This is a genomic window from Micromonospora sp. WMMC241 (genome assembly GCF_027460165.1).
Classification (GTDB): Bacteria; Actinomycetota; Actinomycetes; order Mycobacteriales; family Micromonosporaceae; genus Micromonospora; species Micromonospora humi.
Genome location: NZ_JAPZBF010000001.1, coordinates 5,810,156 through 5,922,658, shown reverse-complemented (window position 1 = coordinate 5,922,658; position 112,503 = coordinate 5,810,156). Strand labels below are relative to the sequence as shown.

Here is a 112,503-nt window from a genome sequence, read left to right as displayed (position 1 = left end):
GTGGAGGAAGCGGCCCGGCAGGCCGGCTTCCTGATCAACGCCGTCCAGCCGGACGTGGTGCGGCTGTCGCCTCCACTGGTGCTCACCGTCGAGGAGGCCCGCGCCTTCCTGGACGCGCTGCCGGGAATCCTCACCACCGCGCTCGACGCGGAGGTGCGCTGATGCGCGCGGTGACCATCCACGGGCCGAAGGACATCCGGGTCGAGCAGGTGCCCGACGCCGCGATCCGGCACCCGACCGACGCCGTCGTCCGGGTCACCCACTCCTGCGTCTGTGGGAGCGATCTGTGGGCGTACCGCGGCCGGGTCCCGCGTCAACCGGGCCAGCGGATCGGCCACGAGTTCGTCGGGGTGGTGGAGGACGTCGGCGCGGACGTGCGCACCCTGCGGCGGGGGGACCGTGTCGTCGCCCCGTTCGTGTGGTCCGAGGGGACCTGCGCCTACTGCGTCGCCGGCCTGCCCACCTCGTGCCCGAGCAAGGGCTTCTGGGGCGACCCGGGCGCCGACGGCGCCCAGGGCGAGGCGGTGACCGCGCCGTACGCCGACGCCACTCTGGTCGCGCTGCCCGCCGACGTCGACGAGGACCGGATGCCGGCCGTGCTGGCCCTCTCCGACGTCATGTGCACCGGGCACCACGGGGCGCGTGGCGCCGGCGTGGGACCCGGTTCCGACGTGGCAGTGGTCGGTGACGGGGCGGTCGGCCTCTGCGCGGTGCTGGCTGCCCGGCGGCTCGGCGCGGCCCGGATCGCCGTCTTCGGTCACCACCGGAGCCGGGCGGCGGTCGCCCGCCGGTTCGGCGCGGACATCGTGGTCCTCGCGGACGCCGGCTCGGTGGCGGCGCACGCCCTGGAACTGACCGAGGGAAAGGGGTTCACCAGCGTCGTCGAGGCGGTCGGCACCGCCGACGCCATGGCGGCCGCGACGGCGGTGGCGGCCCCGGGCGGGCGGATCGGTTTCGTCGGTGTGCCGCACGGCAGCCAGGACGGCATCGACCTGCGGGCGATGTTCGACCGCAACCTCACCCTGGCCGGTGGCATCACCCCGGCTCGCACCTACATCCCGCACCTCTTGGCCGACGTGCTGTCCGGAGCGCTGGACCCGGCTCCGATCTTCGATCTCACCGTCGGGCTCACCGACGTGCCCGACGGTTACGCGGCCATGGACGAACGCCGCGCCCTCAAGACGCTCATCCGCATCTGAAGCGGACGGACCGGAACGCTCAGAAACGAGGAGACTTCAATGTCGATCGATCTCGGCACCAAGGACGAGGTTGTCCGCAACCACTACGAGCAGGACCTCAACGACCACTGGGAGGAGAAGCAGAGCGACCCGATCAACCTTCTGCTGGGCGCGATGGACGGGCTGTACCACCACCACTACGCGGTGGGTGACTTCAACCGGAAGCTGTTGCAGGCGCCGCCGGACGAGCGCGAGCGGCTGATCCTGCGGGAGATGCACCGCATGGAGAACGAGCAGGTCGAGCTGATCCTGGACGCCCTCGACGGCCTGCCGCCGGACGCCCGGGTGATGGACGCCGGCTCCGGCCGTGGCGGGACCAGCTTCATGGTGCACGAGCGGTACGGCTGCCAGGTCGACGGGGTCAACTTCTGCACCCACCACATCGAGTTCGCCGAGCGGCTCGCCGAGCAGCGCAAGTGCGCCGACAAGGTCAACTTCCACTACGCCAACATGGCCAAGACGCCCTTCGAGAGCGGCTCCTTCGACGCCATCGTCAGCAACGAGACGACCATGTACGTCGACCTGAACGAGGCGTTCGCGGAGTTCTCCCGGCTGCTGCGCCCCGGCGGGCGCTACGTCCTGGTGACGTGGTGCCAGAACGACGCGGTGGCCGACAAGTCGGACGACGTCGCCGCCATCGACGAGCACTACGTCTGCCACATCCACAAGCGGAGCGCCTACCTGAAGGCGCTGTCGGACAACGGCCTCGTGCCCTCCCGGGTCCTGGACCTCACCGCCGAGGCGATCCCGTACTGGGAGCTGCGTGAGAACAGCGCGCTGAAGACCGGTGTCGAGGTGCCCTTCCTCGCCGGCTACCGGACGAACTCCCTGAACTACGTGGTCATCGCCGCCGAGCGGGTCGTCGAGCCCACCGACCACTGACCGGAGGTCCCGATGAGTTTGGTCCAGCAGAGTCGTCCGGTACGCGAGGACGCGCGACTCGACGAGGCCCGCCACTCGGTCGAGAGCGCCCTGCGCGACATCGTCGACGGGTTGCACCCGGACCTGTCCCGCCTGTGCGGCTACCACTTCGGATGGTCCGACGCCGGCGGCGCCCCGACCGGTGACGGCGCCGGCAAGCTGCTCCGCGCCACGCTGACCCTGATGTCGGCGGGCGCGGTCGGCGCCGAGCCGGCCACGGCGATCCCGGGCGCCGTGGCGGTGGAGATGATCCACAACTTCTCACTGCTGCACGACGACATCATGGACGCCGACGCGCTCCGCCGGGGGCGGCCGGCGGCCTGGGTGGTGTACGGGACCGGCATGACCACCCTTGCCGGCGACGCGCTCATCGCCACCGCCTTCCGTGCCCTACGGTCGCTGAACTCCCGCCCGGGCCGGGACTCGGCGGACCTGTTGCTGGCGGCGCTCCACCAGATGATCGACGGGCAGGCGGCGGACCTCGCCCTGGAGCAGGTGCCCGTCCGGGAGGTCGACGTCCCGCACTACCTGCGGGCGTGCGCCAAGACGACGGCGTTGTTGGAAGCCGCGACGGCGATCGGTGCGGTCCTGGGTGGGGCACGGACGGCGACTGTGGACGCCCTGCGCGAGGCGGGCCGGCACCTCGGACTGTCCTGGCAGGTCGCCAACGACGTGGAGGACATCTGGGGCGACCCGGCGCTGACCGGCAAGCCGGCCCGCAGCGATCTGGGCCGGGCGAAGAAGACGATCCCGGTCATCCTGGCGTTGCGGGCGGGCAACGCCGCGGCCGCCGAGCTGGCGGCACTGCTCGATCAACCTGAGCCGACGGACGACCAGGTGCAGGCGCAGGCGGATCTGATCGAGCGTGCCGGTGGCCGGGAGCAGGCCGAGGCGTTGTCCGGACGGTACCTGGAGGTGGCGCTCGGCAAGCTCGGCGAGGCGGACGTGCCGGAGGCCGAACGGAACCGGCTGATCGCGCTCTTCCGTCTCGTGGCCGGCCACCAGCCGGCGCCGGCCGACGACGGGGCATCCGCCCGCGTCGTCTGAATCGGTGGCGGTATCGCGATATCATGGCGGCAGGCAGAGCGCCTGCCCGCGCCCGATGTGACAGCCCACGCCTGAGCACATGCCGGGGCCAAGAGTCTCCGACTCCGCGCGGTCGTGTCGAGCTTCCGGCGTGCCTGCCACGCCGCCCGTTCGGTGGAGGGCGTGGGACTGCACCGGAGGCGTCATGTCTGATCAGAACCCGCGGAGCACCCCACGTCCCGGGCGCGCCCGCAAGCGGGCCATCCGGGAACAGGCCGCCCGGACCGGAGTCCCCTATTCGGTGGCCGCGCGGCAGCTCGAGGCGGTCGGTCTCCAGCCCGGCGAAACCCTCTCCAGCTACGGACGCACGATCTATCCGACCGGCTTCGACTCCCATCGCCAACTGCTCATCGAACGCCGCGAGCGGCGGTCCTTCGAGGAGCGGGTGGCGGACACCCGGCGGGCCGGGGCACTGCCCGACGGCCGTGCCCAGCACCTCGTCGAGCGGTTTCCGCCCACCCGGGGGCCGAAGGGCACCGGGGTGGGCCCGCTCTACCACGGTGAGGGGCGCCAGGAACTGCTCGCGATGTTGTACATCGTCGTCGCGGCCGAGTCGCCAGGGTTGCTGCCCGAGGTGGGTGACCTGGCGTGGATCTCCGAGATGGGCGAGGAGACCGCGCTCGACATGGCCTGTGCCGAGCTGGACCGGGAGGCCCGCCGGCTGCTCGACCGGGAGCCGGCGGTGTTGTGGCCGGCGATCGAGAAGGCGCTGGCCGCCGCCGAGCACAGCGCCGACTGGCAGATCCGCCAGGAGGCGATCCGGCACACCGCGCTCTTCCGCACCATGGTGACCCCGCGCGAGGGCTACGCGGGGGAGCCGTACGTGGAGGGTCTGCCGATCGTGGGTGTCCGGCAGATCCTGGACGCGCTGCTCATCGTCGCCGACGACGGTCACGCCCCGGGCACCCGGGTGCGTCTGCTCCGCGACTCCCACCAGGGGCGGACGGCCACGATCCTGGGCGCGGTGTGGGGCCCGTCGGGTCCGCCGGTGGGCTACGACGTCTGGGTCGACGAGACGAAGACGGCGCTGTCGGCGCGCCCCGACGAACTGGTCGTGCTGGCCGACCAGGAGTCGTTGCCGCGCTGAGTCGGATCACTCCGGCGGGAGTGCCTGGGCGTACGCAGGGGGCCGACCCGGACGGGTCGGCCCCCTGCCGCGTCGCCGGTCAGGCGGCGCTGTTGCCGTTGTCGACGGTCAGCTCGACCGGCACGGCGTCCGGCACTGTCGCCGGCCGGTCGGCGCCTCGGAAGACGAGCTTGGACTTGTCGATGTTCTCCGGGTCGCCTTCGCAGTCGACGACGACGATCTGGCCGGGGGTCAGTTCGTTGAACAGGATCCGCTCGGACAGGTTGTCCTCGATGTCGCGCTGGATCGTGCGTCGCAGCGGACGCGCGCCGAGCACCGGGTCGAAGCCCTTCTTCGCCAGGTACTTCTTGGCGTTGTCGGTCAACTCCAGACCCATGTCCTTGTTCCGCAGCTGACCTTCGATCCGCTGGATCATGATGTCCACGATCTGCAGGATCTCGTTCTCCCGCAGCTGGTGGAACACGATCGTGTCATCGATGCGGTTGAGGAACTCGGGCCGGAAGTGCTGCTTGAGCTCGTCGTTGACCTTCTGCTTCATCCGGTCGTAGTTCGACTCGGAGTCCTCCGACTGCTGGAAGCCCAACGACACCGCCTTGGCCACATCGCGCGTGCCCAGGTTGGTGGTCAGGATGATGACCGTGTTCTTGAAGTCCACGATCCGACCCTGACCATCGGTCAACCGGCCGTCCTCCAGGATCTGCAACAGCGTGTTGAACACATCCGGGTGAGCCTTCTCGATCTCGTCGAACAACACCACCGAGAACGGCCGGCGACGCACCTTCTCCGTCAGCTGCCCACCCTCGTCGTAGCCGACGTAACCGGGAGGCGCACCCACCAGCCGCGACACCGTGTACCGGTCGTGGAACTCCGACATGTCCAGCTGGATGAGCGCGTCCTCGGAACCGAAGAGGAACTCGGCGAGGGCCTTGGACAGCTCGGTCTTACCCACACCCGACGGGCCGGCGAAGATGAACGACCCGGACGGACGCTTCGGGTCCTTCAGACCCGCCCGCGTGCGGCGGATCGCCTTGGAGACCGCCTTGACCGCGTCCTCCTGCCCGATGACGCGCTTGTGCAGCTCGTCCTCCATGCGCAGCAGACGCGACGTCTCCTCCTCGGTCAGCTTGTACACCGGGATACCGGTCCAGTTACCGAGGACCTCGGCGATCTGCTCGTCGTCGACCTCACTGACGACGTCCAGATCCCCGGCCTTCCACTCCTTCTCCCGCTGCGCCTTCTGACCCAGCAGCTGCTTCTCCTTGTCCCGCAACTGCGCGGCCCGCTCGAAGTCCTGCGCGTCGATCGCGGACTCCTTGTCCCGGCGCACCTGCGCGATGCGCTCGTCGAAGTCCCGCAGGTCCGGCGGCGCCGTCATCCGACGGATCCGCATCCGCGCGCCCGCCTCGTCGATCAGGTCGATCGCCTTGTCCGGCAGGAACCGATCGGAGATGTAGCGGTCGGCAAGCGTCGCGGCAGCGACAAGCGCCCCGTCGGTGATGCTCACCCGGTGATGGGCCTCGTAGCGGTCCCGCAGCCCCTTGAGGATCTGAATCGTCATGTCGAGACTCGGCTCCTCGACGCGTACCGGCTGGAACCGCCGTTCCAGGGCCGCGTCCTTCTCGACGTATTTCCGGTATTCATCGCTCGTGGTGGCGCCGATGGTCTGCAGCTCGCCACGGGCCAGCATCGGCTTGAGGATGCTGGCGGCGTCGATCGCGCCCTCGGCCGCGCCCGCACCCACCAGGGTGTGGATCTCATCGATGAACAGGATGATGTCACCGCGGGTACGGATCTCCTTGAGCACCTTCTTCAGGCGCTCCTCGAAATCACCCCGGTAACGCGACCCGGCCACCAGCGCACCCAGGTCAAGCGTGTAGAGCTGCTTGTCCTTCAGCGTCTCCGGCACCTCACCCTTGATGATCTTCTGGGACAGGCCCTCGACCACCGCGGTCTTACCCACACCGGGCTCACCGATCAACACCGGGTTGTTCTTGGTGCGCCGCGACAGCACCTGCATCACCCGCTCGATTTCCTTCTCCCGCCCGATCACCGGGTCGAGCTTGCCCTCGCGGGCGGCCTGGGTCAGGTTCCGACCGAACTGGTCCAACACCAGACTCGTCGACGGCGCGGCCTCACCCGGCGCGGCCCCGGCGGCGGCCGGCTCCTTGCCCTGGTAACCCGACAGCAACTGGATCACCTGCTGACGGACCCGGTTCAAATCGGCGCCGAGCTTCACCAGCACCTGCGCGGCCACGCCCTCACCCTCACGGATCAACCCGAGCAGGATGTGCTCCGTGCCGATGTAGTTGTGCCCCAGCTGCAACGCCTCGCGCAGCGACAGCTCCAACACCTTCTTCGCCCGCGGCGTGAACGGGATGTGCCCACTCGGCGCCTGCTGGCCCTGGCCGATGATCTCCTCGACCTGCTGACGCACACCCTCCAGCGAAATACCCAAACTCTCCAGGGCCTTCGCCGCCACACCCTCACCCTCATGGATCAGGCCCAACAGGATGTGCTCCGTGCCGATGTAGTTGTGGTTGAGCATCCGGGCCTCTTCTTGGGCCAGGACGACAACCCGTCGCGCTCGGTCGGTAAACCGCTCGAACATGCCCTCACGTCCCTCACGAGCTCCCACGCTGCTCGTCGACGGACGGCACCTGGAGGCACCGAAGCGAGATTGTTGCGCTGAGTCGAAGACTCTTGGCCACGTCGCAATGGTCGGCGTGGGCAGCCACTTGTGGCGCAGGCAGGCGCTCTGCCTGACGAAATAATAGCCCATCAGGCGCGCGGATCGACAACCTCGCGCATCGCGGAGATCGGAGCGGGGTCCCGTGCCGGGTGCCGGACGACGCCGGTCCCGGGTGAGGCGGGCGGGCCCGACCGGCGGGGCCGGTCGGGAGGCCGGCGCCGCCCGAAGCGGCGGACCAGCGGCATCTCCACCCCCTCGTGCAGAGCCCAGGCGAGGGCCAGCGCGACACCGAGGAGCGCGGCGACCACCAGCGCGGACCCGAGCGGCCCGAAACGGCGATCCGGGCCGACCACCTGCGCCCCGGCCACCACCACCATCCAGTGCACCAGGTAGAAGGCGAAGGACAGCTCCCCCAGCCGGACCAGAGCGGGGTGCCGCAGCACCGATGCCCGTCCCCGGCCGTCGGCGGTGGCCCCCGCCGCGATCAGCGGCACGAGCCAGAGCGACGCCAGCCCTCCGGTGGCGAAGAGGTACGGGGCGGAGAGGACGTATCCGTAGCCCAGCACCGCGATGCCCGCCGCGGGCAGCAGCCCGATGCGGGGCCAGCGGCCCGCGCGGACGATCCGGGCGAGCACCATGCCCAGGACGAACTCCAGCGCCCGCACCGGTGGGAGAAAGTACACGAACCAGATCTGGGTGAACGACAGCGTGCCGGAGGCGATGATGGTGAGCCGTGGTTGGTCGTCGACGAGGAACGTCGCGATCAGTGCCGCGCCGGCCATCAGGGCCGCCAGCGCGCCCACCGCCCACCACAGCCGGCTGGCCGGGATCCGGTTCACCAGCGGCAGCAGCATCGGGAACGCCAGGTAGAAGAAGAGTTCGCAGGAGAGCGACCAGCTGACACCGTTGAACGAGGTGCTGGTCGACAGGCTGGGCACCCAGGAGTGCAGCAGCAGCGGATTGGTCACCCAGTCCAACAGCCCCGTCGCCCGCCCGGCGACGACCCCGAGCACCGCAGCCAGCGCGAAGGTCACCAGGTGGCTCGGGTAGATCTTGACCATCCGCCGGCGCCAGAAGCTCGTCGTCCGATCGCCGGCCCGGGCGGTCCAGGTCAGCACGAAGCCGCTCAGGACGAAGAAGAAACCCACGCCGTACGGGCCGGCGAGCGGGAAGGTCCGGGCGATGAATGACCCGGTGGAGCCCTCGATGAACGTCGTGATGACGGCGATGTGGCAGGTGAAGACCATCGCCGCCGCGACGAATCGCAGCCCGGTCAGGGAGGGCAGCCGGCCGGCCGCGTCGTTGTCCGTCATGGCGCGGTCGTCACCAGGTCACCGGCAGGGAGCTGATCTCGCGGGCCAGGCCGCCCGACTCCCAGGGCACCTCCCGGGGATCGACCGCCAGCCGGAGGGTGGGGAACCGGGACACCAGCGACCCGAGCGAGATCTGCAGCTCCGCACGGGCCAGGTGCGCGCCGGGACAGTGGTGCGGCCCGTAGCCGAAGGCCAGGTGCGGGTTGCGGGCCCGGGTGAGGTCCAGCCGTTCGGGATCGGTGAACACCGTCTCGTCGTGGTTGGCGGAGATCCGGGACGGCAGCACCGGCTCACCGGCCCGGACCAGCACCCCGCCGAGCCGGACGTCGCGGGTGGCGTAGCGGGCGAAGACCGCTGCCTCGTCGGTCTTGGCGAACCGCAGCAGCTCCTCGACGGCGAGGTTGATCAGGCCCGGCTCGGCGACCAGCCGGGCCATCTGGTCCGGATGGCTCAACAGCAGGTACGCGCAGTGGCCGAACTGGTAGTTGACGCTGCCGTGGCCGGTGGCCAGCATCAGCCTGGCGAGCGTGACGACCTCGTGCTGGTCCACCCCGGAGTCGGCCTGGTAGCCCTCGATCAGCGCGCCGACGAGATCGTCGGTGGGTGCCGACCAGCGCTGGGCGAACAGCTCGGCCACGTACTCCTGGAGCTGCTGCACATGCTGCTGGGCCAGCTCGGGCGGCATGGAGGTGGTCGCGGTCATGGCCTTCGACCACTCGGCGAACTGCGGCCGGTCGGCCTCGGGCACCCCGAACAGGTCGGCGATCACCCCGATGGTCAGCGGGACGCCGAAATCGCCGACCAGGTCCCACGGTGGTCCCTGAGCCGCCATCCGGTCCAGCAGGCCGTCGGTCACGCGTTGGATCAGCGGCCGCATCACCCGCACGCGCCGAGTCGTGAAGACCCGCGACACCAGCCGCCGCAGCCGGCTGTGCTCGGGCGGGTCCAGGCCGAGGATGTTCTCCTCCGGCATCACCGGGAAGGCGCGCGGCTGGTCGCTCCGGCTCGCCACGGCCCGGCTGAACCGCGGGTCGCTGTGCACGCACCTGACGTCGGCGTAGCGGGTCGCCAGCCACGCGTCGTCGCCGAAGGGCATCCGTACCCGGATCATGGCGTCGTCCTGGCGGAGCCGGCGGTACTGCTCGTGGATCGGGGGTCCGCCTGCCGTTTCCAGCGGATAATTGTGGGACTCGTCGGTGGACGCCATGCTGACCTCACATCGGTGGACGGAGACATGCGCTCTCGAAGCGTCTCCGCACCGTATTCGGTGGTCGTCGGCACCGGCAATGCTGCGTTTGTCGATGCCGGTGCAGCGCAGGTGGAACGCCATACAGATGTTGCGTCGACGTCAATATGAGTAGCATTGCCCGAGGCTCGGTCGGCCCTTTAGCGTGACCTCGCGACTTATTGCGAAATTGCCACCGGTGACATTTTGCCGGCGGTTCCCCGTCGACGGCCTTGGAGGGCGAAGTGCGAGCAGCGGTCCTGCACCCGGGCGGTGGTCCGTCCCTGGATCTCCGCGACGACGTCACGGCCCTCGGACCGGACGAGGGCGAGGTGAAGATCCAGATCAAGGCCACCGGCGTGTGCCACTCGGACCTGTCGGTCGTGGCCGGCGGCCTGCCGAGCCAGGGCACGATGATCGTCGGGCACGAGGGAGCCGGCATCGTCCGCGAGGTCGGCCGAGGCGTCACCGGTGTCCAGGTGGGCGACCACGTGGTGGTCAACTGGATTCCGGCCTGCGGCCGCTGCCCGGACTGCGTCAACGGCGAGTCCCACCTCTGCATGACCCACATGTCGGACCTGTTCGGCAAGGCGCGGTTCGCGGTCGGAGAGACGCCCGCGTTCGGCATGGCCGGCACCGGCACCTGGGCCGAGGAGATCGTCGTGCCGTGGGAGGCCGCCGTCCGGATCGACGACGACATCCCGTTCGAGTACGCGGCGCTGCTCGGCTGCGGCGTCTCCACCGGCGTCGGCGCGGCCGTCAACACCGCCCGGGTCCGCCCCGGCTCCACGGTCGCCGTCCTGGGGCTCGGCGGGGTGGGGCTCTCGGTCGTCCAGGGTGCGGCCATCGCGGGCGCGGCGCGGATCGTCGCCGTGGATCCGAACCGGAGCAAGCACGGGGTGGCCATGCAGCTCGGCGCCACGGAGGCCGTCGTCCCGGAGGACCTGCGCGCCACCCACGACGCCGTCACCCAGGGGCGGGGCTTCGACACCGTCTTCGAGGCCGTCGGCCGGTCGGCCACCATCCAGGCCGCCTGGGACGTGACCCGGCGCGGTGGGGACACCGTGATCGTCGGCGCGGGCGCGGCGGACGACCTCGTGCAGATCAACGCCTTCGAGCTGCTCTTCCGGGCCCGCAACCTGCTGCCGTCCGTCTACGGCAGCTCCGACCTGCGGCGGGACCTGCCGCTGCTGGTCGCGCTGTACCGGCAGGGCCGGTTGGACATCGAGAGCCTGATCAGCCGGCGCATCCGATTCGACGAGCTCAACGACGCGGTGTCCGCCCTCGAGAAGGGTGACGTGATCCGCCAGGTCGTGCTCTTCGACGAGTGACGAGGAGGGCCCGACGGTGGCGACGGGTTTCGCGGCCGGATCGACGGGGGTAGAGGTCACACCGCCTGTCAGCCGAGAGCCGAGGAGACTGCCATGTCGGTGCAAGCGTTTCTCTATCTGATCGCGATCATCCTGCTCGCGCTCGCCGCGCTGCCCATCCGCACCCGAGGTGTCTCGCTCGCGCTGCTCGGGGCCGCCTTCGCCCTGCTGGCCTACGCCTGGCCGGTGATCACCGGCTAGGCGCGAGTGACGACGATCACATCCGCCGGGGACCCGGACCGGCCGGACCCGTCGTCTTACCGGGTGTGAGAACCGGCATGGACGCGGCGGACGAGGGTGACCTCGTCCGTCGCGTGGCCCGTGGGGACCGGCGGGCGTTCGACGAGCTCTACCGGCGTACCGCGCCGTGGTTGGAGGTGCGCCTGCGCCGCCGCTGCGCCGATCCGGACGTGGTCGCCGAGGTGCTGCAGGACACCTACCTGGCGGTCTGGCGGACGGCGGGCAGCTTCGCCGGCGCCCGGAACCGGAACGGCGGCGGGGCGCCGGGGAGCGCGGTGGGTTGGCTGTGGACCATCGCCGCCCACCGCCTGGTCGACGCGTTCCGTCGCCGGGCCCGCACCGCCCGGGTGCCGCAGGTGCCGCTCATGCCGAGCACGGCACCCGCCGCCGAGGACGAGGTGATGGCCGGCCGGGTCGGCCAGGAACTGGAGCAGGCGCTGCTCGTCCTGCCCCCCGAGGTCCGCGCCGCGCTGCGGGCCACCGTCCTCGACGGCCTCTCGTCGCGGGAGGCGTCGGTGCTGCTGGGTGTCCCGGAGAACACCGTCAAGTCCCGCGTACGTCGGGCCCGGGTCGCCCTGCGGGAGGCGCTGTCATGAGCACCCATCCCAGCCTCACCCAGATCGACCGCTACGCCGCCGGGGATCCCGGCCTCGACGAGCCCGCCGTCTGGGCCATCGAGGTGCACCTCGAGGACTGCGCCGACTGCCGGGCCCGGCTGGCCGGCAGCACCACCCCGGACACCAGGGCCGTGATCGAGCGGGTCGCCGCGGCCCTGGACCGGGAACTCGCGGCGACGCCCGCGCCCGCCGCCCGGAGCCGGTCCTGGTCGGTGCTGCGCCACCGCTGGTTCGTCGGCACGCTGCTGCCGTGGCTGGCCATGACCGCCGGGGCGCTGGCCTGTGCCGCGCTGCTCGGCGTGCTGTGGACCGGGATGCCCGCACTGGTGCTGCTGGTCGCGCCGCTGGCCCCGTTGCCCGGTGTGGCGGTCGCCTGGCACCGCCGCGCCGACCCGGCCTGGGAACTGGTCGCCGCCACACCGGCCGCCGGCCTGACGATGCTGCTGCGGCGTACGGCCGCGGTGCTGGCCGTCGTCGTGCCCGCGCTCGCGCTGGTCGGGGCCGGCGCCGGCGTGCCGCTGGCCCTGATGCTGCTGCCCTGCCTCGCGTTCGCCGTCGCCGCGCTGCTGCTGGGCACCCTCGTCGGGGTACGCCGGGCCGCGATCGGCCTGATCACCGCCTGGACGCTCGTGGTGATCGCGCCCAGCCTCGCCGTCGCCCGGATGCCGGTGGTGCTGGCGGCGGAGAGCGCACCCGGTTGGGCGTTGGCCACCGCGCTCCTGACCGTGGTCGCCCTCTTCCGGGCCGACGGGTTCCGGCGACTCGCCCAGCACGACTGACCACCGAGATCACGATCCCGGAAGGAGACCATGCCGATGCGTGCCGTGAGCGCGGTCGAGACGACCGTGACCACCCACCCCTGGGCCGTCCACGCGGAGGGCCTACGGGTCCGGGCCGGTCGACACCTGGCCGTCGACGGCCTCGATCTGGCTCTGCCCACCGGCGTGCACGGGCTGCTCGGACCGAACGGCGCCGGCAAGACCACGCTGATGCGCGCCCTGGCGACCGTCCTGAGCCCGGCCGGCGGCCGGCTGACGCTGCTCGGGCAGTCGGTCGACGGTCGCGCCGACCTGCGGGCGGTCCGCCGCACCCTGGGTTACCTTCCGCAACAGTTCGGCTACTACCCGCGGTTCACCGTGCGCGAGTTCGTCGGCTACCTGGCCTGGCTCAAGGAGATGCCGAAGGCCGACATCCCGGCGGCGGTGCAACGGGCCGTCGACCGGGTCGGGCTGACCGCCAAGGCGGACGCCCGGCTGAAGACGCTCTCCGGCGGCATGCTGCGCCGGGCCGGCATCGCGCAGGCCATCGTCAACGATCCCCGGCTCCTGCTGCTCGACGAGCCGACCGTCGGTCTCGACCCGGAGCAACGCCTCGACTTCCGCGAGCTGCTGCGTGACCTCGGCACCGACAGTTGCGTCCTGGTCTCCACCCACCTGGTCGAGGACGTGGCGGCGGCCTGCACCGACGTCGTCCTGGTCAACGACGGCCGCCTGGTGTGGCAGGGCACGCCCGAGGCGTTGTGCGCACAGGGCGGCCAGGGCCACGCCGGGGACAGCCCGGCCGAGCGGGGCTACTCCGCGCTCCTGCGCCGGCACCGCGCGGAGGCCGGCCGATGAGCGTCCTCCGACTGGAGTTGCGCCGCTCCGCCGCGCTCGGCGCCGCGCTGATCACGGTGGTGGTCGGGCTCGGTGCGCTCTACGTGGCCACCGGCCGGTGGTCGGGTGGCTGGATGTCGCTGGCCCTGACCACCCGGGAGTACCTGCTCCTGATGTGGCCGCTGGCCCTCGCCGCCGGGGCCTGGCAGGGCCGTCGGGAGCACCGGGCGAAGGTCGGCGAGCTGTTCGCCACCACCGCCCGGCCCCGGGCCGCCCGGATGCTGCCGGTGCTCGGCGCGATGGCCCTGGCCCTGGCCCTCGCCTACCTGCTGGTGACCGCGGCCGGACTCGCCCGGATCGGCGTTGCCGTCCCGTACCGTCCCCTGGCGACCTTCGCCGTGGTCACCGGCGTCGGCGTGCTGTCCCTGGTCGCCGCGGCCTGGCTGGGCCTGGGGATCGGGCGGATGCTGCCCGCCCTGGTGACCGCCCCGGCGCTGGGCGCGGCCGGCGTACCCCTGATCTTCTTCAGCGCCGTCGGGCCGGCGGACTGGCTGGCCGCGGCGATCTCCCCGGTCCACGGGTCGAGTTCGTTCCACGACTACCAGACGGTCGACGACCGGGTCAGCGCCGCGCTCGCGATCTGGTTGGTCGCGCTCGCCGTCGCCGGCCTGATGCTGTTCGTCGCCGGCGGCTGGCGTACCCGGGCGGTGGCGGTGGCGCCGGTGGCGCTCGGGCTGCTGGCGGCGACCGCGATCGTGCCGCGCGACCCGGACGTGGTCACCTGGCCGGTCGACCCGGTCGCGCGGGAACTGGTGTGCACCGAGGACACCCCGACGGTCTGCGTCAGCCGGGTCCACGCCAACGTGCTCGACACGCTGACTCCGCCGGCTCGGGAGGGGCTGGCGGTGCTGGCGAAGCTGCCGGACGCGCCGACCGCCGTGCACGAGGACACCCGCACGATCAGCTTCGACGAGGTCCAATCGGTTCCCCGGGACGGCGTCGTCACGATCGAGGTCCGGATCGACGGACGCGGCGAGCTCGCACGCCCGGACTCCGTGGTCCGGGCGGTCGTCGGAGGACTGGGGGTCGCCTACGACGGGACCTGCGAGAACCGCGACGACGTGGTCGAGCGTGCCGCGGCCTCCTGGCTCCTGGGGCGCGAGCCACGGTCGGACGTGGGCGTGGTGCCCGGCATGATCGAGGAGGATCCCGAGATCAACGCCGAGGCGGTCGCGCTCTGGCGAGGGCTGCGCGAGCTGCCGGACGACGAGGCGCTGGCCCGGGTCACGGCCGTCCGCAACGCGCTGCTGGCCTGCCAGGACCCGGCCGGGTTGCTGTCCGGGAGCGCCAGGTGACCGGGACGCTGCTCCATCTGCGCGCGCGTCGCGTACCCCTCGCCCTGGCCGCGGCCCTCGGGGGCGCGGCGGTGGTCTGGACGTTGTGGCTGGCCTTCGCCGAGGAGCGGGACGCCACTCCGATGGTGGTCGTCATGACCGTGCTGCTGATGGTCGTGGTGCTCGCGCCGACCCTGGCCGGCCCGGACGAGAGCCTGGACCGCACCGCGTCGCGGCGCTGGCCCTGGTGGCGCGCGGCGCACCTGCTCGCCGGCCTGCTGGTCGTCCTGCTGGCCCTGGCGGCCACGTGGCACACCGGGGCCCGGTTCGGGCCGGCGGCGCTGGTGGTCCGCGACGCCGCCGGCCTGCTCGGGCTCACCGCCCTGTGCGCGACGGTGCTCGGTGCCGCCCGCTCGTGGTTTCTGCCGCTGGGCTGGACCACCGTCGCGGCCCTGTATCCGCAGGCGGGCACCGGCGGGGCGACCGCGACGTGGCAGGGTCAGCCGCCCGAGAGCGGGGCCGCCGCGCTGACGGCGGCGGCGCTCACCCTCGGTGGGCTGGTCGCCTACTCGATCGCCGGCCCGGCCCGCAGGGGTCCGGCCGAGGTGTTCGAGGCGTGATCGTCTGGTCGCCCGCCTACCGCTGCGCGACGCGGTAGCCGCCGTCGCCGGTCGCGGCGCGTTCGCCGAGGGCCGCCCAGGCCGTGCCGTCGAGCTTGAGGGCGTCCCGGAGGTAGCCGGCCACCGCGTCCGCGACGAGGGCGACGCGGGCCGGGTCCTCGTCGGTGGTCTCGGCGACCCGCTCGCCGGCGACGCCGCCGAGGGTGTGCTGCCCGTCGGCGATGGTGAGCAGGCTCTTGGGCGCGGGGCTGAGGTGGTAGGCGTCGGTGAACCAGTCCGGTCCCCGGGTGGACATCGCCGACTGGTCCCGGTCGCCGGCGACCACGAGCGCCGGTGCGGACATGGTGGAGTAGTCCGGCCGCATGAACGGCAGATGCTCGACGGCGAACGGGGTGAGCGAGTCGCCGGTGCCGGTCGCCGCGAGGAGCGCGCCGGCCCGGACGGCGGGGTGGGAGAAGTCCTCGCCCGGGGTGCCGGCGGCGTCGAGGACACGGGCACCGAGGAGAGCGCCGACGGTCTGGCCGCCCCAGGAGTGCCCGACGGCGGCGATCCGGTCGTGGTCGACGGTCGCGTGCAGTCCGGCGGCGCGGGCCTGGGCCATGATCTCGTCGAGGTGGTCGAGGACGGCGTGCAGGTCGGCGATCCGGACCCGCCAGATGCTGCCGAACCTCGGGTCGTCGAACCCGATGCCGTGGCGGCGGGAGTCGAGGTGGGTCGGCTGGACGACGACGAATCCGGCGGCCGCCCACCGGTCGACGAGCGGCTGGTAGCCGTCCATCGACCAGGCGTTGCCGTGCGAGAAGACGATCACGGGGAGATGGTCGCCGGACGCCGGGGCGGTGACCTTGACCGACAGGCCGCTGTCGCGTCCGGTGGTGGGTACCGGGAGGGGCTTGACCGCGACGATCGGCGGTGCGGGGTGGTCGGTACGCATGGTGACGCCTGCCTCTTCTGCCATACTGAAACGGAACATTGTTCCGCCAACGTTAGCGGAACAATGTTCCGCTAACAAGGGAGGAAGCTGTGACGGAGTCGATCGGCGCGCGCCAGGCAGGCGTCCGGCGCAACCGTGAGGCGCTGCTCGCCGCCGCGGCGGCCGTGTTCGTGGAGCAGGGGGTCCAGGCGCCCATCCGGGACATCGCCGGCCGCGCCGGCGTGGGCCTGGGCACGGTCTACCGGCACTTCCCGAGTCGGGCCGAGCTGGTCACCGCCGTCTACCGTCACCAGATCGAGGAGTGCGTCGCGCTGGCCGTCGCGCTGCGCCAGGAGCCCGTCGCCCCCGGCGAGGCACTGACGCGCTGGATCGACGCGTTCGTCGAGTTCCTGGTGACCAAGCACGGCCTGGGCGTCGCCCTCCAGTCCGAGGACCCGAGCCTGCACACCCTGCACACGCTGATGCTCGACGAGCTCGTGCCCGCGTGCGCCGCGCTGATCGAGGCCGGCGTGGCGGCGGGCGACATCGACCCCGAGGTGACCGCGTACACGCTCATGCGCGCGGTGGGCAACCTGTGCATCCTCGGCCCGGGCTACGAGCGCGCGCACGCGCGGGACATGGTGGCCCGCCTGCTCGCCGGGTGCCGCCCCACCCGCTGACGACCGCGGCGAACCACTTCTCCGATCGGTGCAACGTTTCGGGCACGTGGCTCCGTTCTACCTCCGGCACGAGGAGGCAGTCGACGTGAAAGCCGAAGACGAGCAGGCATTCCGCGAGTTCGTGACGTCACAGATGGCGTCGCTGCGGAAGCTGGCGTACATGACCTGCGGCGACTGGCACGCGGCGGAGGACGCCGTGGCCAACGCGCTGGTCAAGCTCTATCCCCGCTGGCGGAAGCTGGACCGGCCCGATCTCTACGTCAAGACCATGGTCTACCGGGCCGCGGTCGACGAGACCCGTCGCCCCTGGCGGCGGGAACGGTCGGCCGGCGACGCCATGCCCGACGTCGCGTTCCGCGACCCCGCCGGCGCGACCGACGAACGGATGCGCCTGCGGACGGCGCTCGACGCCGTGCCGGCCGGACAGCGGGCCGCCGTGGTGCTGCGGCACTACCTGGACCTGAGCCTGGAGGACACCGCGCGCGTCCTCGACTGCACGGTGGGCACGGCCAAGAGTCAGGTCTCCCGTGGCCTGGCGAAGCTGCGCGAGTCGCTCGGCGGCGAACACATCAATCTCACCGGGAAGCCGATGGAGGAGTGGACCAATGCAGTTGCGTGATCTCGTGGACGCCGTGACCGGCGACGAGCCGCCGATGACCCGTACCGCCGACGACATCGTCGCGGCCGGGCGGCGGGCCGAGCGGCGGCGCCGCGCCGGGTTCGCGTCGGCCGGCGCGGCCGGCCTCGTCGCGATCGCGGTCACCGGCGCGCTCCTGGCGCCGACGCTGGTAAGCGGGGGAAGCACCGCGGCCGCGCCGGCACCGGCCGGCGCGGCGCCGTCCCGGCCCGTCGACGACGGGTGGCCCGACGCCACGCCGTTCGCCTTCACCTTCAAGGGGTACGACGCCGGCACGCTGCACGTGCAGGATCCGATCGCGGCGTCCACCGGTTACCAGATCGCGTCCGTCTACTCCGACAACCACACCTCCAACGACAAGCCCGAGACCGCGGAGGAGGCCGAGGCGCGGGGCAACGTCCTCGAGCGGAAGAAGGCCGGTGGGAAGCCGTCCCTGTGGGCGTACCTGACCGTCTACCGGCCCGGCGTCTTCGACCCCGCCGGGATCTCCGGCGGCGAACACGTCACCGTGGCCGGGCGCAAGGCGGTACGGGCGACGCTGCCGGTCGACCTCGACCCGAGCAAGCCGGTGGACCCGGGCAACAAGCTGTTCGCCTGGGAGTACGCCGACAACGCCTGGGCGGCGGTCACCTCGTACTCCAGCGACGAGGCCACGCCGAGCTTCGAGGACCTGGGCGGACTCGTCGAGGGCCTGAAGCCGAGCAGGCCGATGCCGGCGCTGGTGCCGTTCACGGTGGGCTACGTGCCGGACGGCTTCGTGCCGCTCCAGACCGGCACGCACGCCATGCCCGGCCTCAGCGGCATCGCCTCGGCGCGGGCCGGTGACTACGGCGGCGCGACGTACACCCGGTCGGCCCTGCCCACCTCGGGCCTGACCGCGCCGTACGACGCGACCACGGGCGTCATCAGGGACGGGTTCCACATCTTCGTCACGCCGAGCACCAGTTCGAACCAGTCACCGGAGCCGGGCACGACGAGGTGCCACAAGGTGCCCCGCGATCGCGCCCGGGACGCCGGCGTGCCGATCGGCGACTTCTGCAACATCTGGAGCGCCGACGGCAAGGTCGTCCTCCAGGTCAGCGCCACGGGCTTCGACAACACGCTGTCGCAGGCCGAGCTGGAGAAGATCGCCAAGGGGATCACGGTCGCCGACGTCGAGAACGAGTCGACCTGGACTCCCGCCGCGGACGCGCTGCGGCCGTAGCGGAGAAGCGCCGACGGACGCGGGCGGCGCCGGCACCTCGACGGGTGCCGGCGCCGCCCGATCTGTGCTCGGTTCAAGTGGCTAGAAAACCTAGGCCGGAACGACTAGAAATCTTCGTCGGTCTGGCATACTCTTCTTCGAGTCGAGAGAAAAGATCCGTCAGAACGCAGACGGGCCGCCCGGCCGTGAGGCCACGACGGGCGGCGGTGGGGCCAAGGCTCTTTCGGGGCTCCAGCTGATGTTCGCCGTACGTGCAGAGATGACAGAGGAAAGGGAGGGCCGTACACCGTTGGATCGCCCGCCGTCGGCCGTCATGTCAGGCCGGGCGGACACCGCAGTTTCCATCGAACGAGAGGTGGTCTCCGGTCACGCATATGCGATCCTCGCACCCGAAGCCGTCAGTGACGGCCGGTGCGGATACGTCAAGCCGACGTTCCTGTCGGCAGATGGTGTTCTGACCCGTTAACCCTGGGCCCCGGCGCGTGAGCGCCGGGGCCCTCGACGTGGAGGTGACATGGGGCAGAACCCCGATGACATGTTCGGCGACGAGAACACTCCGGCCTACACCATCGGCCAGGCCGCGGAGATGCTCGGCGCCACGCCGGACTTCCTACGCCGCCTGGACGAGGCGAAACTGATCAACCCGCACCGCTCCGGCGGCGGGCACCGCCGCTACTCCCGCTACCAGCTGCGCCTGGCCGCCCGGGCCCGCGAGATGGTCGACCAGGGCACCGCCCTCGAGGCCGCCTGCCGGATCATCATCCTGGAGGACCAGCTCGAGGAAGCCCTTCGGCAGAACGAGAAGCGGTAGCGTGTGCCGCGCCCACGGGACCGGCCGGCACGCCCGCACCACGCCCGGGCAAACACGTGCCGCACGGGCGACCGGAGAGCTACGCGCTGCGTACCTCGGTCAGGTGTTTGGTGATACGGAGCAGCACCCTGTCCGGTGGTCCGGCGACGAAGGTGGCCGTGTCGGCGAGCGCGGCGATCAGGGGCAGCCCACGGCCACCGACGGTGAGCGGGGCGGGGAGGCCGGCGTCGAGCGTGCTGTGGTCCGGGGTGTTGCCGCGGTTACCGACCTCGAGTACGCAGGTGTGGTCGTCGATGCTGATGGTGATGTCGACGGCGGTGTCGGTGTCGGCGTGGATCACCGCGTTGGAGCACGCCTCACTGATCAGCACGGCCAGGTTGGCGCGGGTGTCCTCGCCGGCGTCGGTGAGGCTCAGCAGGGTGGTGAGAACGCGACGGGCGTGGGTCGCCGTCGACGGTTGGCGGGGGAGTGACATGGTCATGCTCACCCGCATCGCCCAGTTCCTCCCCGGCCCGTGCGTCATCCGTCCGACCACCCTGCCATACCCAGGCGAGATGCTTCGATTCACGGTGCCGTTTCAGCCGAGGACGCCGGCCCTGGAGGAGGCGATCAGGCCTGAGTTCTGGCACGGTGGGGAATGGATGGAGAAAGGCACCGCGAACGGTCGGGATGCCGGATTGAGGGGATCTTGTGGATTTCGCGTTGACGACCCGGCCGGGGCATGTCGGCACCGTGGTGGAGGTCGTCGGTGAACTGGACATGAGCACCACGCCGCAGCTGCGCGACCGGTTGCTCGAGGTCATGCAGGGCGGGGCCCGGGTGGTGGTGGTCGACCTCGCCGGCGTCGGTTTCATGGACTCCAGCGGCCTGGGCGCCCTCGTGCTCGCCTACAAGGACCTGCGGGCGCGGGACGGCTGGCTCGGTCTGGTCGGGGTACGCCCGCCGGTGCGGCAGTTGCTCTCGGTCACCTCGGTGGACCGGGTCATCGGCCTCTTCGACACCGTGCGGGACGCCGAGGAGGCGTCACCGGCGGCCTCCTGAGCCCCTGCTCAGCGAGGGTGACTGCTGGTGCGGGCGGTGTCCGCCCCACCGGAGCTGCGTCGCGGCCCGTGGCCGTCGTACCAGTCGACGACGAGCATGGTGGCATCGTCGGCCAGCACCGGCCCGGCGGCCGCCAGCACCGCGTCGGACAGCGCCCGGACCGCCTCGCGCGGATGCAGGTGGGCGATGTCGAGCAGAGCGGCGGGCAGGTCGAGGTTGGCCGCGTTGCGTTCCCGCATCCCGTCGGTCACGACCACCAGCCGGTCGCCGGGCAGCAGCGAGATCTCCCCGCTGCGAAAGCGCTCGTCGGGGAACATGCCCAGCGGGAAGTTGCCGGGCAGTCCCACCGGTACGACCCGGCCGGCCCGGACCAGCATCGGCGGCACGTGCCCGGCGTTGAGCAGCTCACAGCGCCCGGTGGGCAGGTCGACGCGGCCGAGCACGGCGGTCACGTACGCGCCGCGGACGTTCGCGTGCTCCGCGACGGCCCGGTTCGCCTCCTCGGCCTGGGCGACGAGGCTGCCGCCGCGGCGGCGGGTGTTGCGCAGGCTGCCCACCCCGAGCGTGGCGGTCAGCGCGCTGGCCACGCCGTGGCCCATCGCGTCGGTGACGCTGACGTGCAGCAGGTCGCGGGCAAGGCTGTAGTCGAACGTGTCCCCGCCGACACTCGCCGCGGGTTCCAGCCACCCGGACAGGGCGAACGCGCCGGCCTCGCAGGTGAACGAGGCGGGCAGCAGCCGGCGTTGGATCTCCGCCGAGAGGGTGAACGGGGTGCTGCGCTGCCCCCACTCGAACAGGTCGGTGTGCCGGCGGTTGGCGATGACCACGAATGCCAGCGCGTGCGCGGCCCGGGCGACCTCCACAATCACGTCGGCGTCCGGCTCGGCCGGAAGGTCGATCTCCAACAGGCCGATCGCCTCACCTCGGTCGGTGACCGGGGAGAGCACCGTCCACCGGCCGTCGCCGGGGACCACCTGCGTGGTCTGCTGCCGCAGCGCCTGCTCGTGCGGGCCGCCGTCGAACGGCATGACCTCGGCGGCCTCCTCGCCCTGACGCCGGCCCGGGCCACCGGAGGTCGGCTGGTGGGTCAGCCGCACCAGCGCCCGACCGCCCAGGTCGGCGATCAGCAGCGAGACTCCGGTCGCGTCCAACCCGGCCGCGATGGCACCGGTGACGGCCTCGACCGCCTCCACCGGTGCGGCGTCCTCGGCCGACTGCAGCATTCCGGCCAGCACCGTCTGCTCGCTTCCCTCCACGTGTCGAGCATATTCACCCCGCCCGCCGGACGCCCCGCCAGCCGACAGCGGACGGCGGGGCGTCGATCGGATCACCGGTCTTTCGGGGCGGAGCTGCCGGAGGGTGCGACAGCCCGCCACGGGCCGACAGGGCGGATCAGGTTGCCGGCCTCTCGTCCTCGGGGGTCAGCAGGATCATCCGGCGACGCCGGGCCGCGAGGAACAACACCGCTCCGGCAGCCAGCGCCGCGACGCCGATTCCGCCGATGAGCCCGGCCTGCGGCCCGGTGACCGGCAGCCCGCCGTCACCGTCACCCGCACCGCCCCCGGCGCCACCATCGCCCCCGGCGCCACCATCGCCCCCGGCGCCACCATCGCCGCCATCTCCGCCGCCGCCGCTCCTCGCGGCCAGCACCACGGCGAACCCGTCCTGATTGTCGCTGTGGTCCGCGTCGGGCACCCGTACGGCGACGGCGTTCGCGGGCAGCTCGGCCGGCGCGGGCCTGGCGCGGTCGTTAGTGGACCGCTCCGCGAGGCCCTCCACCCGGGCGGTGCCGCCCCGCAGCGTCGCCGGGGCGGTGGCGGATGCCGCAGTCGTCACCAGGTTGTACAGCTCGACCGCCGAGTAGACCTGGTCGTTCGGATCGGTGTCCTCGGCGGCCGGCACGAGGGTGAGGCTCCGATAGGTGCAGACCGCCGACCGGCCGGCGTCGGCGAGCACACACTGGGTCGGTGGCCTGGTGAAGGTCACCCCCTTGGGCAGGTGCAGCGTGACCCGCACTCCGCTGACCGCCGTGCGGCCCTGGTTGGCGACGGTGTGCCACACCGCACCCGTCTCACCCGGGTTCAGCGTCCCGGTGGGTTCGGGCCTGCCGCCGGCGCCGATCCGTACCGACTGCTTCACGTCCCGGGCGACCACCGAGAGGTCGGCACTGGGCTGGTCGACCAGCGCGAGCGGGAACCATCTGGTGTTGTCGGCCGGATTCGCGTCCTTGTCCGGCCCGAGGGTGACCGAAACCTCGAACCTGCCCTCGTAGGGCTCCGTCCCGTAGACGAGCGCGTCGATGGGCAGATCGAAGGTTTCGCCCGGCCCCGGAATCAGCGCCGGCAGCAGTTGGCAGTAGAACCCGCCGATGTCGCCGTCGCACTCACCCCCACCTCCCGCATGCCAGAGCAGGGCGACCGGCAAGGGGTCAGGGCCCTCCTGCGGCTGGCGGACCCTCACGACGACCTCGCTCGGGGTCGCGTCCCCCTGGTTGCTGATCTTCAGGTGGAGGACCTTCTTCTCGACTCCCAGCGGGATCCTCGTCCCGGAGGCGTCGACAGTGAGGTCCGGACCCTTCTTCGCCGCCTCGGCGGGGCCGGCGGGGAGAGCCACCCCGGCGAGGAGGAGCAGCGCGGCGGCGACAGTTCGCGACAGCCGCTGACGACCAACGCTCATGGCAGAACCCTTCGGGACGCGCGGACAGTGTGGTCGAGAACACTATCGGCAATCGGCTTCCGTCAGTGTCCCTCGCGCCGCCCGAGACCAGGCACGTCTTCACATGACGCTGCCCGGGCCGATGCCCGAGCGGTGGACGTGCCAGGCTCCCTCGTGGGCTGGTTGTTCGACTGAGCGGGACGGCGATCGGGGGCGACGATGCGGGACGACGAACTGCGGGACCTGGTCGGGCGCAGCCCGTGGCTGATGCGGGCACTCGACGTCGTGCGGAACTCCGGCCTGCCGGACGCCTGGATCGGCGCGGGCGCCGTCCGCGACCTGGTCTGGGGCGAGCGGTACGGCGACGGCTTCGACCCGTCGTCGGTGCGGGACGTCGACGTCGTCTTCCTCGACCCGGCGGACCTGAGCCGCGACAACGACGACCGGGCCACCGAGCGGCTGATGGCGGCCTGGCCGGCGCCGTGGGAGGCGAAGAACCAGGCCGCCGTGCACACCTGGTACCCCGCCAAGTTCGGCGGCGGCCCGGTGGCGCCGTTGCGGACCATCGCCGACGCCGTTGCCACCTGGCCCGAGTACGCCACCGCCGTGGCCGTCCGCCTCGACGCGTACGACCAGATCGCGGTGTGCGCGCCGCACGGCCTCGACGACCTGCTCGACGGGGTGTGGCGGCGCAATCCGACCAGGGTCAGCCCGGAGATCTCCCGGCGGCGACTCGCCCGCCATCGTCCCGCCGAACGCTGGCCCGCCGTCCGCGTCGTGACCTGAGCCTCGGGTCGACCGCGGTCAGCCCACCACGCTCGGTGTCTTCCCTCAGCGCGGGCCACCCGGCCCGACCAGGCCCGTTTCATAGGCGACGATGACCAGTTGTGCCCGGTCACGTACCGCCAGCTTGGTCAGCAACCGCCCGACGTGCGTCTTCACGGTGGCCAGGCTGAGATGGAGATGCTCGGCCAACTCCGCGTTGGACAGGCCCCTGCCGATCAGGGTGAGCACTTCGCGTTCCCGTTCGGTGACCCCCGCCAGCCGTCGTGGCAGCGGCCGAGTCGGCTCCGGCCGGCGCGCGAACTCGTCGATCAGCCGACGGGTCACCGTCGGCGAGAGCAGCCCCTCGCCGGCGGCCACCACCCGGATGCCGGTCAGCAGGTCCGCCGGTGGGGTGTCCTTGAGCAGGAACCCGCTGGCGCCGGCGCGCAGTGCCCCGTAGACGTACTCGTCCAGGTCGAACGTGGTCAGGATGACGACCCGGGTGCCGGCTGTCGCCGGCTCGGCGCAGATGCGTCGGGTCGCCTCGATGCCGTCCATCTCCGGCATCCGCACGTCCATCAGCACCACGTCCGGGCGGTGCTCGGCGGTCAGCGCCACGGCCTGCACGCCGGTGCCCGCCTCACCGACCGTGGTGAAGTCCGGTGTCGAATCGACCAACAGCCGGAAACTGCCGCGCAGCAGCGCCTGGTCGTCGGCGATCAGCACCCGGATCACGCGGCCACCCGGTAGGGCAGGCTGGCGGTCACCGTCCAGCCGCCGCCGGAGCGCGGCCCGGCGCGGAACTCGCCCCCGTGCAACGTCACCCGTTCCCGCATGCCGATCAGCCCGTGTCCCTCCCCGCCGATCAGGGCCGGGCGGCGGCCGTCGTCGGTCACCTCGATCCTGACCTCGCGATGCGAGACGGTCACCGTTGCTGTGCAGGTGGCCGGTGCCGCGTGCTTCACCACGTTGGTCACCGCCTCCTGCACGATCCGGTAGACCCCCAGGCCCACCGACTCCGGCACCGCTGCGGCGGGCTCCTCCTGCCGTACGTCGAGCCGCACGTCGACACCGGCGATCGCCGCTTGTCGGGCGAGCGCGGGCAGTTCGGCCAGCCCGGGCGTCGGGGCGTACGGGGTGTCCTCGCGCAGTGCGCCGAGCACCCGGCGTACGTCGGTCAGTGCGTTGCGGCCGGTCTCCTCGATCACCCGCAGGGCGGCCCCCGCCTCGCGGGGATCGGTCCCGGCGACGTGGTTGGCGACGGCCGCCTTCACGACGATGAGGCTCAGCGTGTGCGCCACGACATCGTGCAGCTCCCGGGCCACCCGTAGCCGCTCCTCGGCGGCGGTCCGGCGGACCAGGTGCTCGTCCTCGCGGGCGGCGACGGCGCGTCGCTCGCGGACCAGCCAGCCGATCATCCAGGCGGGAGCGATCATGACGGTGGCGTAGGCGACCCCGCCGGTTCGCGACCACAGGTCGCTCGCGGTCAGCACCAGAGCGACGCTCACCAGAGCGAGACAACCGGCGGCACACAGCAGTGACCGACGCGTGCCCGTCGACACGGCCACCGTGTAGAAGGACAGGCCGACGGCGAGCCCGGGCGCGGCGGCGGCATAGTTGGGTACCACGCCGGTGATCAGGGCGACGGTGGCCACGGAGCTGACCACGACGGCCACGACGAGCGGCCACCGCCTCCGGACGGCCAACGGCAGCCCGAGGGCGAAACCGACGAGCACCGACACCCAGAGCGGTTCGCGCACGCCACCGTGCAGCGGCGATTCCAGTGCCGCGTACGGGCCGAGCAGCCCGCCGACCGCCACGGCGAGCACGGCGTCCGCAGTGGCCAGTTCCGCCGGCCGCAGCCGCCGGGTCAGCAGGAGGGCGGTCACCTGTCGAAGCGTATCGGCGGGCTGGTTCGGCCGCGTCCACCTGCGGGTGGTCATCCTCGGGTAGGACGTCCCGGCCCGTCCCGACGCCGGGCTCCGCCCGGGGGAGGGCCGGAAAGTGCCCGCTCCGGCACGACGCGCGGCGCCTGCCGGAGCGCCCACCCTGACGGCCATGACCACACAGACGGTGACCCTGACAGGGCTGTGCGCGGTGTACGGCACCGGAGCACGCCGGGTGACGGCGCTCGACGGCGTGACGACCAGCTTCGCCGGCGGCACCTTCACGGCCGTGATGGGCCCGTCCGGCTCGGGCAAGTCCACCCTGCTGCACTGCGCGGCCGGGTTGGACAAGCCGACCGCGGGGACCGTCACGATCGACGGCAGGCGCCTCGACGACCTGGGCGAGGACGAGCTGACCCGGTTGCGCCGCGATCGGATCGGCTTCGTGTTCCAGGCGTTCAACCTGGTGTCCACGCTGACCGCTGCCGAGAACGTCGAGTTGCCGCTACGCCTGGCGAGGCGCCGTCCCCCGGCCCGGGACGTCCTCGCCGCGCTCGACACCGTCGGACTGACCGACCGGGCCGGACACCGGCCGAGCGAACTGTCCGGCGGCGAACAGCAACGCGTCGCCGTGGCCCGAGCGCTGATCACCCGCCCCGCGGTCGTCTTCGCCGACGAACCGACCGGGGCACTGGACAGCGCGGCGTCCCAGCAGATCCTCCGGCTGCTGCGCGCACTCGTCGACAACCACCGGCAGACCGTCGTGATGGTGACCCACGACCCTGCCGCCGCTGCGTACGCCGATCGGGTCCTCCTCCTCGCCGACGGCCGCATCGTGGACGAGTTGACCGGCGGGATCACCGCCACGGTCGTCGCCGAGCGGATCGCCGAGCGGGAGACCGCCCCGGCGCAGAGCGCCGTGGAGTCGTCGTGCTGAGCATCCGGCGGTCGGTCGGCGCCTTCGTGGCCGTTGCCATCGGCGTCACACTGGTCGCGGCGGCCACCCTGCTGCTGGCCTCCGGCCGCCCGCAGGTGCCCGAACGGATGGCGTACGCGGCAGTCGTGGTGCAGAGCCCTGAGGCCGGTGCGCCGGCCGACTCGTTCGCGCCCACCCGGCCGTGGTCGGCCGCCAGGACGGCGGAACTCACCGGCAGGCTGGCCGAGGTGCCGGGCGTCACGGCGGCAGTGCCGGACCGGACCTTCTACGCCCAGGCGCTCGTCGACGGCCGGCCCTCGGCCACCGATGCGCAACGGGAGGACGCCCACCAGGGGCACGGCTGGGCCAGCACCCGGCTGGGAGGGTTCCGTCTCACGGCGGGCGCGCCGCCCCGACAGGCCGGTGAGGTGGTCGTCGACCGCGCGCTCGGGCTGCGTCCCGGTGGACCGGTCACCCTGCTCACGGCGGCGGGCCCGCAGCCCTACACCGTCACCGGTCTGGTCGATGCGCCCGGCGTCTACGTCGCGGACGATGTCGCGGCCGTGCTCGCGCCCGGCGTCCGGGCCATCGGCCTGCTGGTCGCTCCCGGTGCCGAGCCCGGGAAGGTCGCCGAGGCGGTGCGGGGTGTCGTCGGCGGCGACGGACGGGCACTGACCGGCGACGGACGCAGTGCGTCGGAGCCTCGACACGACGCCCGCACCCGCTGGATCGGCATGCAGGTGCTCACCGCGACGGCGGCTCTCGCGGGTTTCGTCACGGTCTTCGTGGTCGCCTCCACCTTCGCGTTCACCGTCGCGCAGCGCCGCCGTGAGCTGGGCCTGCTACGCGCCGTCGGGGCCACCCCCCGTCAGGTCCGCCGCATGGTCCACGCCGAGGCGCTCGTCGTCGGCGCCACGGCCGGACTCACCGGCCTCCTGGCCGGCGCCGCGCTCGCCCCGGTGGTGGGCGCGCTGCTGGTCGACGTCGGATTCGAGCCGGCGACCTTCCGGGTCCGGTACGAACCCTGGCCGGTCGCGGTGTCGATCCTCGCCGGTCCGGTGATCGCGCTGCTCGCCGTCTGGTCGGCGTCGCGCCGAGCGGCACGCGTCCGCCCGCTGGAGGCGTTGCGCGAAGCGGCGGTGGAACAGCGGCCGATCGGGCGGCTGCGAGTCGCCACCGGGGTGCTCCTCGTCGCGGCCGGGCTCGCCCTCAGCCTCGGCACGGCGACCGCCGACCAGGCCCGCGACGCCGCCACGTTCGCCCTCTACGCGGTGATGACCCTGGTGGCCGGCGCCACCGTGTTGGCCCCGGCAGCCGTCGGCCCGGTGGTGCGGCTGCTGCGGTCGCCGGTGCGTCGACCGGGTGGTGCGATCGGGATGCTGGTCCGGGCCGGGGCGTCGACCGCGACCCGGCGGACGGCGTCGATCGCCGCCCCGGTGCTGCTCACGGTCGCGTTCGCGGTGTTGGTCTCGGGGATGGTGCGTACCACCACGGCCGCCTACGCGGCGAGCCGGGCTGACGACGTGAACGCCGGCTGGGTTGTCGTGCCCGACCGCGCACCGGGCCTGTCGGACCAGGCAGTCGCGGCGGTCGGGGGGACCGCCCTGCTGCCGACGACCGTCTTCGAGAGCGACCCGGACGCGTCGCCGGCGAACCGGCCACTGAACGCACTCGGCGTGGACCCGGCGGGCTTCGCCGCCGCGAACCGGGCGCTCACCGTGGTTGCCGGCTCCTTGGACGACCTGAGCAGTGGTGACACAGTGGTTCTTCCCGCCTCGGCGAACCGGCAGCCGTCCGAGCCGTACGCGTTGGCCTTCGCCGACGGGGAAGTGGTGTCGCTGCGGGTCGTCGCGGTCGTCACCGAGGACTCGATCCCCGGCGACCTGCTATTGCCCCGGTCGGTGGTGCGGGCGCACGACCCCTCGGCGCTCACCTCCGCGGTGTACGTCCGGGACCGGGTCGACCCTCCGCTGGGAGCGCGGATCGTCGACGTGTCGGCGTGGGCGGCCGAGGCGGACCGCGCCGAGGACCGCCTCGTCTGGCTGTTCACGCTGCTCCTGATCGGTGTCTCGGCCGGCTACGGTGCGGTCGCGGTGGCGAACACGCTGCTGATGGCCGTCGCGGGCCGGGTGGCCGACCTGCGGCTGATCCGGCTGGCCGGAGCGACCCGCAGGCAGGTCATCTGGCTGGTCACGAGCGAGTCCGCTCTGGTGGTGCTGATCGGCGCGCTGCTCGGCGGGGCGGTCGCGTTCGTCGGTCTGCTGAGCATCCGTGCCGGTCTCGCGGAGCAGGCCGGCGTACCGGTCGACCTGGTGGTGCCGTGGTCGGTGGTCGGCGGGGTGGTGGGGCTCTGTCTGCTGCTCGCGGTGCTGGCGAGCGCGCTGCCGACCTGGCGGTCACTGCGGCACCGCCCCGCGCGGTCCCCTGCCTGATGCGCGCGGACCGCACGTCAGGTCCGAGATGCCGGCGGCGGGTGCGGCGGACCGGCGCCGCGCCCGCGAGGCCGGGAGTGGGACGGCGGTGTGTGGTCCCAACTGGGAGAACAGGGCTGGCCGGGTGACGCGGGTGGACGTGGGCCACTCCCGGCCACCCCGGGTGAACCCCAGGGTCGCGAGACTGGGCCCTCGCGCCCCCGTGGCTCAGGGGATAGAGCGTCGGTTTCCTGACCCGACTGACTGCCGGTGTCTACCGGCGACGAGCTGCGGCTTTCTTATCGTTCCCCGTTGCGTGACGGTCGCTTCGCGGGCTCACTGCGAGCGCTGTCAGTCTGTTGTCGAGGCGGAAACCTGCCAGAGGGCGCTGACCGGCATGGCGCGGAGTCTGTCGCCGAACGGCAGCGTGGAGGTTCCGGTGTAGAGGACGATGCCGGCGATGAAGTCGTCGCCGAGGCGGTCGGCGAGTCGGCGTAGTCCGCGGAAGTCGTCGGGTCCGACGGTGCTGGCTGCTTTGACTTCGATTCCGACTACCTGGCCGGTTCTGTTTTCGAGCACCGCGTCGACTTCGTACCTGCTCTGGTCCCGGTAGTGGGACAGGTCGACGGGCTGCTCGGACCAGGTGAGCTGCCGGGAGAGTTCGGACAGGACGAATGATTCGAGGAGTGGGCCGAACGGCGCGCCCGGCCGGAGCAGTGCCGGGGCGTCGGTCGCGGTCTCGTTCGCGGCGATACCCGAGTCGACGAAGATCAGTTTCGGCGCGGCGGTGGTGCGGGTGCCCAGGTTGCGGGACCAGCCGGGGATCCGTTTCACCAGGAAGATTTCCTCCAGGGCCTGGAGGTAGCGGGCGATCGTCGGCCGACTCAACCCGAGGGCGGATTCGAGGGAGTTGGCGGCGATGATGGTCGCGGATCTGGCCGCGAGGAGGCGTATCAGCCTGCGTAGCTCGCCCTTGTGCTGGATGTCGGACAGTTGGCGGACGTCGCGGTCGATGAGCGCCTGGACGTAGGCGTCGAGGAATCGTTGGCGGCGGCGTGGATCGGTGCGGGTGGTGGCCTCGGGTAGGCCGCCGCGCACGATCCTGGCTGCGTAGTCGGCGCGGGTCACGTCCGACTCGTGTCGCAGGTCCGCGCCGAGCGTGAAGACGGCGTCGATGAATCCGTCCGGCGCTGCGTCGAGTTCGCCTTGAGAGAACGGCCAGAGTTCGACAGTTTCCATTCGGCCGGGCAACGCGTCCGGGGCAGCCACCATGCCGAAGAGGCGAGACGAGCCGGTGAGCAGATACCGGCCAGGACGGGGGTCCTCGTCGACCGCAGCCTTGATGGCCAACAGGAGCTCTGGAGCGCGCTGAATCTCGTCGATGACCAGGAGCTCGGAGGAGTCCACGAACCCGATGGGATCGGCGATCGCCGCAGCCCGGTCCTGAGCCCGATCAAGATCGCGGCGTTCGGCTGGACGATCGCCGGCAATGAGGCGGACCAGGGTGCTCTTGCCTGCTTGGCGTGCCCCGGTGATCAAGACGACGCGGGTGTCCGCCAGAGCAGCGTTGACCTGCGCGGCGGCGCGGCGGGGGATTAGACACGGTGTGGGCACGGCGTCATCATAACGGCCAAACTTTCGATCTGCGGGGATCCTGTCTTTCGATTTGCGGGACTCCGTCTTTCGATTTGCGGCACAGGTGTGTCTACCTCTTGCGGGAACCAAGATCACCCGGAGTCACAGGAGACTCCTCCAGCGGACGCCAACCCGGGTGAACCGGTGCCAACCGGCGGTCGCTGCCGCCGACCGCCGGTTGCCAACAGGGGATCGTGTGCTCGGCGTGTGGTCCTGGGCTGGGAGAACGGTGGTCCGCGGAAGGCGGGTGAACGAGGGCCACTCCCGGCCACCCCGGGTGAACCCCAAGGTCGCTAGACTGGGCCCTCGCGCCCCCGTAGCTCAGGGGATAGAGCATCGGTTTCCTAAACCGTGTGTCGCAGGTTCGAATCCTGCCGGGGGCACCTCGAAGATCAGCAAAAACGGCTACTGAGCTGCGGATACGCGTCATCAGCGGTCCCTCGACCTATGCAGCCGGATGCCACCCTGAGCCGCCGTTTGCAGCCGTCCGTGCAAAGTACGTGCAATGATCTTGAACCGCTCAACGCGGCTGTTCGCGCAGGTCGCGGCGTCTCGCGCGCGAGAGGTAGGCGGCTTAGCAGCCGTCCATCCCGCCTCGATTGGTGATCATGGTTGCGCCCCGAGTGCCCCACGCCCCGGTGAAGCAGAATCGGGACGTCACCTGAGCACCGTGACTCGTCGGGTGGGCTGCCGCGGTGCCGGCGGCACGAGGAAGGAGCGCTGCCAGTGGCCTTCTGCGCCGTCAGGTTGATCACATGAACATTCACCGTCGAGCCACATCTCAAGCCGTTCGTACTCCACGTCCGGGCTTCCCAGGTGCAGCTCTACTGTCTCGCCCGACCGCATGGTCCCGGACTTGAGATCGGAGTAGCTGTTGGCGGTGTAGTACACGCGTGCCCGGTACATGAACTCCCTAGGGCTCGCATTCCTTACCGTCGCGATGTAGCTCGGGACGTTCGGGATACCTTGGCTTTCTCGCCGCTCAAGGTTCTCCAGCTCGACTCTGCTTGCTCCGTAGTCGTGGTGGTCACGCCGAGCATCCATCGCAACCGCCTTCAACGCCGCCTCGGCCGATCGCTGGGCCTCTGCTTTTGCGGCATCAGCGATACGCACCTGCTCCTCAGCGGCGTCAGCAGACCGCTTTGCCTCAGCCTGAGCGCCCTGAGCGATGACTGTCTGCCGGTGGGCATATACGACGGCCGATACAGCCGTAGCGAGGGCCACAATGACGCCCAAGCGGTCAACGTTCAGCCAGGCCAGCCAGTGGGGCACGGGCGGTCTCCTTGGGTCGGGACGGTGATGAGGTGCCGTCCGTACTCATACACCAGTCGACCGACATCGGCTCTCATCTAGTAGTAGGGCTGGCTGAGCCAAGCGCCGCTTCGATCCGTTCGTTCATCCGGCTGCGGTCCCCGTCGAGGCATTTCGCGTACACCTTGAGCAGGACGTCGACCGAGTGCCCGGCACGCTGCGCGACCTCGGGCGCCGGCAGCCCGGCGTTGAGCCACAGCGACACCCCGGCGTGCCGCAGGTCGTACGGGCGAGCGGCCAGGGGAGAGACCACCCGATCCGGCGGCAGGCTCAGCCGCCGTGCTTCCTCCCAGACCCGCGAGTACGTCGACGACGCCACCACGTTGCCCCGGTCACTGCGGAACAGCCGGCCATCAGCAGCCACCCCGAACCGGTCGATGTGCGCCCGCAGAATCGCCACCAGTTCCGGCGGGATCGGCACCTCCCGCGCTTCCGTCTCGCCCCGATGCTTGAGCCCGCGGTCGTCGTGCACCTCGCCGCTGTCGGTATACCGCTTTCCCGCCGCCGGCCGTGATTTCTCGACCGTCAACAGGCCCCATCCCTCCCCCGGAAGGTGACAGTCCCGCTCCCGCAGACCCAGCGCCTCACTCGGCCGCAGGGCCGCGAAGTACAAGCAGGCGTAGAAGGCGACCAGGCGCTCACCACGCCGGCCGTTCTTCCCGCGCTCACCGACGTACGTCACCCCGGCCAGCAGCTCCCGCGCCTGGCGGATGTTCACCACGACGCGCCGGTCCACCTCGCCGGCCACCTTCCGCCGGCTCGACCGCACCCGCAGCTTGTCGACCGGGTTGAACTCCAACAGCTCCAGCTCGACCGCGTACTGAAGGACGTTGTAGAAGACCGAGCGCCGCCGCCTGGTCGTCGACGCCGCCGCCGGACGCCCGTCCAACGTCAGCCCGAGCGCGTCCAGTGCCGGGCGCACGGTCGCAGCTTCCGCCAACGCCGACAGCGGCAGCGAAGAGCGGTCTAGCCACCGCAGCGCCGCGGCTACGTCCGCCGGCCGGTCGAGTTGTCGAGACGCGGGCGGGAACTCCCACTCCCGCAACGCCCGCCGCAGCATGCCCGGGTCAGGACCCCCGGCCACTTGCCGGACCAATGCGGCTGTCGCCGTCGCCAGTGCGTCCGTCGTGCTCTCCCGAGATTTGGCCGCCGCACCCGGCCATTTCATGTCGATGTAACGGCGGACAAAATCGAGCCAGCTCACCGATTTCTTCGGCGCCATCATCGACTCGGGTAGTCCGGAGTCACCGTCGAACGCCTCACCACGGTTCGCCGCCTGCATCAGGTCAGACCGGAAGTTGTCCGCCAGCGCCCGAGTGCCAAACGTCCGCGATTTCGGCCCCGCCCCGACCACCCATCGAACGGTGTACGACTTCTTGCGGCCGGTCAGCGCATTGATCTGAATGCCTCTGATCCGCACCTCACGGGACTTCACGCCGCCTCCCGGTGCTGTTCCAGCCAGGCCCGCAGGTCCCGCCGCTCGATGCGCAGCTCACCGTTGGGCAGCTTGATGCACTCCGGGGCGATGCCCAGCTCACGCCACCGGTAGAAGGTCCGCCGAGACACACCGTTGAGCACGGTAAGGACTTCCGGAACGGTCAACAGCTCACTTTCCATGAGTGGCTCTGTCCTCCAAGCGATCAAGCAGCAGGGGAAAGGGGATCCGCGATTGCTGGCGCGGTGACGGCTGTTCGTAGGCGTGCGGTGTCGAGGTCTGTGCGCCAGCGGATGCGGGCGGATATCGCGCGCAGTAGGCGGTGTTCCAGGGGCGGTACGTCGGGGTCTTCGGGGCGGGCGAGTTCGAACCGGTACCGCTTGGATCCGTCCGTGTCGTCGGGGGCCTGGTCGTGCTGGTCGGTGTCGGCCATGCCGCCGGCGAGGATGGCGCGTACCCATGCGCGGTTGTCGGCGCGGTGGTCGGCGAGGGTTTTGCCGGACCACTGTCGGGAGACGAGGATGCGGCGGCCGGTGAAGCCGAGGGTGGAGCGTTGGTGGACCTTCGCGGTGCATCGGCCGGGGGTCAAGCCGGCCTTGACGCCGTCGGGCTGGACGCCGTAGAGCAGCCAGTTGGCGCACGTCGGCGAGCACGGCAGGACTGACAGTTCGGCGTGGAGGCGGTCGAAGTGCGCCTTCTGTGGGTCGGAGCGGGGCTTGGCCTGGTCGGTGAGGTCCTTGGTGACGTACTTGGTGACGTAGCGGATGGACCGTTCGGCGTCCTTGGTGCCTTGGTCGATGCCGCGGGCGTCGATGCGGCCGAGGCGGGCGACGTAGGCGGGTCGGCTGTCGGGTTCCTCCAGGGCGTCGAGGGCTTCGCCCCAGGTGGGCAGCGGCTCGCGGGTCTTGGGGTCGATGTATGCCTGTCGGTCGACGTCCCAGGCCGGCGGCTTGTCCACCCGATAGATGGGTTCGTTGAAGGGTGGCCACCAGACTTGGTGGTAGGTGGCGGCGGCGATCTGCTTGAGCAGCCGACGCGGGAGGGTGCCGCGGATGGCGAAGTGTGCGTGTGGGGCGAGGCGGCGTTGCAGTTCGACGGCGCCGGCGTATTGGACGTTCCAGCCGGCGGCGCGGCGGACGTTTTGCCACCACCGGTCGAGGACGCGTGCGAAGTGGATCGCGTCCAGGGCTGCGCGCCGGTAGTCGTAGCTGGCGGGGTCGACGGGGGTGCCGAGTACGTCGTCGTGCGGGCCGTGTCGGGTGCCGCATTCGCACGGTGCGATGTAGGCGCCGCGTCGGAGGTGGGAGTGCACCGGCCCGTGCGAGTCGAGGGTTAGCGTGACGAGCATCGACGGCCGGTGGGTCTTTCCCGTTCGGCCCGAGTAGGCCCGGCCGACGGTGCGGGGGTCGACGGGGAGTCGGGGCAGGTCGGGCGAGTCTTGGCGCCGTCGGGTGGATCGCTTGCGGCGGGGGCGTTCGTCGCGGTCTTTCGGGGTGAGGTGCCCGCGCAGGCTGGTTTCGCCGAGGGCTTCGTCCAGGTCGGCGATCGCGGCGTCGATTTCGGCCACCTGCGCGGCCCGCTCGTCGGGGGTCATCGGCTGGTACTGGACGGCTTCGCGTTCGAACTCCAGGTGCGCGCGTACCCGGACGAGGGCGAGCGCGTCCTCACCGGGCTTGTCGGGTCGGACGGCGGGTTCGTCGGCGAGGTGCCAGCCCTCCCGGATTTGCTGGATGCGCAGCCGCCGGCCCTTCTCCGCGCACGGCTTGCACTTGACGGCCAGGGTCGCCCCGCAGGGCACCTCCACCACTTCGGTCAGGCCGGTGGCGGTGTCGGTGCGGCGCAAAGCGAGGGGGCGGACGCAGACGCCGTGCGACTCGGCGAGTTGCTTGAGCGCGTCCTTGGCGAGGGGCTTGCGCATCCGGTCGGCCCGCGACCCGGGCCGCGGGTGCGCCTCTGTCGGAGTTTCGGGGATGAGGGGTAGTTGGTTCACTGGTCACGCTCCGCGCCGTACGGGGTGCCGTTGCGCGCGGGGAACGCCGCTGCGGTCACGGGCACCAGGCCGGGCCGCTGCACCGCCACTGCCGCCGGGCGGGCCGGCTCGTGAGTGACCGCTTGGTCCTCGTCGACGGCGTCGACCACGACGGGCCGGTGATCTGCGATCGGGTCGTAGCCGGGCGGCACCTCGCCCCGGTCGCCGGCCGGCTCGGCTGGCGCCGCCGGGGTGGCGGAGAAGACGAGCTTGGACAGGCCGAGGAACGCCAGCGCGGGCACGGCTGACAGCAGCCATCCCGACGGGCTCGGCTTCGCCACGGCGAGTTGGGCTGCGAGGGACAGGGCGACGGCGCAGACGAGCAGGAACAGGGGGTATCCGACCGGGCCGCCGGTGCGGCGGCGTCGCCGGATGGTCAGCAGCGCCGCGAACGGCAGTAGTTCGGAGATGGCGGCGTTGGCCCAGCCGAACCAGTCCCCGGTACCCGTGGGTGAGTTGGCCATGGTCCAGTCATGGACGTGGGTGAACGAGGCGGCGCCGGCCAGGCCGCCGACGGTGAGGACGATGAGCACCAGGGCGAGCCCCTCGGCGCGTTCGGTGTCGGTCTTCACGGGGTCACCTCCTGCTCGGTGTCGTCGCACAGCCGGCGGTAGTCGCGGCCGAGCTGCCGGATGTCGTCATCGGTGAGGTAGGCGAAGCGGACCCGGACGGGTTCGCGGACGCCGTCGAGGACCACGAACCCCACCCCCGGGATGGATTCGGGGATGCGGTCGCAGAGCGCTCCTCGGTCGCGGGCGGCGTCGCCGAGGACCATGTCCACCTGTTCCGGCTCAGTCAGGCGCAACCCGATGCGGGTGGGGAACAGGTCCCGGAACGGCAGCACGTCCTTACGCGGGTCCTGCAACGCCGCGACCACATGCACCCCGACCGCCCGACCCTGCGACAGCAGCAGCCCGAGGGACTCCTTGATCCGGTCGCGGACCTTCCGATCGGTGATGTACGCGGTGAGCGCGGCCAGCTCGTCGACGACCAGGACGAGCAACGGATCCTCCGGCGTCGGCACGTGCTGGCGCGTCACCCCACGCAGCCGGGCCGCCCGCAGGCGCATCCGCTTCACGGCCTCTTCCAGGACGCCGGCCATGCTGTCGGGGTCGTCGTAGGCGAAGCGGGTGAACAGCGGCACCCCGGCCGCCAGTTCCATCCCGCCCTTGGGGTCGAACGCCCACACCTCGACCAGCCCGGAGCGGATGCCGCCGGCCAGGGAGCGCAGCAGCGACCACAGCACCGATCCCTTGCCCGACCCGGTCGCCCCGGCGATCAGGACATGCGAGCCGGCCAGCCGCAGCCGATACGGTTGCCCGTCCTCGTCGACGCCGAGGATGAGTCCGCCCAGATCCGGCACGTCGGCCACGGGTAGCGGTGCCACGACGGCGGCGAGGGGGTCACGGCGTACGAGGCGCACCACCACCCGGTCCGGGCGGTCTGTGGAGCGGGCTTGCCCGCTGCGGCGGCGGAAGGCGTAGGCGAGACGTTCCGCGGCCTGACCCCAGTCGTCCGGGATCTGCCCCGGCAGCAGCCGGACGGTCAGCTCATCGCCGAACCGGTCACACCGAACCGTGAGCAGGTGGGGCACGTAGCGGTCACCGGCGAACGCGGTCGCCAGCCCGCACGTGGCCATCACCGACGCCCACCGCCGCCGGTAGACCAACAGCGCCCGGACTCGGCTGACGAGCGGGTACCAGCCGAACCGCAGCCACGACGACGGATGCCACCGCCACCACCCCGCGCAGCCGGCGGCAAGAGTGAGGACGACGCCGGCCAGGACCAAGCCGCCGAACTCCACCCGGATCCACACCGCCAGCGCAGCCGGGGCGGTGAGCCACCAGTACCGGACCGCCAGCACGCAGGCGCGGAACAGGCCCCGAGCCAGCCACCACAGCACCAGCAGCCAACCCGGAACCCGCCACGCAGGAAGACGCACGTTCATCGGCGCCATGGGGATCTTGTCCCCTGGAATCACGTTGATCAGAGGCACAGGTCACCACCCCGAGCCGAACGCCCCAGCGTCGAGATACAGGAGTGACACGACATGCGGCGCAGATCGAACCGGCGCGGCTTCACCCACCGGCAGCAACGAGGGCAGCGGATCGCACACACCCGAGCGGAAGCAGGCGGCAGGTGCAGCACCGATCGGACGGCGGCCTGCACCTCCCGGTACGCGTGCCGCACACCGACCAGACGAGTACGCGACATCAGGACCACCACCCCGACGAACGGCGGAACGAGGGGCCAAGGGCAGCAGGAACTACGGTGGGCATTACGCCCTCCTTCACCAGATGAGGGATGGGAGAGCGCGGGACGGGTCGGGACTCTTGGCGGGGAAACGACCCGCCCCGCGCGCACAACCAGCAGCCGTCAGGCCGCCACCGAGCCCGGCACCGTCGACGCCGGGCGGATCGAGGTGGCCCGCAGCGAATACGCCATGCGGGAACGGCAGTCACCCGAGGAGCGACCCGGCTTGCACCGCTGCGAGTCCACATACGGCGTGAGGGTCAAGCCCTCGAACTCCACCGCCGGCGGATAGCCCGGCACGGTCGACGGCGGCGGAACCGGCTGCTGCGCAGCCACCACCTTGACCTTCACCTCGGTCGACCGACCGAACTTCCCGGCCTCGGGGTCGAGGTCCATCACCCGCACCACCCAGACCCGCTCACCGGTGTCCTTGTCCCGCGCCTGGTTGTCTGCCTCCGCACGGCGCTCGAAGTCGATCTGAGGCGAGACGCCTAGGCAGAGCGCCCCAGCGGGGAAGACGTACTCGGACGGGACCGGCACCTTCAACGTCATCGGAACCACTCGGACAGCCTCCTAGCCTCACCAGTCGTCTTGCTGACAACCGGTTGAGCTAACAAGTTACGTCAGCTTGTAAACACAAGCAAGGAAAACATGAGTCGAGTGCACAATGTGGAGACTGGCTGGGCCGTGAACCCAATGGAGGGCGCGATGCAGGAGCGGGTGACGGTCGAGCGTCTGACGCTGGTGGACACCGTTGACGGGTGGTTCTGCCTGGACCGGCCGGTGTTCATCGCACCCGGGCAGTCGTACTGGGTCGACTGGGAGGCCGACGAGCTGTGCATAGACCGGGGAGACGGCCGGATCACGCGGGTCCCTCGTGGGCCATCCGGCCCCGATTTCGCCGCGCTGAACGGTAGATCAGGACAGGGCGTACGTGTCCTCGAACTCGTGGCGGCTGCCCGGCATCACCAGCACAGACGTCATGATCGGGTCGCCGGATGCCTGGTGAACGGTGATGACGACGCTCATCACTGATTCGTCAGCCGGAACGTCCAGCGCGTCCGCCTCGACCGGGCTGACCCGGCGGGCGGTCATCCGTTCAGTGGCGTAGTCGGCGCGTAGGCCCTTGTGGCGGGCGATGAGGTCGAGCAGACCGCCCGGGATCGGAGCCGGCTTGATGATGTCGGTGCCGGCGGCGATATCCACCGGCACGAACGTGGCGATCAGGTCGACCGGGCCGACCTCCGAGACCGTCCGGCGCCGCCGCTCGTAGACCGGCGTGCCTTCGGGGATCTTCAGCTCGGCCGCGATCCGCGTCGAGGCGAGCACGGGGCCGACGTGAAGGATCTCCGTCTCCCCGGTCTCGTCCAGTTCGACCGCGTCCCGCGCGTACTCGGGAGAGGTGCGACCGGAGGCGGGCCGACCGCGAACGAAGCTGCCCTTGCCCTGCTGCGACTCGATCCAGCCGTCCTGCTTGAGGATGCCGAGCGCTTTGAGCACCGTAGGCCGGGATACGCCAAACTCCGTGCAGAGCTGGCTCTCCGACGGTAGGGCCGCGCCCGGCGCGTAGTCGCCGTCTTCGATGCGCTTCCGCAGCGTGTTCAACACGCGCAGGTATTTCGGCGTCGGAATCTCGTACGCCATCGCGGGCCACCCCACCTAGGAACGCTGCATGAGTTACAGCAGCTTATGAGTTGTTTGCTTGACAGGACAAGTTCGGCGACCGCCAAACTCAACGGCGAGTTGGACCGCGTGGGGAGAACAGCCGGACGGGTACGAGGATCTGGGTGTATTCGCCCCGCTGGTTGCGCGGCACCACCTTGGTTCCCTCAACCCAGATCCACTGATCGCGGTCTGGGCGGTTGAGCACCAGGCGGATGCCGGTCACCCGGAGCATCACCGGGCCGTCAGATGGACGGTAGCGGTCGGCCGCTTCCACCCGGAGCACTATGCCGAGCCGTACCCGTAGGTCAAACACCGCGCCTCCTTGCCGTCCGTGACCGAGTCGGTGACGGAACGCTCGCTGATGGGCTGATCTGAAGTCCGGCGATCTGCGCCAAGACCTCCCGCTTCGCCGACGCTTGCCCGTCGGCCGGGTTGATGGCGTAGCCCACCAGCCACACCCAGCCGTCATACGCCGCCCAGTCGCCGATCGCGGTCACCCGCAGCCACAGCGCCCGGTCGCCGCCGAACTGCACCGATGCGCGACGGTCGAGGAAGACCAGCTCACCGGGCTTGGGTGCGCCCCCCGGAATCGGCTGACGTCTGCGGGGCGCCGGGGTGGGCGGGCTCTCTCGGGACCGGCGTTCGGGTCGCGGTCCCGTGCCAGCACCCACCCCGGGCCAGCCTCAGCGGATCGCCGTGCGACCGGAGCCCGCGCAGTCCATGCAGGACCGCCGGGCCAGGGAACGGTTCCGCTCCGACCCCTGCCCCAGGACCCGCACAGCGGACCGCGCAAGGGTGTACTTCCAGCCGGCACCCGAGCAGGATTGGCAGTTGGTCGATACGTTCAGCCCCGTCATGGAGACAGGTTGTGGCACAAACCGCCCAGTGACCCGGAAAATCCTTCCGGGGTCGCAGCCGGTCGAGGGGAGAAGGTGAAACGGTGCACGGGACAACCAACACCCTGACCATCGGCGAGCGTGTTGCCTGGTACCGCCGCCGACGCGGCCTGTCGCAGGAAGTCCTTGCCGGGCTCATCGGCCGCACCGCTGACTGGCTGGGGAAGGTCGAGAACAACCGCATCGAGCTGGACCGGCTCTCCGTCATCAAGTCCCTCGCCGAGGTCCTGGACGTGTCGCTCGGTGACCTACTTGGTGAACCCGTGCTGCTCGACTGGACCGCCGACACCGGCACAGAAACGGTCCCCGCGCTCCGGGCGGCGCTGATGAACTACCGCGCCATCGCCCCGTTCGGCGGCACTCCCCACAGCGAACCACCGACCGTTGCCGTGCTCCGGAAGGACGTCGGCGCGCTCTGGGACGCCTACCAGGACTCCCGATTCGGATACGTCACCGGCCAACTACCCGACCTGCTCCACCGCGCCCAGGCCGCCGCCGACCACCACGACGGCGACGACCAGGACCAAGCCCGCCGGCTCCTCGGCCTGGCTTACCAGCTGACCGCGACCCAGCTCACCAAGCTCGGAGAGGCCGACCTCGCCTGGATCGCCGCCGACCGCGGCTTGGCAGCCGTCCGGCCCACCGGTGATCCGCTCATCACCGGCTCCCTGTTCCGGTCCGTCGGTCACGCCCTACACGCCACCGGCCGTTACACCGAAGCCGTACGTCTCACCGAAGACGCCGCCGGCTACCTGGAGCCCCACCTGGCGCACGCCTCGCCGGCCCTGCTCTCCGTCTACGGCACCCTGTTCCTGTCCGGATCCATGGCCGCCGCCCGCTCCAACGACGCCGGCACCACCCGCACCTTCCTCACCGCAGCAGAGCACGCCGCCGACCAGCTCGGAAACGATGCCAACCACCTCTGGACGGCGTTCGGACCGACCAACGTCGCCATTCACCGCGTGCCACGGCGGCCGAGCTGGGCGATGTTCAGGTGGCCGTCGACCTCGGCCCCCGCGTCGACACCACCGGTCTGCCGATGGAACGTCGGGTACGGCACGCCCTCGAAGTCGCCCGCGCCTACAGCTCGTGGAATCGCGTCGACGACGCCCAAGCTGTGCTGCTCGAAGCAGAGCAGCTGGCACCCGAGCAAGTCCGGCACCACTTCCTCAGCAGGCAACTCGCCTTGACCTGGGTCCGCCGGCAGCGCGGCAAGCCGCCAGCCGAGCTGGTCGGCCTGGCTCGCCGGCTGAAGGTGCTCGACTGAACCGAGGCATTTAGGCTGCCCTGGTGACGGCCAACGAGATGCCACCCGTGGCGACCCCACGCGTCGCCGCCGGCGCCCTGTTCTTCGACGACGAAGGCAGGGTGATGCTCGTGCGGCCCAGCTACAAGAAGCATTGGGACATCCCGGGTGGCTACGTCGAACCTGGCGAATCACCGCGGGCCGCCTGCGTCCGGGAGGTCCGCGAGGAACTCGGCCTCACGCCCGCACTCGGACCGATGCTGGTCGTCGACTGGGCACCGGCCGAGCACGAGGGCGACAAACTGCTCTTCATCTTCGACGGGGGGTCACTCGGAGCCGAGCAGGAGCGCGCGATCCGCTTCGCGGACGGTGAACTCACCCAATGGCAGTACGTAGACGCAGAGTCCGTAGAACACTACGGTCCCTCCCGGCTTGGCCGTCGGATCCGCACGGCAATCGCCGCCCGCAGCAGTAGCGTCTCCGCGTACGCCGAGCACGGCAGCGCTGTCTGACACGCGGGCCTACTCAAGACCGCGCACAACGGACCGCATGCTCTGCCCTGGATGCCCGGGCACTTCATCAGCGCTTTCGCCGCAGTACCTAGCGCGGGTAGTTGACCACGGCTGCGACGTCCTCCGAGCACCTCGACGAGACACCTTTCGAGAGGTTCTCATATCGTCGCGCAGGTGATCTTGGGGGAGGTTCCGCAGTGGTGGCGGTCGCGTGGAGTCCGACAAGCCGGGAGTCCGCGGCGGTGGCCCTGGGTGCTGTTGGCGTTGGTGGTGATCACTTGCGCTGGCCTTGTGGCGGTGCCTGGCTCATGGGCTGTGCGTAAGCAGTTGGAGGCAGAGCGGGGCGAGGCGACGCCGGAGGCCGCGGCCCGGGTGTGGCTGTTGAAGCTCAGCGCTGGTGAGGAGTTGGGGCTGTCGCGGGTGCTGGCCGGCGCGCGTCATGACGAGCTGCGGCAGCAGTGGCGGGACTACCGGGCCGAGATGACCGGTACCGGCCGGGAGCCTTCGAAGCTGGAGAGCGTGGGACCGAGCGCGATCGAGCACCAGGCCGACGACCGGGCCACGGTGACCGAGCAGGTACGCGCGGTCTGGTGGGACGACGGGCAAATCCTCGCCGGTACCACGCATCTGTGGAGGTGGGAGCTGCGAAAGGACCGCGGCGGGTGGCGGGTCTGGTCCGTCGACCTGCCGGCGTGGTGCGGGGTGCACATCCGCGCGAACCTGTGTCCGTGATGAACGGAAGGCCGTTGACCGAGTGCCGAGTGGCGGCACGTCATCCGACAACTGATGCACGACACATCTTCGCCACGTGATGCGCGACAGCGCGATGAGCTTAGGGGCGCATCAGCGATCGTCGGGACGTACGGATCTGCTGATGAGCGGGCTCCATTCTTGGATGATCAACTGGGTGTTGGTCTGATCACCTTCAGTATCGTGCGGGTGTGCTTCGGGCTGGGTTGAGGTGGGTCGGACGCTGCTGGTGGGTGATGCTGGTTCCCGCTGCGGTCGCTGCTGCGGCGGCGTGGGCATTGGTCACGGATGACAAGCCGGTCTGGACGGTGGTCGCGGGCGTAGCGGCGGCGGTGGTGGGGGCGTTTGCGCCGTCGGTCCTGGAGTGGGTTCGGATCGCGCGGCAGCGGCGTGAGCGGCGGGATCGGGCGGTCGCGGGGGCGTTGGTGGCGGAGCTGCCGGAATCGGTGGTGTGGCTTTTGCGCCCGCAGGCGGCGGTGGTCGGATTCGTCGGTCGTGGGTGGCTACTGGCAGCGTTGGACAGGTGGTGCGCGGATCCGGACGCGAGCGTGGTGCGGCTGCTGGTGGGTGCGGGCGGGGTAGGCAAGACCCGATTGGGGCGACACTTTGCCGGCCGGTTAACGGGCTGGGAGTGCTGGCCTGTGGCTCCCGGCGGGGAGGCGACGGTCGCCGGGCAGCTTGAGACGGGCGACCGGCCGGGCCGGTTGCTGCTGACGGTGGATTACGCCGAGACCCGTGACCCGCAGGCGTTGGCGCACCTGTTGTGTATCGCGCAGCGGGCCGGTGGTGTTCGAGTGTTGTTGCTGGCCCGATCGGCCGGGTTGTGGTGGTCGTCGCTGTCGGCGTCGTACCCGCCACAGGCGCATCTGGTGGACGCGTTGACCCTGCCGGCGAACGTCATAGAGGTGCCGGCTCGTATTGAGGACTACACCCCGCAGCAGATCTTGGCCGAGGCGATCGCGGCGTTCGCCGCCCGGCTGCGTCGCCGGCCTGCGGGTGATGTTCCGCTGGGTGGGTTGGTTCCTGATGTTCCGGTGTTGCGGTTGCATGCGCAGGCGCTGCTGGCGGTGTTGGGCGGGCCGCGTGGTGATGACCGGTACGACGTGCTGGCCGAGGTGCTGGGCCATGAGGCCCGGTACTGGCGGCACCGGGCCCGCCGCGACGGTCTACCAGGTGCGGGTGAGCCACATGCCGACGCCGTGTTGCGGCGGCTGGTCGCCGTGGCGGCGCTGCTGGGTGCGGACAACCGTGAGCAGGCCATGGAACTGGTCCGCCGGGTGCCGGGCCTAGGCGGGGCGCAGCCAGAGGTGGTCAACGGGTACGCGGACTGGTTGTACGGTCTGTACCCGGCAGCGGGGACGGGCGATGGGCTGGGGACGTTGCAGCCGGACCTGCTCGCCGAGAACCTCGCGGTCGCGGTCCTGTCCGAAAGCCCCCCGGCCGAGCGCAGCAGGATCCTGCAAGGGCTGGCTCCCGGTCAGGCGGTGCAGGCGTTGACGGTTCTGAGCCGCGCGCGTAGCCACCAGCCCGACGCTGCGGAGATGATCGACGTGGCACTGGCCGCGGATCTGCCGGTGATGACCGAGGCCGTGCTCCAGGTCGGCCTCCAGTTCCCCGGGATGCTCGCTTCGCGGGCCGTGACCCTGCTCGTCACGGCTGAACTTGATCCCGGCTGGGTCCAGCGGACAGCGCGGCGGGTGCCGTACCCCTCGATCGAGTTCGGCCAGATCGCGGTCGCATTGACCACCCACGCCCTGACCGCCCCATCAGCGGAGACCGAGTCAAACGACCGAGCGTCCCTACTGGCCTTGCACGCTCTTCGGTTGGCGGAGGTGGGGCGGCGGGCGGAGGCGTTGGAGGCCAGCCAGGAGGCCGTCGACCTCTACCGGGAGTTGGTCGACGGCAACCGGGACGCCTACCTGCCCGACCTCGCCACTTCTGTGAACAACCACGCTGTTCGGTTGGCGGAGGTGGGGCGGCGGGCGGAGGCGTTGGAGGCCGGCCAGGAGGCCGTCGACCTCTACCGGGAGTTGGTCGACGGCAACCGGGACGCCTACCTGCCCGACCTCGCCATGTCGGTGGGCAACCACGCTGTTGGGTTGGCGGAGGTGGGGCGGCGGGCGGAGGCGTTGGAGGTCAGCCAGGAGGCCGTCGACGTGCGCCGGGAGTTGGTCGACGGCAACCGGGACGCCTACCTGCCCGACCTCGCCATGTCGGTGAACAACCACGCTGTTCGGTTGGCGGAGGTGGGGCGGCGGGCGGAGGCGTTGGAGGTCAGCCAGGAGGCCGTCGACCTCTACCGGGAGTTGGTCGACGGCAACCGGGACGCCTACCTGCCCGACCTCGCCACGTCGGTGAACAACCACGCTAATCGGTTGGCGGAGGTGGGGCGGCAGGCGGAGGCGTTGGAGGCCGGCCAGGAGGCCGTCGACCTCTACCGGGAGTTGGTCGACGGCAACCGGGACGCCTACCTGCCCGACCTCGCCATGTCGGTGAACAACCACGCTGTTCGGTTGGCGGAGGTGGGGCGGCGGGCGGAGGCGTTGGAGGTCAGCCAGGAGGCCGTCGACCTGCGCCGGGAGTTGGTCGACGGCAACCGCGACGCCTACCTGCCCAACCTCGCGGCGTCGGTGAACAACCACGCTGTTCGGTTGGCGGAGGTTGGGCGGCGGGCGGAGGCGTTGGAGGCCAGCCAGGAGGCCGTCGACGTGCGCCGGGAGTTGGTCGACGGCAACCGCGACGCCTACCTACCCGCCCTCGCCACATCACTGTGGAACGTCGGATACGTAGCGCGCATCCTCGAAGAGACGTCGGAACAGATCCTCGACGCAGTTGCAGAAGGGGTGCGCTACTTCCACGAACTCGCAGCCACCGAACCGCAGGCGTTCACCGCACGCCGAGACGCGGCGGCATCGACCTTGACCGACCTACGAAACAGCGCCGTCAACCAGCACCCCAAACTGACACCACCCGGGTCACCCCACGCTGACGAGGCAGCGTCCGACACCGCTTAACTGGGTCAACCAACACGGTCCCAACCGGGTGAGCGGAATGGGTGGGTGGACTGACTGCCGAAACACTCTCTTTAGGATCAAGCGCGCTCCGCGCGGCGCGGGCCGGGGCGCGGCAAGCGGCTCCTGCGGAGCCGCCGCCCCGGCCGCCTACGGCGCCGGGGCGGAAAATCAGCCGGCCGAACCCCACGCCCCGCTCCGCGCGTCGCACCTGGGTCAGTGAGGTGACCCGGTGACGAGTCCCGAAGGACGATCAGGGCCAGGGGGACACGCTGCCACCCAATGCCGACGATCCGAAGCAGCACGAGATCCGGCAGCCAACCGCAGCGGACGAAGTTGCCGAACGGTTCCGCATGGTCGCCCAGGCCCAGGGTGGGGAAAGGGTTGAGGTGGTGTAGGGGTGGTGGGGTGAGCAAGGGGGCGTGGTTAGAGCTGTGCCTCCGGCGGAGGCCAGACGACTCCGAGATGGAGTTGCCGAACGGTTCCGGTAGGAGAGTGGTTGAGGTGGGATGCCATCCCGCCAGCCACCGACCCAGGCAAGCCGAGCAGACCAGGGCCAGGGCGACAAGGTCGTACGTCCGGTAGGGCGCTCCACCTTGTCACCCTGGCCCTGGCCCGCTCCACGGTGTGTGGGTCGGCGGCAGACGGGATGGCGAGAGCATAAAGAGGTCATTCTCAGAAAGCGGAACAAACTGTGACCGTGTGGGCCGCAGTCGATAGGCCCGGCCCCACCTATTGAGAGCGATGCGGGTTGAGAGTGGCTAGCCCTAGCCTTCTGGGCGGGCTGCGGCCATAATTGACCGATGACTCAGAGCCGGGTGGCCAGCTTCTCTGCTTCGATGGTAGTGGACACGTACCAGGCGGCCATTGAAACCGCGATAGATAAATTTTTGGGAAAAATCTCAGCTTCACGAGAACTGGCTGCCGCTGGCGCTCTCGATGACGCCGAACCCGATGCTCCGCCGGACTTCTTCCAAGAAGAGATGAAGCACCTCACAAACGATCAGCGGCGTGAAGTCCGGCGGGCGATGGGGGGCTTCAGCGCCGTCATGACTCACGCTTTGGAGGCACATAAAAACAATGAGCCTCTTGATAAATCGAAGGCTTCGTTCGAATTCGCTGCCGGCGATCAACACACGGCTGAGTTGCTTAGCCGTTACCTTTTGTACATGTCGCTGAAGCTCAAGGCACCAAACCGTGCCCAACTTCTGCGTCGTTCTCTCCTGATTGTAGCCATCAGTGACTTCGAAGTGTTCGTCGGTGCTCTGGCTTCCGCCGTACTAGAGGATCAACCGGGCCGGATTGAAGGAGCAGATTCGTCGTTCACGCTCCGGCAGATCAAGGAGTTCGGGTCAATCGAAGCTGTCAGCGAATACGTGATCGAACGAAAGGTAGAAGACCTGCTGCGAGGAGACATTGACGACTGGAAGTCATGGTTCGGTAAGCTCTCCGTGAAGCTGGAGGACACAACCGACGACTGGCCTGGATTCGTCGAGATGTTTGCCCGGCGTAACGTGCTTGTTCACAACGACGGAAAGGCGAATCGGCACTACGCCCGCAAGTTGTCCGCAGTGCTTCCCCAAGTTGCCGCTATTAAGGTTGGAACCGAACTTCCGGTTTCCGGTGAATATCTAGACGACGCATGGAACCGGTTGAGTGCTGCTGCTTGTTTGGTGGGCATTGGTCTATTGCTGCAGACGCGCCCTAAGGTAGATAGCCGGCAGCATGTGCAGTGGCTTATTTATCGTACGGAGATCCTGGCGGATTCGGGATCGCATAAGGCGGTTCTCGTGATCGCATCTACGGTTCTCCGGACAAGTCGCGGTCGGCTCGATCGGGAGAATGAGATTTCGTTAAGGCGTCTGCGTTGGACCGCGCTGCGTGAACTCGGCCACCTAGAGGAGATGACCAGGGAGGTTGAAGGATGGGACTTCAGTGGCCTTGACCTCTTGCATCTGCACGTTCGCGATGTGCTCCTAGGCGATGTGGAAAAGGCGTGCTCTTCCATCGCATCGCTTCTTGAGTTGGGCAGATTGACCCGCTTTGCGCTTCGCACTAAGGCGCTCTATCGACCACTGCATGGAGATCCCCGCTTTAGCGACTTGCTGCGCGTGCGAGCGGCGCTACCCGGTACTGCTGAGAGATCCACGGATATCGAGGCAGGAGCTATGACCCTAGCGGAGCCTGCAGATGAGCAGTTAGACACCCCGCGCACTTGACGCAGCTTGCGGTAACGCCCGATGAGTTCCCAGCGTCCGCCGTTCTTCGTCCGGTTGCTGGATTGTGCCGCTAAAGGTCAGCCGCAGGCGCCCGGCGATGCCGCCTACCCGCGTTCGGGACGAACAGGTCTGGGCTGTACAGCCATCAGTACAGCCAAGCCGGCCGACGGACGTGGTCCGGGGCCTACGACCGACGACACGACGGGCAGGCCAGCGGCAGCTACCGACACCCATCGACACAAGTCTTGATCTTTGCAAGGCAAGGGCTAGGCGTGAGGAGTAAGTGAGCCGGGGGCAGACCCGTTGTACGTCGAAGCCGCTAGTCGGTTGTCCTGTCGATGTTGTGCGCTACTGCGGTGGCCTCGTCCGCCAGGCGCCGGCGCTCGTCGGGATCGAGGCTTTTCTCCCATTCCTTGAAGCGGTGGAATTGGTCGAGGAGCATTGGCCCGTAGGCGTCGGTGGCGGCGATCTGACGTAGGTCGGTGTGGCCGGCGAGGACGTCGCGGGCCATCTCCTGGAGGTCGGCGCCGGCCGCTCCGTCGCGTAGCCGTTCGAGGCTGGCGTAAAGGATCTTGGCTAGGCCGCTGCTGCCTTCGGCCAGGTCGAGGAACTGCCGCTCGGGCTCGGCCTCTGGATCGGTCATGGTGCCACGGGGCTCACGTAGGGCTGCTCGGGTAGCTGGATCTTCGTGAGGTCGCCGCCCTGGTCGGCGAGGGCCTTGAGGAAGCTGAAGAACCCGAGGATGAGCGTGCCGCCGGCCTGGATTTTGGTGGCCGCGTCGTTGACCTTCTTGACGAGTTCCATGGCTTGCCAGGCGGCGACGCCGTAGCCGACGACTGCTCCGGCGCCGGTTTCGAGCAGGGCGGTGCCGGCCGCGGTACTGACGCCGATGATGATGGCCTTGTCGATGATCATCTTGATGAGGCCGCCGACCATGTCCGCGAGCAGCCAGATGGCGCGGGCGGCCTCGTGGTACTTCTCCTCGACCTGGGCCAGGACGATGTTCTGCTGGGAGGTGGCTGCGGCGAGTTTGCGGAAGTAGACGAACGCGGCGTCAGCGGCGTGGCCGTCCCACTGCGCGTCGAGCTGTGTCGTGGCTTCGATGAGGTTGCCGCCGAGGGCTTGCAGGCCCTGCCCGAGGTTGCCGTAGGCGTCGCCGGCTTTGTAGAAGCTCTCCCAGTCGCCGACGAACGCTGCGGTGATGGTGCCGATGACGTCGTAGCCGGCGACCTCTTTGATGATCTCGTTGATCCAGTGCGAGACGGAGATGGCGTCGAGGATGCCGATCGGGTTGGCGAAGCCCTTGGACAGGGAGGGGTCCGGGTCGCCGGGTTCCACCAGCAGATCGGTTGGCTCGATCACGGGAAGTACCTCGTGGGTGGCTTCTCGCCGGCCATGGTGTCCTCTCCGCGGTCGACGGAGGGGTAGGCGGCGTCGAGGCGCCCGGCCGATCGGGCGTCGGTGTGCCGGTAGTGGTTCGCGGTGCGGTGCAGGGCGTCGCGTGACTGCTCCAACAACTCGACCAGGTGCCCGAGGCGTTTGTTCATCTCGTCGACGAGCCGCTGATGCGCCGGCCATGCCTCGTTGAGCAGCCCTTGCCCGTACCAGGGCATGTCGGTGTGCTTGGCGATGTACGCCTTCGCCGCCCGCGCGTCGGTGCTGGCATCGCTGATCCGACTGGCCGCGCGTTCAAGGGCGCCGGGCTTGACCGAGAAACTCACGACACCGCATCCCCGATCACCCCGGTCACGACCAGCAGCACGGCAGCCGCGAGCAGACCAAGGCCCATGACTCGGCCGCGCTTCCTCGCCTCGGCACTGCTGCTCGTCCGGTAGACACCCAAACCGGCGACCGCGGCCACCCCGAGAGGCAGAGCGGCCGACAGGAAACGGAAGAACGACCATCCGTCGAAGGGCACGTCACCGTCACGGGTGGCCGCGCTGTAGACGAGAAAGCCCAGAGCCACGACGCAGAAGAAGAACAACACCATCGACAGCAGCGCCACGCCCCGCCGGAAGTCGCGCCACTGATCCGGCTTCTCCGGCGCGCCCGTCACCGGCTCCCTCTGCCCGGTTCCACTCACGGCTGCACCATCCCACAGCGCAACCACCCTCCGCGACCCCACGCACACGCAAACGATCAAGTGCCAGTGAGTGAGCTGGGCTTGTTCTGCGCAAGGGCAGGGCGAGTCTTTGCGCTTGCGGCCCACCCTGCGGGCGGCCTCCGGCCGTCCTCGGGCAGCCGCAGCGCCCTGTGCAGGATGCCAGCAACGATCTTGACGAGACGAATCGATGGCAGCAGTCGGAGCGCTGGTCAGGGCACCTCTGGCCCTCGGTTGCCAGCGCGGCGATGTCAGCCCGCCGACGGCGCGACATACGAAGTAGCCCTGGCTCGCCATGATCGCTGGTAGTTCGGGACTTCAAGTTGGTCCAAGCATGAGCAGTGCCTCCGGCGATGCGCTCGGGCGCTCTGGGATGGTGGGGCCGTCCCGACAACCTCTGTCCGGGCGAAGCCGAGCAGGTGGGGTCTGCCTGGCCAAGGTCGTTCAGACATGGGGTGCTGCACCTTGACCAGGCAGACCCCACCGACTCCACGGTGTGCGGACGAAGGCCGACGCGATGGTTCAGCAGAGCCGCCGATCGCGGGCATCTTCAGCCCACACGTTGATGTTGACTCATGGTACGCGTAGCATAACCTTCCGCTATCAGAGCTGAGCAACGTCTGGAGCGTAATGAGGGTTTCCGAGTACTTCGAATTGGGACGCACTCAGCCAGCGCTAGATTTCGTTGATGTTGACACCGCCACAGACTCACGAGTCTTCATTGACCCGCGCGCTATCCGGATCCAAGAGTCCGAGTTTGCGGAAGACTGCAAGATGCTCCTAGTCTCCTTTTTTCATGAGCTGCTGATGGCCATCTTCAACAACGACGACTCGCGGGTTTACGAGCTTCTTGGTCGGTTGACCGAGCCGAATGAGACTCACCTAGGATACTCAAAAGGGCGCTCGCGTGGGCGCGGTCTTGGTGGCGTAGGAGCCGAGCGTGTAGCAATGATGATCCGGAGCAGCAAAGCTGCAAAGTCAGGAGTGCTAGCTGACCTCGAAGACACAGCCCTCTTCATTGACGGCATCAAAAACGACATTGTTTCCGATATTGCTACCCATATTCTCCGTGGTGCTCTAATTGGTTATACACAAAAGGCGGCAGAGTATTATCACATCCCGCTTGAGTCGCAGTATAGCGGCGCAATTTGGAATCCTGACAGTTGTGAGTGGGAGTTCGACTACGTCGACTTGCCTCGCGTTGACGACGAGCCGCTGCTCTTGATTCCGAAGTCAATTGTTCGGTTTGAGCTCACGCTTGATCAGAATAAATACTATAACGGCTTCCTGGCTCCACTTCATGAGGCTGCAGAGATCGACGCCAGGAGTAATCTAGTCTCGATCCTAAAGAACGGAACGCCGCGCGTCAATAGAGAGAAGCTGCGCGAGAAGTATCCCGTAAGTAAGTCTGCCATCGTCGAATATACGCAGCAGTTTCCCGAAGCTCTAGACCGCTATAAGACATCTATCTCTTATCGGTCTAGCCCGGTCCTGACCCACGAGCAGCTTGCGCAGCGCCTCGATGTGCCAACTCCGGACTATGACAGTCTGCTCGCTCGAATTAAACGCATACCTCCAGGAAAAGGGGCGGCGCATATCTATCACTCCGCCGCCGAAGAGTTGATGACCGCGCTCTTCTATCCCCATCTCGGCAACATGCGTAAGGAGCGTGAAATTCATGAGGGGCGAAAGCGAATAGACATATGCTATGACAATTTAAGCAACATGGGGACATTCTTCTGGCTCACTCGGCATAAGGCGGCGGAGATCCCGGTTGAATGCAAGAACTACCGAAAAGATCCTAAGAATCCCGAGCTGGACCAGATAGCCAACCGCTTTTCTATTCACAGAGGGCGGGTCGGCATAATTGCATGCCGTAAGCTCTACGACAAAGCGTTGTTCATTCAACGATGCAGGGATACGGCCTTGGACGGCAATGGTTACGTGCTCCCTCTTGATGATGCTGATTTCGAAGTGCTTGTCGAGGAGCGCAAGAAGAAAAAAGACGAGTCCTACCGGAACCAGTCTATTTACGAGTTGATTAGAGAGCGCTTCGATGCTCTTGTCGCCTAACGTCACAAGCTGTGTGAAAGCTGCGTTCTACGAGTCCCCTTGGGCTTTGGGTCGAAGGCCAAAATTCGCCCCTCAGCCACGCCGGCCGCGGGGGGTGGAAGTGACCACTCATCGTGGACCTGGCTGCCGCGACCTATGGTGGCTATAGGATCACGGATAGGCGAGGCGGTGCAGCGCGAAGCGCATCGATCACGCCGAGTGGAGCCTCTAGCAGCGGTACTGGACTACCAGCCAGTGGCGCGGCGTCGACGGAATTTCATTGCCAATCTCCACGGCGCAAGCGCTGAGCGGCGAACCTCCGTGACAGCTCTACTTTTTCATTGTCTTCTTCAAGCTGTAGTACCCGAGGGAGACGCCAAGGGCCTGCACGTGGTGGGCGACGAACTTTTCAATATCGAAGTGAGGGTTCTGGGCGTTAACCAGGCTGGAGACATGCTGGACCGACGCGACCATCAGGTGGACAAGTATGACCAGCAGCCAGACACGCTGTTCGGGCGTCAAACTGCTTAGATAATGGCGGCGCCGTGCTCGTTCCGGAGTCCACAGGCTCGGCTGGGCCTCCGTCGAAGCTGAAGCGGCCTCCAGGAGCCCCTCTAGTAGGCCGGTGAGGGGCGTGACGTCGGCGAGGCTGTTGGCTATCAGGGCGTGCAGGCCGGTGAGGGGCGTGAGGTCGATGTTGGCCGTCGCGGCCTGGAGGCCGGTGTCGATGTTGGCCATCGCGGCCTGTAGGGGCGTGAGGTCGATGTTGGCCGTCGCGGCCTGGAGGCCGGTGTCGATGTTGGCCATCGCGGCCTGTAGGGGCGTGAGGTCGATGTTGGCCGTCGCGGCCTGGAGGCCGGTGTCGATGTTGGCCATCGCGGCCTGTAGGGGCGTGAGGTCGATGTTGGCCGTCGCGGCCTGGAGGCCGGTGTCGATGTTGGCCATCGCGGCCTGTAGGGGCGTGAGGTCGATGTTGGCCGTCGCGGCCTGGAGGCCGGTGTCGATGTTGGCCATCGCGGCCTGTAGGGGCGTGAGGTCGATGTTGGCCGTCGCGGCCTGGAGGCCGGTGAGGGGCGTGACGTCGGCGAGGCTGCTGGTTGCGGGCGGGTCAGCCTGCGGCCCGATGGGTTGACCCAGGCGGGCCGGATCGACAAAAACCTCGTGGGTAACCCTGCGCTGAACTCGCCGAGAACGAACTTGGCCACGGCTACGGCGGAGAGGCTTTGCCACGCCCCACACCGTATCCCGTTGGTGTGACAGCTCCTGGACCTGGCGGCTGCCGTCGCGGGCGGTTGGACGCCGACTGCAGCACCTGTGGGGGCCTGCTCGGCGAGGCCTTGATGTGCAGCAGTTCGGCAGGACTGTTATTCACTGGGTGGCTAGCCAGCGGTGCCGGAGTTGCGGCAGTCGCGGAAGGATTCAGGGCCAGATCGGTTCTCTCGGCGATCGACAGCAGTGGGGACAGCAACGGGGTCTGACGAGGCTGCCCCCTTGTGCAAGAGGGCGGAAGGCCGCCCGACGTCGCGAACGCCGGCGAACGACACCGGATGACGTACGCAGAGCTCGTAAGCGAGGCGGGGTGTGGAAAGGGGGTCAGATGCGCGAAGCGAGGGCCCAGTCGCTCCCACATTCGACAGCCCTAGCTGGATGTGGAGCACAATCTATCGGCTGTGGTAAGAGGGCACGCTTGATCCGGCGCCGCACAGTCTTACGTGGACTTGCGCGCGTAATACGTGCTGTGAAAGTATGACCGTCCTAAGGCGCCGGTTGCTGAGCCGAACTGAGGAGTGCGAGCAAGATGACCATGACGAGCGAAGCCGAGAGCCAGACTGGTGTAACGACCCAGCCGGCTTACGAGTCGTTCAGCTACAGCCCGATCGAGCACCCAGACCTACCCGCCGCCCGTACGGCGGCGCGTGACGAGGCCGATAGCTCGTTCGGGCAGGTCTTCCCCGTGATTGTGTTCAAGCAGGGTAAGCGCACGATGCTGTCGACGAGCTTCCCGATGAGGCTGCTGGCGCGCTACATCACTCTTGACCCGGCGGTGAAGGGCGAGAGCCCGCGTGAAAAGTACAACCGGCCGCTGATGAGCGATCACGCCCGCTCGATCCGGGAGTACCTGATCGAGAATCCGGATGACTACCTGCTGCCGTCGGTCACCCTCAACGTCACCAGCCGTCCGTCGCTGCACGTGCAGGCCGGCGGCGACGGCATTGCCCGGCTCGGCTACCTGGTGGTCACCGAGGCGACCGAATTCCACGTGACCGACGGGCAGCACCGGATCGCTGGGTTGATCGGCTACGCGACCGGCCGCGCCAACGGCAGGGCGCCGGGCGCGTTGGACGAGGTTGATTCGCTTCGCGGCGACGCCATCAGTGTGCTCATCGTGCTGGAACCCAACCGCTCTCGGACCCAACAAGACTTTGCCGATGCCGCCCAGACCAAGCAGATCCCGGCCAGCCTCTTGGCGGTCTACAACACCCGTGAGCCGATCAACCAGGTGCTCGCCCGCATCACCGAGGGAAGTGACCTGCTGCGGGGCCGTGTTGACGAGATGAGCAAGACCCTGCCCAAGATGAGCCAGCACATCTTCCTGCTTAACCAGGTGCGTGGCATGGTCAAGGGCCTTCTCGTCGGCGACTACGCGATGAGCGAAGACTCGCTGAGTCGCAACGCCGCCGCGCGCCTGGGGAACCGTCAGCAGCGGGACGTGTTCGTGGAGGAGACCCTGACGCTGCTCAACGTCCTCACCGCGAACATGGAACCTTGGGCAGCCGTAGCGAAGATGCCCAAGAGCGGCGGGCAGAACGCCGACATCCCCCGGATGCGCAGCGAGTGGATCAACATGACTGCCACCGGTCTCAACGTCATCGGTCACGTGGCGTTTCAGATCAACAAGATTCCGGATCTCGCCGCCCGCATCGCGCTGTACAAGCGCCTGGCAACCGACATCCCGTGGAGCCGCTCGGACGAATTCTGGACGGGGAACATCATCACCCGGGACGGCGCCCGCGACCGTGTCCGAGGAGGCGACAGCGTCGACAAGATCAACACGACTCGGGGTCCCGTGAACCTTGCGGTGAACAAAGTCTTGGTGGTACTTGGCCTGAAGGTGTCGGAGCAGGGCACGAACGGTCAGCGCTCTGTGGGGGAGACGGGCGAGGGCGAGACTGCCTAGGTCGCCGAAGGCGACGGCCGGCACGGCTGACAACCCCACGACCGCGGCGGCCCCGTCCATCTGGACGGGGCCGCTTGCGGCCCTGGCCAGCATCTTGCAGAGGGTGTGCAACGATCTTGCTCGACAGCGCCGGGTGTCAGCTCATATGCGCAGCTCACGGAGGAAGTAGCCAGGCTGACTAAGCCGCCTTCCTAAACCGTGTGTCGCAGGTTCGAATCCTGCCGGGGGCACCTCGTGCAGTCGCCGCTCGGCCGCGCCGGCGCGTCAGGCCGGAGCGACCAGGTCGCCGTCGTCATCGCGTACGGTGATCGCCTCGACCGGGCACGACTCCGCGGCGTCGATCACCGTTTCGGTCGGTTCGACGGTCGCCGCGATCGGGGTGGCCGACCCGGACTCCAGCCGGAAGTGGGCCGGCGCCATGCCGACGCAGCCGCCCGATCCGATGCAGCGCCCCGCGTCGACCGCGATCCGCCAACCGGCGCTCACCAGGCCACCGGCATCCGGGCCAGACCTCGGACGATCATGCCGCTCTTCCAGGTGAGTTCCGGCTCGGGCACGGCGATCCGCAGCTCGGGCAGCCGTTCGACGAGCGTGCCGATCCCGACCTGTAGTTCCATCCGGGCGAGCTGGGCGCCAACGCAGTGATGCACGCCGTGCCCGAAACCGATGTGCGGATTGGTCTCGCGCCCGAGGTCGAGCCGGTCGGGGTCGGCGAAGACGGTCTCGTCCCGGTTCGCCGACGAGAGCGAACCGATGACCGGTTCCCCGGCCCGCACCAGCACGCCGCCGACCTCGACGTCCTCGGTGGCGTACCTCGCGAAGGAGGACGCCACCCCGAGCGGGACGTAGCGCATCAGCTCCTCGATCGCGGTGGGCACCCGGGCCGGCTCGGCTCGCAGCCAGGCCGCCTGTTCCGGATGGGTGAGCAGGACGTACGCGAAGTTCGGCAGTTGGGTGACGGTGGTCTCGTGGCCGGCGGCGAGCAGCCCGGCGGCGAGCTGCACGATCTCCTGTTCGGTGAACCGGTCCTGGTTCTCGTCGCGCGCCCGCACCATCGCGCAGATCAGGTCGTCGGTGGGTTCCCGGCGGCGCTGCTGGACCAGCTCGGCGATGTACGCGTAGAGGTTGTCGAGGTACTCCTGGATCTGCTCCGGCGGCAGCGAGGTGGTCGAGACGATCGCCTCCGACCAGACGTGGAACAGGTGCCGGTCGGTGAAGGGCACCCCGAGCAGCTCGCAGATCACCTGGATCGGCAGCGGGGTGGCGAAGTGTTCGACCAGGTCGGCCGGGGGGCCGGCCGCCACCATGGCGTCGACGAGCCCGTCGGCGATCTGCCGGGTTCGGGGCCGGAGCTGCTCGACGCGCCGGGCGGTGAACGCCTTCGCGACCAGCCGTCGCAGCCGGGTGTGCTCCGGCGGATCCATGGAGAGGATGCCGCCCTCGATCTGTCGCGGCGTGAGCCGCGGTTCGTCCCGGCCGACGCTGGCGGCCCGGCTGAACCTCGGGTCACCGAGGACGGTCCGCACGTCGGCGTGCCGGGTGGCGAGCCACGCCTCCTCGCCGAATGGCAGTCGGACCCGGCTGAGCGGCTCGACGCGCCGCAGCTCGGCGTAGAGGGGGTCGAGGTTGAGCCGGTCGGGAGGGCTGAACGGGTATGGCCGTGCGGTGACCCTGGCGACGTCCGGCATTGGCCGACCCCCAAAAGCAGACCGGATCACCATGGATCGCCCAGAGTGATCTACCCATCGTGACGCATCGATTGCTGATCGTAGCGGAGGGCATGGATCGGTGCCAGTGCGCCGGCCGTGGTCACCATCGGGGTCCGGTTCAGGCGGTCTTCGAGACGATCTCGACGAGGTGCCCGACGACCGCCTCGACGGGCGCGGAGGCGTCGATCTCGGCGGTGGCGGTCGCCCGCAGCAGCGGCTCGACCTCGGCCAGGTTCCGCAGGATCTCGGCCCGCTCCTCGGCGCGCTTGCCGTACGGGTTGTCGGTGCGGGCGGCGATGCGCGACAGCAGCACCTCGGCCGGGGCGCTGAGCAGCACCACCTGGTCGAAGCAGGGATAGAACCGGCCCTGGTTGCTCTTGCAGCCGGCCACGAAGAGGTGCCCGCCGCGGTGCCCTTCCAGCAGCGCGGCGACCGCGTCCTCCCGCCACACCCAGTCGGTCGTGCCGTCGGGGAGCGTCACCCACCGGCTCCAGCGCTCGGTGTCGGTGTCGACGGCGCGGTGGCCGCGCGCCGCCAGGGCCCGCAGCGCTGTCGACTTGCCGGTGCCGGACATCCCGGTGACGAGCACCTTCGCCATCCGGGAAGCCTAGGCCAGCCGGTAGACCGACACGTGGGAGCGGGACTCCTCGGTGAACTCAGCGCCGGAGAAGTCGGCGTGCCGGCTCTCCAGGGTGAAACCGGCCAGCTCGCCCATCAGGTCCAGCTCGGACGGCCAGATGTAGCGGTGCGGGGTGCGAAAGACCTGCGCCTCCCGGCCGTCGCCGAAGCGGAAGTGGTGCGACACGACCCGTTGGCGCAGCACGTCGTAGGTGTCCAGGCCGATGTAGCCGGCCTCGGTGTGCCACACGGTCGCCGCCTGGCCCGGGGGCAGCTTGCGCAGCTCCGGCACCCACAGCTCGATCACGAACCGCCCGCCCGGGCCGAGGTGACGCGCCGCGTTGCGGAAGCACGCCACCTGCTCGGCCTGGTCGAGCAGGTTGGCGATGGTGTTGTAGACCAGGTAGACCAGGCTGAACTCGCCGGGCACGGTGGCGCCGGCCATGTCGCCGACGACCACCGGGATCGTGGCCGCGTCGGCCTTCGTCCGGAGTTGCTCCACCATCGGTACGGAGAGTTCGATGCCGCTGACCCGTACCCCGCGTTCGGCGAGGGGCACGGCCACCCGGCCGGTGCCGACGGCGAACTCCAGGGCGGCCCCGTCGCCGGCGAGTGCGGCGAGCCGGTCGACCGTGGGGCCGAGCACCTCCGGCGCGAACATCCCGCTACCCGGCGTGTCGTAGCGTCGGGCGGCCTCCTCGTCCCAGATCTCCTCCTGGCGCATCCGCCCACCATCGGCGCCGACACGGCAGGTGTCGACCGCTTTTCCGGGCCGTCGTCCGCGGTCGGCTTGTTACCCTCCGTCGACAGGCGCAGTTCGCGGGCGCTCAGAGAGGTGCCAGGTCACACCGGTACCCTGCTAGTCCCGGCCGGCCCGCGACGACACATGAGGTATTCGTGAACGATCTTCGAGTGGTGGCGTTCGACCTCGACGACACCCTGGCGATTTCCAAGTCCCAGATCGATCGTCGGATGGCGGACCTGCTCGGCCACCTGCTCACCGAGGTGGACGTCCTGATCATCTCCGGTGGCCGGTTCGAGCAGTTCCAGTCGCAGGTGCTGGCCCATCTCGACCTCACCGAGGAGCAGCGCGACCGGCTGCACCTGATGCCGACCTGCGGCACCCGCTACTACCGCTGGTCCGACGGGGACTGGCGGCTGGTCTACGCCGAGGACCTGAGCGAGGCCGACAAGGCCCGGGTGGTCACCGCGCTGACCGAGTCGGCGCAGGCGCTCGGGCTGTGGGAGTCGAAGACCTGGGGCGACATCGTCGAGGACCGGGGCAGTCAGATCACGTTCTCCGCGCTGGGGCAGTCCGCTCCGCCGGCCGAGAAGTACGGCTGGGACCCGGACGGCAGCAAGAAGAAGAAGCTGCGGGACGCGGTCGCCGCGAAGCTGCCCGACCTGGAGGTCCGGGGCGGCGGCTCGACCTCGATCGACGTGACGCGCAAGGGCGTGGACAAGGCGTACGGCATGCGGAAGCTGCTTGAGCACCTCGACCTGAAGATCGACAACGTGCTCTTCGTGGGGGACCGCCTCGACGTGGGCGGCAACGACTACCCGGTCAAGGCCATGGGCATCCGCAGCGTCGCGGTGACCCGCTGGGAGGAGACCGCCGACTACGTCGAGACCCTTGTCGACGACCTGGTGAAACAGCGCGCGGAGCGCGCCTGACCGAAGCAGCGCGCCGAGCGCGCCTGACCGCCGGGCGGGGCGGCCAGGCGCGGTCCGTCAGAGCGCGGCGCGGATCGCCTCGGCGAGCGTGGTCGGGGCGCGGCCGAGCAGCCGGGCGAGGTCGTCGCCGACCTCCAGTTCACCCCGGGCGAGACCGCTGTCGCTGTCGGCCAGCACGGCGGCGTATCCCTCGGGCAGGCCGGCGGCGACGAGCACCTCGGCGTAGCGGTCCGCCGGCAGGTCGGTGTAGGTGACCGGCTCGCCGGTCTGCCGGGCGACCTCGGCGGCCAGTTCGGTCAGCGTGAACGGCGCGCCGCCCAGCTCGTACACCCGGTTGGTGTGGCCGTCGCCGGTGAGCACCACGGCGGCGGCCTCGGCGTAGTCCGCGCGGGTGGCGGCGCTGACCCGCCCGTCGCCCGCCGCGCCGGTCACCCCCTGCTTCCGGTACGCGTCGAGCTGGCCGGTGTAGTTCTCCAGGTACCAGCTGTTGCGCAGGAACACGTAGGGCAGGCCGGCGTCGCGGACGTACCCCTCGGTGTCCCGGTGTTCGGCGGCGAGCCGCATGCCGGCGGTGTCGGCGTGGGCGATGCTGGTGTAGACCACCAGCCCGACGCCGGCCTCCTTGGCGGCGGTGACCACGTTGGCGTGCTGCGGTCGACGGCGGCCGACCTCGCTGCCGGAGACGAACATGAGCCTGTCGACCCCGGCGAGGGCGGCCCGGAGCGAGTCGGGGTCGTCGTAGTCGGCCGGCCGGGTGACGACGCCCCGGCCGGCGAGTTCGGCGAGCCGGTCGGCGTCGCGGCCGATCGCCACGATCTCCCCGGCCGGTACGCCGCGGTCGAGCAGCGCGGTGACGATCAGGCGGCCGAGCTGGCCGGTGGCCCCGGTGACGGCGATGGACATGCGCGCTCCCAATGGTTGAGCAATCAACTGTCTCCTGAGGCAACCAGGGTGGTGCCGGGTTGCTTCCCGGTTCCGGAACTCGAAAGTATGGTGGGATCGACGGTGATGAGGTAGGAACGGCGAGAGAGCGCTCTCCGTCCCATCACCGAACAGGCAGGCAGATGCGATCACCCGACCCCTCCCGCCGCCGTTTCCTCACGCTCACCGCCTCGGCGGCCTCGCTCACCGCACTCGGCCTCCCGGCCGGCGCCGCCGCCGCGTCCCCGGCCGCGCGGCCCGCCCGACCCACTCACGAGCCCGACTTCGGCCCGAACGTCTTCGTCTACGACCCGAGCACGCCGGTCGCGGAGATCCAGTCCACGCTGGACCGGATCTTCACCGCCCAGGAGCACAACGAGATGGGCCTCGACCGGTACGCCGTGCTGTTCAAGCCCGGCCGCTACGAGGTGGACGCCCGGCTCGGCTACTACACCACCGTCGCCGGCCTCGGCGCGCACCCGGACGACGTGGAGATCCACGGCGCGGTCCGGGTCGTCGGGCAGCCCGACCCGAACTCGCCGGCCGGCATCTCCGCGCTGACCAACTTCTGGCGCTCGGCCGAGAACCTCGCCGTCACCCCCACCGACTGGTCGAACCAGTGGGCCGTCTCCCAGGCGTCGCCGATGCGCCGGGTGCACGTCAAGGGCGTCCTCTGGCTGGAGCCCGGCAACGGCGGCTACTCCAGCGGCGGCTTCATCGCCGACTCCAAGGTGGACGGCATAACCATCAACGGCTCCCAGCAGCAGTGGCTCACCCGGGACAGCGAACTCGGCGGCGACTGGACCAACGGGGTGTGGAACCAGGTCTTCTCCGGCGTGGTCGGCGCGCCCGCGCAGGGCTTCCCCGACCCGCCGTACACCACGCTGCCGACCAGCCCGGTGGTCCGGGAGAAGCCGTACCTGTTCGTCGACGCCGCGGGCCGCTGGCGGGTCGCGGTGCCCCGGCTGCGCCGCGACACCGCGGGCACCACCTGGGCCGCCGGCGGCGCGCCGACGCCCTCGCTGCCGCTGACCGACTTCTTCGTCGCCCGCCCCACCGACTCGGCGAAGCGGATCAACACCGAACTCGCCCGGGGCCGGCACCTGCTGCTCACCCCCGGCGTCTACCGCCTCGACCGGGCACTGCGGGTCCGCCGGCCGAACACCGTGGTGCTCGGCCTCGGCATGCCCAGCCTCGCGCCGACCACCGGCGACGCGGCGCTGCGGATCGAGGACGTCGACGGGGTACGGATCGCCGGCGTGCTCGTCGACGCCGGGCCGGTCGAGTCCGAGGTGCTGGTCGAGGTCGGCGCGCGGCACTGCCACCGGCCGCACGCCGGCAACCCGATCTCCCTCCAGGACGTCTTCTTCCGCATCGGCGGCCCGTACGCCGGGCGCGCCGTCACCAGCCTGGTGATCAACAGCCGGCACACGCTGATCGACAACATCTGGGCCTGGCGGGGCGACCACGGCAACCCGGGCACCATCGGCTGGACCGTCAACACCGCCGCCACCGGCGTGGTGGTCAACGGCGACGACGTGACCGCGTACGGGCTCTTCGTCGAGCACTACCAGCGCTGGCAGACGATCTGGAACGGCGAGCGCGGCCGGACCGTGTTCTACCAGAGCGAGCTGCCCTACGACCCGCCCAGCCAGACCGCCTGGCGCAGCCCGACCGGCGACGGCTGGGCCTCCTACAAGGTGGCCCCGCACGTGCGCACGCACGAGGCGTGGGGACTGGGCGTCTACGCCTACTTCAACCAGGGCGTGGACATCCGCTGCGACCGGGCGATCGAGGCGCCCCGCCGGGCCGGCGTGCGGTTCCACGACGCGATCACCGTGTTCCTCGACGGCAGCGGCGGGATCGAGCGCACGATCAACGAGGTCGGCACCCCGGTCGTCGGCTCGTACGGCACCAGCCCGGTGGTCAGCTACCCCTGACCGGCGCGGGCGGCCCGGCCGGCGTCACGCCGGCCGGGCCGCACCCGCTCAGGCCGCGAGCTGGTCGACCCGGGAGAGCACCTGGTCGACCAGGCCGTACTCGCGGGCCTCCTCGGCGGTGAACCAGCGGTCCCGGTCCCAGTCGCGCTGGATCTCCTCGAGCGTGTGCCCGCTGTGCTCGGCGATCAGCTCCTGCATGGTGCGCTTCACGTGCAGCATGTTCTCGGCCTGGATGGTGATGTCGGCGACGGTGCCGCCGAACCCGCCGGACGGCTGGTGCATCATGATCCGCGAGTGCGGCAGTGCGAACCGCTTGCCCGCCGTGCCGGCGCAGAGCAGGAACTGCCCCATCGAGCCGGCCATCCCGAGCGCCAGCGTCGCCACGTCGTTCCGCACGTACCGCATGGTGTCGTAGACGGCCATGCCGGCGCTGACCGAGCCGCCGGGCGAGTTGATGTAGAGGAAGATGTCCCGCTCCGGGTCCTCGGCGGCGAGCAGCAGGATCTGCGCGCAGATCTGGTTGGCCGACGTGTCGGTGACCTCGGTGCCGAGGAAGATGATCCGTTCCTTGAGCAGCCGCTCGAAGACCTGGTCGCCGAAGGTCGGCTGCCCCTCGTCCCGCATCCAGATGCCACCCATGACCGCCCACCTCCGTGACGCCGGTGGGCGGGAGACCGCCCGGCGAGCCGGCGGTCTCCAGCGTCCGCCGGGCACCGGCCCACAGCCCAGGCTTTCTGCCCCGGGCAGATCCGCCCTCGGCAGAAGCCGGGCCGGACCCGGGCGCGGCGCCGCGCCGACGTCGACGACTACGCCGCGACCGGGCGCCGTCGGGCCGCCCGGGCCCGTCGCCGGGCCAACGCCGGTGAGGTACGCGGACGCGGGCGCGCGGCCGGCGCCGGGAGCAGCCAGATCCGGGTGCCGGTGCCGATCAGCCCCGGCGCACCGTGACCGAGCGGCGGGCCGACAGGCGTGGGGGAGAAGCCCGTCGGGCGCAGCGCACCGCCGAAGAGTGGGGTGGGGCCGGCCGCTCGGGTGACGTGCGGCGGCGTCGGGGCGGCCGGACGGGCGGGAAACGGCGCGTGCGGACCGGCCGGGCGGCGGGTGGCGTGCAACCGGGGCGGACCGACCCGGAGCTGTGGGCCGCTGCGGGCGGCGGGCACCCGGTCGAGCCGGGCCAGCGGAACCGAGGAGCCGACCGGCGTGGGCCGCTCCCGGCGCAGCTCGTCGCGCGCCTCCTCGAGCAGGTCGGCGAGGTGGATGCCGAGCGCCCGGCAGATCGCGGCCAGCACCTCGGAGGAGGCCTCCTTGCGGCCGCGCTCGACCTCGGAGAGATAGGGCAGGGAGACGCCGGCCGCCAGCGCCACCTCGCGCAACGTGCGGCCCTGACGCAGGCGGATCCGCCGCAGCACCCCACCGATCACCCGTCGCAGCAACGACATGCCGGCCTCCTCGCGGTCGCCGTTCGCCGACGCTACCCATCATGCCCCGTCCCGGCGGCGTGGACCGGCCCGGTCGGCCCCCGTGGTGCCGACCGGGCCGGTGACGGTCAACGCCAGACGACCGCTCGGCTGTGCCATCTCGACGAGAGGTAGCCCGCCTGGCCGACGACCAGACCGGCGTCGTTGACGTTGATCGCGACGCTGTCGACCGCCCCGTCCGGCAGCGGCAGCAGCTGCGAGCTCGCCGTCGGGGTGGGCCAGATCATCGCCCGGCCGCCGGCGCCGTCGGTGCCGATCACCAGGCCCGAGTCGTTCACCGCCTGCGCCGTCGGGGAGGCCGAGCTGGTGGCCAACCGGCGCATCGCCGAACCGTCCCAGAAGAAGGCGGCGAACTGGCCGTCCGCGGTCCAGCTGGTGCCGACCACCTGCCCGAGGTCGTTGATGCCTGTCGCATCGCTGGTGGGGCCGCCGAGCGTGCCGAGCGACCGGAGGACCCCGTCGCGCCAGACGAAGGCCTGGTTGACGAACGGCGGGTCGGTCCAGTCCTTGTAGCCGTACGTGCCGGCGACCGTGCCGGCCTCGTTGACGGCGACGGCGCTCGCCCCCGGTGGCGCGTCGATCGTGATCTCGGTGTTCCCGGTCCGCACGAACGCCCGCCGCCCGGCGAAACTGTCGGTGACCTGGTAGGTGCCCACCACCCGGTCCCCGGCCGTGTCGGACGCGACCGAGAAGATGCCACCGGTCAGCCCGAGATCCTGGATCTTCCCGTTCACCCAGGCCACGGCGTGGGCGCTGCCGTCCGCGGCCTGGGCGAAGCCGACGATGCGACCGCGCTCGTCGATCGCCTCGGCCTGACTGTTGAGGCCGCCGAGGGTGCCCAGGTCCTCGATCCGCCCGTCCACCCAGCGCACCGCGTGCCAGTAGCCGCTGGCCAGCTCCGCCGCTCCGACCACCACCCCGGCCGAGTTGACGTCGTACGCCGTGCTGCCCGGGCCGTCCAGCCCCGGCAGCACGACGGCCGCCCGGTCGGCCGTCGGCATCGGTGCCGGCGTGGTGGGAGCCGGTGTGCCGGTCGGTGACGCGGTGGGCGTCGGGCGCACGGTGGGTGTCGGGGAGCCGGTCGGCGTCGGGCGCACCGTGGGTGTCGGGGACAGCGTCGGTCGCACCGTGGGTGTCGGCGAGGCGGTCGGCCGGGGGGAGACGGTCGGCGACGGGACGACGGTGGGTTTCGGCCGGGTGGGCCGGGTCGTCTCCGGCGGGCGATCCCCGGGCCGGCCCGCCACCGCGGGCGGCGCTCCGGACAGCGCCATCCCGAGGACCACGGCCAGCGTGGTCAGTGCCGCACGTGTACGCATCCGACTCCCCCTCGTCACGATCGGTGGGTTCTGAGTCTCGCCCGGCGGGGCGTCGACGGATGTGACGAGATCCTTACCGCTGGTGGCACGCGGACCGGTCTCCGGCCCGACCGGCCGGCTCGTGGCGTACCCGCTATCTTGAGGGCGTGCAGGCGACGGTGGCGGAGCGGGACCGACGGTGATCCATTTTCCCGCGCAACGGCGTGGGCCGCTGAGCGCGCTGAGTCTGCGCCTGCTCGCCGCCCTGGGCCTGGTTCTCGCCACCGTCTTCGTGGTGTGGCTCGACCGCGACGGCTACCGCGACACCAACGGGGACGGGCTCACCCTCCTCGACTGCTTCTACTACGTGGTGGTCTCGCTCTCCACCACCGGCTACGGCGACATCGCCCCGGCCAGCCCCTCGGCTCGCCTGGTCAACGTCCTGTTCGTCACCCCCGCCCGGGTGCTCTTCCTGATCATCCTGGTTGGCACCACCCTGGAAGTCCTGACCGAGCAGTACCGGACCGGCCGTCGCCTGTCGCGGTGGAGGAGAACCGTGAAGGACCACGTCATCATCTGCGGCTACGGCACCAAGGGCCGCAGCGCGGTCTCCGCCCTGCTGGAGAACGGCGCCGACAAGTCCAGGATCGTGGTTGTCGAGCGGAGCGCGGCGGCGCTGCGTCAGGCCACCTCGAACGGGCTGGTGACGATCGAGGGCTCGGCGACCCGCTCCTCCGTGCTGGAGGAGGCGCACGTCCGCACCGCCAAGGCGGTCATCATCGCGACCGACAGCGACGACGCGTCGGTGCTGGTGGCGTTGACCGTCCGGCAGCTCACCGCCGGCCAGGTCAGGATCATCGCGGCGGTCCGGGAGGCGGAGAACGCGCCGCTGCTCAAGCAGAGCGGGGCGCACCACGTGATCGTCTCGTCGGCGACCGCCGGCCGGCTGCTCGGCCTCTCCACCTCGGCCCCGCCGCTGATCGACGTGGTGGAGGACCTGCTCACCCCCGGGCAGGGCATGGCGCTGGCGATGCGCTCGGCCGAGCGCAGCGAGGTGGGTCGATCGCCGCGTGAGCTGGACTCGCTGGTCATCGCGCTGGTCCGCCGGGGCAAGGTGATCACGTTGAGCGACCGGGCCGGCTCGGTGATCGAGACCGGTGACATGCTGGTCCACGTCCGCGACGACCGGCCGCAGGCGACCAGCGCGGTCTGACCCCGTGGTGACGCCCCGCTGAGGTGCCCCCGCCGGTCTCGCGGTCAGCAGGTGCCGGGGCCCTCCGCGACCGCCGCCTCGGCGCACGGCGGCGCGCAGCCCTGGCTGGCTCGCCGCAGCAGGTCGTAGAGCTGGTCCCGCTCGCCGGGCGCCAGGGCGCCGAGCACGTCGTCCTCGGCGTCGGCGAGCGCGCACTCGGCCTCGCCCAGCCGCTTCGTGCCCGCCGCGGTCAGGCGCACCACGTGCCGGCGGCGGTCCTCCGGTGAGCGGCGCCGCTCGACCAGACCGGCCGCCTCCAGGTCGTTGAGCAGCCCGACCACGTTCGTGCCGTCGATCTGTAGCGTGCCGGCCAACCCCTGCTGGCTGATGCCGTCGGAGTCACGCAGCACGGTGAGCGCCACCAGGTGCCGGGGCCGGAGCCCGAGCGGCGTCAGCGCCGACTCCGAGCGCAGCAGCATCCGCCGGGCCAGGTGTTGGAGCAGTGGCCCGGAACGTCGCTCCGACTCGGCGGGCCCGGCTGACATGTGACCCAGTCTACGCGGACCGCGGAACATCGCCCTGCTATAAATAGTTGGTGCTACACGAACTATCTATGGAGGGGTAAGAAATGGCGCACCTGTTGCACATCGACTCGAGCATCACCGGCGAGCGGTCGGTCAGCCGGCGGCTCACCGCCCGCGCGGCCGCGGCCTGGCGCGCCGCCCACCCGGGCGGCACGGTCACCTACCGGGACCTCGGCCAGGAGCCGCTGCCGCACCTCGACACCGCGGGCGGCCTCGCCCGGATGGTCCCGCCCGATCAGCACACCCCGGAGCAGCGCGCGTCCTGGCGGCTGACCGAGGAGCTGGTGGCCGAGGTGAAGGTCGCCGACACCGTGCTGCTCGGCCTGCCGCTCTACAACTTCGGACCGCCGAGCACCGTGAAGGCCTGGGTCGACCACCTGATCGCGCCCGGCATCGCGCTCGACCCGGAAACCGGCGCCGGGCTGCTCGGCGGTCGCGAGTTCATCGTGTTCGGCACCCGGGGCGGCGGCTACGGCGCCGGCACCCCCCGCGAGGGCTGGGACCACGCCGAGCCCTGGCTGCCGCACGGCCTGTCGCGCACCGGCCTGGAGCCGCGGTTCATCTCGGCCGAGCTGACGCTCGCCCCGGTCAACCCGGCGATGGCCGAGCTGATCCCGCTGCACGAGGCGAGCCTCGCGGCGGCCGAGCGGGCCATCGACGAGCTGTGGACGCCCGTCACCGCCGGGGTCTGAGACGACAGCGGGCGGGCCGTTCCGGGTCGGAACGGCCCGCCCTCGCCTGCGCGGATCAGCCGGGGATCAGAGGATGGTCCAGGTGTCGCCGCCGCCGAGCAGCGCGGAGAGCTGCTGCTCCGGGGTCTGGTCGACGCCGGCCCGCGCCGCGGCGACCTGCTCCTGCACCACCGTGTCGTAGGCCGGGCGCTCCACCGCGCGGAACACCCCGAGGGGAGTGTTGCGCAGGTCGAGCCCGGGCAGCCGGGACAGCGCGAACGCGTACGCCGGATCGGCGACCGTCGCGTCGTGCACGACGATCTCCTCGGCCGGGGTGGCCGCGGTCTCCCGGACCTCGAGCCCGAAGCCGCCCGGGGGGTGGACGACGCAGAACTGCCCGTCCGAGCCGAACGTGATCGGCTGCCCGTGCTCCAGCCGGATCAGGAAGTCGTCCCGGGTGGCCGGCTCCTTCAACGGCTCGAACGCGCCGTCGTTGAAGATGTTGCAGTTCTGGTAGATCTCCACGAACGCGGAGCCCTTGTGCTCGGCGGCGGCCCGCAGCACCGACTGGAGGTGCTTGCGGTCCGAGTCGAGCGTCCGGGCCACGAACGTGGCCTCGGCGCCGAGCGCCAGCGACAGCGGGTTGAACGGGGCGTCGGCCGAGCCGGCCGGCGTCGACTTGGTGATCTTGCCGACCTCGGACGTGGGCGAGTACTGCCCCTTGGTCAGCCCGTAGATCCGGTTGTTGAACAGCAGGATCTTCAGGTTGACGTTGCGGCGCAGCGCGTGGATCAGGTGGTTGCCGCCGATGGACAGCGCGTCGCCGTCACCGGTGACCACCCACACCGACAGGTCCGGCCGGGACACCGCCAGGCCGGTGGCGATCGCCGGCGCACGGCCGTGGATCGAGTGCATGCCGTACGTGTTCATGTAGTACGGGAAGCGGGACGAGCAGCCGATGCCCGAGATGAAGACGGTGTTCTCCCGGGCGATGTTCAGCTCCGGCATGAAGCCCTGCACGGCCGCCAGGATGGCGTAGTCGCCGCAGCCGGGGCACCAGCGCACCTCCTGGTCGGACTTGAAGTCCTTGGCGGTGAGCTTCAGGGCGACGGGCTCAGACATTCTTCAGGACCTCTTCCAGCATCGTCTCCAGCTCGGCGGCGGTGAACGGCAGGCCGCGGACCTGGTTGTAGCCGATCGCGTCGACCAGGTACCGCGCCCGGATCACGTGGGCGAGCTGGCCGAGGTTCATCTCGGGGATGACCACCCGGTCGTAGGAGCGCAGCACCTCGCCGAGGTTGGCCGGCATCGGGGCCAGGTGACGCAGGTGCGCCTGGGCCACCGGGAGCCCGCGCTGGCGCAGCCCTCGGCAGGCGGCGCCGATCGGCCCGTACGTCGAGCCCCAGCCGAGCACCAGCACCCGGGCGTCGCCGTCCGGGTCCTCGACCTCGATGTCCGGCACCGGGATCGTCTCGATCCGGGCCGCCCGGGTGCGGACCATGAAGTCGTGGTTCGTCGGGTCGTACGAGATGTCGCCGGTCTTGTCGGCCTTCTCCAAGCCGCCGATCCGGTGCTCCAGCCCGGGGGTGCCGGGCACCGCCCACGGGCGGGCCAGGGTCTGCGGGTCGCGCAGGTAGGGCAGGAAGGTGGTGCCGTCCTCGCCGTTGGGCCGGGTGGCGAACTCGACCCGCAGGTCGGGCAGGGACTCCACGTCCGGCAGCAGCCACGGCTCGGAGCCGTTCGCCACGTAGTTGTCGGACAGCAGGATGACGGGCGTGCGGTAGGTCAGCGCGATCCGGGCCGCCTCCAGCGCGGCGTGGAAGCAGTCCGACGGCGACTTCGGCGCGACGACCGCGACCGGTGCCTCACCGTGCCGGCCGTACAGGGCCATGTTCAGGTCGGCCTGCTCGGTCTTCGTGGGCATGCCGGTGGAGGGCCCGGCCCGCTGCACGTCGACGATGACCAGCGGCAGCTCCAGTGCCACCGCCAGGGAGATCGTCTCGCTCTTCAGCGCGACGCCGGGGCCGCTGGTGGTGGTCACGCCGAGCGAGCCGCCGTACGACGCGCCGAGCGCCGCGCCCACCGCGGCGATCTCGTCCTCGGCCTGCATGGTGACCACGCCGAGCTTCTTGTGCTTGCTCAGCTCGTGCAGGATGTCCGACGCCGGGGTGATCGGGTACGCGCCGAGGAACACCGGCAGCCCGGAGCGGACGCCGGCGGCCACCAGGCCCAGCGACAGCGCCGCGTTGCCGGTGATGTTGCGGTAGGTGCCGGGGAGCATCTTGGCCGGCTTGACCTCGTAGCGCACCGAGAAGTCCTCGGTGGTCTCGCCGAAGTTCCAGCCGGCCCGGAACGCGGCCACGTTCGCCGCCACCAGCTCCGGGCGGGCCGCGAACTTGCGCTCCAGGAACCGCAGCGTCGACTCGTAGGGTCGGGAGTACATCCAGCTCAACAGCCCGAGCGCGAACATGTTCTTGGCCCGCTCGGCATCCTTCTTGGACACCTCGTGCTCGGCCAGCGCGCCGACCGTCATCGAGGTGAGCGCGACCGGGTGCACCGCGTAGCCGGCGAGCGAGTCGTCGTCCAGCGGGCTGCCGGCATAGCCCACCTTGGCCAGATTGCGCCGGGTGAACTCGTCGGTGTTGACGATGATGTCCGCGCCGCGCGGCAAATCGGCCAGGTTGGCCTTGAGCGCGGCCGGGTTCATCGCCACCAGCACGTTCGGGGCGTCGCCGGGCGTCAGGATGTCGTAGTCGGCGAAGTGCACCTGGAAGCTCGACACGCCCGGCAGCGTGCCGGCGGGCGCCCGGATCTCGGCCGGGAAGTTGGGCAGCGTGGAGATGTCGTTGCCCAACTGCGCCGTCTCCGAGGTGAACCGGTCGCCGGTGAGCTGCATGCCGTCACCGGAGTCGCCGGCGAACCGGATGACCACCCGGTCCAGCTGACGGATCTGCTTGGTCACTCCCGCACCTCGCTTCGCTGAGCGCCGTCACCCCCGCCGGCACGGCCCGCTCCGTTTCTCACGTCAGAGCCTACGTCGGACGGTTAGGGCCGCCTTGGTGGAGGTCCGACGGGTGAGACGCGATTCGGCCGATGTATGCCCCGCTTTGCGGGGTTTAGTACCGCACCCCGTAATCCAGGTCACCACATTTAGGGGGTGGGTCAGCCGTCCGCCGTCGGCCCCGTCACGGTGATGTCGCTACGGCGCCGCAGCGAACGGGTGGCCAACGCCAGCGCGAACACCACGAGCAGTCCCGACATGATGATCAAGGCGATCGCGATGCGCCGCGTCGAGGAGTCGTCGTCGCCGGACCGGCCGGACGAGGCCAGCACGCCTTGCGACCCGGTGGGCGTGGGCGCCCCGGCCGCCGGGGTGGACTGCGCCGCCGCCGCGCGGATCCGGAAGCTCATCTGGACCTGCCGCTGGTGCCCGCTGCGCGGATCCAACCGCCCGATCACCGCGCCGGCGAGCGGGGCCATGCGCTGGGCCTCCGCCGACGCGGTCACCGGCAGCCGCAGGGTCGCGGTCCGGCCGGTCGGCAGCGTGCCGAGTTCGCACCGGGTGCGGTCGGGAGCCGCCGGGGCGCAACCGTCGCCGCTCACCGTCACCCCGGCGGGCAGGAGAACCTCGACCCGGCCGGTCGCGTCGACCTCGCCGGTGTTACCCAGCCGTACCGTGAGCGTGCTCGGCGCGCCGCTGATGTCGAAGAGGACCTCGTCGGCGCGCAGCGAGATGCCGGGCACCGGCGGGCCGGGCGGGAAGAGCACCGCGAAGCCCTCGTCGTCGTACGCCGCGCCGTCGACCCCGGGCGCGACGGCGGTGACCTGGACCGACCCGCTCAGCGGCATGGTCCGCCAGGCGTCCCCGGCGACCCGGACCCGGATGGTGGCGCTGAACCGCGCGCCGGGCGCGGCGGTCCACCCGCCGCAGCGGTGGTTGCCGCCGCCTGCGGCGACGCAGCCGGGCGTGCCGGCGTCGGCCAGGCCGGGCGGCAGCGTGTAGCCGAGGCTGACCTGCTCCTCCCGCGCGCCGGTGTTGGTCACCGTGACCCGCAGCGTGGTCACCGTGCTGTCGGCGTTCCAGTAGTCCGGCGTCAGCACCACGTCGTCGGTGCTGACCTGCACACCCAGCGGTCCGCCGGCCGGCTGGGTACGCGGCGGCGGCGGGGGCTGCACGGGCGGCAGGATCGGCGGCGGCGCCGGAGCGGTGGTGGTCGGCGCGGTGGTGGTCGGCGCCGGCGGGACCGTGGTGGGTGGCGGCGGGGGCGCCGCGGTGGTGGTGGCCGGCGCCGGTGGGGTGGTGGGCGGCGGGGCCTCCTCCGTCGGCGGCGCGGTGGTCGGCGCCGGCGCGGTGGTCGTCGCGTCGCCGGTGGGCGTCGGCTCGGTCGGGACGCCGCCGGGATCGCCGCCCGGGTCGCCGGGATCGGCGGCCGGCTCGGCCAGCCGCACCGCCCCGGCCGGGGCGGCCGAAGCCGCCGTGGCCCAGCCCGGTGCCACCGCGACGACGGCTGCGGCCGCGGCGATCAGCGCGGGCGCGAACAGCGCGAGGGTACGGCGGAGCGCGACCCGTGGTGCGGGCCGGACGCGTGGGCGGGTCATCTGTCCTCCGGGGGACGTGGCAACGAGATCTCATTATTCGGGGACCGTTGCCATCCGGCACTAGTCCCGCCAGGAAACGAATTCGTAACGTGTCCGAGACGTCTCGACGGGACCGGTACGCTCCGGTCGTGACCGGATATCTCGGCTCGTACGCCACGCTCGGTCTGCTGCTGCTCGCCGCCGTGCTCTTCTTTGTCACGGCGTTCTCGGCGAACCGGGTGTTACGTCCCGCTCGTCCGGCCGAGCCGTGGGGCAAGCGGGCCTCGTACGAGTGCGGGCTCGACCCGGTCGGCGGCGACTGGGCCCAGATGCAGATCCGCTACTACGTCTACGCCTACCTCTACGTCCTGTTCGCGGTGGAGGCGGTCTTCCTCTTCCCGTGGGCGCTGGTCTTCGACCGGCCCGGGTTCGGCGCGACCACGGTGGTGGAGATGGGCGTCTTCGTGGCGATCGTCGCGCTGGGCATCCTCTACGCCTGGCGGCGTGGCGTCCTGCGCTGGACGTGAAGCCTAGGCGAGCCCGCGCCGGGTCGCCGCCGGCGGTCGGTCACCCCGGATCGACGCCACCATGTCGAGCACCCGCCGGGTCTCGCGGACCTGGTGGGCGCGGAACACCCGGGCGCCGAGCCAGGCCGACACCGCGGTGGCGGCCAGCGTCCCCTCCAGCCGTTCCGGCACCGGCAGGTCCAGCGTCTCGCCGATGAAGTCCTTGTTCGACAGCGCCACCAGCAGCGGCCAGCCGGTGTCGGTCAGCTCGGCCAGCCGCCGGGTGATCTCCAGTGAGTGCCGGGTGTTCTTGCCGAAGTCGTGCGCCGGGTCGATCAGGATGCCGTCCCGCCGTACCCCCAGCCCGACCGCCCGTTCCGCCAGCCCGGTGACTGTGCCGAGCACGTCGGCCACCACGTCGTCGAAGGCCGCCCGGTGCGGCCGGGTACGCGGCGCCAGCCCGCCGGCGTGCGAGCAGACCAGCCCGGCGCCGGTCGCCGCGGCGACCCGGGCCAGCGCCGGGTCGGCGCCCGACCAGGTGTCGTTGAGCAGGTCCGCGCCGGCCGCGACCGCTTCCACCGCCACCTCGGCCCGCCAGGTGTCGATCGAGACGACCACGTCGGGAAAGGCGGACCGGACCGCGGCGATGGTGTCCACCGTCCGGCGGATCTCCTCGGCCACGTCCACCTCGTCGCCCGGACCGGCCTTCACCCCGCCGATGTCGACGATCTCCGCGCCCTCGGCGACCGCCCGCTCGACCGCGCGCAACGCGCTGTCCTGCGCGAACGTGGCGCCCCGATCGAAGAACGAGTCCGGCGTGCGGTTCACGATCGCCATCACCACCAGCTCGTCCGGGGCGAAGGTCCGCCCACCGAGCCGCAACACCCCACCCATGCCCGTCTCCTCGTCACCGCGCCCCGCATCGACCGCACGCCATCACCGACCCGCTCACCGACCCGGTCGCATCCCGGTGGCCCGCTCGGGCGCGCCGTGTCCTACCACCACCCCACGCGGGCCGCGCCGGACCTGTCGGGCGGTGCCGGGAGTTCTTCCCGGCGGCCGAACCGACGCTATCCCCTCCCGCCCCTCCCGCCCCTCCCGCCCGTCCCCGCCCGCGCCTGCGACCGTGGAACGTTCCGAGATCTTGGTACGAAACGGCCCCTCCAGGGGCACTTTCGTACCAAGATCTTCGCTTCTGCCGGAGTGTGGAAGATCGCTTCCAATCCGGCTGCGTCGCGGCGAGCCGCGGATCCGGCCGACGCCTGGGCGTGTGGAGCCGGAGAGGAGACATCGCTGTTGAGCGGTATACCTGCGGGTCATATTTATGACGCTGAGGTATATCGCATTTTCTCGACTTCTTTCTGCCGCCGGACACAGAGAGTGAGCGGGCGCCGGACAGTGCAATCGAGCTGCGTCGATGTGGCGCGCGACGGCGAGTGGAGGGGGTGCCGCCCGGCGCGAGGGCGCGTTGTTTCCGGACCGGAGGCCGTGGAGGGCTCGCCCGAACCCGGCCCGCATGCCACGATCTCTGCATGGGTCAGGTTCTGCTCCTCTTGGTCGTCGCGCTGACCGTCGCGGCAGTGGTGTTCGGAGTGACGGTGCTGGTCTCCGGGCGGGATCCGGGCCTCGTGCCGGCCGAGCCGGACGGGCGGTCCGTGCCCCTGCCGGGCGCCCGCCCGCTCGACGAGTCGGACGTGACCGACGTCCGGTTCGACACCGCGCTGCGCGGCTACCGGATGGCCCAGGTCGACGCCGCGCTCCGGCGCGCCGCCTACGACATCGGCTACAAGTCCGAGCTGATCGGCGTACTGGAGGCCGAGAACGCCGCGCTGCGCGAGGGGCGGACCGAGGAGGCCGACGCGCTGCGCCGGGCGCGCGAGGAGGCCGCCACGACCATCCCCGAAGCCGACCAGTCGGCCGCCGACCCGGTGACCATCGACCTGTCGGCGCCCGGCCCGTCGGCCGGCGCTCACCACACGGGCGCCGGGGCGGCCGACGAGCGCACGGCCACCACGTCCGGCACGGGCGCAGGGGCCGCCGAAGCCGGTGTGGCGGAAGCGCCGGCTGCCGCCGCGGTGGAGGACACCACCTTCCCGGCGGGCGCCAACGACGCCGGCCCGGTGGGTGCGACCGGTTCCGCGGCCGTCGAGGGAGACCGGGAACGCGGCCCGGCGGTCCGCTCGGAGTCGGCGTGACCGGCGCGGAGGGCTCCGCGGGCTTTGCCGAGGCGGCCCAGCCCGGTGCCGCCGAGGTCACCGCCACGGTGATCGTCGAGGCGCCGGCCGAACGGGTGTTCGCCGCGCTGACCGCGTGGGAACGGCAGTCCGACTGGATCCCGTTCACCACGGTCCGGGTGGTCGAGGGCGACGGTGGCGAGGGGAGCCTGATCGAGGCGGTCACCGCGCTCGGTCCGGCCGCGCTGCGGGACGAGATGCGCGTGGTCCGGGTCGACGCGCCGTACGAGGTGGGAGTGGTGCACTGCGGCCGGCTGCTGCGCGGCCCGGGCGTGCTGCGCTGCACCCCGATGGACCGCGACCGCACCCAGGTGGTCTGGCACGAGTGGTTCCATCTGCCCGGCGGGGCGGCGGGCCGGGTGGCCTGGCCGGTGCTCTGGCCCGGCTCCAAGTTCAGCCTCACCCAGGCGTTGAAACGGTTCGCCCGGCTGGTCGAACAGGGCCGCCTGCCCTGAGCCGAGCGTCGGGCTGAGCAGAGCGCCGGGCTGGGCGGCGCGCCCGGCCTGTCGGTGCCCTGACCTACCGTGTACGGCGTGACTGACCTGGTGATTGGCGCCGACGGGCTGCCCCGCTGTGCCTGGGGAGCGAGCACCCCCGACTACGCCGCCTACCACGACGAGGAGTGGGGTCGGCCGCTGCGCGGCGACGACGCGCTCTACGAGCGGCTGACCCTGGAGGCGTTCCAGTCCGGCCTGTCCTGGCTGACCATCCTGCGCAAGCGGCAGGCGTTCCGGCTCGCCTTCGACGGGTTCCGGATCGAGGCGGTGGCCGGCTACGGCGAGGCCGAGGTGGCCCGGCTGCTGGCCGACGTCGGGATCGTGCGCAACCGGGCCAAGGTCGAGGCGGCGATCGCCAACGCCCGGGCCGCACGGGAGCTGCCCGAAGGGCTCTCCGCGCTGCTCTGGTCGTTCGCACCCCCGCCCCGGCCCGAGCGTCCCCGCTCGTTCGCCGAGGTGCCGGCGCTCACCGGGGAGTCCACCGCGATGGCCAAGGCGCTCAAGAAGCGGGGCTTCCGCTTCGTCGGCCCGACCACTGCGTACGCGCTGATGCAGGCCACCGGCATGGTGGACGACCACCTCGCCGACTGCCACGTGAACGGTGACCGGGCCGAGCGGTGACGCGGCGGCGTGATGGGATTGGGGCATGACCGACACCGAGCCGCGGACGAGCGGGACGACCGACGGTGACACCACGCCGGGCGCCTGGGCGGTGCTGCTGCCCGACGAGCGCTACCAGGCCGAGCGGCTGGTGCACCACGACGTGCTGGAGCTGACCGGGCTGCCGGCGGCGGCACGCCCTCGCCCGGGTGACCGGGTGGCGGTGCTGATCGGGGAGCCGCTGCGGCTGGTGGCGCTCGGCCGGGTCGCCCGGGCCGGCGCCGGGGGCCGGGAGGACCCGGACGACCCGCAGTCCGATACGACGGCCGGGGCGCTCGTGGTGACGTACACCCGACGGGCGCTCGACGAGCCGGTGCCGGTCGACGGCCCGGCCCTCGACGGGCCGGTGGCCGCGCTCGACGCGGCGCGGTGGCGGGCGCTGGCCGACCGGCTCGGCCCGCCGCCGGCGCGCCGCACCTGGCTGGTCAGCCTCGACCTGCCGATCGAGGCGGCCTCGCGCGCCGAGGCGGTGCGGATCTTCTGGTCCTACGTGCAGGAGCTGGGCCCGCGCGAGTTGCCGGCGTTCGTCTCGCCCTCCGGCGACGAGCTGGCCATGCAGGCGTTCGTGCTCGGCGTCGAAGCCAACCAGGACCCGGAGGAGGACGACTGACCGCGCCCCTCAGCGGCCCTCGAAGACCGGCTTCTGCTTGTTGACGAACGCGATGGTCGCCGCCTTGTGGTCGCTGGTGGCCCCGCAGATCGCCTGGGCCTGCGCCTCGGCGGCCAGCGCGTCGGCCAGCGTGCCGGCGTCGGCGATGGAGAGCTGACGCTTGATCGCCCCGTAGGCGACGGTCGGGCCGGCGGCGAGCCGGGCGGCCAACTCCTGCGCGGCCGGGAGCACCTGCTCGTCGTCGTCCACCAGCCGGGTGAGCAGGCCCAGTCGGCAGGCGTCCTCGGCGCCGACCGGCTCGGCGAGCATGAGCAGCTCGACGGCCTTGGCGTGGCCGACGAGGCGGGGCAGCGTCCAGGACGCGCCGGTGTCGGCGGCGAGCCCCACGCCGGCGAACGCCATCAGGAACCGGGTCTTCGGGCCGCCGATGCGGAAGTCGGCCAGGAACGCCAGCGACGCGCCGGCGCCGGCGGCCATGCCGCGCACCGCGGCGACCACCGGCTTGGGCAGGTTGGCCAGCCGGGCGGCGATCGGGTTGTAGTGCGCCCGCACGGTGTCCAGCGGCCGGGCGTCGGCCGACTCCAGCGTCCGCACGTGCTCCCGAAGGTCCTGCCCGGCACTGAACGCGCCGCCGGCGCCGGCCAGCACGACCGCCCGGCAGGAGCGGTCGGTCTCCAGCTCGGCCAGGACGTCCCGGAGCGCCTCCTTGAGCGCCACGTCGAGCGAGTTCATCGCCGTCGGGCGGTTCAGCGTCAGGGTGACGACGGCGTCGGTGCGGTCGACGAGCAGCGGCTCGGTCACGTTTCTAACGACCCTTCTGTCGGGCGAGGCGGTTGCTGGCGTCGAGACACTGCTCGACGTACCGGTCGGCGGCCGGCCGGAGCCGGGCCGCGTGGCGGTCGAAGAACGCGGCCGCGCTGGTGCCCGGCCAGCGCTCGGGGAGCAGCGCCGGGGGCAGCTGCGGGTCCCGGAAGAGGAAGGTACGCCACGCGTGCACGAGCCGGAACCGGGCCGCGTACGCCTCCTCGTCGCTGCTGCGGACCGTGACACCGGAGAGCAACGGCTTCTGCTCGGCGACGAAGCGTTCGTACGCCCGGCCGATCTCGGTCAGGTCCCAGGCCCGGCGGACGACGCCCATGGCGCCGGGGGTGCCGGCGGCGTGCGCGGCGGTGAACCGCTCGTAGGGCACCCCCGCCTCGGCGAGCAGCAGGTCGACGTCCTCACCCGGGCGGGTGGCCACCCAGGTGCAGTCGTCGAGGGTGCCGTAGCCGAGGAAGGTGAGGTTGGCGGCGAGTCGCTGCCGGTCCCGCCGGGCGGCGGGGGCCGCGAGGACGAGAAGATCGAACCGTCCGTCCCAACTGTGCCGACCGGTCCGGTAGATCCGGGAGGCCGCCTCGTCGAGTCGACGACCCGCTTTCGGGGTGATCGAATATCCCGGTCCGGAGGCGAGCCGGAGGGGGTCCAGCCAGCCCTGGCGGACCATCCGGGAGACCGCGGTGCGTACCGCCGGTGGGGCTATCCCGAGTGGCGCCAGCAGCTTGACCAGCGCGGCGACCGGTGCGCGGCCACCCCTGGCGCGGAGGTGGTCGCCGTACAGGTCGAAGAGTGCCGACCGTGCCTGCATGACCGCACATTGTGACAGGCCTATCCAAGATAAGCTAGATGCTGTTACATCAATGCTGCTTCGGTTTGGGTCCGGCGGTGTTCATCAGGGAAAATCGTCAGTCGACGCCTCCGCGACGTTTGCGGGCGGCGATGGCGAAGTGGCTGTGGGGCAACCCACCGACCCTGGCGTAGGTCTGAGGGGAGACAACATGGCGGCGATGAAGCCGCGGACGGGCGACGGTCCGCTGGAGGTCACCAAGGAGGGTCGGGGCATCGTCATGCGGGTCCCGCTGGAGGGTGGTGGCCGGCTCGTCGTCGAGATGACTCCCGACGAGGCCACCGCGCTGGGTGACGCGCTGAAGGCGGCCGCCGGCTGATTCGAGGAGCGGTCCGCGCGGTGTTCCACCGCGCGGACGGTTCGTCCTACCCTGAGCCACCGGCCTGGCCGGTGGCTCAGGGCCTTCCTCGGCCGGCAAGCGGCAATGTGTCCCGCTCAGAGCGTTTTCGGAGGTACGGTCCAGCGTGCTGGCCATTCGTCTGGTGAGTGGGTCCACCCGACCCGACACCCTCGTCCTTCCCGTGCGTCCCGGCGGGCCGGACGCCCCGCCCGAGTTGGCACCGACCGCGTCCCGGCCGGGTGACGACCTCCGGGCCGAGGCGGCGTCGTTGCTGCCCGCCGCCCGCCTCACCGGCGCCCCCGGCGAGGTGCGCGAGCACCTGCGCCCCGACGGCGAGCCGACCCGCCTCTGGCTGCTCGGCGTCGGCGACGGCGACGAGTCGGCCTGGCGCTCCGCGGGCGCCGCGCTGGCCCGTGCCGCCACGGATGAGACGCAGATCACGATCGCGATTTCCGACGGGGTCGCGGCGCTGCGCGGCCTGGTCGAGGGGCTGCTGCTCGGCTCCTACCGCTTCCGCCTCACCGAGGCCGGTCCCCGGCCCGCCCTGGCCCGGGTGGACGTGCTGGTGGCCGATCCGGAGGCGCTGGCCGGCACGCTGGCCGAAGCCCGGACCACCGCCGAGATGACCCGGCTGGCCCGCGACCTCACCAACACCCCGTCCTCGACCAAGCACCCGGCGTGGTTCGCCGACCAGGTCGCCGCCGCCGCGTCCGGCCGGACCGACCTGCACCTGCGCGTACGCGGCCCGCGGGAGCTGGCGGCCGAGGGCTTCGGCGGGATCCTGGCCGTCGGCGGTGGCTCCGCCCAGGGCCCCCGCCTGGTTGAGCTGGACTGGCGGCCGGCCGGCGCCCGTACCCACGTGGTGCTGGTCGGCAAGGGCATCACGTTCGACACCGGCGGCATCTCGATCAAGCCGGTGCCGGCCATGAAGCTGATGCGCAAGGACATGGCCGGGGCCGCCGCCGTGGTCGCCGCGACGCTGGGTGCCGCCGCGCTGCGCCTGCCGGTACGGGTCACCACGCTGGCCCCGCTGGCCGAGAACATGGTCAGCGGCTCCGCCTTCCGCCCCGGCGACGTCATCCGGCACTACGGCGGGCTGACCAGCGAGAGCACCAACTCCGACGCCGAGGGGCGGTTGGTGCTCGCCGACGCGATGGCGTACGCCGTCCGCGAGCTGAAGCCCGACCTGCTGGTCGACCTGGCCACCCTGACCGGGGCGAACGCGGTGGCCCTTGGCAAGCGGCACGCGGCGCTCTACAGCGAGAACGACGACCTGGCGACCGACCTGCTGGCCGGGATCGGCGCGGCCGGCGAGCGGGCCTGGCGGATGCCGCTCGCCGACGACTACCTGGAATACCTCGCCAGCGACATCGCCGACCTGCACAGCTCCCCGGCCCGGGGTGCCGGCTCGGTGGTGGCCGCGCTCTTCCTCCGCGAGTTCACCGGCGAGCTGCGGGACCGCTGGGCGCACCTGGACATGTCCGCCCCCTCGTGGTCCGACGACGTGCACGGCGAGCTGGTCAAGGGCGCCACCGGCTGGGGCGTACGCGGGTTGCTGCGCTGGCTGGCGACGCTGGGCTGACCGGCCCGGCTCAGCTCCGCACGGCGGCGAGCAGCCCGTGGCCGACCGGCAGCAGCGCGGGCACCCAGTGCTCCGACTCGCGGATCGCCTTGATCGTCTCCCGCACGGTGACCGTCTCCACGTCCCGCGCGGCCGGATCGCCGATCCGGCCGGCGGCCAGCGCGCCGTTGAGCGCGAGCACCCCGCCGGGGCGCAGCAGCCGCAGCGCGGCGTCCACGTACGCCGCGAAGCCGGTCGCCGCCGCGTCGGCGAAGACCAGGTCGTAGACGCCGTCCGCGAGGCGCGGCAGCACGTCGAGGGCCCGGCCGGTGATGATCCGGGTACGTCCCGACGGGAAGCCCGCCTCCTGGAACAGCCGCCGGGCCAGGCGCTGGTATTCGACCTCCACGTCGATCGTGGTGAGCACGCCGTCGGGGCGCATGCCGCGCATCAGCCAGACGCCGCTGACCCCGGTGCCGGTGCCGATCTCGACCACCGCTCGGGCGTTGCCGGCGGCGGCGAGCAGCCGCAGCGCGGCGCCGGCACCGGGCGTCACCGCCTCCACGCCCACCTCGTGGGCGAGCGCACGGGCCGTGCGCAGCACGATGTCCTCGGTGACGTACGACTCGGCGAACTGCAGCGCCTGGGCCGTCGAACTGCCGTGACCGGCGACCATGGCGATGGGACACCTCCGGGGGGCGGGCTGGTGCGAAGGGTCGGTTGGCACTGTGAGCGTAGAGGCGAGCCGGTAGCCGCGCAGCCGCGAGTCGCCCGCCGGACGATCACCGGCGGCAACCCCTGACTCCACCCGGGTCATCCGTGCAATCCTGGATGTGTCCCGCGCGCCACGGTCGTCCGGCTCCGCCGGCGCCCGGCGCGGGGCGTGCGGGACGAAAGTGGGAGGCACGGACGTGACCGACGGCTGGGACTGGCGCCGGCCCGGCGGAGCCGGGGCACCGGCGGGAGGGCCGGCCCCCGGGCAGCCGCCGCAGGGTGCCGGGGGTGCGACGACGTCGCCCTGGTGGACCGACGCGCTGGCCGACCCGTGGCGGGATCCGTACGCGCCCGCGGCCGTGGTGGTGCCGGCTGCCGCGCCGGACGCGTCCGCCGAGCCGGAGCCGGTCACCGACCCGGATCTGCCGACCCGACCGGGCCTGCGTCAGGTGGTGCTCATCTCACTGATCACCGCGCTGCTGGCCGGCTCGCTGGGCAGCGCACTGACCTACGCGGTCCTGCGCGGTGGAGACGTGCCGACGCTGGGTGCCCAGGCCGGTCAGGCTCCGGCGCTCGCCCAGCGCAAGCCCGAGTCGCTGGCCGGGGTGGCCGAGCGGGTGCTGCCCAGCGTGGTCACCATCCGGGTGGCGAGCCTCGGCGGGACCAGCGAGGGCTCCGGCTTCGTGGTGAGCGCCGAGGGGCACATCGTCACCAACGACCACGTGGTCGCGGACGGCCCGGGCAAGGCCACGGTCCTCTTCAACGACGGCAGCACCGCGGCCGGCACCGTGGTCGGGCAGGACCCGGAGTCGGACATCGCGGTCATCAAGGTGTCCCGCAGCGGGCTGACCCCGGTGCAGTTCGGTGACTCGGACGCGCTCGCGGTGGGCGATCCGGTGCTGGCCATGGGCTCGCCCCTGTCGCTGGCCAACACCGTCACCGCCGGCATCGTCAGCGCGCTGGACCGCACCATGCAGGCGGGGGAGCCGGGCGGGCCGACCCGCTACTACGCGGCCATCCAGACCGACGCCGCGGTCAACCACGGCAACTCCGGCGGTCCGCTGGTGGACGGGGCCGGCCGGGTGGTCGGGGTGAACTCGACCATCAAGTCGCTGGTGGCCGACGGGCAGGAGGCGGGGAACATCGGCCTGGCCTTCGCCATCCCGATCAACCAGGCGAAGCGGGTCACCGAGGAGATCATCGGCACCGGCAAGGCCCGGCGTACGGTGATCGGCGCCTCGGTGGGCGGCACCGGCGCCACCGGCGGCGGGGTCCGCCTCAACGCGGTCGAGCCGGCCGGCCCGGCGGCGGCGGCCGGGATGCGCACCGGGGACGTGGTGCTCCGGCTGGACGGCCATCCGATGACCGACCCGACCGACCTGGTGGCGCTGGTGCGCAAGTACGCGCCGGGTTCGGTGGTGACGGTGGAGTACCGGCGCGGGTCGGCCCGGCAGAACGCCTCGGTGACGCTCGCCGCGGACGCGAAGTGAGGACCGGTCACCCCCTCCCCGGCGGCCACCTCACGTGCGTAGGCTTGCGCTGACACGGACGAGGAGGCCGGAGTGTTCGAGAACCTGAACTGGTGGGAGATCGGAGTCCTGCTGCTCCTGGCGCTGTTGATCTTCGGGGACCGGCTGCCCAACGTGATCAACGACGGCCTCCGGATGGTCCGCAACCTGCGGAACATGGCGCGCAACGCCACCGGCGACCTGAGCCGCGAGCTGGGCACGGACATCCAGCTGGAGGATCTGCACCCCAAGGCGTTCATCCGCAAGCACCTGCTCAGCGAGGACGACGAACAGGCGATCCGCAAGCCGCTGCAGAGCATGTACGACAACCTGCGCTCCGACGTCACCGGCGTGCACGACGAGCTGAAGGACGTGGCCAAGGCGGCTGACCTGCGTAACGGCGCCTCCCGGCCGGCGGTGGCCACCCCGATGGCCCCGACCACGCCGGCGCCCCGCCCCTCCTACGACGACGCGACCTGAGCCCGCCGGGGCCGGATGCGGACCGCCCCTCCCCGGTGGGACCGGGAAGGGGCGGCGGGGGAGCGGTGGATCGCGTCTAGCGGCCCGCGGGCTTGAGGCCGAGCGGCTTGCCGAGCAGGGACTCGCGGCGCACCGCGAGCCGGTCGGCGACCTCGAACATGGCCTTGGCGGCCGGGGCGTCCGGCTCGGAGAGCACGATGGGCCGGCCCGCGTCGCCGCCCTCGCGGACCCGGGTGTCCATCGGGATCTGCCCCAGCACCGGCACCTGCGCGCCGATGGTGCGGGTCAGCGACTCGGCGACCGCCGCGCCGCCGCCGGCGCCGAAGACCTCCATCCGGGTGCCGTCCGGCAGTTCCAGCCAGGACATGTTCTCGATCACGCCGACCACCCGCTGGTGGGTCTGCAGCGAGATGGCGCCGGCCCGCTCGGCGACCTCGGCGGCGGCGGCCTGCGGGGTGGTGACGACCAGGATCTCCGCGTTCGGCAGCAGCTGGGCCACCGAGATCGCGATGTCGCCGGTGCCCGGCGGCAGGTCGAGCAGGAGGACGTCCAGGTCACCCCAGTAGACGTCGGCGAGGAACTGCTGCAGCGCCCGGTGCAGCATCGGGCCGCGCCAGACGACGGCCGCGTTGCCCGGGGTGAACATGCCGATCGAGATGACCTTCACGCCGTGCGACTGCGGCGGCATGATCATGTCTTCGACGCGGGTCGGCGCGCCGTCCGCGCCGAGCATCCGGGGCACCGAGTGGCCGTAGATGTCGGCGTCCACCACGCCGACCGACAGGCCGCGGGCGGCCAGCGCGGCGGCCAGGTTGACCGTGACGCTGGACTTGCCGACGCCGCCCTTGCCGCTGGCGACCGCGTAGACGCGGGTCCGCGAGCCCGGCTGGGCGAACGGGATCACCGGCTCGGCGGTGCCGCCGCCGCGCAGCTTCGACTGCAGCTCCTGGCGCTGCTCCTGGCTCATCACGCCGAAGATGATCTCGACGCCGCTCACCCCGGGCACCGCGCCCACGGCGGCGGTGATGTCGGTCCGCAGCTTGTCCTTCAGCGGGCAGCCGGCCACGGTGAGCAGCAGCTCGACCCGGACCACGCCGTCGTCGTCCCGCTCGGCGGAGCGGACCATGCCGAGTTCGGTGATCGGCCGGCGGATCTCCGGGTCGTTGACGGTGGCCAGCGCGGCCTGGATCGCGTCGGAGACGGTGCTGACGGGTGCTGACATGCCCGCAATGTTACGTCGGGCTCTCCTGCCGGCCGTCGTGGGCGTAGTCACCGTCGAGCTCGTCGCGGGGCTCGTCGAGCGGGTCGCCGCCGGCCGGTCGCCGCGTCGTCTGTCCCTGCTGCCGCCGCTCCAGCCTGCGTCGCCGCTCGGCCGCCTCGTCCAACTCCTCGGCCAGCCGGGTCAGCTCGGAACGGAGGAAGTCCCGGGTCGCCACGTCCCCCATCGCGATCCGCAGGGCGGCGATCTCCCGGGCCAGGTATTCCGTGTCGGCCTTCTGCATGGTGGCCCGCCGCCGGTCCTCGTCCAGCGAGATCCGGTCCCGGTCCGCCTGCCGGTTCTGCGCGAGCAGGATCAGCGGGGCCGCGTACGAGGCCTGGAGCGAGAGCACCAGGGTCAGGAACGTGAACGTGTACGGGTCGAAGCGCAGGTGCGCCGGGGCCAGCGTGTTCCACAGGAACCAGGCGGCGAGGATCAGCGTCATGTAGACGAGGAAGTTCGCCGTGCCCATGCCCCGGGCGATGCCCTCGGCCCAGCGGCCGAACGAGTCCGCGTCGATCCGGGGCAGGTGCAGGCCCCGGGGAGCGCGTGGCTGGTCCAGCCGCTCGCCGCGTCGCTGCTCAGTCATCGTCCACGGTCCCGTCGTCGGTGGCGGACGGGGTCGGCGCCGCGTCCCGGTCCCGCCAGTCGCGCGGCAGGGAGTGGTCCAGCACGTCGTCCACGGTCACCGCGCCGACCAGCCGGTTGTTCCGGTCCACCACCGGCATGCCCACCATGTCGTAGGTGGCCATCCGGCGGGTGATCTCGGTCAGCGGGGTCGAGGTGCGGAGCGGGTCGATGTCGTTGACCACGATCCCGCCGAGCAGGTCGGCCGGGGGTTCGCGGAGCAACCGCTGGAAGTGCACCATACCCAGGTAGCGCCCGGTCGGCGTGGTCAACGGGGCGCGGGCCACGAAGACCTGCGCGGCCACTGCGGGCGAGAGCTGCACCTCGCGGATCCGGGCCAGCGCCTCCGCGACGGTGGCGTCCGGCGGCAGGATCACCGGCTCCGAGGTCATCACGCTGCCGGCGGTGCCCGACGCGTACCGCAGCAGTTGACGCACCGGGTCGGCCTCGTCCGGCTCCATCAGGTCGAGCAGCACGTCCTGCTCCGGCGGCGGCAGCTCGTTGAGCAGGTCCGCGGCGTCGTCCGGGTCCATCTCCTCGAGCACGTCGGCGGCGCGTTCCCGGTCCAGCGCGGCCAGGATCTCCACCTGGTCACGTTCGGGCAGCTCGCTCAGCACGTCGGCCAGGCGCTCGTCGTCCAGCGCGGCGGCCACCTCGTTGCGCCGGGCGTCGGGCAGGTCCTGCAGGGCGTTGGCCAGGTCGGCGGGGCGCATGTCCTCCAGCACGGCGAGCAGGTTCGCCGTGCCCCGGTTGTCGCCCACGACGCCGAGGCCCCGGACCCGGTCCCACTCGACCTGGTGCAGGTGCCCACGGCGGGTGAGTCGGCTGGTCTGCTCGCGCACGGCGACCCGGGTCAGCGCCCACTCGCCGCCGCGGCTGCACTCCATGGCCACGTCGACCACCGAGCCGGCCTGCCCCGTGTCGAGCTGGACCCGCCGGTCGAGCAGTTCCTGGAGCACCAGCAGCTCGTTCGGGCGCTTCTCGAAGCGGCGCAGGTTGAGGGTGCCGCTGCCGAGCACCACGGCGTCCGGGTCGATCGAGGTGATCCGGTTGATGGAGAGGAAGATGCGCCGGCGCATCGGCATCTCGGCCACCAGTCCCACGATCTCCGGCGGACGCTGGGTCGGGCGCATCCGGGCGACCGCGTCCCGGACGCGGCCCACCTGGTCGCCGTTCGGGTCGAAGACGGCGACTCCGGCGAGTCGAGCGATGTAGACCCGGTTCGGCGTGCTCACGGGCACCAGCCTAAGGGCCTACTCTCTAACAACATGTCGACCTTGGCCTACGAGATCGTGGACGTCTTCACCGACCGCCCGTTCGCCGGCAACCCGCTGGCCGTGGTGTTCGGCGCGGAGGGTCTGGCCACCGAGCAGATGCAGGCGCTCGCGCTGGAGTTCAACCTGTCCGAGACGGTCTTCGTGCTGGCACCCACGCAGGCCGGCGCGACCTACCGGGCCCGGATCTTCACCCCGACCGACGAGCTGCCGTTCGCCGGGCACCCGAGTGTGGGTGCGGCGGTGACCGCCGGCCGGCGCGGCGTCTTCGATGTGGGCAGGGTCACCCAGGAGTGCGGCGCCGGCGTGCTGCCGATCGAGGTGACCGCGACCGGGGCGACGCTGACCGGGGGCACGCCGACCCTCGGCCCGGAACTCGACCCGGAGCCGCTGCTGGAGATCGCCGGCCTCACCGCGGCCGACCACGCCGGTCCACCGCCCCGGGTCGCCGGGTGCGGGCTGGAGTTCCCCTACCTCCCGGTCCGCCCCGATGCGGTGGCCCGGGCGCGGTTGAACACGGCGGCGGCGGAACGGTACGGCGTCGAGCACGTCAGCCTCTTCTCCTGGGACCCCGAGTCGCAAACCGCGCACGCCCGGGTCTTCGTGCCCGGGATCGGCGTACCCGAGGACCCGGCCACCGGCTCGGCCGCCCTGGGCCTGGGTGTCTGGCTGGTCGCCAGCGGCCTGCTGCCGGGTGAGGGCCGGACGCCCTACGCGGTGCGCCAGGGCATCGAGATCAACCGGCCCTCGTCGTTGTCCTGCACGGTGACCGCCTCGGGCGGGACGGCGGTCGGCGCGACCGTCTCCGGCCAGGTGATGCCGGTGGCGCGCGGCGAGATCGCCGTCCCACCCTTCATCGGCTGAGCCGCTCCCGGCCCCTGCGCCGGGCTGGCCCCCGCGCTCGGGCGCCGGCTTGTCCCCGCGCTCGGGCGCTTGGCCTGTCCCCGCGCCCGGGCGCTGTGCAGGTTGTTCGGTTCCCGCCCCTTTGGAGCTGAGTCGTTGGCGATATCAAGCGGTTCGGTACCGGGCCGCAGACGCGTGAACTCCGGTTGAGTCGTTTCTGCTATCAGCTCCAAAGGCACCGAACAGCGGTGTTCCGCGCGCGCCAGATCCGCTGCGTCCACGGGCTGAGGGGCGGCCCGAGCAGGGCTTTCGCGGTCAGAGGCGGGGCCGTGGGCGTGCGGACCGTGGGCTGCGGGCGAGCCCCGAGCGTGGCGGCACGCCGGCCGGATCGCGGGGACGGGTGGCCACGCCGGTGTCGCTCGGCGCGGTCGGGGCGGGTCGGGGCGGTGCGGTCGTCGGCCCGGACGGGCGCGGGATGCGGGAGGATGGCGGAGTGAGCGACGAGGTGGACGAGCGGGTGACCCCGCCGCTGGTGGACGAGGCGGTGAAGAAGGCGGCCGTGTGTTGGGTCGGCGTCGACGACGGCCCGGCGTACGCGTTGTGGTGCCTGCCGCTGGACGGCGCGCTGCTGGTGGTGACCGGTCCCGGCGAGCAGGCCGCGCCCGGGCTGGCCGACAGCGACGCGGCCGAGGTGACGTTGCGCGGCGACCACGGCGGCCGGATCGTGACCTGGCCGGCGCGGGTGACCCGGCTGCGGCCCGGCACCGACGAGTGGGACGCCGCCGCGCCGCTGGTCGCGGCGAAGCGGCTCAACGCCTCCGGTTCCGCCACCGACTTGGTCGCGCGCTGGGCGGCCGAGGGCTGCGCGGTCAACCGGCTCACCCCGGCGGGCACGGCGGTCACCGGCGCCGACCTGCCGGCCGGCCCGCTGACCGAGCAGCCCCGACCGGCGCCGGCGGTCCGGGTCGTGCGTAGGCCGTTCCGCCTGCACCGCGTCCGCCGCCGCTGACACCCGAGGTCCGCCCGGCCGCGCGCCGTCCGCCGTTCGCCCGGCGCCCGGTCAGCCGCCGGGCGGCGTGGCGTCGGCGGGCACGGCGGGCGGCGCGGCACGGCGTCCGGCCCGCGCCCCGCCGAGCACGACCACGGCGACGCCGGCCAGCAGCAGCGCCAGCCCGGGCAGGGCGAGCGGCCGGGGGAGCTGCCCCAGCCAGGCCCAGCCGATCAGGGCCGCGCCGGGCGCCTCGAGCAGGATCAACACGCTGATCGTGGTCGCGGAGACCCGGTGCAGCGCGTAGTTGAACATCGAGTGGCCGAGCAGTTGGGCACCGGCCACCAGGCCGAGGATCGCCAGCCACGTCCCGCCGTCCCAACCGTGCAGGCGCACCCCGCCGAGCAGGCAGACCACCAGCAGGATCACCGCGCAGACGCCGTAGCAGACGGTGGTGTAGGTGGTGGTGCTGATGCTGGCCCGGGCACGCTCGCCCAGGGCGGTGTAGACGGCCGCGAACATGCCGCCGGCCACGGCCAGCAGGTCGCCGGCGAAGGCGCGGCCGGAGACGGCGAAGTCGGCGCCGGTGGCGAGCACCGCGCCCAGCACCGCGACCGCGATGCCGGCCCAGGCCGCCGCCGGCAGCCGCCGCCCCTGCCAGCGGGCGATCAGCCCCTGCCACACCGGCTGCGTCGCGCCCAGCGCGGTCGCGGCCGCGACCGAGGTGAGCTTCGCGCTCGGCATCCAGGTGGCGAAGTGGGCGGCCAGCGCGACCCCGGAGAGTACGCAGAACAGCCCCTCCCGGCGGCCCGGCCCGACGGTGAGCGCGCGGAGTTCGGCCCGCCGCCGGGTCACCGCGACCGGGCCGAGCACCGCCGCCGACAGCAGGTTGCGCCAGAACGCGACGGCCAGGGCCGGCGCGGCGGCGAACGCGATCAGCGGGGCGGAGGACGAGACGGCGGCGACGGCCAGCGCGAGTGCGCCCAGGGTCAGCGCGTCGGGCGGCGGGCGGTGGGGAGCGGTGGACACGGCTACGATCATGCGCGTTCCGGCGAGCCCGCTCGACGTCCGGAGGCATCTCCCCATGCCCAGGTTCCACGCGGTGCTGTTCGACTTCTTCGGCACCCTGACCCAGAGCGTCCGGCGCGGAGCCGCCCACGACGTCATCGCCGACCTGCTCGGCTGCTCCACCGAGGCTCTCGTCGAGGTGCTCGACGGCAGTTACTACGAGCGTGCCAGCGGGTTCTTCGGTGACGCCGAGTCCACCATGCGGTGGGTCTGCGCCCAGGTCGGCGTGCGCCCCTCCGACGCGGCGGTACGCGCCGCCGTCGCCTCCCGGCACCGGGCGGTCCGGGCCGACACCCGGCTGCGCGCGGAGGCGGTGCCGGTGCTGGCCGCGTTGCGCCGCCGGGGCGTACGCACCGGGCTGGTCAGCGACTGCACCCACGAACTGCCGGCGTTCCTGCCCCAGCTCGCGGTCGCGCCGCTGCTCGACACCGTCGTCTTCTCGGTACGGCTCGGCCGCTGCAAGCCGGATCCGGCGCTCTACCTGGCCGCCTGCCACCGGCTCGGCCGCGCCCCGGCCGACTGCCTCTACGTGGGCGACGGCGGCAGTCAGGAACTCACCGGCGCGCAACGGGTGGGCCTGCGCCCGGTCCGGCTGGCCGCCCCCGACCTCGCCCGCCACATGGTGTTCAACGCCGACCACGACTGGGACGGGCCGGTGCTGCCCTCGCTCACCGGGGTGCTCGACCTGCTCGACCCGGTCGCCGTCGGCTGACGCCGGTCGGTCGAACTGTGGCCGAACCGGTCACCGGTCACGTCGCCGTGCGCGACAGTGCGGGGGGTGGAGCGAGACCGGGACGACGGGGCGGAGCAGGGCACCGTCGTCACGCCCTCGGCCGAGTTCCCGCCGCTCGGCGCCGAGGAGCGGGCCGCGCTCGGCCGCCTCGGCGCGCGCTGGCACGGCCCGCGTCGCGCCGACGACCTGCCGGTCGACCCGACGCTGGGCCGGCGCGACCACCATCCGCGGCCGACCCGGTTCGGCCGGCTCACCCCGATCGACCTGTTCACCGTGGCGCAGCCGGACGAGTTGGTCGCCACCGGTCCGGCGCACCTGCCCGGCGACCGGTCCGGCCGGGTGCTCGGCCGGCTGCGCCGGACCCTGGTCGGCCCACCGCTGGCCAGCAGCTCCGTGCTCTACGAGCGGATGCGCAAGCTGGTCGCGCTGCCGGTGCTCTCGTCGGACCTGCTCAGCTCCGTGGCGTACGGGCCGGAGGCGATGCTCGCCGTGCTGGTGCTGGCCGGCGGCGCCGCGCTCGGGCTAGCCCTGCCGCTGGCCGCGCTGCTGGTGGTGCTGATGGTCGCGGTGGGCCTGTCCTACCGGCAGACCATCCCGGCCTACCCGCACGGCGCCGGGTCGTACATCGTCGCCGGGGACAACCTGGGGCGTACGCCAGGGCTGGCCGCGGCGGCCGGGTTGATGCTCGACTACGTGCTGACCGTGTCGGTGTCGGTGGCGGCCGGCGTGCACGCGGTCACCTCGGCGCTGCCCGGGCTGACCCGGTGGACCGTGCCGCTCGGGGTGCTGGTGATCGTCGTGCTGCTCGCCGGCAACCTGCGCGGCGTCCGCACCGCCGGCAACATCTTCGTGCTGCCCACGTACGCCTTCGTGGTGGTGGTCCTCGCGGTGCTGGCGGTCGGCTACGCGAAGGCCGCGGGGCGGGGTTTCGCGCCGGTGCCGCCGCCGGCGGTGCCGGCCGCGGAAGGGCTGGGCCTGCTGCTGGTGCTGCGCGCGTTCTCCTCCGGCGCGGTGTCGATGACCGGCATCGAGGCGGTGTCCAACGCGGTGCCGGCGTTCCGCCCGACCGAGTGGCGCAACGCCCGCACCACGCTGGGCTGGATGGTCGCCATGCTGGTCACGCTCTTCGCCGGCCTGGTCGGGCTGATCCACCTGGACGGCCTGGCCCCCCGGGCGGACGAGACCGTGCTGTCCCAGCTCGGCCGGGTCACCTTCCCGACCGGCCCGGGGTACGCGGTCCTCCAGGCCACCACCGCGCTGATCCTGCTGCTGGCGGCGAACACCGCGTTCAACGACTTCCCCCGGCTGCTGTTCTTCATGGCCCGCGACGGCCACGCGCCGCGCCGTTTCCTGCACATGGGTGACCGGCTGGCGTTCAGCAACGGCCTGGTCGCGTTGGCGCTCGCCGCCGGGGTGGTCTTCGTGGCCTTCGGCGGGCACACCGAGCGGCTGATCCCGCTCTACGCGGTCGGCGTCTTCCTCGCCTTCACGCTGTCGCAGACCGGGATGGTGGTGCACTGGCGGCGCCGACGGGGGCGGGGCTGGCATCGCCGGCTCGCGCTCAACGCGGTCGGTGCCACACTGTCCGGGCTGGTGCTGCTGACCGCCGCGGTCGCCAAGTTCACCGAGGGCGCCTGGGTGGTGGTGGTCGCCGTGCCGCTGCTGGTGCTGCTCTTCCGGCGGATCCACCGGCACTACGCCTCGCTGCACCGCGCGCTCGCGCTGCACCCGCCGCCACCGCACGCGCCGCCCGGGCCGGCCGGGTCCGCCGAGGGCGAGGAACTGCCCCAGCAGGTACGCCACCTGGTGGTGGTGCCGGTGGCCCGGCTGAACCGGGCGTCGCTGCGGGCCCTGGCGTACGCGGCCTCGCTGGGCCGGCCGACGCTTGCGGTGCACATCGCACCCGAGGAGGCCGAGGCGGACCGGTTCCGGGAACAGTGGCGGGCCTGGGGCGACCACCTGCGGCTGGAGACGATCGTGTCGCCGTACCGGTCGGTGATCGGGCCGTTGGCGCACTATCTGGAGGCGTTGCACACCGGCCGGCCGGAGTTGACGCTCACCGTGATCGTGCCGGAGGTGGTGCTGCGCCGGCGCCGGCACTGGTTGCTGCACAGCCGCGCCGAGCAGCGGCTGCGGGCGGCGTTGCGGCCGCTGCCGGGCGTGGTGGTCACCAGCGTCCCGGTGCACGTGTCGCACTGAGACGCCTCAGACGTCGTGGACCTCCAGGACGCGGGTGGTCGGGGCGGCGTCGCCCAGCTCGGCGCGGAGCGCGGCGCGTTCGGGGTCGACCAGGAACGCGTCGTAGCCGGTCCGCGAGGCGAACCGGATCACGTGCACCTCGGTCTCGCCGTCCCCGGTGCGCAGCCGCCGTTCCAGCCGCCCGTCGTGCCGGTTGAGCAGCGCCAGCACCGCGTCCTCGTAGCGCCGGCCGGCGTCCGCGTCGGCGCTCAGGTCGACCAGCGCGACCAGCAGCACCTCGTTCCCCGTCGTCATGGCGTCGAGTCTGGCAGCGCGTCGGCCGTCGTGGGGACCCCCTCAGGCGTTCAGGCCGACGGCCTTCGCGCTGGCCGTCCAGAGCCGGGCGGCCAGCGTCGGGTCGGCCGCCTTCGGGCGCGGCCGGTGCGGCTTGCGGTCGGCGTAGTAGCCGCCGTCGGTCAGCCGGGACGGGTCCTGGCAGGCCAGCCAGACCAGTGTCTCGGCGCCCTTCTCCGGGGTGCGGAACGGCAGCAGCCGCATGCCGAGCGCCACGATCCGGCTCTCGTTGCCGAACCGGGTGCTCACCACGCCGGGGTGGAACGCGTACGACGGCACCTCCGGCCAGCGCCGGGCCGCCTCGGCGGTGAACAGGATGTTCGCCTGCTTACTGGTGCCGTAGGCGCGGAACGGCCGGTAGTGGCGCAGCGAGGCGTTGAGGTCGTCCGGGTCGAGCACGCCGCTGCGGTGCGCGTCGGAGCCGGTGACCACCATCCGCCGGACCCGGTCGCGCAGCAGGTTGCTGAGCAGGAACGGGGCGAGGTGGTTGGCCTGCATGCTCAGCTCGAAGCCGTCGACCGTGGTGATCGGTTCCAGCACGATCGCGCCGGCGTTGTTGGCCAGCACGTCGATCCGGTCGTAGCCGGCGCGCAGCCGCTCGGCGAGCCCGCGTACGTCGTCGAGCACGGCGAAGTCGGCGCGGAACAGCTCCGGCTGCTCGCCGCAGGACTCGCGCACCCGCTCCCCGGCGGCGCGCAGTCGGGCCGGGTCCCGGCCGACCAGCACCACCTGGTCGCCGCGGCGGGCCAGCTCCACGGCGGCGGCCAGTCCGATGCCGGAGCTGGCGCCGGTGAGCACCACGATCCGACGCTCAGTGAGATCTTCCACAGGTCCATTCACCCCGGTCACGGCACGAGGTTACCGTGGCGTAGCCCCGTCCTTTGGGATCGTTAAGTTCTCGACATCCACCGCCGCGTCGGCGTGCTGCCGCCGGACGCGGGAAGGAGCGCATCCATGGCCGCTGTCGGTCGCCCCCGCCGGTCCTGCCTCGCGGTACCCGGCTCCAGCGTCAAGATGCTCGGCAAGGCCCAGGGCCTCCCCGCCGACCAGGTCTTCCTCGACCTGGAGGACGCGGTCGCCCCGCTCGCCAAGCCGGACGCGCGCAAGAACATCGTGGCCGCGCTGAACGAGGGGGACTGGACCGGCAAGACCCGGGTGGTCCGGGTGAACGACCTGACCACGCCGTGGACCTACCGGGACGTCATCGAGGTGGTGGAGGGCGCCGGGGCGAACCTGGACTGCATCATGCTGCCGAAGGCGCAGAACGCCGAGCAGGTGCACTGGCTGGACCTGCTGCTCACCCAGATCGAGCGGACGCTGGGCCTGGAGGTGGGCCGGATCGGCATCGAGGCGCAGATCGAGAACGCGGCCGGGCTGGTCAACGTGGATGCCATCGCGGCGGCCTCACCCCGGGTGGAGACGATCATCTTCGGCCCGGCCGACTTCATGGCCTCGATCAACATGAAGTCACTTGTGGTCGGCGCGCTGATCCCGGACTACCCGGGCGACCCCTACCACTACATCCTGATGCGGATCCTGATGGCCGCCCGGATGCACGACAAGCAGGCCATCGACGGCCCGTTCCTGCAGATCCGCGACGTGGACGCGTTCCGCGAGGTGGCGAAGCGCTCGGCGGCGCTGGGCTTCGACGGCAAGTGGGTGCTGCACCCCGGCCAGATCGACGCGGCCAACGAGGTCTACTCGCCGGCGCAGGCCGACTACGACCACGCCGAGCTGATCCTCGACGCCTACGACTGGTACACCTCGGAGGCGGGCGGGAAGCTCGGCGCGGTGATGCTCGGCGACGAGATGATCGACGAGGCGTCCCGCAAGATGGCGCTGGTGATCGCGGCCAAGGGCCGGGCTGCCGGGATGTCGCGTACCTCCTCGTTCACCCCGCCGGCGGAGTGACCGCGCGCCGGGCCGCCCCTCGTCGGGGGCGGCCCGATCGCGTCAGTAGCTGCTGGACGAGCTGTCCGAGTTGATCGCGATCACGATCATCACGACGTAGAAGATGATCAGCGCGACCAGCAGGGCGGTCAGGATCCAGCCCACGATGATGGCCGCCTTCGCCATGCCCTCGCCCTGCTCGCCGGTCTCCCGGATCTGCTTGCGGGCCACGTGCCCCATGATCGCGCCGATCGGCGCGGTGATGCACGAGGTGAAGCCGACCAGGGCGAGCACCAGCGCCACGATCGCCAGCGTGTTCGTCCGGCTGGCCGGTGCGTAACCGGGGTACGGGGGCGGGTAGGCGCCCGGCGGAGGGTAGCCGGCCGGCGCGGCGTAACCGGCCGGCGCCGCGTACGGGTCGCCGGCGGGCGGCGGGTAGGGCGACTTCGCGCCCGCGTACGGGTCGACCGGCGCGTAGGGGTCGACCGGCGGGGCCGACTGCGGGTCCTGCCAACCACCGGGGGGTGGGGGATAGCTCATCTGATCATCTCCAGGTACGTGGTCGGGGTCAGGGTAGCCACCCGGGAACAACCCGGAGGACCCCCTTTCCGGGTGCCGCATTGCCCGGAAGGTCCACAGCGGGCAGGATCCTCGGCATGGCACTTGACGCGCGTGGGGGTCGGTCGCGACGGGACATGAGCCGACCGGGGTCGGTGCGCCGCCCGCGTGCCGGCGAGCCGGTGGGCGCCGCCGACCAGGACCGGGCCGAGCCGCTCCCGGAGACCGCCACCATGCGGCTGGACGGCCGGGTCGCGCTGGTCACCGGCGCGGGCAGCGCGGACGGCATCGGGTACGCGACCGCCCGCCGGCTGGCCGAACTGGGCGCCCGGGTGGCGATCGTGTCGACCACCCGGCGGATCCACGACCGCGCCGGCGAGCTGGGGGTCACCGGCTTCGTCGCCGACCTCACCGACGAGTCCGAGGTGGGCGCGCTGGCCGACGCGGTGGCCGAGCAGCTCGGCGACGTCGAGGTGCTGGTCAACAACGCGGGCCTGGCCAGCCGGGCCAGCCCGGAGGTGCTGCGGCCGGTGGCTCAGCTGACCTACGACGAGTGGCGCGGCGAGATCGACCGCAACCTGACCACCGCGTTCCTGTGCAGCCGCGCGTTCATCAACGGCATGTCCGAGCGCGGTTGGGGGCGGATCGTCAACCTGGCGGCCACCGCCGGCCCGGTCAACGCGTTGCCCACCGAGGCCGCCTACGCGGCGGCGAAGGCCGGTGTGGTGGGGCTGACCCGGGCACTGGCGATGGAGATGATCGCCGACGGGGTGACCGTGAACGCGGTGGCGCCGGGCATCATCCACACCGCGGCGTCCACCCTGGCCGAGATCAAGCAGGGGCACGGCACCCCGGTGGGGCGGCCCGGCACGCCGGACGAGGTGGCCGCGGCGATCGCGTTCCTCTGCTCGCCGGCCGCGTCGTACATCACCGGGCAGATGCTGGTGGTGGACGGCGGCAACAGCGTGCGGGAGGCGCAGTTCCGCTGAGGCGTCAGTAGCCGTTGTTGTCCGCGTTGGCCCAGATGGCCAGGCCGATCCAGCCGCAGCAGGCCAGCAGTCCGAGCGCGGTGAACACGTAGCTGAGGATCAGACCCCAGGTGGCGAGCTGGTCGCCCTCCTCGCCGGTCTGCCGGATCTGCCGCTTGGCCAGGTGGCCGCAGACGATGCCGGCCGGGGCGAAGACGAACGCGAGGACCAGCGACAGGATGGCGAGCACGTTCGTGCCGCGCGGTCGCGGTGGCTCGCCGGGCGGGCCGTACTGGCCGTAGGGCGGCTGCGGGGCGTACGGCGGCTGCTGGCCCCACTGCGGGTGCTGCTGCCCGTACTGCGGTTGCCCGTGGGGCTGGCCGTGCGACGGCGGCTCGTACGGCGACGGTGGCTGCTCGTCGGTCACGCTCGCCCCCTCGATCGCAGGTCAACCGCCTTCTCTCTTGCGGACGCTACCCGCAGCGGTGAACCTTTTCACAGCGGTTGTGTGGACTGGTCACCTTGGCGCGGCCGGTCCCGGGGCCGATACTGACCGAGCGTTCAGTTACCCATGAGTAATGCGCCGAACCCCGGAGGCTGAGATGGCTCGACTCGCCCAGACGCCCGGCCTGACCGACGTGCAGCGGTCGATCCTGGAAACCGTTCGGGAGTTCGCCGACAAGGAGATCATCCCGCACGCCCAGCGGCTGGAGCACGCCGACGAGTACCCCGCCGACATCCTCGACGGGATGCGCGAGATGGGGCTGTTCGGCCTCACCATCGACGAGGAGTACGGCGGCCTCGGCGAGTCGCTGCTCACCTACGCGCTCGTCGTCGAGGAGCTGTCCCGGGGCTGGATGTCGATCTCCGGCATCGTCAACACGCACTTCATCGTGGCGTACCTGATCTCCCAGCACGGCTCGGCGGACCAGAAGGCCCGGCTGCTGCCCCGGATGGCCACCGGTGACGTGCGCGGCGCGTTCTCCATGTCGGAGCCCGAGTGCGGCTCGGACGTGTCGGCGATCAAGTCGAAGGCGGTCCGCGACGGCGACAACTACGTCCTCAACGGGCAGAAGATGTGGCTGACCAACGGCGCGTACTCCTCGGTGGTGGCCACCCTGGTCAAGACCGACACCGGGGCCGACTCGGTCTACGGCAACATGAGCACCTTCCTGCTGGAGAAGGAGCCCGGCTTCGGCGAGACCGCGCCCGGCCTGACCATCCCCGGCAAGATCGACAAGATGGGCTACAAGGGCGTCGAGACCACCGAGATGGTGCTCGACGGCGTCACCGTCCCCGCCTCCGCCGTGCTCGGCGGCGAGGAGAAGGTCGGCCGCGGGTTCTACCAGATGATGGACGGTATCGAGGTGGGCCGGGTCAACGTCGCCGCCCGCGCCTGCGGCATCTCGATCCGCGCGTTCGAGCTGGCCGTGGCGTACGCCCAGCAGCGCAGGACGTTCGGCCAGCCGCTCGCCCGGCACCAGGCGATCGCGTTCAAGCTCGCCGAGATGGGCACGAAGATCGAGGCCGCGCACTCGCTGATGGTCAACGCGGCCCGGCTCAAGGACGCCGGCCAGCGCAACGACGTCGAGGCCGGCATGGCCAAGCTGCTCGCCTCGGAATACTGCGCCGAGGTGGTCCAGGAGGCGTTCCGCATCCACGGCGGTTACGGCTACTCCAAGGAGTACGAGATCGAGCGCCTGATGCGCGAGGCGCCGTTCCTGCTGATCGGCGAGGGCACCTCGGAGATCCAGAAGACCATCATCTCCCGCGGCCTCCTCAAGGAGTACAAGCTGTAAGGCGGGACCCCTCTCAACGCTTCGGTCGACGCGTGACGTGGTCGGCGGCGGAGAGGTGCCGGCGGGCGCGCTCGACCAGCGCGGCCGGGTCGTCCGCGTACATCCTGATCTCCCGCACCGGTGTGCTCGGCCCGCTCGGCAGCGGCACCGACAGCCGTTCCCGCAGCGTCACGTCGATCGCGGTCTGGCTGCCGACGCCGAGGTTCAGCACCTCCGGGTCGTCCTCGTCGTAGCGCACGGCGCGGCTGGACGGCAGCGACCGCCGGCGGACCGCGACGTCGGCCACGGCGGCCCACGGGATCGTGATGTCGATCGAGACGCCGTTGCGCACCCGCAGGCCGGTGTCGTCGACGACGTGCGGGTGGATCCGAAGGCTGGCCAGCAGTCCGACCATCCACAGCACGCCCCAGACGCCGATGCCGATCGCCGCGTGCCGGATCGTCGGCGAGTCGACGGTGTGTCGGAGGATCACGTCCAGGATCGGAATCTCGATCGTGGACAGGGCGATGAAGGCCAGCAGGATCGGTTGCACGCCGCCGACGTAGGCGAACGTCGCCGCGCCGAGGGCCACCGGGTAGGGGCGGCGCAGCGTCCACCGGGTGAGGCTGCGCCACATGCCCCATTCGTACGCCACCACGCGTCGTGCCAGCCGGATCGTTCGTCTCACCGTCGCACCTCCCTTTTGCAATACAGTCGCAATGTAAAGGGCGGGCGGCGGCCGTGTCAATGCACTCGTATTGTGAAAGCATGGGAGCATGCCGAAACGGGTCGACCACCGGGAACGCCGGGCGCTGATCGCCGACGCGTTGATGCGGGTCGCCGCCGAGCAGGGGCTGGAGGCGGTGAGCCTGCGGCACGTGGCCGCCGCCGCCGAGGTCAGCGCCGGGATGGTGCAGCACTACTTCCGCACCCGCGACGAGATGATGACCTTCGCGCTCGCCGTGGTGAGCGAGCGCAACGAGACCCGGGTCCGCCGGGCGGTCGAGGCGCTGGGCACGACGCCCGCTCCCCGGGCGCTGCTCCGGGCCATGCTGGCCGAACTGCTGCCGCTGGACGAGGAGCGGCGGGCGGACGGCCGGGTGGCGCTGGCCTTCCTGGCGTACACCGCAGTCCGGCCCGCCGTCGCCGCGGCGCTGCACGGCGAGACGGCCGCACTGCTCGCGTTCGTCGCCGGCCAGATCGCCGCCGGGTCACCGCTCGTCGCGGACGGCCGGGTGGACCCGGAGCGGGCCGCGGTCGGCCTGCTCGCCGTGATGGAAGGGCTCGGGGTGCACGTGCTCGGCGGGCACTATCCGCCGGAGACCGCGCTGGCCGCGCTGGACGCCCAGCTCGACCTGCTCTTCGCCCCCGGTTAGGCGCCCGGCGTGGTCAGCCGCGCCGGGAGAGGCCGGCGGCGGCCCGCTCGACGATGAGGCACCGGTCCTCGACGTAGTCGACGCCCGCCTCCTCGGCGATCCGGCGCGCCTCGGCGGAGACGATCCCGAGCTGGAGCCAGACCGCCGGCGCGCCGATCGCGACCGCCTGCCGGACCACGTCGACCGCGTCCCGGGCCGGCCGGAACACGTCCACCAGGTCGACCGGGTGCGGGATGTCGGCCAGCGTCGGGTACGCCTTCTCGCCGAACAACTCGTCCACGGTCGGGTTCACCGGGATGATCCGCCAGCCGTGCCGCTGCATCTCCAGCGGTACGCGGTGCGCGGCCTTGCCCGGATCGCGGGAGGCACCGACCACGGCGATCACGGCGGAGTCGGCGAGGAGTTGCTGGGCGGAACGCATCAACCGAGCCTAACGCGGCGTCGCGGCGACGACGGGCGAGGCACCTCCTCGACTCAGGACGGTCGCTCGCCGGTCAGCTCGCGCCGCAGCCGTGCGTGTTCGGCGGCGGTGCCGATGGCGGCCCGATGCTCGGGACGGGCGGCGTAGTGCCCGATCGCGGCCGCCAGCAGGGCCGGGGCGACCGCCAGGTCCCGGGTGGGCAGGTCGACCGGGAACCGGCCCTTCCAGCGGGGTCGGACCAGCTCCGACCGGGTGACGGCCAACCGCGTCCGCGCGGTGCCCTCCGCCACCGCCCCGGTCGTCCCGAGCGCCTCCCACGGGACGACGATCGCGGGCGCGGTGCCGACGCTGATCTTCTCGGCGGTGAGCACCACCAGCGGGGCGTTGCGCCAGAGCGCGACCACCAGCCACCCGAGAACGGCCACCAGCAGCGCCGTCAACAGCGGCGGACCGGCGCCGTCGACGGCCGCGTAAGCCAGCCAGCCCATGAGGACCGGCGCGAACGCGATCCTGGCCCGAGGCGGCGCGACGAAGGCCCGACCCGCCTCGTCGACCCGGAGGTCACCGGTGGGCGGTCGGTGGGTGAACTCCCGGATCCCGAAGACGATCACGACAAGCGGCGCCACCAGGCCCAGCAGGGACAGCGGCGCGTCGACCGAGTCGGCCCAGCGGGAGAACAGCCCGACGGCCAGGCCCGCGGTCACCGCGATCAGCACGATGCGGCGCTGCCGGCGGAGCGCCGCATCGATGATCTCCCGCATGACCACAGCCTACGAGAGCCCGGTGGCCCTCGCTCTCCCTAGAGCAGGGAGAGCTGTTCGGCGGCCGGAGCGGCCGGCGGGGGTTCGGGCAGGCGTCGGTTGTCGCCGACCTCGCCCCGGTGCAGCCCGTGCCGGCGCGCCGCCATCCGGACCCGCGCGGTCACCTCCCGCTGGTAGGTCTGCGGCGCGTACGCGCCGGCCTGGTAGAGCCGCCGGTAGCGGGGCACCAGGTGGGGGAACTCGCGGGCCAGCCAGTGGGCGTACCACTCCCGGGCACCGGGTCGCAGGTGCAGCGCCAGCGGGGTCACGTCGGCGGCCCCGGAGGCGGCGATCGCGGCCACCGTGGCGTCGATGGACTCCTCGTCGTCGCTGAGGCCGGGCAGGATCGGGGCCATCAGCACCCCGACCGGGAAGCCGGCGTCGGTCAGCCGGCGGACCGCGTCCAGCCGGCGGCGTGGGCTCGGCGTGCCCGGCTCGGCCAGCCGCCAGAGCGTCTCGTCCACGAAACCGACCGAATAGGACAGCCCGACCCGGGTCACCTCGGCGGCCTGCCGCAGCAGGGGCAGGTCGCGCAGCAGCAGGGTGCCCTTGGTCAGGATGGAGAAGGGGTTCGCGAAGTCGCGCAGCGCCTCGAGGATCGGCGGCATCAGCCGGTAGCGCCCCTCGGCCCGCTGGTAGCAGTCCACGTTGGTGCCCATCGCGACGTGCGCGCCGCGCCAACGGGGAGCGGCCAGCTCACGCCGGACAAGCTCGCCGGCGTTGACCTTGACGATCACCTTGCGGTCGAAGTCCGCCCCGGCATCGAGATCGAGGTAGGTGTGGGTGTTGCGGGCGAAACAGTTGTGGCTGACCACCCCGTTGGCGATGAAGTCGCCGGTGCCGGTGGTGATGTCCCACAGCGGCAGTTCCAGGCCCAGATCAGCCACGGCGGTCACCTGGAGCCGCGCCGCGCACTTGAGCGCCGCGCCCTCGATCGAGCGTTTCCGGGTGACGGCCGGGTCGGTCAGGTGGAAGAAGCGCAGCCGTGCCGGCAGGCCACCGGTCAGCCGGAGCTGGCGGGTCGCGCTGCGGTTGCCGGGATCGTCGAGCACCCACCGGAAGTCGAACCGGTCGAGGGCCGCGGCCGCCCGTCGCCGGCTCCCGTCGTCGGCGACACCGATCCGGAACACGCCCCGGCTGCAGTTGCCGCCGGCGTCGAACGAGCCGGCCAGGAAGCCGAGCAGCCAGTCGTCGGTCGGCTCGTCCGGCGGGCGGACCAGCGCCGCGACGGCCCCGGCGTCGGCCGGCCGCACCACGCGGACCACCGTGGACCGGCGCGCCGCCCGGCCGGCGACCCGCTCGACGGCGACGCCGGTCTCGGCGAGGAACCGCTCGGCGCGCTCCACCGCCTCCGCCTCGGTGGTGGCCAGCCGAAAGCTTCGGTGCGCGCCGGTGGCCTCGGCGTGCGCGGGCTGCCGGTGATTGAGCACGTCGGGAGGTGCCGTGTCGTCGTGCGGAGGCCGCTGCCGGCGGGGGCGCTCGGGCCACCGGACCAACGCGTGGAGGTAGCCACGGTGGTAGTCGGCGGAGCGCTTCGGCGCGACGGCGAACCGGCCGGTGCCGAGCAGGCGGTTATGGGTGGTCAGGTAGGGGCGGCGGGCGCCGCCCCGCATGCTGCCGGTGACGTGCTTCCAGCCGCGTTCGGTCAGGAAACGGTGGTCGCCGCTGGCCACCAGCGTGGTGCCGTCGGCCAGGGTGACCCGGTGGGCGGGCTTCACCGTCGACCACTTGTCGAGCACGGTGGTCACGACGTAGTGGCGGTAGGCGCCGCGCCGCTGGGTGCCGTAGATGCGGTCGCCCGGCTCCAGCTCGCTGATCGGCCGGGTGCGCCCGTCGGCCATCAGGATCGGGGTGTCGCCGGCCAGGCAATAGGTGCACGCGTGGGAGCAGCCGCGGTAGGGGTTGACGGTCCACTCGAACGGCACGCGCGACCGGCCGGGCACCCGGTTGATGATCGACTTGGCCTGCACCTCGTAGAAGGTCATGCCGGCGAAGTCGGGGGTGTCGAACGTGCGGGCGACCGCGCCGGGCAACGCCAGCGGCAGGGGTGGAGCCGCCGGCGTCGCCCGATCGGGAGTCCCCTCGTCCGGGGGAGCGGAGAGGTTGTCCCAGCGCATGGGCCTCATTCGAACACGTGTACGAACGAAGCGCAAGTGACGCGCCGGACACCGCGCGCCGCCGGGCCCGGCGCGGGTGCAGGATGGTGACATGGAGACGTCGACCTTCGTGTACGACGGCGACTGCGCCTTCTGCACCCGCTGCGCGCAGTTCATCGAGCGTCGTATCCCCACCGGCGCCCGGGTGGTCCCGTGGCAGTTCGCCGACCTGGCGGCGTTGGGCCTGACCGAGGCCGAGTGCGAGGAGGCGGTCCAGTGGGTGGGCGCCGACGGCTCCCGGGCCGCCGGGCCGGACGCGATCGCCCGACTGCTCGGCGACAGCGGGCCGCTCTGGCGCGTCGCCGGGGGCGGCCTGCGTCTCCCGCCGGTGCGCGCCGCGGCGTGGCCCGCGTACCGCTGGGTGGCCCGCAACCGGCACCGCCTGCCCGGCGGCACCGCCGCGTGCGCGCTGCCGCAGGAGGCCCGGGAGCGGTTGTACGGTCCGACCGGCCGCCCCGGTCCCACCTCCTGACCGACCCGCTGCTGGGCGGTGAGGCGGTGGGCGTGTCGCGCCGGAAACAAGGCATAGCTGTTGAGTGGTATGCCTCTCAGTCATAATTATGACTGAGAGGCATACCGCGCTTTCTGGAGTCTCTTTCCCTCGCGCGACACGGACAGTGATCGGGCCAGGTCATGGACGGGCGGTCGCGTCAGCGCCGGCCACCTCGCCGGACGCAGCCGAACCGGGTGACGCGGCCGAACCGGGTGACGTCACGGCCCGGGGGTCGTCGGCAATGGAAGCAGGCGGACCGACCGGCTCGACGGCCAGCGTCGGCCCGGCAGACGCCGGCGGTGCGGTCGCGGCCGGGTCGGTGCGGCGACCGATCAGGCGGCGGGCCAGCAGCACGGGGCGGACCTTCTCCAGCGGCAGGAAGGCGGTCATCGCCACCAGGTGCGGCGCGAACGAGATGGTGATGGTCGCGATGGTCGCCAGGTGGAACGAGTAGAAGAAGCCGACGACGGCCGTCCGCCATCGGGCCGGCACCACGAACACCAGCGGGCTGAGCAGTTCGAACGCCAGGATGCCGAACTGGGCCACGATCAGCAGGTGCGGCACCTGCGCGATCACGTCGGCGAGGTCGGTGCCGCGGCGGATGATCGCCCGGGCCAGCACCGAGCCGGTCGCCCAGTCGAGGCCGCCGAAGCGGAACTTGGCCCAGGCGGCGAGGAAGTAGGTGCAGATCACCGCGATCTGGGTGACCCGCAGCGCCCAGCCACCCGCCTCGGTGCGGGTCGGATCGCCGTGCCGGGCCCGGCCTGCGGTCGGCAGCGCGGCCAGCGCCACCAGGAGGCCGAACCGGTCGTGGTCGACCTTGCCGTAGCTCATCGCCACGATCATCCACTCGAAGTAGAGCGCGAAGACCGTCCAGCCGAGCAGCCGCGGCGCCCGGCCGGTCGCGGCGAGCAGCGCGGCCACCAGCAGCACCCAGAAGACCACGCCGACCAGCGCCGGGTCGGGCGTGGGCAGCGGGAGCAACCGGCCGATGAGCAGCGGCTGGTAGAGGTCGCCGGGCACGTCGACGCGGGTGCGCACCCAGGGGGTGAAGACGACCAGGTCGGCGGCGACGAAGAGGTAGACGAGGGTGCGGAAGGCGGCCACCCGGCCGCGCGGCACCGCCTCGGTGAGCCAGCCGGTCATCCGCCGGCCTGCCAGCGTACGGCGGTGCGATCGGTCCACTCGCCGGTCGGGCGGCCGCCCTGGATGTCGTACCAGCGGACCACGATGCGTACCTCCACCAGCGCCGGGGCGGCGGGGTGGCGTTCCGCGTAAGCCTCGGCGACGGTGCGCAGCAGGCCGGGCTCGGCGGCGTACCGGTCCTGCTGGCCCTCGATCTCGGCGCGACGGATGCCGGTGGCGTCCTGGCCGAGGGGGACCACCGTGCCGGTGCCGTCGACGCCCTCGACCCGGGTGTCCGGTGCGGGCGCGTCCGGCGGGTCGGAGGTGGAGTACATCCGGAACGGCCCGAACGGGAAGTCGTCGTCGGTGCCGTGCACGGTGCCGAGGAGGAGCAGTGCCAGCCCGAGCAGGGTGGCGGTCAGCCGGACGGCACGCCCGCGCGCGGTCAAGGTCTCCATCAGGTCGTGACGATACGGGAGGGAACCGTCCGCAACGGTCCCTCAGCCGGCCATTTGTTCCTGTCCGTCCCGCCGTTCACCGGGCACGGAGACGCCGCCGGCCGGGCCCCTGGTGGGGTCCGGCCGGGGACGGGGACGTGCTCAGTGCTTGTGCTCGGCCAGCTTCTTGCGGACGTCGTCCATGTCCAGCTGCTCGACCTGCTCGATGAGGTTCTCCAGCGCCGACTCGGGCAGCGCGCCCGGCTGGGCGTACACGATGACGCCGTCGCGGATCGCCATCACGGTCGGGATGGAGCTGATGTTGAACTTGGCCGCCAGTTCCTGCTGCGCCTCGGTGTCGACCTTGCCGAAGGCGATCTCCGGGTGCTTCTCCGAGGAGCGCTCGTAGACGGGGGCGAAGCGCTTGCACGGGCCGCACCAGTCGGCCCAGAAGTCGAGCAGGACGATCCCGTCGCGCCCGGTCACCTCGTCGAAGTTGGCCGTGGTCAGCTCAACCGTTGACATTGCTCTCTCCGATCACCGCGGATTGCCGTACGTCCGGTGGAACCAAGCTCGATCCAGGGGAATTCCCGTGACCTGCGCGGCGAAACACCGGGCCGGCCTGGGGTGATCCCCGGCACATCGAATCCTATCTGTCTCCGGCGGTCGTGCGGATCGCAAGTGCAGGACGCATTTGCGTGACGGGACGTGATGGGAGCGTTTCCAGGGAGATCACGCAGGGTTCCGGCTACGAATCGGTAACTTGCGGTCTGACGAGGGGGGATCCGGCCTGCGGAGATCGCTTACTGGGGGGTCCCCTATAACTCTGAGTAGTGTTACGAAAAGATAAATGTGACGTCCATCTCTGTTGGGACGGTGCCTCCGTGCGGCAGAATCTTCCCCATCAGAGCGTGGGCGGCGGGTGCCGGGGAGGGCCCCGCCGCTCATTGCGTCTCCCCCCAGGTGGCGCCCGGTGTGACATTTCCGCCGCGCGAGCGCCCCGGCCCTCGCCTTAACCAGCGGTAAGGCATGCTGTGCCGAACTCCATCGCCGCCCGTCGAAGGGACCAGGATGCAGTTCGGCCGCTACTACGAGGAGTTCGAGGTCGGCGCGGTCTACCGGCACTGGCCGGGCAAGACGGTCACCGAGTACGACGACCACCTGTTCTGCCTGCTCACCATGAACCACCACCCGCTCCACCTGGACGCCCACTACGCGGAGTCCGCCTCCCAGTTCAAGCGCAACGTGGTGGTCGGCAACTACATCTACTCGCTGCTGCTGGGCATGTCCGTGCCGGACGTCAGTGGCAAGGCGATCGCCAACCTGGAGATCGAGTCGTTGCGGCACGTGGCCCCGACCTTCCACGGCGACACGATCTACGGCGAGACGACAGTGCTCGACAAGCGCGAGTCGGCCTCGAAGCCCGATCGCGGCGTGGTGGCGGTCGAGACCCGGGGCTACAACCAGGACGGCACGATGGTCTGCGTCTTCCGGCGCAAGGTCATGGTCCCGAAACAGGAGTACGCGGCCGCCGCGGTGCCGGACGGCGTCGACCCGGAACGCCCGAGCTTCCCCGAGCCGCGCTGATCCGCCACGCCCGACGCGCTGGTCCCGTCGCCGTTCGGCGGGGACGGGACCAGCGGCTCCGCCCGGGGCATATGCTCTGGTCGGAGGTCCCCATGAGCCACTCCGTCGCCGGAGAGCCGTCCTCTGGCGGTCGCCGCCCCGCACCGTCCACCACCGCCGCGTACACCGGGGCGGAGTGGGACCTGCTCACCGACCTGCCCGGTCGGGTCCTCGTCGCCGCCGCCTCGCCCGGCCCCGGGCGGCCGCACCGCGGCGTCACCGCCGGGCTGGCCGGCCTGGACGCGGTGGCCGCCGGCCGGGCCTTCGACAGCGACCTGGTCCGCGCCGTGGTCACCGCGATCTACGCCCGCCACGACGGCGCGGCCGAGCGCGGCGAACGCCTCACCGACCTGGTGGACCTGCTCGCCGCCGCCCGGGCCGCGGTGCGGGTGCTGCGCCGTCGGGCCGATCCGGCCGACTCCGCCGCGTACCGGCAGTGGGTGGAGTCGGTGGCCGCCCGGGTGTGTCACGCCGGCCAGACCTCGTCCAGTCCGGCCGACAGGCGTTTCCTGGAGCGGCTGGGTGGCGCGCTCGACCTGCGCTGACCGCGCGCCCGGTCGGCCCGTACCCTCTGCAGACCGTGACCGACGACCAGCTCGACGTGGGCGTGGGGCCGTGGCCCGGTGACCCGCCGGACGACCCGCGCCTCGATCCGGAGCTGCTCGCCGCCGGGGACCGGCGCAACGTGGTGGACCGTTACCGCTACTGGCGGCGCGAGGCCGTGGTGGCCGACCTGGACCGGCGCCGGCACGACTTCCACGTGGCGATCGAGAACTGGCAGCACGACTTCAACATCGGCACGGTGGTCCGCAACGCCAACGCCTTCCTCGCCGCCGAGGTGCACGTCGTCGGGCGTAAGCGGTGGAACCGCCGCGGCGCGATGGTGACCGACCGCTACCAGCACGTGCGGCACCACCCGACGATCGAGGAGTTCGTCGCCTGGGCGGCCGGGGAGCGGCTGCCGGTGGTCGGGATCGACAACCTGCCCGGCTGTCGGCCGCTGGAGACCGGCGTCCTGCCCCGTCGTTGCGTGCTGCTCTTCGGGCAGGAAGGGCCGGGGCTCTCCCCGGTGGCCCGGGCGGCCTGCGACGCACTCTTCTCGATCGCCCAGTACGGCTCGACCCGTTCCATCAACGCGGGGGTGGCCAGCGGCATCGCCATGCACGCCTGGATCCGGTCGTACGCCGGCCCGCCGCCGGACTGACGCTCGACGGTCGTACCGCCGGGTGGAAATCCCATGTTCGTCGGCCCGGCCCGCTTGACGCGTCGCCGCCCCGGGGTGACGGTGAAGGCGTGACAGTCGCGGTGAGTTGTCCCAGGTGCGCGGGCCCGGTGCGCGAGCCGGACCTGATGCACGGCGAGTACCGGTGCGTGCGCTGCGGCCCGGTGGTGCCCCTGCACGTGCCGGCGCACATCGGCGCCGAGATCATGGCGAGCGTGGTCCAACGGGTGGCCGCCGACGGCGAACCGGCCGACCGGCCCGGTATGCCGCTGTGGTGCCCGTGGCCGCTTCCACCGGGTTGGACGCTGACCGGGGTGGCATGGGCGGGTGACGATCGGGTCGGGATCCGTGCCACCGCGGTCGCCTGTGCCGGCCCGGCGCCGCTCGACGGTGGACCGGCCGACCTGATCTTCGTCGCCGAGGAGCCCGGCGTCGGCCTGGGTTCCCGCTTCGCGGGACTGCCCGGCCCCGATCCCGGCCCCGAGGTCGAGGAGGCGTTGACCGATCCCGGCCCTGGTCATCCCGAGCGTGTGCCGCACGCGAAGATCCGGGTGGGCGGCCATCCGACTCCACTATGGCTCGTGCGGTCCGAAACGGATCGAAGCGCGTACGCCGGCGAGGCTCGGGGAATGTGGCTCCATGCGATAGCCTGGCCGGCGAGCGCGGGTCACCTCCTCGCGGAGGAGGTCGTGTTGCACGACCTCACCGAGTGGACGCCGCCCGAGCTCGTGTACGGCGCACCGTCCCCGTACCTGCACGGGCAGGCCTGACCGGCCGGCACCGGCGAGTCGGGGACCGGACGCAGATATTCACGGTAAGACACCATGCTGATACTCTGGGTGCCGCTGCGGTAAACGGACCCGGCTCCGCGAGAGGATGGCCCGCTATGGTCAAGAAGGTCCTCACCTGGGCCGGCATCGCATTCTTGATCTTCTTCGTCGCCTACCGGCCGAACTCGGCCGCCGACGTGTTCAAGTCTCTCGGTGGCGGCATCATGGACATCGCGCAGGGCTTCGGCGACTTCTTCACCAACCTCGTCGCCTAGCCGCCCATGGGAAGCCCTTCCGGTCCCCCCTTCGACCCGGACGATCCCGACCGGGCACGCCGGGAGCGCGACACCGAGCCGATCCCCCGGATCGACCCGGACGACGGTCCCGGCTACGGCGCCGGCCCCGCCTACGGGGCCGGGCCCTCCCTGTCGGGCGATGCCGCCTTCGGCGACGGTCCCGGCTACGCCGGCGAGGGCCGCTCAGGTCGCGCCTGGGCGCGCGACCCGGAGGGCTACCCGGAGCAGCCGATCTCCGAGGAGGAGCTGGCCGGTCTCCGGGTCGACGCCTCCGGCATGGCCCCACGCCGGGTGCTGCCCCTGGAAGACGAGCCCAGCTCGCTCGTCGCCCGCTACCTCTTCCCCACCGAGCGCTACCGGGGTGAGTGGAAGCGGCACTGGATCCACCTCTCCACACCGATCATCGTCGGCATCGCGGCCACGTTCGTGCTCGGCTACCTCTCCGGCTTCCTCGCCGGGCGGGACGTCGGCGCCCTGACCACGGTCGCGGTGCTGCTCTGGTTCGCCGTGATGGGCTGGGTCGCCTGGCGGGTCGCCGACTGGTGGTACGACCGCTTCATCCTGACCAACAAGCGGGTGATGGTGGTCAACGGGATCATCACCCGCCGCGTCGCGATGATGCCGCTGGTCCGCGTCACCGACATGAAGTACGAGCAGACCCCCACCGGGCGCGCCCTCAACTACGGCACGTTCGTGCTGGAGTCGGCGGGTCAGGAGCAGGCGCTCCGCGAGGTCAAGAACCTGCCCAACCCGAACGAGCTCTACCTGCGCGTGGTGGAGGAGATGTACGAGCCGCAGGCCGTGGAGGCCCGGTTGGGCAAGGAGGCCGACGAGGCCAAGGCCGACGACGGCGCCTGAAACTTTCCGTCCGAACATCGGAAGGACTGCACACCTTTCGCCGTCGACCCGACCCGCTCGGCCGTGGGAGCCTGCCATGCAGGACGGGGGCGCGGAGGTGAGCGTGGCGAGCAGGGATCCGCTGGAGGAGGAGTTCCGCGAGTTCGTCGCGGCCCGGTCCGGCGCCCTGCTGCGCACCGCCTACCTGCTGGCCGGTGACTGGGCCACCGCCGAGGACCTGCTCCAGACCGCGCTGACCAAGACCTACCTGGCCTGGAAGCGGCTCGGCGGGATCGACGCCATCGAGCCGTACGCCCGCCGGGTCCTGGTCAACACGTCGACCAGCTGGTGGCGTCGCCGCTGGCACGGTGAACGGCCGACCGAGGTGCTGCCGGAACGGGCCGGCGTCGACGAGATCGAGCACCAGCTCGACCGGGACGCGCTCTGGCGGCACCTGCAGGCGCTGCCTGCCCGGCAGCGGGCCGTGTTGGTGCTCCGCTTCTACGAGGACATGTCGGAGGCGCAGACCGCCGCCCTGCTGGAGATCTCCCCGGGCACGGTCAAGAGCCAGACCTCCCGGGCGTTGAACACCCTGCGCCGCCGGCTCGGCTCCGAGGCCGCGCTGGGCCTGCCGGCCGAGCCGGACGTCGCGTCGCGGCCGACGCCCGCGCCCGCCCCGACCGCCGGTCCGGTCTCGTCCGCACCGTCCACCGTGCCGGCCCGACCCGCGCCTGCGCGGCAGCCCGCGCCCACCCGACAGCCCGCGCCTGCCGGTCAGGCCGCGCCCACCCGACAGCCCGCGCCTGCCGGTCAGGCCGCGCCCACCCGACAGCCCGCGCCTGCCGGTCAGGCCGCGCCCGCCGGCCGGCCCGCGACGACGGGTCAGCCCGCGCGCCCACCCGGGTCCGCCGGGCGCCCCACGCCCCGCCCGACCACGCCGGCCCAGGTCCGCCCGGCCGTCGGGATCGCGGCGGAGACCCGATGAGCGGCAGCCGACCCGCCGGTGACAACCGGACGGGCAGTCCGGAGCGTCCACTCCTCGTGGGCGAGGACGAGCTGGAACGGGCGCTGCGGGAGACCCTCTCCCGTCGGGTCGACCGGCCCGGACCGCTCCGCGCCGATCCGGCGGGTGCCGTGCTGCGACGGGCCCGGCGCAGCGGGCGTCGCCGCGCGCTCGCCGGCCTGGCCCTTGCGGGCGTGGCGACGGTGCTGGTCACCACCGGGATGGCCCAGCTCAGCGAGTCGGGCGGGCGCGGCGGCACGCCGACCGTGGTGCTCGGCGACCCGCGCGGGCACACCCCGTCCCCGCTGCCCACCGCCTCCACACCGCGGTCGGGCCCGGTCCGCGCCGAACTCGACCTGCTCGTCGGCGACGTCCTGGACACCAGTGGCGGCGAGCGGCGGGAGCTGACCGGGGTGGGCGGCGTCGAACGGGCGCAGCGGATCCACGACCGGGAAGGTTGGCTGCTCACCTCGGCGGCCACCGCCGCCGGCCGTACCCTCTGGTGGGTGTCCGCCGCCGCCGACGGCGCGCCACAGGTGATGCTCGCCGCCGCGGACGCCGTCGCGGTCTCCGCGGACGGGCGGCAGGTGGCCTGGCGGGACGGCCCGGACCTGGTCGCCGCCGGCGTGGTCGCCGGCCAGCTCATCGCGCCCAGCCGGGTGGCCGCGCCGACCGGCGTCGTGCCGGTCGGCTTCAGCGGCGACGACGTGCTGGTCAGCCAGCCCGGCCGGGTCGGCATGAGCGTCTGGCGACGCGCGATGGGCGGGATGCCCGGTGCCGTGAACCCGGACGTGCGCGGCATCTACGGCAGCCGGCCGGACGGCCTGGTGGTCGGCCTGGTCGCCACCGGTCCGGCGCGGCAGCCCTGCCTGGCACTGCTCGACCCGGCCCGTGACCTCACCCCGACGCGCACCGGCTGCGGTCCGAAGCTGGCCGCCGACGGGCTCGGCGCGGTCTCCCCGGACGGGCGCTGGCTGCTGGCGAACGGCACCGGCCGCACCGCCGTGCTGGTCGACCTGGCCGACCTGGCCGACGCCCCGGCGGCCCACCCGGCCGGTCCGCTGCTGGCCGGCGTTCCGGCCTGGACCCGCGTCGGCGCCGCGCTGCACGTGGACGCCACGGGCGGGCTGGTCCGGGTCAGGCCCGACCGGGTCCTGGCCGGTGAGCGGCCGACCCCGTCGACGCTCGACGGGGTGTCGCCGGGGCAGCGCCCCGTGGTGGTGGCCGACACCCCGGCCGTGCCGGACGGGGCGTAGCGTCGGGCGGGTGAGCGTTCCCGCCCGCATCGACCTGCACACCCACTCCACCGCCAGCGACGGCACGCTCGGCCCGGCCGAGCTGGTCGGAGCCGCCGCCGAGGCCGGGCTCGACGTGGTGGCGCTCACCGACCACGACACCACGGCGGGCTGGGCCCCCGCGGTCGCCGCCCTGCCGCCCGGCCTCACCCTGATCCGCGGCGCCGAACTCTCCTGCCGCTGGTTCGGCGCCGAGCCGGCGATCCCGCTGCACCTGCTCGCGTACCTCTTCGACCCGGACTCGCCGGAGCTGGTCGCGGAACTGGCCCGGGTCCGGCGGGCCCGCGAGGAACGCGGTGAGCGGATCGTCCGGCTGCTCCAGGCCGACGGCATCCCGGTGAGCTGGTCGGCGATCCTGGCCGGCGCGGCCGGTGGCACGGTCGGCCGGCCGCACATCGCGCAGGCGCTGATCCGGGCCGGCCTGGTCGCCACCACCACCGAGGCGTTCGGGCCGGACTGGCTGGGGGAGCGGTACCGGCTGCCCAAGGACGACATCGACGTGTTCCGCGCGGTCACGCTGGTGCGGTCGGCCGGCGGGGTGCCCGTCTTCGCCCACCCCAGGGCCAGCCGGCGTGGCCGGATCGTCCCGGACGAGCTGATCGTCGACCTGGCGGCCGCCGGCCTCGCCGGCCTGGAGGCCGACCACGAGGACCACAGCCCGGCCGAGCGGGAGCACGTCCGGGGCCTCGCCGCCGAGCTGGACCTCCTGGTCACCGGCTCGTCGGACTTCCACGGCACGCACAAGACCGTCCGTCTCGGCGCGCACACCACGAGCCCCGAGGCGTACGAGCGGATCGTCGGGCTGGCCCGGGGGGTGACCCCGGTCGCTTCAGGCTGAAGCGTTCCGGCGGCACGGCTACCGTGTCCGCGTGGATCTCAAGCTCTTCGGCGAGGTCTTCGTGACCCTGCTGGTGATCGTCGACCCGCCCGGAATGATGCCCATCTTCCTCGCGCTCACCGGGCCGCTGCCCGCCCGCGACCGGAACCGGGCCGCCTGGCAGGCCGTGGCGCTGGCCCTCGGGGTCATCGTGATCTTCGCGGTGGCGGGGCAGACGATCCTCGCCTACCTGCACGTCGACCTGCCCGCGTTGCAGGCCGCCGGTGGCCTGCTGCTGGTGCTGGTCGCGCTGGAACTGCTGACCGGCAAGG

115 protein-coding genes and 1 tRNA gene (2 of these 116 only partly in view) are annotated in these 112,503 nt (G+C 71.5%); 60 read left to right on the top strand and 56 right to left on the bottom strand.

All coding sequences use genetic code 11. From position 1 onward, the window contains the following. The 5 genes from O7598_RS26785 to O7598_RS26765 all read left to right on the top strand — a co-directional run. Positions 1–162, top strand: partial view of an acetylornithine transaminase gene (locus O7598_RS26785; RefSeq protein WP_442929897.1) — the end only. The gene continues 993 nt to the left of window position 1, outside the view; 162 of the gene's 1,155 nt are visible here — the last part of the coding sequence; its start codon lies off the left edge, out of view; it ends in the stop codon at positions 160–162. Next, the gene (locus tag O7598_RS26780; RefSeq protein WP_269694001.1) at positions 162–1,199 is read left to right on the top strand and encodes a zinc-binding dehydrogenase; all 1,038 of its coding nucleotides are present in this window, start codon (positions 162–164) and stop codon (positions 1,197–1,199) included. The genes O7598_RS26785 and O7598_RS26780 overlap by 1 nt, the downstream gene beginning before the upstream one ends. A 39-nt stretch (positions 1,200–1,238) precedes the next feature. Then, complete coding sequence (locus O7598_RS26775) at positions 1,239–2,120, top strand: SAM-dependent methyltransferase (RefSeq protein WP_091072690.1); 882 nt, start codon at positions 1,239–1,241, stop codon at positions 2,118–2,120. 12 nt (positions 2,121–2,132) lie between these two features. Beyond that, on the top strand, positions 2,133–3,206 hold the full coding sequence (locus tag O7598_RS26770) for a polyprenyl synthetase family protein (protein ID WP_269694000.1): 1,074 nt from the start codon (positions 2,133–2,135) through the stop codon (positions 3,204–3,206). Between the two features lie 184 nt (positions 3,207–3,390). Continuing rightward, positions 3,391–4,332: a hypothetical protein gene (locus O7598_RS26765; protein WP_269693999.1), complete on the top strand. Its 942-nt coding sequence runs from the start codon at positions 3,391–3,393 to the stop codon at positions 4,330–4,332. Between the two features lie 79 nt (positions 4,333–4,411). On the opposite strand, the gene O7598_RS26760 is transcribed toward O7598_RS26765, so the two are convergent. From O7598_RS26760 to O7598_RS26750, 3 genes are all read right to left on the bottom strand, one after another. Beyond that, a complete protein-coding gene (locus tag O7598_RS26760) occupies positions 4,412–6,940 on the bottom strand; it encodes an ATP-dependent Clp protease ATP-binding subunit (RefSeq protein ID WP_269694991.1) in 2,529 nt (842 codons plus the stop codon). A gap of 170 nt (positions 6,941–7,110) precedes the next feature. Continuing rightward, complete coding sequence (locus tag O7598_RS26755) at positions 7,111–8,334, bottom strand: acyltransferase family protein (protein WP_269693998.1); 1,224 nt, start codon at positions 8,332–8,334, stop codon at positions 7,111–7,113. Positions 8,335–8,344: 10 nt separating this feature from the next. Continuing rightward, positions 8,345–9,541, bottom strand: a complete 1,197-nt coding sequence (locus tag O7598_RS26750; RefSeq protein ID WP_269693997.1) for a cytochrome P450 — start codon at positions 9,539–9,541, stop codon at positions 8,345–8,347. Between the two features lie 263 nt (positions 9,542–9,804). On the opposite strand from O7598_RS26750, the gene O7598_RS26745 reads away from it, so the two are divergent. From O7598_RS26745 to O7598_RS26715, 7 genes are all read left to right on the top strand, one after another. Beyond that, positions 9,805–10,890, top strand: coding sequence for an alcohol dehydrogenase catalytic domain-containing protein (locus O7598_RS26745; RefSeq protein ID WP_269693996.1), 1,086 nt, complete (start codon positions 9,805–9,807; stop codon positions 10,888–10,890). A gap of 93 nt (positions 10,891–10,983) precedes the next feature. Further along, on the top strand, positions 10,984–11,130 hold the full coding sequence (locus O7598_RS26740; RefSeq protein WP_269693995.1) for a hypothetical protein: 147 nt from the start codon (positions 10,984–10,986) through the stop codon (positions 11,128–11,130). A 77-nt stretch (positions 11,131–11,207) separates the two neighbouring features. Further along, complete coding sequence (locus O7598_RS26735) at positions 11,208–11,765, top strand: RNA polymerase sigma factor (RefSeq protein ID WP_269693994.1); 558 nt, start codon at positions 11,208–11,210, stop codon at positions 11,763–11,765. Then, positions 11,762–12,565 (top strand): hypothetical protein, encoded by an 804-nt coding sequence (locus tag O7598_RS26730; RefSeq protein ID WP_269693993.1) that lies wholly within the window; start codon positions 11,762–11,764, stop codon positions 12,563–12,565. The genes O7598_RS26735 and O7598_RS26730 overlap by 4 nt, the downstream gene beginning before the upstream one ends. A gap of 36 nt (positions 12,566–12,601) precedes the next feature. Next, the gene (locus O7598_RS26725; protein ID WP_269693992.1) at positions 12,602–13,402 is read left to right on the top strand and encodes an ABC transporter ATP-binding protein; all 801 of its coding nucleotides are present in this window, start codon (positions 12,602–12,604) and stop codon (positions 13,400–13,402) included. Next, complete coding sequence (locus tag O7598_RS26720; protein ID WP_269693991.1) at positions 13,399–14,736, top strand: hypothetical protein; 1,338 nt, start codon at positions 13,399–13,401, stop codon at positions 14,734–14,736. Before O7598_RS26725 ends, O7598_RS26720 begins: the two co-directional genes overlap by 4 nt. After that, entirely contained in the window at positions 14,733–15,335 is a 603-nt protein-coding gene (locus O7598_RS26715) for a hypothetical protein (RefSeq protein ID WP_269693990.1), read from the top strand. Before O7598_RS26720 ends, O7598_RS26715 begins: the two co-directional genes overlap by 4 nt. A gap of 16 nt (positions 15,336–15,351) precedes the next feature. Here the strand turns inward: O7598_RS26715 and O7598_RS26710 are convergent, their stop codons facing one another. Further along, complete coding sequence (locus O7598_RS26710) at positions 15,352–16,293, bottom strand: alpha/beta hydrolase family protein (protein ID WP_269693989.1); 942 nt, start codon at positions 16,291–16,293, stop codon at positions 15,352–15,354. 65 nt (positions 16,294–16,358) lie between these two features. Here O7598_RS26710 and O7598_RS26705 point away from each other — a divergent pair, with 65 nt between their 5' ends. From O7598_RS26705 to O7598_RS26690, 4 genes are all read left to right on the top strand, one after another. Continuing rightward, entirely contained in the window at positions 16,359–16,928 is a 570-nt protein-coding gene (locus O7598_RS26705; protein ID WP_269693988.1) for a TetR/AcrR family transcriptional regulator, read from the top strand. Between the two features lie 85 nt (positions 16,929–17,013). Further along, positions 17,014–17,547, top strand: a complete 534-nt coding sequence (locus O7598_RS26700; protein ID WP_269693987.1) for a SigE family RNA polymerase sigma factor — start codon at positions 17,014–17,016, stop codon at positions 17,545–17,547. Continuing rightward, positions 17,534–18,769, top strand: a complete 1,236-nt coding sequence (locus O7598_RS26695) for a hypothetical protein (RefSeq protein WP_269693986.1) — start codon at positions 17,534–17,536, stop codon at positions 18,767–18,769. The genes O7598_RS26700 and O7598_RS26695 overlap by 14 nt, the downstream gene beginning before the upstream one ends. A 514-nt stretch (positions 18,770–19,283) precedes the next feature. Further along, positions 19,284–19,580, top strand: a complete 297-nt coding sequence (locus tag O7598_RS26690; protein WP_269693985.1) for a helix-turn-helix domain-containing protein — start codon at positions 19,284–19,286, stop codon at positions 19,578–19,580. A gap of 79 nt (positions 19,581–19,659) precedes the next feature. Here O7598_RS26690 and O7598_RS26685 read toward each other — a convergent pair whose 3' ends face one another. Next, complete coding sequence (locus O7598_RS26685; protein WP_269693984.1) at positions 19,660–20,073, bottom strand: ATP-binding protein; 414 nt, start codon at positions 20,071–20,073, stop codon at positions 19,660–19,662. 209 nt (positions 20,074–20,282) lie between these two features. Between O7598_RS26685 and O7598_RS26680 the strand changes: the two genes are divergently transcribed. Further along, positions 20,283–20,621, top strand: coding sequence for an STAS domain-containing protein (locus tag O7598_RS26680; protein WP_269693983.1), 339 nt, complete (start codon positions 20,283–20,285; stop codon positions 20,619–20,621). A gap of 8 nt (positions 20,622–20,629) precedes the next feature. Here the strand turns inward: O7598_RS26680 and O7598_RS26675 are convergent, their stop codons facing one another. Then, positions 20,630–21,877 (bottom strand): PP2C family protein-serine/threonine phosphatase, encoded by a 1,248-nt coding sequence (locus O7598_RS26675; RefSeq protein ID WP_269693982.1) that lies wholly within the window; start codon positions 21,875–21,877, stop codon positions 20,630–20,632. Between the two features lie 136 nt (positions 21,878–22,013). Continuing rightward, positions 22,014–23,297: a hypothetical protein gene (locus O7598_RS26670; protein WP_269693981.1), complete on the bottom strand. Its 1,284-nt coding sequence runs from the start codon at positions 23,295–23,297 to the stop codon at positions 22,014–22,016. A 198-nt stretch (positions 23,298–23,495) separates the two neighbouring features. Here O7598_RS26670 and O7598_RS26665 point away from each other — a divergent pair, with 198 nt between their 5' ends. After that, positions 23,496–24,062 carry a nucleotidyltransferase family protein gene (locus tag O7598_RS26665; RefSeq protein ID WP_269693980.1) on the top strand — a complete coding sequence of 189 codons (567 nt, stop codon included), beginning with the start codon at positions 23,496–23,498 and terminating at the stop codon, positions 24,060–24,062. A 45-nt stretch (positions 24,063–24,107) separates the two neighbouring features. Here O7598_RS26665 and O7598_RS26660 read toward each other — a convergent pair whose 3' ends face one another. Together O7598_RS26660 and O7598_RS26655 are read right to left on the bottom strand one after the other, a co-directional pair. Continuing rightward, positions 24,108–24,776 carry a response regulator gene (locus O7598_RS26660; RefSeq protein WP_269693979.1) on the bottom strand — a complete coding sequence of 223 codons (669 nt, stop codon included), beginning with the start codon at positions 24,774–24,776 and terminating at the stop codon, positions 24,108–24,110. Further along, positions 24,773–25,930, bottom strand: a complete 1,158-nt coding sequence (locus tag O7598_RS26655; protein ID WP_269693978.1) for a sensor histidine kinase — start codon at positions 25,928–25,930, stop codon at positions 24,773–24,775. Before O7598_RS26655 ends, O7598_RS26660 begins: the two co-directional genes overlap by 4 nt. A 169-nt stretch (positions 25,931–26,099) precedes the next feature. Between O7598_RS26655 and O7598_RS26650 the strand changes: the two genes are divergently transcribed. Both O7598_RS26650 and O7598_RS26645 read left to right on the top strand, forming a co-directional pair. Next, the gene (locus tag O7598_RS26650; RefSeq protein WP_269693977.1) at positions 26,100–26,864 is read left to right on the top strand and encodes an ABC transporter ATP-binding protein; all 765 of its coding nucleotides are present in this window, start codon (positions 26,100–26,102) and stop codon (positions 26,862–26,864) included. Further along, complete coding sequence (locus tag O7598_RS26645; RefSeq protein ID WP_269693976.1) at positions 26,858–29,275, top strand: ABC transporter permease; 2,418 nt, start codon at positions 26,858–26,860, stop codon at positions 29,273–29,275. Before O7598_RS26650 ends, O7598_RS26645 begins: the two co-directional genes overlap by 7 nt. 330 nt (positions 29,276–29,605) lie before the next feature. On the opposite strand, the gene O7598_RS26640 is transcribed toward O7598_RS26645, so the two are convergent. After that, a complete protein-coding gene (locus O7598_RS26640) occupies positions 29,606–30,868 on the bottom strand; it encodes an ATP-binding protein (protein ID WP_269693975.1) in 1,263 nt (420 codons plus the stop codon). Positions 30,869–31,199: 331 nt separating this feature from the next. Between O7598_RS26640 and O7598_RS26635 the strand changes: the two genes are divergently transcribed. Next, positions 31,200–31,272, top strand: a tRNA-Arg gene (locus O7598_RS26635). A 274-nt stretch (positions 31,273–31,546) separates the two neighbouring features. Here O7598_RS26635 and O7598_RS26630 read toward each other — a convergent pair. From O7598_RS26630 to O7598_RS26585, 10 genes are all read right to left on the bottom strand, one after another. After that, positions 31,547–32,161: a hypothetical protein gene (locus O7598_RS26630; RefSeq protein ID WP_269693974.1), complete on the bottom strand. Its 615-nt coding sequence runs from the start codon at positions 32,159–32,161 to the stop codon at positions 31,547–31,549. Positions 32,162–32,234: 73 nt separating this feature from the next. Beyond that, the gene (locus O7598_RS26625; protein WP_269693973.1) at positions 32,235–33,635 is read right to left on the bottom strand and encodes a tyrosine-type recombinase/integrase; all 1,401 of its coding nucleotides are present in this window, start codon (positions 33,633–33,635) and stop codon (positions 32,235–32,237) included. Beyond that, positions 33,632–33,802 carry a helix-turn-helix transcriptional regulator gene (locus tag O7598_RS26620; RefSeq protein ID WP_377522382.1) on the bottom strand — a complete coding sequence of 57 codons (171 nt, stop codon included), beginning with the start codon at positions 33,800–33,802 and terminating at the stop codon, positions 33,632–33,634. Before O7598_RS26620 ends, O7598_RS26625 begins: the two co-directional genes overlap by 4 nt. A gap of 38 nt (positions 33,803–33,840) precedes the next feature. Then, positions 33,841–35,553: a replication initiator gene (locus O7598_RS26615; RefSeq protein ID WP_269693972.1), complete on the bottom strand. Its 1,713-nt coding sequence runs from the start codon at positions 35,551–35,553 to the stop codon at positions 33,841–33,843. 68 nt (positions 35,554–35,621) lie between these two features. Further along, positions 35,622–36,236, bottom strand: a complete 615-nt coding sequence (locus O7598_RS26610) for a DUF2637 domain-containing protein (RefSeq protein ID WP_269693971.1) — start codon at positions 36,234–36,236, stop codon at positions 35,622–35,624. Continuing rightward, positions 36,233–37,612, bottom strand: a complete 1,380-nt coding sequence (locus O7598_RS26605; protein ID WP_269693970.1) for an FtsK/SpoIIIE domain-containing protein — start codon at positions 37,610–37,612, stop codon at positions 36,233–36,235. The genes O7598_RS26610 and O7598_RS26605 overlap by 4 nt, the downstream gene beginning before the upstream one ends. Positions 37,613–38,040: 428 nt before the next feature. After that, positions 38,041–38,469, bottom strand: coding sequence for a hypothetical protein (locus O7598_RS26600; protein ID WP_269693969.1), 429 nt, complete (start codon positions 38,467–38,469; stop codon positions 38,041–38,043). A gap of 366 nt (positions 38,470–38,835) precedes the next feature. Beyond that, a complete protein-coding gene (locus O7598_RS26595) occupies positions 38,836–39,561 on the bottom strand; it encodes a GntR family transcriptional regulator (protein WP_269693968.1) in 726 nt (241 codons plus the stop codon). Positions 39,562–39,649: 88 nt separating this feature from the next. Next, positions 39,650–39,856, bottom strand: coding sequence for a hypothetical protein (locus O7598_RS26590; RefSeq protein ID WP_269693967.1), 207 nt, complete (start codon positions 39,854–39,856; stop codon positions 39,650–39,652). A gap of 31 nt (positions 39,857–39,887) precedes the next feature. Then, entirely contained in the window at positions 39,888–40,115 is a 228-nt protein-coding gene (locus O7598_RS26585) for a hypothetical protein (RefSeq protein ID WP_269693966.1), read from the bottom strand. Between the two features lie 407 nt (positions 40,116–40,522). Here O7598_RS26585 and O7598_RS26580 point away from each other — a divergent pair, with 407 nt between their 5' ends. From O7598_RS26580 to O7598_RS26560, 5 genes are all read left to right on the top strand, one after another. Next, on the top strand, positions 40,523–41,668 hold the full coding sequence (locus tag O7598_RS26580) for a helix-turn-helix domain-containing protein (RefSeq protein WP_269693965.1): 1,146 nt from the start codon (positions 40,523–40,525) through the stop codon (positions 41,666–41,668). A 100-nt stretch (positions 41,669–41,768) separates the two neighbouring features. Then, a complete protein-coding gene (locus tag O7598_RS26575; protein ID WP_269693964.1) occupies positions 41,769–42,236 on the top strand; it encodes an NUDIX domain-containing protein in 468 nt (155 codons plus the stop codon). A gap of 315 nt (positions 42,237–42,551) precedes the next feature. Beyond that, positions 42,552–42,968, top strand: a complete 417-nt coding sequence (locus tag O7598_RS26570; protein ID WP_269693963.1) for a hypothetical protein — start codon at positions 42,552–42,554, stop codon at positions 42,966–42,968. Between the two features lie 254 nt (positions 42,969–43,222). After that, positions 43,223–46,000, top strand: a complete 2,778-nt coding sequence (locus O7598_RS26565; protein ID WP_269694990.1) for a tetratricopeptide repeat protein — start codon at positions 43,223–43,225, stop codon at positions 45,998–46,000. 800 nt (positions 46,001–46,800) lie between these two features. Next, positions 46,801–48,216, top strand: coding sequence for a hypothetical protein (locus tag O7598_RS26560; protein WP_269693962.1), 1,416 nt, complete (start codon positions 46,801–46,803; stop codon positions 48,214–48,216). A gap of 319 nt (positions 48,217–48,535) precedes the next feature. Here the strand turns inward: O7598_RS26560 and O7598_RS26555 are convergent, their stop codons facing one another. The 4 genes from O7598_RS26555 to O7598_RS26540 are packed head-to-tail and all read right to left on the bottom strand — an operon-like array spanning position 48,536 to position 50,299. Continuing rightward, positions 48,536–48,859: a hypothetical protein gene (locus O7598_RS26555; RefSeq protein ID WP_269693961.1), complete on the bottom strand. Its 324-nt coding sequence runs from the start codon at positions 48,857–48,859 to the stop codon at positions 48,536–48,538. Next, on the bottom strand, positions 48,856–49,578 hold the full coding sequence (locus tag O7598_RS26550) for a hypothetical protein (RefSeq protein WP_269693960.1): 723 nt from the start codon (positions 49,576–49,578) through the stop codon (positions 48,856–48,858). Before O7598_RS26550 ends, O7598_RS26555 begins: the two co-directional genes overlap by 4 nt. Next, a complete protein-coding gene (locus O7598_RS26545) occupies positions 49,575–49,937 on the bottom strand; it encodes a WXG100 family type VII secretion target (RefSeq protein WP_269693959.1) in 363 nt (120 codons plus the stop codon). Before O7598_RS26545 ends, O7598_RS26550 begins: the two co-directional genes overlap by 4 nt. Beyond that, a complete protein-coding gene (locus O7598_RS26540) occupies positions 49,934–50,299 on the bottom strand; it encodes a hypothetical protein (protein ID WP_269693958.1) in 366 nt (121 codons plus the stop codon). The genes O7598_RS26545 and O7598_RS26540 overlap by 4 nt, the downstream gene beginning before the upstream one ends. An 825-nt stretch (positions 50,300–51,124) precedes the next feature. On the opposite strand from O7598_RS26540, the gene O7598_RS26535 reads away from it, so the two are divergent. Beyond that, entirely contained in the window at positions 51,125–52,390 is a 1,266-nt protein-coding gene (locus tag O7598_RS26535; RefSeq protein ID WP_269693957.1) for a hypothetical protein, read from the top strand. Between the two features lie 309 nt (positions 52,391–52,699). On the opposite strand, the gene O7598_RS26530 is transcribed toward O7598_RS26535, so the two are convergent. After that, positions 52,700–53,599, bottom strand: coding sequence for a hypothetical protein (locus O7598_RS26530; RefSeq protein WP_269693956.1), 900 nt, complete (start codon positions 53,597–53,599; stop codon positions 52,700–52,702). 568 nt (positions 53,600–54,167) lie between these two features. Here O7598_RS26530 and O7598_RS26525 point away from each other — a divergent pair. Then, positions 54,168–55,547: a DNA sulfur modification protein DndB gene (locus O7598_RS26525; protein ID WP_269693955.1), complete on the top strand. Its 1,380-nt coding sequence runs from the start codon at positions 54,168–54,170 to the stop codon at positions 55,545–55,547. Positions 55,548–55,811: 264 nt separating this feature from the next. Here the strand turns inward: O7598_RS26525 and O7598_RS26520 are convergent, their stop codons facing one another. The 4 genes from O7598_RS26520 to O7598_RS26505 form a co-directional block, all read right to left on the bottom strand. Further along, positions 55,812–56,033: a ferredoxin gene (locus tag O7598_RS26520; RefSeq protein ID WP_269693954.1), complete on the bottom strand. Its 222-nt coding sequence runs from the start codon at positions 56,031–56,033 to the stop codon at positions 55,812–55,814. Beyond that, on the bottom strand, positions 56,030–57,235 hold the full coding sequence (locus tag O7598_RS26515) for a cytochrome P450 (protein ID WP_269693953.1): 1,206 nt from the start codon (positions 57,233–57,235) through the stop codon (positions 56,030–56,032). The genes O7598_RS26520 and O7598_RS26515 overlap by 4 nt, the downstream gene beginning before the upstream one ends. 139 nt (positions 57,236–57,374) lie before the next feature. Then, entirely contained in the window at positions 57,375–57,854 is a 480-nt protein-coding gene (locus O7598_RS26510) for an AAA family ATPase (protein WP_269693952.1), read from the bottom strand. A gap of 9 nt (positions 57,855–57,863) precedes the next feature. Next, entirely contained in the window at positions 57,864–58,598 is a 735-nt protein-coding gene (locus O7598_RS26505; protein WP_269693951.1) for a class I SAM-dependent methyltransferase, read from the bottom strand. 173 nt (positions 58,599–58,771) lie between these two features. Here O7598_RS26505 and O7598_RS26500 point away from each other — a divergent pair, with 173 nt between their 5' ends. Next, a complete protein-coding gene (locus O7598_RS26500; protein WP_269693950.1) occupies positions 58,772–59,548 on the top strand; it encodes an HAD-IIB family hydrolase in 777 nt (258 codons plus the stop codon). A gap of 57 nt (positions 59,549–59,605) precedes the next feature. On the opposite strand, the gene O7598_RS26495 is transcribed toward O7598_RS26500, so the two are convergent. Then, on the bottom strand, positions 59,606–60,451 hold the full coding sequence (locus O7598_RS26495) for an SDR family oxidoreductase (protein ID WP_269693949.1): 846 nt from the start codon (positions 60,449–60,451) through the stop codon (positions 59,606–59,608). Positions 60,452–60,612: 161 nt separating this feature from the next. Between O7598_RS26495 and O7598_RS26490 the strand changes: the two genes are divergently transcribed. Beyond that, positions 60,613–62,409 carry an adenylyl cyclase gene (locus O7598_RS26490; RefSeq protein WP_269693948.1) on the top strand — a complete coding sequence of 599 codons (1,797 nt, stop codon included), beginning with the start codon at positions 60,613–60,615 and terminating at the stop codon, positions 62,407–62,409. Between the two features lie 48 nt (positions 62,410–62,457). On the opposite strand, the gene O7598_RS26485 is transcribed toward O7598_RS26490, so the two are convergent. The 3 genes from O7598_RS26485 to O7598_RS26475 all read right to left on the bottom strand — a co-directional run bounded on the left by O7598_RS26485 (position 62,458) and on the right by O7598_RS26475 (position 65,203). Further along, the gene (locus tag O7598_RS26485) at positions 62,458–63,048 is read right to left on the bottom strand and encodes an ATP-dependent Clp protease proteolytic subunit (protein WP_269693947.1); all 591 of its coding nucleotides are present in this window, start codon (positions 63,046–63,048) and stop codon (positions 62,458–62,460) included. Positions 63,049–63,215: 167 nt separating this feature from the next. Next, on the bottom strand, positions 63,216–63,848 hold the full coding sequence (locus tag O7598_RS26480) for a helix-turn-helix domain-containing protein (RefSeq protein ID WP_269693946.1): 633 nt from the start codon (positions 63,846–63,848) through the stop codon (positions 63,216–63,218). Between the two features lie 107 nt (positions 63,849–63,955). Then, positions 63,956–65,203, bottom strand: a complete 1,248-nt coding sequence (locus tag O7598_RS26475; protein WP_269693945.1) for a hypothetical protein — start codon at positions 65,201–65,203, stop codon at positions 63,956–63,958. A gap of 178 nt (positions 65,204–65,381) precedes the next feature. Between O7598_RS26475 and O7598_RS26470 the strand changes: the two genes are divergently transcribed. Then, entirely contained in the window at positions 65,382–66,395 is a 1,014-nt protein-coding gene (locus tag O7598_RS26470) for a potassium channel family protein (RefSeq protein WP_269693944.1), read from the top strand. A 44-nt stretch (positions 66,396–66,439) separates the two neighbouring features. Here the strand turns inward: O7598_RS26470 and O7598_RS26465 are convergent, their stop codons facing one another. Beyond that, the gene (locus O7598_RS26465) at positions 66,440–66,919 is read right to left on the bottom strand and encodes a MarR family winged helix-turn-helix transcriptional regulator (RefSeq protein ID WP_269693943.1); all 480 of its coding nucleotides are present in this window, start codon (positions 66,917–66,919) and stop codon (positions 66,440–66,442) included. A gap of 83 nt (positions 66,920–67,002) precedes the next feature. Between O7598_RS26465 and O7598_RS26460 the strand changes: the two genes are divergently transcribed. After that, positions 67,003–67,650, top strand: a complete 648-nt coding sequence (locus O7598_RS26460) for an FMN-dependent NADH-azoreductase (RefSeq protein WP_269693942.1) — start codon at positions 67,003–67,005, stop codon at positions 67,648–67,650. Positions 67,651–67,716: 66 nt separating this feature from the next. On the opposite strand, the gene O7598_RS26455 is transcribed toward O7598_RS26460, so the two are convergent. The 3 genes from O7598_RS26455 to O7598_RS26445 form a co-directional block, all read right to left on the bottom strand. Then, complete coding sequence (locus O7598_RS26455) at positions 67,717–68,751, bottom strand: 2-oxoacid:ferredoxin oxidoreductase subunit beta (protein WP_091061346.1); 1,035 nt, start codon at positions 68,749–68,751, stop codon at positions 67,717–67,719. Next, positions 68,744–70,591: a 2-oxoacid:acceptor oxidoreductase subunit alpha gene (locus O7598_RS26450; RefSeq protein ID WP_269693941.1), complete on the bottom strand. Its 1,848-nt coding sequence runs from the start codon at positions 70,589–70,591 to the stop codon at positions 68,744–68,746. Before O7598_RS26450 ends, O7598_RS26455 begins: the two co-directional genes overlap by 8 nt. Positions 70,592–70,791: 200 nt before the next feature. Continuing rightward, positions 70,792–72,228 carry a hypothetical protein gene (locus tag O7598_RS26445; RefSeq protein WP_269693940.1) on the bottom strand — a complete coding sequence of 479 codons (1,437 nt, stop codon included), beginning with the start codon at positions 72,226–72,228 and terminating at the stop codon, positions 70,792–70,794. Between the two features lie 128 nt (positions 72,229–72,356). Here O7598_RS26445 and O7598_RS26440 point away from each other — a divergent pair, with 128 nt between their 5' ends. Further along, entirely contained in the window at positions 72,357–72,734 is a 378-nt protein-coding gene (locus O7598_RS26440) for an NADH-quinone oxidoreductase subunit A (protein ID WP_269693939.1), read from the top strand. Between the two features lie 3 nt (positions 72,735–72,737). Here O7598_RS26440 and folP read toward each other — a convergent pair whose 3' ends face one another. Next, complete coding sequence (gene folP, locus O7598_RS26435; RefSeq protein WP_269693938.1) at positions 72,738–73,607, bottom strand: dihydropteroate synthase; 870 nt, start codon at positions 73,605–73,607, stop codon at positions 72,738–72,740. A 638-nt stretch (positions 73,608–74,245) separates the two neighbouring features. On the opposite strand from folP, the gene O7598_RS26430 reads away from it, so the two are divergent. The 4 genes from O7598_RS26430 (at position 74,246) to O7598_RS26415 (ending at position 76,714) form a co-directional block, all read left to right on the top strand. After that, the gene (locus O7598_RS26430; protein WP_269693937.1) at positions 74,246–74,908 is read left to right on the top strand and encodes a DivIVA domain-containing protein; all 663 of its coding nucleotides are present in this window, start codon (positions 74,246–74,248) and stop codon (positions 74,906–74,908) included. Beyond that, complete coding sequence (locus O7598_RS26425) at positions 74,905–75,402, top strand: SRPBCC family protein (RefSeq protein ID WP_091061336.1); 498 nt, start codon at positions 74,905–74,907, stop codon at positions 75,400–75,402. Before O7598_RS26430 ends, O7598_RS26425 begins: the two co-directional genes overlap by 4 nt. A 78-nt stretch (positions 75,403–75,480) precedes the next feature. Beyond that, complete coding sequence (locus O7598_RS26420) at positions 75,481–76,065, top strand: DNA-3-methyladenine glycosylase I (RefSeq protein WP_269693936.1); 585 nt, start codon at positions 75,481–75,483, stop codon at positions 76,063–76,065. A gap of 25 nt (positions 76,066–76,090) precedes the next feature. Then, positions 76,091–76,714 (top strand): hypothetical protein, encoded by a 624-nt coding sequence (locus O7598_RS26415; RefSeq protein WP_269693935.1) that lies wholly within the window; start codon positions 76,091–76,093, stop codon positions 76,712–76,714. Between the two features lie 9 nt (positions 76,715–76,723). Here O7598_RS26415 and O7598_RS26410 read toward each other — a convergent pair whose 3' ends face one another. Together O7598_RS26410 and O7598_RS26405 are read right to left on the bottom strand one after the other, a co-directional pair. Next, the gene (locus tag O7598_RS26410) at positions 76,724–77,515 is read right to left on the bottom strand and encodes an enoyl-CoA hydratase-related protein (protein ID WP_269693934.1); all 792 of its coding nucleotides are present in this window, start codon (positions 77,513–77,515) and stop codon (positions 76,724–76,726) included. Positions 77,516–77,519: 4 nt separating this feature from the next. Further along, positions 77,520–78,338 carry a PaaX family transcriptional regulator gene (locus O7598_RS26405; RefSeq protein WP_091061330.1) on the bottom strand — a complete coding sequence of 273 codons (819 nt, stop codon included), beginning with the start codon at positions 78,336–78,338 and terminating at the stop codon, positions 77,520–77,522. 190 nt (positions 78,339–78,528) lie between these two features. Between O7598_RS26405 and O7598_RS26400 the strand changes: the two genes are divergently transcribed. Next, a complete protein-coding gene (locus O7598_RS26400) occupies positions 78,529–78,696 on the top strand; it encodes a DUF3117 domain-containing protein (protein WP_013283866.1) in 168 nt (55 codons plus the stop codon). 145 nt (positions 78,697–78,841) lie between these two features. Next, the gene (locus tag O7598_RS26395) at positions 78,842–80,299 is read left to right on the top strand and encodes a leucyl aminopeptidase family protein (RefSeq protein ID WP_269693933.1); all 1,458 of its coding nucleotides are present in this window, start codon (positions 78,842–78,844) and stop codon (positions 80,297–80,299) included. A gap of 10 nt (positions 80,300–80,309) precedes the next feature. Here O7598_RS26395 and O7598_RS26390 read toward each other — a convergent pair whose 3' ends face one another. Next, complete coding sequence (locus tag O7598_RS26390) at positions 80,310–80,954, bottom strand: O-methyltransferase (RefSeq protein WP_269693932.1); 645 nt, start codon at positions 80,952–80,954, stop codon at positions 80,310–80,312. Between the two features lie 220 nt (positions 80,955–81,174). Here O7598_RS26390 and O7598_RS26385 point away from each other — a divergent pair, with 220 nt between their 5' ends. Both O7598_RS26385 and O7598_RS26380 read left to right on the top strand, forming a co-directional pair. Beyond that, on the top strand, positions 81,175–82,482 hold the full coding sequence (locus O7598_RS26385) for a S1C family serine protease (protein WP_269693931.1): 1,308 nt from the start codon (positions 81,175–81,177) through the stop codon (positions 82,480–82,482). Positions 82,483–82,554: 72 nt separating this feature from the next. Beyond that, on the top strand, positions 82,555–82,980 hold the full coding sequence (locus tag O7598_RS26380) for a preprotein translocase subunit TatB (RefSeq protein ID WP_091061323.1): 426 nt from the start codon (positions 82,555–82,557) through the stop codon (positions 82,978–82,980). A gap of 76 nt (positions 82,981–83,056) precedes the next feature. On the opposite strand, the gene O7598_RS26375 is transcribed toward O7598_RS26380, so the two are convergent. The 3 genes from O7598_RS26375 to O7598_RS26365 are packed head-to-tail and all read right to left on the bottom strand — an operon-like array spanning position 83,057 to position 86,100. After that, entirely contained in the window at positions 83,057–84,202 is a 1,146-nt protein-coding gene (locus tag O7598_RS26375; protein ID WP_091061321.1) for a P-loop NTPase, read from the bottom strand. A 10-nt stretch (positions 84,203–84,212) separates the two neighbouring features. After that, a complete protein-coding gene (locus O7598_RS26370; RefSeq protein ID WP_269693930.1) occupies positions 84,213–84,827 on the bottom strand; it encodes a DUF1003 domain-containing protein in 615 nt (204 codons plus the stop codon). Then, entirely contained in the window at positions 84,820–86,100 is a 1,281-nt protein-coding gene (locus O7598_RS26365; protein WP_269693929.1) for a magnesium transporter MgtE N-terminal domain-containing protein, read from the bottom strand. Before O7598_RS26365 ends, O7598_RS26370 begins: the two co-directional genes overlap by 8 nt. A 33-nt stretch (positions 86,101–86,133) precedes the next feature. On the opposite strand from O7598_RS26365, the gene O7598_RS26360 reads away from it, so the two are divergent. Continuing rightward, positions 86,134–87,003: a PhzF family phenazine biosynthesis protein gene (locus tag O7598_RS26360; protein WP_091061316.1), complete on the top strand. Its 870-nt coding sequence runs from the start codon at positions 86,134–86,136 to the stop codon at positions 87,001–87,003. Between the two features lie 454 nt (positions 87,004–87,457). Beyond that, complete coding sequence (locus tag O7598_RS26355) at positions 87,458–87,991, top strand: hypothetical protein (RefSeq protein WP_269694988.1); 534 nt, start codon at positions 87,458–87,460, stop codon at positions 87,989–87,991. A 51-nt stretch (positions 87,992–88,042) separates the two neighbouring features. Here O7598_RS26355 and O7598_RS26350 read toward each other — a convergent pair whose 3' ends face one another. Next, positions 88,043–88,999 (bottom strand): DMT family transporter, encoded by a 957-nt coding sequence (locus O7598_RS26350; protein ID WP_442929896.1) that lies wholly within the window; start codon positions 88,997–88,999, stop codon positions 88,043–88,045. 55 nt (positions 89,000–89,054) lie between these two features. On the opposite strand from O7598_RS26350, the gene O7598_RS26345 reads away from it, so the two are divergent. Together O7598_RS26345 and O7598_RS26340 are read left to right on the top strand one after the other, a co-directional pair. Further along, on the top strand, positions 89,055–89,750 hold the full coding sequence (locus O7598_RS26345; RefSeq protein ID WP_269693927.1) for an HAD family hydrolase: 696 nt from the start codon (positions 89,055–89,057) through the stop codon (positions 89,748–89,750). 66 nt (positions 89,751–89,816) lie between these two features. After that, entirely contained in the window at positions 89,817–91,970 is a 2,154-nt protein-coding gene (locus tag O7598_RS26340; RefSeq protein WP_269693926.1) for an APC family permease, read from the top strand. 6 nt (positions 91,971–91,976) lie between these two features. Here O7598_RS26340 and O7598_RS26335 read toward each other — a convergent pair whose 3' ends face one another. Further along, on the bottom strand, positions 91,977–92,264 hold the full coding sequence (locus O7598_RS26335; RefSeq protein WP_269693925.1) for a hypothetical protein: 288 nt from the start codon (positions 92,262–92,264) through the stop codon (positions 91,977–91,979). A 42-nt stretch (positions 92,265–92,306) separates the two neighbouring features. Further along, complete coding sequence (locus tag O7598_RS26330; protein ID WP_269693924.1) at positions 92,307–93,131, bottom strand: SDR family NAD(P)-dependent oxidoreductase; 825 nt, start codon at positions 93,129–93,131, stop codon at positions 92,307–92,309. A gap of 126 nt (positions 93,132–93,257) precedes the next feature. On the opposite strand from O7598_RS26330, the gene O7598_RS26325 reads away from it, so the two are divergent. After that, the gene (locus O7598_RS26325) at positions 93,258–94,214 is read left to right on the top strand and encodes an HpcH/HpaI aldolase/citrate lyase family protein (protein WP_269693923.1); all 957 of its coding nucleotides are present in this window, start codon (positions 93,258–93,260) and stop codon (positions 94,212–94,214) included. A 42-nt stretch (positions 94,215–94,256) separates the two neighbouring features. Here O7598_RS26325 and O7598_RS26320 read toward each other — a convergent pair whose 3' ends face one another. Then, positions 94,257–94,733, bottom strand: coding sequence for a DUF4190 domain-containing protein (locus O7598_RS26320; protein WP_269693922.1), 477 nt, complete (start codon positions 94,731–94,733; stop codon positions 94,257–94,259). A gap of 116 nt (positions 94,734–94,849) precedes the next feature. Here O7598_RS26320 and O7598_RS26315 point away from each other — a divergent pair, with 116 nt between their 5' ends. Then, positions 94,850–95,740: an SDR family NAD(P)-dependent oxidoreductase gene (locus O7598_RS26315; RefSeq protein WP_269693921.1), complete on the top strand. Its 891-nt coding sequence runs from the start codon at positions 94,850–94,852 to the stop codon at positions 95,738–95,740. Between the two features lie 4 nt (positions 95,741–95,744). On the opposite strand, the gene O7598_RS26310 is transcribed toward O7598_RS26315, so the two are convergent. Then, positions 95,745–96,146, bottom strand: a complete 402-nt coding sequence (locus O7598_RS26310; RefSeq protein WP_269693920.1) for a DUF4190 domain-containing protein — start codon at positions 96,144–96,146, stop codon at positions 95,745–95,747. A gap of 175 nt (positions 96,147–96,321) precedes the next feature. Between O7598_RS26310 and O7598_RS26305 the strand changes: the two genes are divergently transcribed. Then, positions 96,322–97,518: an acyl-CoA dehydrogenase family protein gene (locus tag O7598_RS26305; protein ID WP_269693919.1), complete on the top strand. Its 1,197-nt coding sequence runs from the start codon at positions 96,322–96,324 to the stop codon at positions 97,516–97,518. Between the two features lie 13 nt (positions 97,519–97,531). Here the strand turns inward: O7598_RS26305 and O7598_RS26300 are convergent, their stop codons facing one another. Continuing rightward, on the bottom strand, positions 97,532–98,185 hold the full coding sequence (locus tag O7598_RS26300; protein ID WP_269693918.1) for a PH domain-containing protein: 654 nt from the start codon (positions 98,183–98,185) through the stop codon (positions 97,532–97,534). An 88-nt stretch (positions 98,186–98,273) separates the two neighbouring features. Between O7598_RS26300 and O7598_RS26295 the strand changes: the two genes are divergently transcribed. Beyond that, positions 98,274–98,873: a TetR/AcrR family transcriptional regulator gene (locus O7598_RS26295; protein WP_269693917.1), complete on the top strand. Its 600-nt coding sequence runs from the start codon at positions 98,274–98,276 to the stop codon at positions 98,871–98,873. A 13-nt stretch (positions 98,874–98,886) separates the two neighbouring features. Here the strand turns inward: O7598_RS26295 and O7598_RS26290 are convergent, their stop codons facing one another. Genes O7598_RS26290 through O7598_RS26280 form a run of 3 tightly spaced genes read right to left on the bottom strand, consistent with a single transcriptional unit; the run spans position 98,887 to position 102,211 of the window. Continuing rightward, a complete protein-coding gene (locus O7598_RS26290) occupies positions 98,887–99,294 on the bottom strand; it encodes a CoA-binding protein (protein ID WP_269693916.1) in 408 nt (135 codons plus the stop codon). Between the two features lie 53 nt (positions 99,295–99,347). Next, positions 99,348–100,055 carry a hypothetical protein gene (locus tag O7598_RS26285; RefSeq protein ID WP_269693915.1) on the bottom strand — a complete coding sequence of 236 codons (708 nt, stop codon included), beginning with the start codon at positions 100,053–100,055 and terminating at the stop codon, positions 99,348–99,350. 38 nt (positions 100,056–100,093) lie between these two features. Further along, positions 100,094–102,211: an intein-containing Rv2578c family radical SAM protein gene (locus tag O7598_RS26280; protein ID WP_269693914.1), complete on the bottom strand. Its 2,118-nt coding sequence runs from the start codon at positions 102,209–102,211 to the stop codon at positions 100,094–100,096. A gap of 91 nt (positions 102,212–102,302) precedes the next feature. On the opposite strand from O7598_RS26280, the gene O7598_RS26275 reads away from it, so the two are divergent. Beyond that, positions 102,303–102,722, top strand: a complete 420-nt coding sequence (locus tag O7598_RS26275) for a thiol-disulfide oxidoreductase DCC family protein (RefSeq protein ID WP_269693913.1) — start codon at positions 102,303–102,305, stop codon at positions 102,720–102,722. A gap of 159 nt (positions 102,723–102,881) precedes the next feature. On the opposite strand, the gene O7598_RS26270 is transcribed toward O7598_RS26275, so the two are convergent. The 3 genes from O7598_RS26270 to trxA form a co-directional block, all read right to left on the bottom strand. Next, positions 102,882–103,889, bottom strand: coding sequence for an MFS transporter permease (locus O7598_RS26270; RefSeq protein WP_269693912.1), 1,008 nt, complete (start codon positions 103,887–103,889; stop codon positions 102,882–102,884). Beyond that, a complete protein-coding gene (locus O7598_RS26265) occupies positions 103,886–104,326 on the bottom strand; it encodes a hypothetical protein (RefSeq protein WP_269693911.1) in 441 nt (146 codons plus the stop codon). The genes O7598_RS26270 and O7598_RS26265 overlap by 4 nt, the downstream gene beginning before the upstream one ends. A gap of 141 nt (positions 104,327–104,467) precedes the next feature. After that, positions 104,468–104,830: a thioredoxin gene (gene trxA, locus O7598_RS26260; RefSeq protein WP_091061277.1), complete on the bottom strand. Its 363-nt coding sequence runs from the start codon at positions 104,828–104,830 to the stop codon at positions 104,468–104,470. A gap of 546 nt (positions 104,831–105,376) precedes the next feature. On the opposite strand from trxA, the gene O7598_RS26255 reads away from it, so the two are divergent. The 10 genes from O7598_RS26255 to O7598_RS26210 all read left to right on the top strand — a co-directional run. Continuing rightward, complete coding sequence (locus O7598_RS26255; protein WP_091061273.1) at positions 105,377–105,892, top strand: MaoC family dehydratase; 516 nt, start codon at positions 105,377–105,379, stop codon at positions 105,890–105,892. A 92-nt stretch (positions 105,893–105,984) separates the two neighbouring features. Continuing rightward, positions 105,985–106,476, top strand: a complete 492-nt coding sequence (locus O7598_RS26250; protein WP_269693910.1) for a hypothetical protein — start codon at positions 105,985–105,987, stop codon at positions 106,474–106,476. 35 nt (positions 106,477–106,511) lie between these two features. Next, complete coding sequence (locus O7598_RS26245; RefSeq protein ID WP_269693909.1) at positions 106,512–107,135, top strand: TrmH family RNA methyltransferase; 624 nt, start codon at positions 106,512–106,514, stop codon at positions 107,133–107,135. Positions 107,136–107,224: 89 nt separating this feature from the next. Then, positions 107,225–107,923, top strand: coding sequence for a TFIIB-type zinc ribbon-containing protein (locus O7598_RS26240; RefSeq protein WP_332367391.1), 699 nt, complete (start codon positions 107,225–107,227; stop codon positions 107,921–107,923). A 116-nt stretch (positions 107,924–108,039) separates the two neighbouring features. Next, on the top strand, positions 108,040–108,198 hold the full coding sequence (locus O7598_RS26235; RefSeq protein ID WP_013283898.1) for a hypothetical protein: 159 nt from the start codon (positions 108,040–108,042) through the stop codon (positions 108,196–108,198). 6 nt (positions 108,199–108,204) lie between these two features. Continuing rightward, entirely contained in the window at positions 108,205–109,077 is an 873-nt protein-coding gene (locus tag O7598_RS26230) for a PH domain-containing protein (RefSeq protein ID WP_269693908.1), read from the top strand. 76 nt (positions 109,078–109,153) lie between these two features. Further along, the gene (locus O7598_RS26225) at positions 109,154–110,041 is read left to right on the top strand and encodes a SigE family RNA polymerase sigma factor (protein ID WP_269693907.1); all 888 of its coding nucleotides are present in this window, start codon (positions 109,154–109,156) and stop codon (positions 110,039–110,041) included. Next, positions 110,038–111,315, top strand: coding sequence for a hypothetical protein (locus tag O7598_RS26220; protein ID WP_269693906.1), 1,278 nt, complete (start codon positions 110,038–110,040; stop codon positions 111,313–111,315). The genes O7598_RS26225 and O7598_RS26220 overlap by 4 nt, the downstream gene beginning before the upstream one ends. Positions 111,316–111,325: 10 nt before the next feature. Next, complete coding sequence (locus O7598_RS26215; protein WP_269693905.1) at positions 111,326–112,192, top strand: PHP domain-containing protein; 867 nt, start codon at positions 111,326–111,328, stop codon at positions 112,190–112,192. Positions 112,193–112,223: 31 nt separating this feature from the next. Continuing rightward, positions 112,224–112,503, top strand: partial view of a MarC family protein gene (locus O7598_RS26210; RefSeq protein WP_269693904.1) — the beginning only. The gene runs 335 nt beyond the window's last position; the window shows 280 of its 615 coding nt (coding positions 1–280); its start codon is at positions 112,224–112,226; its stop codon lies off the right edge, out of view.

Bases quoted from the DNA above. Each gene is read 5' to 3' on its own strand.
- O7598_RS26780 (WP_269694001.1), top strand. From the start codon at position 162: ATGCGCGCGGTGACCATCCACGGGCCGAAGGACATCCGGGTCGAGCAG.
- O7598_RS26775 (WP_091072690.1), top strand. From the start codon at position 1,239: ATGTCGATCGATCTCGGCACCAAGGACGAGGTTGTCCGCAACCACTAC.
- O7598_RS26770 (WP_269694000.1), top strand. From the start codon at position 2,133: ATGAGTTTGGTCCAGCAGAGTCGTCCGGTACGCGAGGACGCGCGACTC.
- O7598_RS26765 (WP_269693999.1), top strand. From the start codon at position 3,391: ATGTCTGATCAGAACCCGCGGAGCACCCCACGTCCCGGGCGCGCCCGC.
- O7598_RS26760 (WP_269694991.1), bottom strand. From the start codon at position 6,940: ATGTTCGAGCGGTTTACCGACCGAGCGCGACGGGTTGTCGTCCTGGCC.
- O7598_RS26755 (WP_269693998.1), bottom strand. From the start codon at position 8,334: ATGACGGACAACGACGCGGCCGGCCGGCTGCCCTCCCTGACCGGGCTG.
- O7598_RS26750 (WP_269693997.1), bottom strand. From the start codon at position 9,541: ATGGCGTCCACCGACGAGTCCCACAATTATCCGCTGGAAACGGCAGGC.
- O7598_RS26740 (WP_269693995.1), top strand. From the start codon at position 10,984: ATGTCGGTGCAAGCGTTTCTCTATCTGATCGCGATCATCCTGCTCGCG.
- O7598_RS26735 (WP_269693994.1), top strand. From the start codon at position 11,208: ATGGACGCGGCGGACGAGGGTGACCTCGTCCGTCGCGTGGCCCGTGGG.
- O7598_RS26730 (WP_269693993.1), top strand. From the start codon at position 11,762: ATGAGCACCCATCCCAGCCTCACCCAGATCGACCGCTACGCCGCCGGG.
- O7598_RS26725 (WP_269693992.1), top strand. From the start codon at position 12,602: ATGCGTGCCGTGAGCGCGGTCGAGACGACCGTGACCACCCACCCCTGG.
- O7598_RS26720 (WP_269693991.1), top strand. From the start codon at position 13,399: ATGAGCGTCCTCCGACTGGAGTTGCGCCGCTCCGCCGCGCTCGGCGCC.
- O7598_RS26710 (WP_269693989.1), bottom strand. From the start codon at position 16,293: ATGGCAGAAGAGGCAGGCGTCACCATGCGTACCGACCACCCCGCACCG.
- O7598_RS26695 (WP_269693986.1), top strand. From the start codon at position 17,534: ATGCAGTTGCGTGATCTCGTGGACGCCGTGACCGGCGACGAGCCGCCG.
- O7598_RS26690 (WP_269693985.1), top strand. From the start codon at position 19,284: ATGGGGCAGAACCCCGATGACATGTTCGGCGACGAGAACACTCCGGCC.
- O7598_RS26685 (WP_269693984.1), bottom strand. From the start codon at position 20,073: ATGCGGGTGAGCATGACCATGTCACTCCCCCGCCAACCGTCGACGGCG.
- O7598_RS26670 (WP_269693981.1), bottom strand. From the start codon at position 23,297: ATGAGCGTTGGTCGTCAGCGGCTGTCGCGAACTGTCGCCGCCGCGCTG.
- O7598_RS26665 (WP_269693980.1), top strand. From the start codon at position 23,496: ATGCGGGACGACGAACTGCGGGACCTGGTCGGGCGCAGCCCGTGGCTG.
- O7598_RS26650 (WP_269693977.1), top strand. From the start codon at position 26,100: ATGACCACACAGACGGTGACCCTGACAGGGCTGTGCGCGGTGTACGGC.
- O7598_RS26615 (WP_269693972.1), bottom strand. From the start codon at position 35,553: ATGCGCAAGCCCCTCGCCAAGGACGCGCTCAAGCAACTCGCCGAGTCG.
- O7598_RS26605 (WP_269693970.1), bottom strand. From the start codon at position 37,612: ATGAACGTGCGTCTTCCTGCGTGGCGGGTTCCGGGTTGGCTGCTGGTG.
- O7598_RS26600 (WP_269693969.1), bottom strand. From the start codon at position 38,469: ATGACGTTGAAGGTGCCGGTCCCGTCCGAGTACGTCTTCCCCGCTGGG.
- O7598_RS26595 (WP_269693968.1), bottom strand. From the start codon at position 39,561: ATGGCGTACGAGATTCCGACGCCGAAATACCTGCGCGTGTTGAACACG.
- O7598_RS26565 (WP_269694990.1), top strand. From the start codon at position 43,223: ATGCTGGTTCCCGCTGCGGTCGCTGCTGCGGCGGCGTGGGCATTGGTC.
- O7598_RS26560 (WP_269693962.1), top strand. From the start codon at position 46,801: ATGACTCAGAGCCGGGTGGCCAGCTTCTCTGCTTCGATGGTAGTGGAC.
- O7598_RS26555 (WP_269693961.1), bottom strand. From the start codon at position 48,859: ATGACCGATCCAGAGGCCGAGCCCGAGCGGCAGTTCCTCGACCTGGCC.
- O7598_RS26535 (WP_269693957.1), top strand. From the start codon at position 51,125: ATGGCCATCTTCAACAACGACGACTCGCGGGTTTACGAGCTTCTTGGT.
- O7598_RS26525 (WP_269693955.1), top strand. From the start codon at position 54,168: ATGACCATGACGAGCGAAGCCGAGAGCCAGACTGGTGTAACGACCCAG.
- O7598_RS26515 (WP_269693953.1), bottom strand. From the start codon at position 57,235: ATGCCGGACGTCGCCAGGGTCACCGCACGGCCATACCCGTTCAGCCCT.
- O7598_RS26510 (WP_269693952.1), bottom strand. From the start codon at position 57,854: ATGGCGAAGGTGCTCGTCACCGGGATGTCCGGCACCGGCAAGTCGACA.
- O7598_RS26505 (WP_269693951.1), bottom strand. From the start codon at position 58,598: ATGCGCCAGGAGGAGATCTGGGACGAGGAGGCCGCCCGACGCTACGAC.
- O7598_RS26495 (WP_269693949.1), bottom strand. From the start codon at position 60,451: ATGTCCATCGCCGTCACCGGGGCCACCGGCCAGCTCGGCCGCCTGATC.
- O7598_RS26490 (WP_269693948.1), top strand. From the start codon at position 60,613: ATGCGATCACCCGACCCCTCCCGCCGCCGTTTCCTCACGCTCACCGCC.
- O7598_RS26485 (WP_269693947.1), bottom strand. From the start codon at position 63,048: ATGGGTGGCATCTGGATGCGGGACGAGGGGCAGCCGACCTTCGGCGAC.
- O7598_RS26480 (WP_269693946.1), bottom strand. From the start codon at position 63,848: ATGTCGTTGCTGCGACGGGTGATCGGTGGGGTGCTGCGGCGGATCCGC.
- O7598_RS26475 (WP_269693945.1), bottom strand. From the start codon at position 65,203: ATGCGTACACGTGCGGCACTGACCACGCTGGCCGTGGTCCTCGGGATG.
- O7598_RS26465 (WP_269693943.1), bottom strand. From the start codon at position 66,919: ATGTCAGCCGGGCCCGCCGAGTCGGAGCGACGTTCCGGGCCACTGCTC.
- O7598_RS26460 (WP_269693942.1), top strand. From the start codon at position 67,003: ATGGCGCACCTGTTGCACATCGACTCGAGCATCACCGGCGAGCGGTCG.
- O7598_RS26455 (WP_091061346.1), bottom strand. From the start codon at position 68,751: ATGTCTGAGCCCGTCGCCCTGAAGCTCACCGCCAAGGACTTCAAGTCC.
- O7598_RS26445 (WP_269693940.1), bottom strand. From the start codon at position 72,228: ATGACCCGCCCACGCGTCCGGCCCGCACCACGGGTCGCGCTCCGCCGT.
- folP (WP_269693938.1), bottom strand. From the start codon at position 73,607: ATGGGTGGGGTGTTGCGGCTCGGTGGGCGGACCTTCGCCCCGGACGAG.
- O7598_RS26430 (WP_269693937.1), top strand. From the start codon at position 74,246: ATGGGTCAGGTTCTGCTCCTCTTGGTCGTCGCGCTGACCGTCGCGGCA.
- O7598_RS26415 (WP_269693935.1), top strand. From the start codon at position 76,091: ATGACCGACACCGAGCCGCGGACGAGCGGGACGACCGACGGTGACACC.
- O7598_RS26405 (WP_091061330.1), bottom strand. From the start codon at position 78,338: ATGCAGGCACGGTCGGCACTCTTCGACCTGTACGGCGACCACCTCCGC.
- O7598_RS26400 (WP_013283866.1), top strand. From the start codon at position 78,529: ATGGCGGCGATGAAGCCGCGGACGGGCGACGGTCCGCTGGAGGTCACC.
- O7598_RS26390 (WP_269693932.1), bottom strand. From the start codon at position 80,954: ATGGTCGCCGGTCACGGCAGTTCGACGGCCCAGGCGCTGCAGTTCGCC.
- O7598_RS26375 (WP_091061321.1), bottom strand. From the start codon at position 84,202: ATGTCAGCACCCGTCAGCACCGTCTCCGACGCGATCCAGGCCGCGCTG.
- O7598_RS26370 (WP_269693930.1), bottom strand. From the start codon at position 84,827: ATGACTGAGCAGCGACGCGGCGAGCGGCTGGACCAGCCACGCGCTCCC.
- O7598_RS26360 (WP_091061316.1), top strand. From the start codon at position 86,134: ATGTCGACCTTGGCCTACGAGATCGTGGACGTCTTCACCGACCGCCCG.
- O7598_RS26355 (WP_269694988.1), top strand. From the start codon at position 87,458: ATGCGGGAGGATGGCGGAGTGAGCGACGAGGTGGACGAGCGGGTGACC.
- O7598_RS26345 (WP_269693927.1), top strand. From the start codon at position 89,055: ATGCCCAGGTTCCACGCGGTGCTGTTCGACTTCTTCGGCACCCTGACC.
- O7598_RS26335 (WP_269693925.1), bottom strand. From the start codon at position 92,264: ATGACGACGGGGAACGAGGTGCTGCTGGTCGCGCTGGTCGACCTGAGC.
- O7598_RS26325 (WP_269693923.1), top strand. From the start codon at position 93,258: ATGGCCGCTGTCGGTCGCCCCCGCCGGTCCTGCCTCGCGGTACCCGGC.
- O7598_RS26320 (WP_269693922.1), bottom strand. From the start codon at position 94,733: ATGAGCTATCCCCCACCCCCCGGTGGTTGGCAGGACCCGCAGTCGGCC.
- O7598_RS26315 (WP_269693921.1), top strand. From the start codon at position 94,850: ATGGCACTTGACGCGCGTGGGGGTCGGTCGCGACGGGACATGAGCCGA.
- O7598_RS26305 (WP_269693919.1), top strand. From the start codon at position 96,322: ATGGCTCGACTCGCCCAGACGCCCGGCCTGACCGACGTGCAGCGGTCG.
- O7598_RS26295 (WP_269693917.1), top strand. From the start codon at position 98,274: ATGCCGAAACGGGTCGACCACCGGGAACGCCGGGCGCTGATCGCCGAC.
- O7598_RS26290 (WP_269693916.1), bottom strand. From the start codon at position 99,294: ATGCGTTCCGCCCAGCAACTCCTCGCCGACTCCGCCGTGATCGCCGTG.
- O7598_RS26285 (WP_269693915.1), bottom strand. From the start codon at position 100,055: ATGCGGGAGATCATCGATGCGGCGCTCCGCCGGCAGCGCCGCATCGTG.
- O7598_RS26280 (WP_269693914.1), bottom strand. From the start codon at position 102,211: ATGCGCTGGGACAACCTCTCCGCTCCCCCGGACGAGGGGACTCCCGAT.
- O7598_RS26275 (WP_269693913.1), top strand. From the start codon at position 102,303: ATGGAGACGTCGACCTTCGTGTACGACGGCGACTGCGCCTTCTGCACC.
- O7598_RS26270 (WP_269693912.1), bottom strand. From the start codon at position 103,889: ATGACCGGCTGGCTCACCGAGGCGGTGCCGCGCGGCCGGGTGGCCGCC.
- O7598_RS26265 (WP_269693911.1), bottom strand. From the start codon at position 104,326: ATGGAGACCTTGACCGCGCGCGGGCGTGCCGTCCGGCTGACCGCCACC.
- trxA (WP_091061277.1), bottom strand. From the start codon at position 104,830: ATGTCAACGGTTGAGCTGACCACGGCCAACTTCGACGAGGTGACCGGG.
- O7598_RS26255 (WP_091061273.1), top strand. From the start codon at position 105,377: ATGCAGTTCGGCCGCTACTACGAGGAGTTCGAGGTCGGCGCGGTCTAC.
- O7598_RS26250 (WP_269693910.1), top strand. From the start codon at position 105,985: ATGAGCCACTCCGTCGCCGGAGAGCCGTCCTCTGGCGGTCGCCGCCCC.
- O7598_RS26235 (WP_013283898.1), top strand. From the start codon at position 108,040: ATGGTCAAGAAGGTCCTCACCTGGGCCGGCATCGCATTCTTGATCTTC.
- O7598_RS26230 (WP_269693908.1), top strand. From the start codon at position 108,205: ATGGGAAGCCCTTCCGGTCCCCCCTTCGACCCGGACGATCCCGACCGG.
- O7598_RS26225 (WP_269693907.1), top strand. From the start codon at position 109,154: ATGCAGGACGGGGGCGCGGAGGTGAGCGTGGCGAGCAGGGATCCGCTG.
- O7598_RS26220 (WP_269693906.1), top strand. From the start codon at position 110,038: ATGAGCGGCAGCCGACCCGCCGGTGACAACCGGACGGGCAGTCCGGAG.